Genomic DNA, 112,810 nt, shown 5'->3' with positions numbered 1-112,810 from the left:
CGGCCGTCGGATAGTCCAGAACCCGCAGGAACTGGGTCTGGATGACGCTGCCGACCATCTTGGTGTCGGTGGAGCCGAGCAGTTCGGCGTTGACGTAGTCGCCGCTGGCCGGGATGAAGGTGAGCAGCGTCCCGGAGACGACGCCCGGCATGGAGAGCGGGAGGGTGACCTTGCGGAAGGTGGTGGCGGGGGTGGCGTACAGGTCGCCGGCCGCCTCGTGCAGCCTGCCGTCGATCCGCTCCAGCGAGGTGTAGAGCGGCAGGATCATGAACGGCAGGAAGTTGTACGTGAGGCCGCAGACCACCGCGAGCGGGGTGGCCAGCACCCGGTTGGACTCGGTCCAGCCGAGCCAGCTGGTGACGTCCAGGACGTGCAGGGTGTTGAGCACCTCGACGACCGTGCCGCCGTCCGCGAGGATCGTCTTCCAGGCGAGGGTGCGGATCAGGAAACTGGTGAAGAACGGCGCGATGACCAGGACCAGGACGAGGTTGCGCCAGCGGCCGGCCTTGAACGCGATGAGGTAGGCGAGCGGGTAGCCGAGCAGCAGGCACAGGATCGTGGCGGTGCCCGCGTACAGCAGGGACCGGATGAACTGCGGGTAGTAGTCCCGCAGCGCGTCCCAGTACGTCGCGAAGTGCCAGGTGACCTCGAAGCCCTTCTCCAGGGAGCCGGTCTGCACGGAGGTCGATGCCTGGTAGACGAGCGGCAGCGCGAAGAAGACGAGCAGCCACAGGATGCCGGGGAGCAGCAGCCAGTAGGGGACGAGCCGCTTGCGGGTGGCGGGCTTGCGGAGCTTCGGTTCGGTGACGGGCGCCGGTGGCGCCTCCTTGGTGACGGTCACGCCGCGTCCTCCACCGTCTCCACACCGGCGTCGATGTCCTGGGCGGCGTCCAGGCCGAAGGTGTGCGCCGGGTTCCAGTGCAGGACGACCTCGGTGCCGGGGGTGAGTCCCGCGCGCCGGTCGATGTTCTGCTCGTACACCTGGAGCTCCTTGCCGGCCGGGCTCTCCACCACGTACTGCGTGGAGACCCCGATGAAGCTGGAGTCGACGATCCGGCCGGTGACGCGGTTGCGGCCCTCGGCGATCGTGTCCGTCTCGTCGGCGGGCGCGAGGGAGATCTTCTCGGGGCGCACGCCGAGCAGCAGCTTGCCGCCCTCGGTGGCCCGGGCGGTGCACCGGTCGGTGGGCAGCCGCAGCTTCCCGCCTCCCGCGGACACGACGATGTCGGTGCCCGCGGAGACGACCTCGGCCTCGATGAGGTTGGAGGTGCCGAGGAAGTTGGCGACGAAGGTCGTCCGCGGGTTCTCGTACAGGTCGGCGGGGGCGCCGAGCTGCTCGACCCGCCCCGCGTTCATCACCGCGACGGTGTCGGCCATGGTCATGGCCTCCTCCTGGTCGTGGGTGACGTGGATGAAGGTGATGCCGACCTCGGTCTGGATGCGCTTGAGCTCCAGCTGCATCTGGCGGCGCAGCTTGAGGTCGAGGGCGCCGAGCGGTTCGTCGAGCAGGAGCACCTGCGGGTGGTTGATCAGGGCGCGGGCGACGGCGACGCGCTGCTGCTGGCCGCCGGAGAGCTGGTGCGGCTTGCGCTTGGCGAAGTCGCCGAGCTGGACGAGGTCCAGCATCTCGTCGACCTGTTTCTTCACCGATTTGATGCCGCGCCGGCGCAGGCCGAAGGCGACGTTCTCGGCGATGTCGAGGTGCGGGAAGAGCGCGTAGCTCTGGAAGACCGTGTTGACGGGCCGCTTGTAGGGGGGCAGATCGGTGATGTCCCGGTCGCCGAGCGAGATGGTGCCGGTGGTCGCCTCCTCCAGGCCCGCGATCATCCGCAGGGTGGTGGTCTTGCCGCAGCCGGACGCGCCGAGCAGTGCGAAGAAGGTGCCCTGCGGGACGGTCAGGTCGAGGGGCTGGACGGCGGTGAAGGAGCCGTACGTCTTGCTGATCCCGGTGAGGCGGACGTCGCCGCCGGTCTGCTGCTGTGTCATGGATCGCGGTCCCGGTGGTGTCGGAGGGAGTTCGGGGGGAGAAAGGGGCGCGGGGTCAGGCGCCGATGAGCTTGGCGAACTTCTCTTCGTACGCCGTCTCTTCCTTGCTGGTCAGGGAGCGGAAGGCGTGCGATCGGGACGCCATCTCCTTGTCCGGGAGGATCAGGACGTTGTCGGCCATCGCCCGGTCGATCTTCGCCAGCTCCTCGCGGACCCCGTCGACCGGGCAGACGAAGTTGATGTAGGCGGCGAGCTGAGCGGCGACCGACGGCTCGTAGTAGTAGTCGATGAGCTTCTCGGCGTTGGTCTTGTGCCGGGCCTCCACCGGGACCATCAGGTTGTCGCTGGATATGACGTACCCCGCGGCCGGGATCGCGTACTTGATGTCCGGGTTGCCGGCCTGGAGCTGGATGATGTCGCCGGCCCACGCGACGCAGGCGGCGATGTCGCCCTTGTCGAGGTCCGCGGTGTAGTCGTTGCCGGTGAAGCGGCGGATCTGGTTCTTGTCGACGCCCTTCTGGAGCCGGCCGATCGCGGCGTCGTAGTCCGCGTCGGTGAAGGTGCCGGGGTCCTTGCCCATGTCGAGCAGGGTCATGCCGATGGTGTCGCGCATCTCGGAGAGGAAGGAGACCCGGCCCTTGAGCTTCGGGTCGTCGAGGAGCTGCGTGACGGAGTCGACCTTGCGTCCGCCGGTCGCCCTGGAGTTGTAGGCGATGACGGCCGGGATGCCCGCCCAGGGGTACGAATGGGCGCGGCCCGGGTCCCAGTCCGGGGCGCGGAACTGGGCCGAGAGGTTGGCGTAGGCGTGCGGCAGGTTCGAGGGGTCGAGCTTCTGCGCCCAGCCGAGGCGGACGATGCGGGCGGCCAGCCAGTCGGTGACGCAGATGATGTCGCGCCCGGTGTCCTGACCGGCCGCGAGCTGCGGTTTTATCTTGCCGAAGAACTCGACGTTGTCGTTGATGTCCTCGGTGTACTTGACGCTGATGCCGGTGCGCTTCGTGAACGCCTCCAGCGTGGGACGGTGCTTGCCGTCCTCGGTGACGTCCATGTACTCGGTCCAGTTGGAGAAGTTGACCTGCTTCTCCCGGGCCGAGTGGTCGTCGGACGCCGCGGCGCCGCCCTCCGAGCGCTTCGCCGGCGGGATGCCGCAGGCGCTCAGTGTGCCCAGCCCGCCGATCGCCAGCGCCCCCATGCCGGACGCGCGGATCAGCGATCGGCGGGTGAGGGCGCCCCGGCCGTTGGTCAGGCTGCGTCGCATCGCGGCGATCTGGGCCGCGGAGAGGCGCTCGGGCTCGTACTGCTCCATGCCGTTGCCCTTTCGGGTGTGTGGGGCCGGGGTCGGCCGGTTTATCGGTCCCCGAAGATCGTGCGGTGCCAGTCCTTGCGGACGACCGCGGTGTTGTCGTACATGACGTGCTTGACCTGCGTGTACTCCTCGAAGGAGTACGAGGACATGTCCTTGCCGAAGCCGCTGGCCTTGTATCCGCCGTGCGGCATCTCGCTGATGATCGGGATGTGGTCGTTGACCCAGACGCAGCCCGCCTTGATCTCGCGGGTGGCGCGGTTGGCGCGGTACAGGTCGCGGCTCCAGGCGGAGGCGGCGAGCCCGTACGGGGTGTCGTTGGCGAGGCGGATGCCCTCGTCGTCGCTGTCGAAGGGCAGCACGACCAGGACCGGGCCGAAGATCTCCGACTGGACGATCTCGCTGTCCTGGGCGGCGTCGGCGACGAGGGTGGGCCGGTAGTAGGCGCCGTCGGCCAGCTCGCCGCCGGGGGCCTCGCCGCCGGTGACGACGGTGGCGTACGCGCGGGCGCGCTCGACGAAGCCGGCGACCCGGTCCCGCTGGGCGTGGCTGATCAGCGGGCCGAGGTCGGTGTGCGGGTCGAAGGGGTCGCCGAGCCGGACGGTGTCCATCAGCTCGGCGACGCCCCGCACGAAGGCGTCGTACAGCGGGCGCTGGACGTAGGCGCGGGTGGCGGCGGTGCAGTCCTGGCCGGTGTTGATGAGCGCCCCGGCGACGGCGCCGTTGACCGCGGCGTCGAGGTCGGCGTCGTCGAAGACCACGAAGGGGGCCTTGCCGCCGAGTTCGAGGTGGAGGCGCTTGACGGTGGAGGTGGCGATCTCCGCGACCCGCTTGCCGACGGCGGTGGAGCCGGTGAAGGAGGTCATGACCACGTCCGGGTGGCCGACCAGGTGCTCGCCGGCCTCCTTGCCCGCACCGGTGACGATGTTGATCACGCCGTCGGGGATGCCCGCCTCCGTGGCCGCCTGGGCGAACATCAACGAGGTCAGCGGGGTGATCTCGGCGGGCTTCAGCACGATGGTGTTGCCCGCGGCGATGGCCGGGAGGACCTTCCAGGCGGCCATCTGGAGCGGGTAGTTCCAGGGGGCGATGGAGCCGATGACACCGATCGCCTCACGGCGTACGTACGAGGTGTGGTCGCCGTCGTACTCGGCGGCCGACTTGCCCTCCAGGTGGCGGGCGGCGCCGGCGAAGAAGGAGGTGTTGTCGACGGTGCCGGGCACGTCGAACTCGGTGGAGAGCTTGATCGGCTTGCCGCACTGGAGCGACTCCACGTACGCGAAGTCGTCGGCCTGCTCGGCGAGTACGGCGGCGAAGCGGTGCATCGCCTCGGCCCGCTCGGCGGGCGTCGCGCCCGACCAGCCGGGGAACGCCTCGCGCGCGGCGGCCACGGCGGCGTCCACGTCCGCGGTGCCCGCCAGCTCGTAGCTGTACACGCTCTCGCCCGTCGCGGGATTCACCACGTCGTGCCGGCGCCCCGATGTTCCGGACCGCAGCTTTCCGCCGATGTACTGTGCGCCGTCCGCGAAGCGGTCCCGCACCTGGATGCCGTTGCCCATGACGCTCTCCTCCGCCGCATGCCCCGGAAAAGCGGGGGCGGCGTAGTCTCTGCTCGATTTGAGTGCCGATCCTGACAGAGGCCATCCACCCCAACAAGTGATTCCGTTGTTGCCTTTTGGTTACGCAACGGAATCTGTCGACCATGTGTCGCGTCAGTACGGAATTCCCCGTACGGAGTGTCAGTGGCGAATGCCAGAATCGCATGCCATGGAACACATGAACGATCTTCTGGCGCGGGTCGCGCGCGGGGAGAAGGTGAAGTACCTGCACTTCTGGGGACACCGTCCGCGGCCCGACGGCCGTATCGGCGCGAGCTGCCTCAGTCAGTGGTGGCCGTCGCGTTTCACGGTCGACGGCGTGACGTACGCGTCGGCCGAGCACTGGATGATGGCGGGCAAGGCGCGTCTGTTCGGTGACGCGGAGTCGGAGGCCGCGGCGGTGGCGGCGAAGAGCCCGGCGGCGGCGAAGAAGGTGGGCCGGCTGGTGCGCGGTTTCGACGACGCGGTGTGGGAGCGCGAGCGGTACGGGCTGGTGGTGGCCGGCAGCGTGCACAAGTTCGGCGGCGACCCGAAGCTGCGGGAGTTCCTGCTGAACACCGGGGACCGGGTGCTGGTCGAGGCGAGCCCGATGGACCGGATCTGGGGCATAGGGCTGGCGGCGGACGACCCCCGGGCGGCCGCCCCGGCGAGCTGGCGGGGGCTGAACCTGCTGGGATTCGCGCTGATGGACGCCCGGACGCGGCTGCGGGCGGCTTGAGAGCACCGGGGCGCTGCGGGGGAACGGCCGGGGCTGCCGGACGTCCGCGGGCGACGGCCGGGCCGGGACTGCGGGCGGTTCGAAGGGCCCGGGACCGCCGGACGTTCACCGGGGGCGGCGCCCCTCGCACACGGCGCCGGGTCGCACGGTCCCGGTACGGCGCGACGGCCGCACGGGAAGGGCCGGGGCCCGGCCCGTACGGCCGTCGCGAAGGGGTGCGCCGTCGGTCCGGTGCCGGTTGCCGCTACCGCGTGACGTCGATGACCAGGGACGTGGCGTACGGGTCGTCGTCGTAGACGGTGTTGTCGTCGAGCTCGTCGGCGTGGGTGGCGAACAGCCAGATGAAGAAGCTGATGATCGCCACGCCGAAGGCGATGCCGATGGACCCCATGATGATCCCGGCGAGCGCCTGGCCGCTGTTGGTCGCCTCACCGCGCTGCACCCGCTTGCGGCCCAGGATGCCGAAGATCAGGGCCAGTACGCCCAGGATCAGGCTCGGGATCCCGTAGACGCAGAACATGCAGACGGCCAGGATGCCGAGCACCATGGCCGCCGTGCCCATCCCGTTGGCGGGCGGCGGGCCCCACGGTGCCTGGGGGTATCCGGGGTATCCCGGGTATCCCGGATACCCGTACTGCGGCTGTGCTGCCGGGTATCCGTACTGGCCCGCGGCCGGCGGGAACTGCTGCCCCGGCCCGTTGGGGCCGACCGGGGGCGGCGGCACCTCGCCGGGGACCGGCCCGGTCTGGTCGGGCGATCCGAACCCCGGCGGCGGCGCGTCGGCCGGCGCGGGGCCGTCCCCGAGGCCCGGCATCGAGGTGACCGTCGGCTGACTGTGCACGGCGGGCGGACGGGTGTCGCCGGCCGGCGGAGCCTTCTTGTCCAGCGGGACCTTGCCGTCGGGCGCGGCCCACGGATCCCGCGGCGCGCCCCCGCCCTCGGGCTGCTCTGTGTTGTCTGACATGTGCCTCCCCCATCGTGGTCCCGTCATGCTACGGCCCGCCTGTTCACCTGCGGACCCGGCCTACGATGATCCCCGTCCCCTGCCCGGCCGACCGGCCCCGGCAGTCCGTCGTCCCACGCCCCGGAGAGTCCGATGTCCGAACTGCGCCCCTTCATCGCGGGGCTTCCCAAGGCGGAACTGCACGTCCACCACGTCGGGTCCGCCTCCCCCCGCATCGTCGCGGAGCTGGCCGCGCGCCACCCCGACTCCAAGGTCCCCACCGACCCCGAGGCGCTGGCCGACTACTTCACCTTCACGGACTTCGGGCACTTCATCGAGGTGTACCTCTCCGTCGTGGACCTGGTCCGCACCCCGGAGGACGTCCGGCTGCTGACCTTCGAGGTCGCCCGCGACATGGCGCGGCAGAACATCCGGTACGCGGAACTGACGGTGACGCCGTACTCCTCGACCCGGCGCGGCATCCCCGAGCAGGCGTTCATGGAGGCGATAGAGGACGCCCGCAAGGCAGCCGAGGCCGAGCTGGGCGTCGTGCTGCGCTGGTGCTTCGACATCCCCGGCGAGGCCGGGCTCCGGTCCGCCGAGGAGACCGCCCGGCTCGCCGTGGACCTGCGGCCCGAGGGGCTCGTCTCCTTCGGGCTCGGCGGTCCGGAGGCCGGAGTGGAGCGCCCGCAGTTCAAGCCCTACTTCGACCGCGCGATCGCCGCGGGCCTGCACTCCGTGCCGCACGCCGGGGAGACCACCGGGCCGCAGACCGTCTGGGACGCGCTGACCCATCTGCGCGCCGAGCGCATCGGCCACGGCACCAGCTCCGTCCAGGACCCGAAGCTGCTGGCCCACCTCGCCGAGCACCGCATCCCGCTGGAGGTCTGCCCGACCTCGAACGTCGCGACCCGTGCCGTGACCGACATCGAACAGCACCCGATCCGGGAGATGGTGCGGGCCGGTGTCCTGGTCACCATCAACAGCGACGACCCGCCGATGTTCGGCACCGACCTCAACAACGAGTACGCGGTGGCCGCCCGGCTGCTCGACCTGGACGAGCGCGGGCTCGCCGCGCTGGCGAAGAACGCGGTCGAGGCCTCGTACCTCGACCCGGCCGGCAAGCGGACGCTGGCCGCCGAGATCGACACGTACACGGCGAGCTGGCTGGAGCGCGCCGCCCGGTGAACCGGCCCGAACGCTCCGGTCGATGAGCCCGGTGATACGCGCCGGTCGGCCGGTGAGCCCGTCGGCACGTACCGGTCGATGAGCCCGTCGGCGCGTACCGGCCGGTGAATCGGCCGGAGCGCGCCGGTCGGGGAACCCGGTGGCCACAATGACCCCATGGCCACCACAGTCACCGCCGTGGCGCACCGCGGCGACCCCTACCGGGTCCGCGAGAACACGCTCCCCTCGATCCGCTCCGCCCTCGCGCAGGGGGCGGACGCGGTCGAGATCGACGTACGGGTCACCCGCGACGGGGTGCCGGTCCTGCTGCACGACGCCACGCTGAAGCGGTTGTGGGGCCACGACCTGCGGCTCGACCGGCTGACCCGGGCCGAGCTCATCGGGCTGACCCGTGGCGGTGTGCCCACGCTGCGCGAGGCGCTGCTCGCCGCCGGGACGCACCGCGTCATGATCGACCTGCCCGGCTCCACCGACGGCTCCGTGGCGCGGACCGTCGCCGCGGTGCACGGGTGCGGGGCCGCGGAGCGGGTGTACTACTGCGCGGGTCCCGAGGCGATGCTGCGGGTGCGCGCCGCCGATCCCGCCGCCGAGATCGCCCTGACCTGGACGTCGCCCGAGCCGCCGGGCCCGGCACTGCTCGACGCGGTGCGGCCGCGCTGGCTGAACTACCGGTTCGGCCTGGTGCACCGCGAGCTGACGGACCGTCTGCACCGGGACGGGCTGCTGGTGTCCGCCTGGACGGCGGACACCGCCCCCGTCATGCGCCGCCTCGTCCGGCGGGGCGTCGACTCGATCACCACCAACCGGGTGGACGTCCTGCGCGGAGTCCTCGCCAACTTCTCGGCCACCGGCCCCGCTTGACCGTCCGGCATCATGGACGGCGCCCCCTCTCCGCGCCCTCTCCCCGTTCTCCCCTTCCCCCTCCCCTCTTCCCCCCATCACCGACCGGCCCGAGGAGCAGAACCGTGACCGACGCCCGCACCGATCCCCTTCCCGACCGCGTCCGTCCTCACGTCGCCCACAACGCGCGGGTCTGGAACCACTGGCTGGGCGGCCGGGACAACTACCCCGTGGACCGCGAGGTCGGCGACCGGGTCACCGCCATGTACCCGAGCATCGGCGAAGTCGCGCGCGCCGACCGGGAGTTCCTGGGGCGCGTCGTCCGTCATCTGGCCGGTGACGTGGGCATCGGCCAGTTCCTGGACATCGGCTCCGGTCTGCCGACCGCCGGGAACACCCACGAGGTCGCCCAGCACACCGCCCCCGGCTCCCGCGTCGTGTACGTCGACAACGACCCGATCGTGCTGGCGCACGCCCGTGCGCTGCTGACCAGCTCCCCGGAGGGCGCGACCGCGTACGTCGAGGCGGACGCCCGCCGCCCGCAGGAGATCCTGCGGGCGGCCGAGCCGACGCTGGACCTGGGCAGGCCGGTCGCCGTCCTGCTGCTCGGCGTCCTCAACTTCGTCCTGGACACGGACGAGGCCCGGCACATCGTGCGGACGCTGATGGCCGCGGTGCCGTCCGGCAGCCATCTGGTGCTGACCCATCCGACGCTGGAGCTGGGCGGTGAGGGCAACGAGGCGGCGATGCGGTTCTGGAACGAGAACGCCACCCCGCCGATCACCGCCCGCGGCCGCGCCGAGTTCGCCACGTTCCTGACCGGGCTCGATCTCGTGGAGCCGGGCATCGTGTCGTGCGCGCGCTGGCGCGCGGAGCCGGGAGCGCCGCTGGTCGCCCAGTTCGGCGCGGTGGCCCGGAAGCCGTAGTGGATCCGCGGGAGGTGTGGACGCGCGCCCGGGGGGCGTGGGGGACGGACATCGGGGTGGCCCTGCTGGTGCAGGCGGCCATGACCATGCCGTTCCTCGTCCCGCGCGCCCCCGAGCTGCCGGCGGCGACGTGGACGTCGTACGGGCTGACCACCCTGACGGCGCTGCCGCTGGTGGCCCGCCGCCGGGCTCCGGTCGCGGTCCTCGTCGCGGTGATGGCCACCGGGGCCCTGTACACCTTCGCCGTCGACGGGCCGGGGCAGCCGCTGCCGTACACCGGTCTCGTGGCGTTCTACACGGTGGCCGAGCTCTCCTCACCGCCGAAGCGGCTCGGGATCGCGGCGCTCACGGTGGCGGCGGTGCTGGTCTCGGTCGGCCTCGACGGCGACGACATGCGGGAGCTGCTCTTCTCCCTGTTCGTGTTCGCGGCGGCCTACGCCTTCGGCCGGTTCACGGTGACGCGCAAGGCGTACCTGCGCGCGGTGGAGGACCGGGCCCGTCAGCTGGAGCTGACGCGCCGGATCGAGGCAGAACAGGCGGCGGCCCGCGAACGGGCCCGGATCGCCAGGGAGATGCACGACATCCTGTCCCATGCGGTGAGCCTGATGATCGTGCAGGCGGAGGCCGGTCCGGTGGCGGTCCGCACGGCGCCGGAACGTGCCGAGGCGGCCTTCGACGCGATCTCGGAGGCGGGCCGCGACGCGATGGCGCAGCTGCGCCGGATGCTCGGCGTGCTGCGCGAGAACGAGGGCGCGCCGGACGCACCGCGGGAGCCCCAGCCCGCACTGGACGGACTGCCGGGGCTCGTGGAGCGGGTGCGCGGCAGTGGTCCGGCGGTCTCGTACGAGGTCACGGGCGACCCCGGTGCGCCGGATCTGGCGGTCGAGGCGACCGTCTACCGGATCGCGCAGGAGGCCCTGACGAACGTGATCAGGCACGCGGACGCGAGCACGGTCCGCGTCCGGCTGGAGCACGGGCCCGAGGCACTGACGCTCACCGTCACCGACGACGGACGGGGGTCCGGGGGCGGCTCGGGGCTGGGGCTGGTCGGCATCCGGGAGCGTGCCGCCGCGCACGGCGGCACGGCCGGTACCGGCCCCGGTCCGGACGGACGGGGGTTCCGGGTCCGGGTGACGATTCCGCGAGCCCGGCCGCCGGAGACGGAGAGCAAGACAGTGGCAAGAACAAGGACGGGGCGGACGACGGAGGTGGGGAGTTGACGATCCGTGTGGTGGTGGCCGACGACCAGGAACTGGTGCGCAGCGGCTTCGCGATGATTCTGGACGCGCAGCCGGACATCGAGGTCGTCGCGGAGGTGGGGGACGGGGCGCGGGCGGTGGACGCGGTGCGGCGGCTGGCGCCCGACGTCGCCCTGCTGGACATCCGGATGCCGGTCGTGGACGGGATCGAGGCATGTCGCACGATCAGTGCGGAGACCGGCTGCCGGACGGTCATGCTCACCACGTTCGACTCCGACGAGTACGTCTACGAGGCGCTGCACGCGGGCGCGAGCGGCTTTCTGCTCAAGGACGTCCGCAGGGACGACCTGGTGCACGCGGTGCGGGTGGTGACGGCCGGGGACTCCTTGCTGGCTCCCTCGGTGGCCCGTCGACTGGTCGCCGACTACACCTCGCGCCCGCCCGCGACGGCCGTGGAGCCGTCGGCGCGCCTGGACGTCCTGACCGCCCGCGAGCGCGAGACGCTGCTGCACCTGGCCCGCGGTCTGTCGAACGCGGAGATCGCGGCGGCGCTGGTGGTCAGCGAGCACACGGTGAAGACCCATGTCGGCAACGTGCTGTCCAAGCTGGGGCTGCGCGACCGGATCCAGGCGGTGATCTGCGCGTACGAGTGCGGTCTCGTGGCTCCCTCTCCCGGGGGAGGCCCCGCCCCCGGCTCCCCCGCGCGGGGGAGCGGCTCTCCCTCCGGCAAACCCCCGGGCGGGGGATCCGCCCGGCCGGGCCGGTCAACAGGATGGATTCCGTAGGCAGTTACGGATTCCACTCCTCGGAGGCACCCGGCATGAACGCCCGCACGTCCCGCACCCTCGTCGCAGCCGCACTGGTTCTCGGCATCGCCGCGGGCTCCGTCCCACCGGCCCTGGCGGCGGCCGGTGCCCCGGCGGCCGCAGGCCATCCGGCGCGGAAGGCCCCCGTCCGGGAGGCTCCGGACGCCGAGGCCCTGCGCGCCGCGATCCGCGGGCTCCCGAAGGACGACGCCACGGCCGCCCTGGTGCGGGTCTCGGGCTCCGAAGGTGTCTGGCGGGGCAGCGCCGGTGTCCACGACCTGGTCTCCGGGCGGCCGGCGGATCCGGACGGCCGCTTCAGGGCCGGTTCGGTGACCAAGGTCTTCACGGCGGCCGTCGTGCTTCAGCTCGCCGGGGAGGGCAGGGTCGACCTGGACCGCCCGGTCCGGCACTATCTGCCCGATCTGATCCCGGTGGGGTACGGGGGCGTCACGGTGCGCCAGCTGCTGAACCACACGAGCGGCATCCCGTCCGTCGGCCCGGGCGGCGACCTGGACGACGCGTACGCGCACCGCTTCGACCTGCACGACCCGGTCCGTACCGTGCGCGAAGCCACCTCCCGGGAGCCGTACTTCGCACCCGGCACCCAGCAGCACTACGCCAACATCGGCTACACCGTGGCGGGCCTGCTGATCGAGCGGCTCACGGGTGACACGTACTCCTCGCAGGTCTCCCACCGCATCCTGGAGCCGCTGGGTCTGGGGGACACCCGTTTCCCCGGCACCGACCCGACGATCCGCGGGCCTCACAACCACGGCTACCAGCTCTTCGGCACAGGCGAGCTGCGCGATGTGACGGTGTGGGGGGTGACGGACGCCTGGGCTGCGGGCGACCTGATCTCGACCACCGCGGACCTGGAGCGTTTCACCCGGGCCCTGTTCCGCGGCCGGGTGGTGCGCGGACCGCTGCTCCAGGAGATGTTCACGCTGCCCGACGCGTCGATCCGCGAGTACGGCACGGGCAAGCCCGCCGCGTACAGCGCCGGTCTCTCGATGATGCGGCTGGGAGGACGCGAGGTCTGGGGCAAGACGGGTGGCCGCTGGGGCTACAACACGGTCGTCGCGGCCACCCGTGACCTCTCCCGGACCCTCGTCTACAGCGTCAACTCGACGGACGCGAAGGGGGACGGGATGAACCCGACGGCGTTGAACATAGTGGTGGCGGCCTTCGGCGCCCCGTCGGCCGGGTGACTCAGACCGCCGGGGCGGCCGTCGGCGCGGACTCCGGCCTCGACGCCCGTTCCAGCACCTCCAGCCGCTTGATCATGCGGCGCACCACGAGCAGCGGAATCACGCCGAAGACCCCGAACGACATGTCGATGACGGACCACCAGAAGGGGATGCCCCGGACGGGCCCGCAGATCAGCGCGAGCGGGATGATCCCGGCGCAGGCGATCATGCCGAACTCGATGACCCAGATGTTGCGGACCGGGTCGCGGTAGGGGCCGTAGAAGGCGACCGCGATGACGAGGTGCGCGAAGGCCAGCCAGTCGGTGCCGTACAGGACGAAGGGGTACTTCGCGTCGGTCTGGTCCAGGCCGGTGCGGACCTTGGTGATCCACTCCGTCAACGCCGGGAAATGCTCCGGAACGGGAGAGGCCGAGGACCTCAACAGGTCCTCGGCCCAACGGAGTTCGTGGACGAGCGGAAAGGCGGTCAGTCCGCTCAGCACCAGACAGACGATGAAGAGGATCAACCACATGCGTATGCGCCTCAGCAGGGCTCTTCGCTCGCTCATGTCCGCAGCGTACGCCCGGGTTCACCGGGCCCTCGCACCGCCTGCCGGGGTTCTCGCGCCACGCCCTCACACCCCTTCGCGGGGGCGGCCGACGGGGCGGTCGGGGTCGGTTTCCTCGTCGAAGTCCCCCAGGTGAACGGGGCCGTCGGCGGGCCGGGGCGCCGTGAGCGCATCCGTCAGGAGCCGGGCCAGGCCCTTCCGGCCGGACGGTCTCCCGCGTGGCGGCCAGCTCTCGCACCGACCACCAGCGGTACCCGTGGCGGGCCTCGGCCGGGTCGATCCTCACCTGGTGCGCCTCGTCGTCCGTGACCCGGACGAGGCGGTACTCCTCGTGCTGGTCGAAGCTCCGGCCGTCGACGGTGAAGGCGGTCCGCCGGGTCCACAGGAGCGGGCCCAGCCGGTGGGCGGACAGGGACAGTCCCGTCTCCTCCCGGACCTCACGGACCGCCGCCCCGATGTGGTCCTCACCGTCCTCGACGCCCCCGCCGACGGTGAACCACCATCGCGCCCCCGGCCCGCGCGGATCGCGTCCGCAGAGCAGCAGGAGCCGGTCGTGCCCGTCGACCAGGAGCACCCGGGACGTCCAACGCTCCGTCCTGCGCCCGTTCTTCCGTCCGCTCTCCTGTCCGCCCTCCGCCGTCATGGGCGCCGATGCTATCCGGGGCTCCCCCGGCTGCCCGCCCCGCAGCGGCTCCGGCCCGTGCCGTACCGTGCCGTACCGGCCACGGACCACCGCTCACAGCCCGGCGATGGCGTTCCACTTCTTCGCGAAGCCGGCGCGCTCCTCGGAGGTGATGTCGCGGGCGATCGTCAGCCGCTCGCGCATCTCGTCGTCGGGGAAGATCAGCGGGTCCTCGGCGAGTTCGGCGGTCTCCTTGTCCTTGGCCGCGGCCAGCACCTCGCGGGCGGCCGGGACGGGGCAGACGTAGTTGACCCAGGCGGCCAGCTCGGCGGCCACCTCCGGCTCGTAGTAGTAGTCGACGAGCTTCTCGGCGTTGCGCTTGTGGCGGGCGAGGTTGGGGATCATCAGCGACTCCGACCAGAGTTCGGCCCCCTCCTCGGGAACCACGAACTCGATCTCCGGGTTGTCGGCCTGGAGCTGGATGACGTCACCGGAGTACGCCTGGCAGGCGAGCACGTCGCCGGTCGACAGGTCCTTGATGTAGTCGTTGCCGGTGAAGCGGCGGATGTGCTTCCTGCGCACCAGCTTCTCGATCTGTTCGCACATCTCGTGGAAGTCGTCCGGCACCCAGCGGGTGATGTCGACGCCGTTGCCCAGCATCAGGAGGGCGAATGCCTCGTCGAGCCCGGACAGCAGCGTCATCCTGCCGCGCAGGTCGTCCGCCCACAGATCGCTCACGTTCCTGATCTCGCGGCCGAGCTTCTTGCGGTTGTACGCGATGCCGGTGATCCCCGACTGCCAGGGGACGCTGTGCGTACGGCCCTTGTCGAAGGCGGGCGAGAGCAGCTGCGGGTCGAGGTACCCGGCGACGTTGGGCTGCTCGGCCCGGTCCATCTCCTGCACCCAGCCCAGCCGGACGAACCTGGCGGACATCCAGTCGCTGACGACGATCAGGTCCCGGCCGGTCTCCTGGTGGTTCATCAGCGCCGGGCTGATCTTCCCGAAGAACTCGTCGTTGTCGTTGATCTCCTCGGTGTACGTGACGGAGATGCCGGTCCGCCTGCCGAACGCGTCGAGGGTGGGCCGCTTCGACTCGTCCTCGTCGTCGGTGTCGATGTAGAGGGGCCAGTTCGCGAAGTGCAGGGAGCGGTCCCTCGCCGAGGTGTCGCTCCCGGCACGGTCACCGGGCTCCACGTAGGCGGCGGGCACGCCGCAGCCGGCCAGCGCGGCACCGGCCGTCGTGGCCCCGAGGGCGCGCAGCAGGGACCGGCGGGACATGGGGTTCTTCGGGGTTGCTCGCACTCGCGCAGGATGCCGGTCGACCGGACGGAGGGGCAATGGACCAACCGTCCAGCTTCGCGCATCCGGCCCGCACACCCTGTCGATGCCCGGGTACGGCTGCGGCCCCGGGCTCGTGCCCGGGGCCGCGGCCGTGCTCCTGACCGGGAATCAGTCGTCGAGCGAGGTCATGACGTGCTTGATGCGGGTGTAGTCCTCGAAGCCGTACGCGGAGAGGTCCTTGCCGTAGCCGGACTTCTTGAACCCGCCGTGCGGCATCTCGGCGACGAGCGGGATGTGGGTGTTGATCCACACGCAGCCGAAGTCGAGGTTCTTGGACATCCGCATGGCGCGGGCGTGGTCCTTGGTCCACACCGAGGAGGCCAGGGCGTACTCGACGCCGTTGGCGTACTCCACGGCCTGGGCCTCGTCGGTGAACTTCTGGACGGTGATGACCGGGCCGAAGACCTCGTTCTGGATGATCTCGTCGTCCTGCTTGAGTCCGGAGACGACGGTCGCGGCGTAGAAGTAGCCCTTGTCGCCGACCCGGTGGCCGCCCGCCTCGACCCTGGCGTGGGCGGGGAGCCGCTCGATGAAGCCGCTGACCTGCTTCAGCTGGTTGGCGTTGTTGAGCGGGCCGTACGCCACGTCCTCGTCGTCCGGCAGGCCGGTCTTCGTGTCGGCGGCGGCCTTGGCGAGCTCGGTGACGAACTCGTCGTGGATGGACTCGTGGACCAGGACGCGGGTCGCGGCCGTGCAGTCCTGACCGGCGTTGAAGTAGCCCGCGCCGGCGATGCCCTCGACGGCCTTGGCGATGTCGGTGTCCTCGAACACGACGACCGGGGCCTTGCCGCCGAGCTCCAGGTGGACCCGCTTGACGTCCTTGGCGGCGGACTCGGCGACCTGCATGCCGGCCCGTACCGAACCGGTGATGGAGGCCATCGCCGGGGTCGGGTGCTCGACCATCGCGCGGCCGGTGTCGCGGTCGCCGCAGATGACGTTGAAGACGCCCTTGGGCAGGATCTGACCGATGATCTCGGCGATCAGCACGGTCGACGCCGGGGTGGTGTCGGACGGCTTGATGACGACGGTGTTGCCCGCGGCCAGGGCCGGGGCGAACTTCCAGACGGCCATCATCATCGGGTAGTTCCACGGCGCGACCTGCGCGCAGACGCCGACCGGCTCGCGCCGGACGATGGAGGTGAGGCCCTCCATGTACTCACCGGCCGAGCGGCCTTCGAGCATCCGCGCCGCGCCCGCGAAGAAGCGGATCTGGTCCACCATCGGCGGGACCTCTTCGTCACGGGTGAGCCCGATCGGCTTGCCCGTGTTCTCCGACTCGGCGGCCACGAGGTCCTCGGCGCGCTCCTCGAAGGCGTCCGCGATCTTCAGCAGGGCCTTCTGGCGCTCGGCGGGCGTGACGTCGCGCCAGGCGGGGAACGCGGCCGCGGCGGCCTCCATGGCGGCGTCGACATCTGCCTGTCCGGAGAGCGGCGAAGTCGCGTAGACCTCCTCCGTCACCGGGTTGACCACGTCGATGGTCCGCCCGTCAGCGGCGTCCCGGAACTCTCCGTTGATGTAGTTGCGCAGACGGCGCACCTCGGTGGTCACAACCACCCCTCCTGTCGACACGTCCAATGGGTGAGATGCCCAGCGTAGTCGCTCGGGTGTCGCTTTCGACATGCCCAACCGCCGCGAACTTCGGATTCAGTGAGATCGAGGCCCAGAGACAACGAATTTCATCGATCTGGGGTTGCCAGACAGACGAGTCCCGTGCACAGTGGATGCGTGGCCAGTCGCAGCGCAGACTCCAGGACCGGGAACGGATCGTCACCAGCGGTCGATGCCGTCTCCCTCGCAATCATCGAGCAGCTCCAGGAGGACGGGCGCCGTCCGTACGCCGCGATAGGCAAGGCCGTCGGTCTTTCCGAGGCGGCCGTACGACAGCGCGTCCAGAAACTGCTCGATCAGGGCGTGATGCAGATCGTCGCCGTCACCGACCCCCTCACCGTGGGGCTCCGGCGGCAGGCGATGGTCGGCATCAACGTCGAGGGCGACCTCGACCCCGTGGCCGAAGCGCTGTCGGCCATGGACGAGTGCGAGTACGTGGTGATGACCGCGGGCTCGTTCGACCTGATGGTGGAGATCGTCTGCGAGGACGACGACCACCTGCTGGACACGATCAACAAACGCATCCGGGCCCTCCCCGGTGTGCGCTCCACCGAGAGTTTCGTCTACCTGAAGCTCAAGAAGCAGACCTATATGTGGGGAACCCGATAGCCGTGAGCAAGGACCTCAGCCGAACCGCGTACGACCACCTGTGGATGCACTTCACCCGCATGTCGGACTACGAGACCGCGCCCGTTCCCACCATCGTGCGGGGTGAGGGCACCTACATCTACGACGACCAGGGCAAGCGCTACCTGGACGGCCTGTCCGGCCTGTTCGTGGTCAACGCCGGTCACGGTCGTCACGAGCTCGCCGAGGCGGCCTACAAGCAGGGCCAGGAGCTGGGCTTCTTCCCGGTGTGGTCCTACGCCCACCCGAAGGCCGTCGAGCTGGCCGAGCGCCTGGCCGACTACGCCCCGGGCGACCTCAACAAGGTCTTCTTCACCACCGGTGGCGGCGAGGCCGTGGAGACCGCCTGGAAGCTGGCCAAGCAGTACTTCAAGCTCAAGGGCAAGCCGACCAAGTACAAGGTCATCTCGCGTGCGGTCGCCTACCACGGCACCCCGCAGGGCGCCCTGTCGATCACCGGCCTGCCGGCCCTGAAGGCCCCCTTCGAGCCGCTGGTCCCCGGTGCGCACAAGGTCCCGAACACCAACATCTACCGCGCCCCGATCCACGGCGACGACCCCGAGGCCTTCGGCCGCTGGGCCGCCGACCAGATCGAGCAGCAGATCCTCTTCGAGGGCCCGGACACCGTCGCCGCGGTCTTCCTGGAGCCGGTGCAGAACGCCGGCGGCTGCTTCCCGCCGCCGCCCGGATACTTCCAGCGGGTGCGCGAGATCTGCGACCAGTACGACGTGCTGCTCGTCTCCGACGAGGTCATCTGCGCCTTCGGCCGCCTCGGCACGATGTTCGCCTGTGACAAGTTCGGCTACGTGCCGGACATGATCACCTGCGCCAAGGGCATGACCTCGGGCTACTCCCCGATCGGCGCCTGCATCGTCTCGGACCGCATCGCCGCGCCGTTCTACGAGGGCGGCAACACCTTCCTGCACGGCTACACCTTCGGTGGCCACCCGGTCTCCGCGGCGGTCGGCCTCGCCAACCTCGACATCTTCGAGCGCGAGGGTCTCAACCAGCACGTCCTGGACAACGAGAACGCCTTCTTCACGACGCTGCAGAAGCTGCTCGACCTGCCGATCGTCGGCGACGTCCGCGGCAACGGCTTCTTCTACGGCATCGAGCTGGTGAAGGACAAGGCCACCAAGGAGACCTTCACCGACGAGGAGACCGAGCGCGTCCTGTACGGCTTCCTCTCCAAGGCCCTGTACGACAACGGCCTGTACTGCCGGGCCGACGACCGCGGCGACCCGGTCGTCCAGCTCGCGCCGCCGCTGGTCTCCGACCAGTCGACGTTCGACGAGATCGAGGGCATCCTGCGCAGCGTCCTCACGGAGGCGTGGACCAAGCTCTGACCTGCGGCACCGGGGGGAGGACCGGCCACGGACCGGCCCTCCCCCCGGCCGCCCCGGCGGACCGGGAGCCACCGCGGCCCCGGCCCGCCGAACGGGCCATCGCCCGACCGCCGTCCGGCCTGCTCCGGACGGCCATCCCCATACGGTCCGCACGGCCCGGATGCGCCCATTCGAGTGGGAAGGGACGCGTCCGGGCCGTGTGCTGTGCCCTCACCGCGGTTCGGATCCCTACGGTGCCGAGTGACCGATCGGCCCCTTCTTCGTTCCCCCATACGGGGGAACGGGAATTACGATCTGAACCGAGGTGTACGCCATGGTGGCCCCGCCGGACAACGACGTGATCTGGGCGCGTTCCCTGCACCACTCCCACAACGGCTCGCCCGCGCTCGGCGGCGTCTCCCTGGAGGTCCGCGACGGCGAGATCCTCGCCGTGACCGGCCCCCGGGGCTGCGGCAAGACGACCCTGCTGCACTGCCTGTCCGGCCAGCTGGTGCCCGAACAGGGCGAGGTGTGGTTCAACAGCGTCCCCGTCCACACCATGGGGCCCCGGCTGCGCGAACGGCTGCGCCGCGACAGGTTCGGCTGGATCGCCCCCGAACCCCAGCTGGTGCCCGAGCTGAACGCCTGGGAGAACACCGCGCTCCCCCTGCTGCTGCGCGGCACCTCGCACCGGACGGCGCGGAAGACCGCCATGGAATGGCTGGAGCGGCTCGACATCGGCCCCTGCGCCAAACAGCGGCCGCACACCCTGCTCCAGGGGCAGCGCCAGCGGATCTCCGTGGCCCGCGCCCTGGCCGCCACCCCCGCGGTGATCTTCGCGGACGAGCCGACCGCGACCCTGCACCGGAGCGACCGCACGCACGTGCTGCGCACCCTGACCAGCGCGGCCCGCTCGCACGGCATCACGATCGTGCTCGCCACCCACGACGCGGAGGTCGCCGCCCTCGCCGACCGCACGGTCCCGCTGCTGGACGGCCGCCGGGTCGCCACCGTCGCCCTGCCCGCCGTGACCGACGCGGAGGGCAGGGCGGCGTGCTCGCTCTCCGTCTAGCCCGGGGTTCCCATCCGCTGGTCCTGCTGCGGAGGCTGCTGGTCGCCGCCGCCTCCGCCGGGGTCGGCTTCCTCCTGCTGTGCGCCCTGGGCTACGCCTCGGGCAACCCGACACACTCCACCGGGGCCCTGCTGCGGCTGCTGTGGTGCTTCGTACCGTTCGCCGCCACCGTGCAGTTCGCGGTCGCGGTGGCCCGTACGGACCCGAGCGCCCGGCCGCGCTCCGCGCTGTCCGCCGTGGGCCTGGGGCCGGTCCGGCTGGCCGCCCTCGCGGCGGTCTCCACCGCAGTGTCCTGCGCCCTCGGGTCGGCGGTGGCGCTGCTGTTCTTCCTGCATCTGCGCGGTGATCTGTCCGGTCTGCCGTTCGACGGCGCGGCGGCCGGGCTGCTCGGCGCGGACGCCCCGCTGCCGCTCGGCGCCGCGCTGGTGCTGCTGGCCCTGGTCCCGGTGGCGGCGGCCACCGCGAGCGGGCTGTCGCTGCGTACCGGGCCGGTCCCGACGGCTCCCCCGGAGGGCACCTCCTCGGAGGTCCGGACGGAACCGGAGCCGCCCGACCCCGCCGACCCTCCGACGGGGCTGCCCTGGGGGGTGGCGCTGATCGCGGCCGGTCTGGCCGTCGAGGCGTACCTGAGCCGGGGCGACGGACACAGCCTGCTCCCGCTCCCCGGCAGGATCGACGCCACCCCGGCCGGGGTTCTGACGGGGTGGACGCTGGCGGCGATCGGCCTGGCCCTGGCGGGCCCCGGTCTGACGTACTTCTGCGGACGGCTGCTGCAGTCGGCGCACCCGGGAGCCCTGCGCCTGCTGGCGGGCCGGGTACTGATGGACGAGGCGCGCCGGATCGGCCGGCCGCTGGGCGTGATCTGCGCGGTGCTCTCCGCCGCCGTCGCCGCCCACGCCCTGTACGGGGCGGAGGAACACTCCTTCGGTCCGCTCACCGCGCTGGGCGCGGTGCTCGTCCTCGGCTGCACCACGGCGACGTTGCTGACCTCGGCGCTGGAGGCGCGGCAGGCCCGCTCCGAGGTGTCGGGGACCTTGTCGCGGCTCGGTGCCCCGGCCTCGGCCCTGCGGGTCTCGGCCGCGCTGCGCGCCGCCGTCCTGCTGCTCGTCTTCGCCCCGCTGACCTGGGTGATCGCGGAACTGGCCGCGCTGCCGCTGACGGTCTGAGACCCCGGTCGCCCGGTTCGCGGCGGGGGCCGGGGCGAACCGGGCGACCGGGTCGCGGCGCCGGCTCAGGCGGAGGACGCGAGCCGGGCCGCGAGCGCGTCGAAGAACGCCTCCCAGCCGTCCTCGGCCGCCGCGTACTGCTCGGCCGTGAGATTGCCCCCGCGCTGCCGGAAGACCATTTCGGTGGTCCCGTCGCCGCGGTCGGCGAAGGTGGCGGTGACGGTCTCGCCCTCGATGCCGTCGGGCGCGGTGGCGTCCTTGAGCGTGAACACCAGCCGCTCGGGCCCGGCCACCTCGCGGTAGACCCCGTGGAAGGGCATCTCCGTGCCCGGCACCACGATGACCAGGCTCCAGGAGCCCCCCGGCCGGACGTCCATCGCCACCCGGTCGAGCGGCACCTCGGCCTCGCCGCCGTACCAGGCCGCGAAGTGCTCGGGCGTCGTCCACGCCTCGAAGACGCGCTCCCGCGGGGCGTCGAGGACACGGGTGATGTCGATGCCCTCGCGTGTTGACTCGGTCATGGTCCCTGTCCTTCCCGCTTCCGGGGCTGCTCCGGGGCGGCCGGTTCCGCGCCACGGGAACATCCGGCCATCGTCCGGCCCCCGGGCGGAGTCCGCCACCCGGGCACGCCGGAGCCGCGCCGTCGAGGGACGCCACCCGGGCCCGTAGGACCGCGCCGTCAGGGGGCGGCGGGCAGGACGACGGTCTCCGACGCGTCGAAGCCGACCCCGACCGCCGCCCCCTCCTCGGGGGCGTCCCGCAGCGCGCACTCCGCCTCCAGGGCCGGACCGGTCTCCGGCAACAGCCGTACGGCGACGTGGTTGCCCCGGAACGTACGCGTCCCGACCACGCAGCGCAGCCCCTCACCGGGGGCCCCGATCCGGACCCCGGCAGGGCGGACCAGCAGATCGCACGCCCCCTGCGGCGCCCCCTCGGCCACCGGCACCTCGCCCCACACCGTGGCGGCGGCGGTTCCGTCCACCGTCGCCGGCACCACGTTGTCGAAGCCGAGGAACCGGGCGACGAAGGCGGAGGCGGGCCGCTGCCAGACCTCCAGCGGCGTCCCGGCCTGGGCGATCCGTCCGTCGCGCATCACCACCACCCGGTCGGCCAGGGCGAACGCCTCGCCCTGGTCGTGGGTGACGGCCAGCACCGTCGTGCCCAGCCGCCCGAAGAGCGTGCGCAGTTCGACGACGAGCCGTTCCCGCAGACCGCGGTCGAGCTGGCCGAGCGGCTCGTCCAGCATCAGCAGCTTGGGGCTCGGGGCGAGGGCCCGCGCGAGGGCGACCCGCTGCTGCTCCCCGCCGGACAGCGCGGCGACGGCGCGCCGCTCGGCACCGGGCAGGCCCACCAGATCGAGGAGTTCACCGACCCGGCGCTCCTGGTCGCGGCGCGGCATCCCGCGCATCCGCAGCCCGAAGGCGACGTTGGCGCCGACGTCCCGGGTCGGGAAGAGCTGGTGGTCCTGGAACATCAGGCCGAGCCCGCGCCGGTGCACCGGCACCCCGGCCTGGTCCGCACCGTCCAGCAGCACCCGGCCGCCGTCCGGCGGCCGGAGCCCCGCGACCACCCGCAGCAGGGTGGACTTGCCGCTGCCGCTCGGTCCGAGCACGCACACGATCTCGTGCTCGGCGACCTCCAGGTCCACCGCGTCGAGCGCCGCCCGCTCGCCGAAGCGCACCGTGGCCGATTCCAGTGTCAGCATCTCCAGAACTCCCCGGACATCTCTAGAACTCCCGAGCCATCTCTAGAACTCCCCGGCCCGGTCCGTGCGGATGCGTTCGAGCAGCAGCAGCGAGACGGCGCACACCACCATCAGGATGGTGCTCAGCGCCATCGCCTGGCCGTAGTTGAGCTCCCCGGCCCGGCCCAGCAGCCGGGCCACGGCGACCGGCAGCGTCGGCCGGTCCGGCCGCGCGATGAACACCGTCGCGCCGAACTCGCCGAGCGACACGGCGAACGCGAAACCGGCCGCGACCAGCAGCGCCCGTCGCACCAGCGGCAGATCGACCTCCCGCCAGGCCCGCAGCGGGGAGGCCCCGAGCACCGCCGCCGCCTCCCGCAGTCGTCCGTCCACCGCCCGCAGGACGGGCAGCATGGTCCGTACGACGAAGGGCACGCCGACCAGTGCCTGGGCGAGCGGCACCAGGATCCAGGACGTCCGCAGATCCAGCGGCGGTTCGTCCAGGGTGATCAGGAAGCCGAAGCCGACGGTGACCGCGGACACCCCGAGCGGCAGCATCAGCAGCGCGTCGAAGCCGCGGACGAGCCGCCCCGCGCGCCGGGTCAGCGCGGCGGCCGCGAGGCCGCCGACGACCAGTGCGATGACCGTGGCGACCAGCGCGTACTGCACGGAGTTCCAGATCGCTTCGAGCGGCGCGACCAGGAACGTCCCGCCACCGGCGTCCGCGGAGCCCAGGGCCCGGTAGAAGTCGAGGCCGTGGCCGCCGGGTACGTCCAGCGAACGCTCGACCAGCACCCCGAGCGGCAGCAGGATCAGCACCAGCACGGTCAGCAGCACCCCGGCGAGCAGCGCCCGCTGCCCGAAGCCGCGCGGCCTGCGGGCGGTTTGTTCCGGGTCGACCAGCTTCAGCGCGGTCTCCCTGCGCCGTACCGTCCACGCGTGCACGGCGAGGATCGCGCCGACCGCGGCGAACTGCACCAGGGTCAGCACGGCGGCCGTCGGCAGGGCGAGCAGCTGGGCGGTCTGCCGGTAGATCTCCACCTCCAGGGTGGAGTAGCCGGGACCGCCGAGAATCTGCACGACCCCGAAGGAGGTGAAGGTGAAGAGAAAGACCATCAGCGCGGCGGCGGCCACGGCGGGAGCGAGAGCCGGCAGCGTGACCCGCCGCCAGGCGGCGAACCGTCCGGCGCCCAGTACCCGGGCGGCCTCCTCCTGCCGGGGGTCGAGCTGGGACCACAGTCCGCCGACGGTCCGTACGACCACCGCGTAGTTGAAGAAGACATGGGCGAGCAGGATGGCCCAGACGGTGGTGTCGAGCCGTACGCCCCAGAGTTCGTCGAGGAATCCGCCGCGCCCCAGCAGCGCCAGGAAGGCCGTCCCGACGACGACGGTCGGCAGGACGAACGGCACCGTGACGACGGCCCGCAGCAGTTGCTTGCCGGGGAAGTCGAGACGGGCGAAGACATAGGCGCCGGGCAGCGCGATCAGCAGGGTCAGCGCGGTCGAGGCGAGCGCCTGCCAGCCGGTGAACCAGAGGACATCGCGGATGTCCGGCCGGGCCAGCACCTCGCCGACCCGGCCGAACTGCCAGACGCCGTCCGCCTTCAGTCCGCGGCCGACGATCGCGACGACCGGGTAGGCGAAGAACAGCGCGAAGAACGCCACGGGCACGGCCATCAGACCGAGCCGCACCGCGCTCCCCCGCCGTGCCGCGGCCCGGGCGGCGCGCGGTCGCCCGGGGCCGGGCCCGCGCGCGTCGTCCCCGCGCGGGCCCTTCCCGTGACCGCCCGTCCCGGCCGCGTCCGTCGCGCGTTCGGGGGACTTCGTTACTTCACTACGAGCGAGGACCACGACTGGACCCACTGCTCACGGTTCTTGGCGATGCTGTCCGGGGCGACGGTCGCCGGCTTCTCCACGGTGGCACCGAACTTCGTGAAGACCTCCGGCAGCTCGGCGTCCTCGACGACCGGGTTCACGAACATGTTGAGCGGCATGTCCTCCTGGAACTTCTTGCTGATCAGGAAGTCCAGCAGGGCCTTGCCGCCCGCCTCGTTCTTCGCGCCGTCCAGCAGACCGGCGAACTCGATCTGGCGGAAGCAGGTCCCGGTGGCGACCCCGGTCGGGGCCTCGGCCGGCGGCTGCTTCGCGTACAGCACCTCGACGGGCGGGCTGGAGGCGTACGAGACGACGAGCGGCCGGTCTGCCTTGGCCTTCTTGCCGCCCGCCGAGCCGGAGAACTCCTCGTTGTACGCCTCCTCCCAGCCGTCGACGACCTTGACGCCGTTCTTCTCCAGCTTCTTCCAGTAGTCCTGGTAGCCCTTCTCGCCGTAGGCGGCGACGGTGCCGAGGAGGAAGCCGAGGCCGGGCGAGGAGGTCGCGGCGTTCTCGGTGACGAGGAGGTCCTTGTACGCGGGCTTCGCCAGGTCGGCGAAGGTGCTCGGCGGCGCGAGCTTCTTGTCGGCGAAGTACTTCTTGTCGTAGTTGACGCAGATGTCGCCGGTGTCGACCGGGGTGACCCGGTGCTCGGCGTCGAGCCGGGTGGCCTCGGCGACCCGGTCCAGGCCCTTGGCCTCGTACGGCGTGAAGAGCCCGCTGTCGAGGGCACGGGAGAGCAGCGTGTTGTCGACGCCGAAGAACACGTCCCCGCGCGGGGAGCCCTTGGTCAGGATCTCCTGGTTGAGCGCGACACCCGCGTCGCCGCTCTTCAGGACCTTGACGGTGTAGCCGGTCTCCTTCGTGAACTCCTTCAGCACCTCCTTGGAAGCGTTGAAGGAGTCGTGGCTGACGAGGGTCACGGTCTTCGAACCGGAGCCCTTGGGGCCGGACGCCTGGTCGTCGGAGCTTGCGCATCCGGCGAGCGCGGTGACGCCCAGCGCGGTGGCGGCGGCCGTCGCCGCGAGCCGCCCGGTTCTGTGGGTGGTGCTCATTGTGGATTCCTCCTGGGTTTTGGCCAGGAAGAGACGCGGCCCTGCCCGCGGAAAGCGGGCAGGGCGCAACAGCATGAGTTGATGACCGAACTTCCTACCCGGAATGACCCGGGCGAGGTTCAGAGGGTCTGCGGCCGACCTGTCCTCGGTGCCGCACTCTCAGCGCTGTGGCGCTCCCCTGTCGGAATATGAAGTTGATTTCGGGCCCAGGTTACACGGGCCCCTCCGGCCGTCCGGAGGGGCTCAGCGCTCGGCCGCCGCCAGCTGTCCGCAGGCCCCGTCGATCTCCTGGCCGCGGGTGTCCCGCACGGTCACCGGAACACCGTGGGCGGCGATCGCCTCGACGAACGCCTTCTCGTCCTCGGGGCGGGAGGCGGTCCACTTGGAACCGGGCGTGGGGTTCAGCGGGATCAGGTTGACGTGCACCCGCTTGCCCTTGAGCAGCCTGCCGAGCAGGTCGCCGCGCCACGCCTGGTCGTTGATGTCACGGATCAGGGCGTACTCGATGGAGATGCGGCGGCCGGACTTCTCCGCGTACTCCCACGCCGCGTCCAGCACCTCGCGCACCTTCCAGCGCGTGTTCACGGGGACGAGGGTGTCGCGCAGCTCGTCGTCCGGTGCGTGCAGCGAGACGGCGAGACGGCACTTGAAGCCCTCGTCGGCGAAGCGGAGCATCGCGGGCACCAGGCCCACGGTGGAGACGGTGATCCCGCGCTGCGAGAGCCCCAGCCCGTCCGGCTCCGGGTCGGTGAGCCGACGGATCGCGCCGACCACCCGGTTGTAGTTGGCGAGCGGCTCGCCCATCCCCATGAAGACGATGTTGGAGAGCCGGGCCGGCCCGCCGGGGACCTCGCCGTCGCGCAGCGCCCGCATGCCGTCCACGATCTGGTGGACGATCTCGGCGGTGGACAGGTTGCGGTCGAGTCCGGCCTGTCCCGTCGCGCAGAACGGGCAGTTCATCCCGCATCCCGCCTGGGACGAGATGCACATGGTCACCCGCTCCGGGTAGCGCATCAGGACGGACTCGACGAGCGTCCCGTCGTGGAGCTTCCACAGCGTCTTGCGGGTGGTGTCGTCGTCACAGCTGATGTGACGGACGACGGACATCAGGTCGGGGAACATCGCCTCGGCGAGTTTGTCCCGCGATCCGGCCGGGATGTTGGTCCACTCGGCCGGGTCGTGCGCGTACCGCGCGAAGTAGTGCTGCGAGAGCTGCTGGGCGCGGAACGGCTTCTCGCCGATCGCGGCGACGGCCTCCCTGCGCTCGGCGGGCGTGAGGTCGGCGAGGTGCCGCGGCGGCTTCTTGGCTCCGCGGGGCGCGACGAAAGTGAGTTCTCCGGGCTTAGGCATGGTCCATCCAGTGTCGCAGACGCGACGGCAAGGGCCCGCCGTCCTGTGGACGACGGGCCCCGACCCGTGAAAACCCCCGGCCGGAGGCCGGTCTCAGCCGGAGCCGACGAACACCACCAGCAGCAGCCAGACCACGGGAGCGGTCGGCAGCAGCGAGTCCAGCCGGTCCATGATCCCGCCGTGCCCCGGCAGGAGCGTGCCCATGTCCTTGATGCCGAGGTCCCGCTTGATCATCGACTCCCCGAGGTCGCCGAGGGTGGCACTGACCGCGACCGCCAGCCCGAGCAGCAGCCCCTGCCACCAGGAACCGCCGTCGATCAGGAACTGCATGCACAGCGCACCGGCGACCATCGCGAAGGCGATGGCCCCGAACAGTCCCTCGCGGGTCTTCCCGGGGCTGATGCGCGGCGCGAGCTTGTGCTTCCCGAAGCGCCAGCCGACGGCGTACGCGCCCGTGTCGCTGACCACCGTCAGCAGCAGGAAGGTGAGCACCCGCTGCGGTCCGTCGTCGGCGGTCAGGAGCAGGGCGACGAAGGTGGCGAGGAACGGCACGTAGAACGTGGCGAACACCCCGGCCGTGACGTCCTTGAGGTAGCCCTCCGGCGGCGCGGTCATCCGCCAGACGAGGACGGCGAGCGCGGTCAGCGCCGTCGCCACCCAGGCGCCCTCGGCGCCCCGTACGTAACCGGCCACCACCATCGCCGCGCCACCGACGGCCAGCGGGACGAGCGGCACCTTGAGGCCCTTGCGCTCCTCCAGCCGGGAGGTGAGCTCCCACAGGCCGACGACGACGGCGACGACGACCACGCCGACGAAGACGTCCTTCACGATGAACAGCGAGGAGACGATGACGGCGCCGAGCCCCACCCCGACCCCTATGGCGGCTCGCAGGTCACGGCCCGCACGTTTCTTCTGCGGGGGCGGCGCGGCGGTGGACATGGGCTCCTGCGGCTTCTCGTCACGGAACAGGGGACCGCCGCTCAGGCGTCCGGCCCCCTGGTCCCGGTCATCACGGTCGTCAGCGTCTCTACCTGCGTCGGGAACGTCCGGCACGATGGGCATGGGCCGAGTCTGCTGGGCGCCGTGCACATCGTATGCAGGACCCGCCGGAACGGCCTGCAACTCGGGCGCGCCCCAGCCACCGGCTCCCGGCGGGGCGCCCCGGGAAGAGTCGTTCATCAGACTTCGAGCAGCTCGGCTTCCTTGTGCTTCAGCAGCTCGTCGACCTGCGCGACGTACTTCGCGGTGGTGTCGTCGAGCTCCTTCTCGGCGCGGCGCACCTCGTCCTCGCCCGACTCCTTGTCCTTGACCAGCTTGTCGAGGATTTCCTTGGCCTTGCGTCGCACGGCGCGGATGGAGATCTTGGCGTCCTCGGCCTTCGCCTTGGCGACCTTGATGTAGTCGCGGCGCCGCTCCTCGGTCAGCTCCGGGAAGGTGACCCGGATGATGTTGCCGTCGTTGCTCGGGTTGACACCGAGGTCCGAGTCGCGGATGGCCTGCTCGATGTTGCGCAGCGCGCTCTTGTCGAACGGCGTCACGACGGCCATGCGCGGCTCGGGCACCGAGAACGAGGCGAGCTGGTTGATCGGGGTCAGCGCGCCGTAGTAGTCGGCGACGATCTTGTTGAACATCGCCGGGTGCGCACGGCCGGTCCGGATCGCGGCGAAGTCCTCTTTCGCGACGACGACGGCCTTCTCCATCTTCTCCTCGGCCTCGAGGAGGGTTTCTTCGATCACCACGTGCTCCTGCGTGTCTTGAGCGGGCCCGGCGTGCTCGGGCCCTGCGGGTCCTGCGTCGCGTCCTCACCTGCACGGTGTCCGACCGGCAGGCCGTTGTCCATCCTTCGGGGCCTGTCCCGGGACGTCGCCCGGGGCCCCGGCCCTTCCGTCCTGCCCGGAAGGCTCCCGGTTCTCAGACCCGGGTGCTCCGGTCGCTCACGAGCGTGCCGATCTTCTCACCCTTGACCGCGCGGGCGATATTGCCCATGGCGGTCAGCTCGAAGACGAGGATCGGGAGGTCGTTGTCACGGCAGAGCGTGATGGCGGTGGCGTCGGCGACCTTGAGGTCGCGGGCGAGTACCTCGCCGTACTCGAGCGCGTCGAACTTCACCGCGTCGGGGTTGGTCTTCGGGTCGGAGTCGTAGACCCCGTCCACCCCGTTCTTGCCCATCAGGAGGGCCTCTGCGTCGATCTCCAGGGCGCGCTGGGCGGCAGTGGTGTCGGTGGAGAAGTACGGCATCCCCATGCCGGCGCCGAAGATGACGACGCGGCCCTTCTCCAGGTGGCGCACGGCGCGCAGCGGGATGTACGGCTCCGCGACCTGCCCCATGGTGATGGCGGTCTGGACGCGCGAGTCGATGCCCTCCTTCTCCAGGAAGTCCTGGAGCGCCAGGCAGTTCATGACCGTGCCGAGCATGCCCATGTAGTCGGACCGGGCCCGGTCCATGCCGCGTTGCTGGAGCTCGGCACCACGGAAGAAGTTGCCGCCACCGATGACGACGGCGATTTCCGCACCGTCACGGACCACGGCCGCGATTTCCCGGGCGATGGCGTGTACGACGTCGGGGTCGACACCGAGTCCCCCGCCGCCGGCGAACGCCTCTCCGGACAGCTTCAGCATGAAGCGTCCCGCCACCTTGCCGTCGTCGCGCTTGTGGTCACCTTGTGCGGCGTCCGCGCCCTTGTTCATGGAGATTCTCCTCGTGCACATACGAAGAAGGCCATTGCCGGTGGGTCTGGTGTCCCTCAGCGGCAATGGCCTCCTCGTCAGATCTGCGGTCGTACGGCGTGAGTGCGGCCGACGACTGCACTAGACCCTATAGGGGTCCACCGTTGTTCGCGGACGGACTCAGATGCCGACCTTGATGCGCGTGAAGCGCTTCAGGGTGACACCGGCCTCGTCCAGGACCTTCTGAACGGACTTCTTGTTGTCCAGGGCGTACGGCTGGCCGAGGAGGGTGGCCTCCTTGAAGAAGCCGTTGACGCGACCCTCGACGATCTTCGGGAGCGCGGCCTCGGGCTTGCCCTCGGCGCGGGTGGTCTCCTCGGCGACGCGGCGCTCGGCCTCGACGACCTCGGCCGGGACGTCCTCGCGGGACAGGTACTTCGGGGCGAACGCGGCGATGTGCTGCGCGATGCCCTTGGCCAGCTCGGCGTCGGCCTTGTCCAGCTCGACCAGAACACCGATCTGCGGCGGCAGGTCGGGCATGGTGCGGTGCATGTACGCGGAGACGTACGCGCCGGTGAACTGCGCGAAGCGGTCCAGGACGATCTTCTCGCCGAGGTTGGCGTTGGCCTCGTCGACGTACGCCTGGACGGTCTTGCCGGCCTCGATCTCGGAGGCGAGCAGCGCCTCCAGGTCGGCCGGGGAGGTGGCGGCGACGTGCGCGGCGAGGGTGTTCGCGACACCCTGGAACTTCTCGCCCTTGGCGACGAAGTCCGTCTCGCACTTCAGCTCCAGCAGAACGCCGGACGTCTGGTCCTCGGAGATGAGGGAGACGACGGCGCCGTTCTCGGCAGAGCGGCCCTCGCGCTTGGCGACGCCCTTCTGGCCCTTGATGCGGAGCGCCTCGACGGCCTTGTCGACGTTGCCCTCGGCCTCGTCGAGCGCCTTCTTGCAGTCCATCATGCCGGCGCCGGTCAGCTCGCGGAGCTTCTTGACGTCAGCGGCGGTGTAGTTCGCCATGAGTCTGTGTTTCTCTCTCGAAGTCTGAAAGATCTACGGGTGGACGGCGGGGGCGGTGCCTGTGGCACCGGCCCCCGCCGTCGTCAGCCGTGACGGATGTCAGGCCTGCTCGGCGTCCGCGGCCGGGGTCTCGGCCTCGGCAGCGGCCTCAGCCGGCTTCTCGGCGTCGGCGACCTTCTCGGTCTCGGCGGAGGACTGCACCTCGGCGTCGGCCTTCTTGTCGCCCTCGAGCAGGTCGCGCTCCCACTCGGCGAGCGGCTCGCCGGCGGCCTTCTCGCCCGGCTTCGAGTCACCGGTGGCGGCACCGGAACGGGCGATGAGGCCCTCGGCGACGGCGTCGGCGATCACGCGGGTGAGCAGGGTGACGGAGCGGATCGCGTCGTCGTTGCCCGGAATCTTGTAGTCGACCTCGTCGGGGTCGCAGTTGGTGTCGAGGATCGCGACGACCGGGATGTGGAGCTTGCGCGCCTCACCGACGGCGATGTGCTCCTTCTTGGTGTCGACGATCCAGACGGCGCTGGGCACCTTCTGCATCTCGCGGATACCACCGAGGGTCTTCTCCAGCTTGGCCTTCTCGCGGGAGAGGACCAGGAGCTCCTTCTTGGTGAGGCCGGAGGCGGCCACGTCCTCGAAGTCGATGAGCTCAAGCTCCTTCAGACGCTGAAGGCGCTTGTAGACGGTGGAGAAGTTGGTGAGCATGCCACCGAGCCAACGCTGGTTGACGTACGGCATGCCGACGCGCGTCGCCTGCTCGGCGATGGCCTCCTGGGCCTGCTTCTTCGTACCCACGAACATGATGGAGCCGCCGTGGGCGACGGTCTCCTTGACGAACTCGTAGGCGCGGTCGATGTACGACAGCGACTGGAGCAGGTCGATGATGTAGATGCCGTTGCGCTCGGTGAAGATGAAGCGCTTCATCTTCGGGTTCCAGCGACGGGTCTGGTGACCGAAGTGGACGCCGCTTTCCAGCAGCTCCCGCATCGTGACGACGGCCATGGCCGTACTCCTTGAGGTGCTCGGTTGTCGCGACCGCAGGATTGCTGTCGCGCCTGACGCCCCGACGCGCCGTGCCACAAGGGACCGAGGAGCGCGGCCACCGTCCGCTGAGAGGGAGGTGGCGGGGCGTGCGAAGTCGACCCGGTGACCCGGATCGCCATAGGAAGTGTACGGGACGGCCCGGGTGTCGGGTGACGACGCTGTCCACAACCGGTCGGTAGTCCACAGATCCGGTTCATGATCCCCGCGGATCGTGGCGTTGCGGGACGGTTCCCTCATGCGATGCACACCCGGTCCGCCCGCTTCCCGTCCCCCGCGCGCACACCGCGAGGCCGCGCGGGGGACGCCCCTCCCCGATGCGCCCTTTCGCGATGCGGGCCGCACGTCCTTTCCCGATGCGGGCCGCCCGTCGCGCGTGGCGTTCGCGGCCCGTGCCCGGGGCGTGTGCGCGGCGGGGGTGGTGGCGCTGCTCGTGGTGCTGTGCGGCCCGCCGGCCGGCGCGGCCGAAGCCCCCGTACCGCCGACGGCACCGACTCGACCGCCGCCCGCTCCCCCGTCCGCCCCGGTTCCGCCCTCGGCTCCGACTCCCGGTGCGGGCGGTGAGCGGGGGTGGCCGCTCGCGGGACGGCCCGCGGTCGTACGGGGGTGGGAGCCGCCGGCGGGTCCCTACGGCCGGGGGCACCGCGGGGTCGACCTCGCCGCGGAACCGGGGGCGGCGGTACTCGCCGCGGCCTCGGGCCGGGTCTCGTTCGCGGGGCGGGTGGCGGGGCGTGGGGTGGTCGCGATCGAAGTGGCGGGGAGCGGTGAGCCGCCGCTGCGCACCACGTACGAGCCGGTGCGCGCCGTGGTCGCGGAGGGCGAGGAGGTGACGGCGGGACAGGTGGTCGCCACCTTGGAGGCGGGGCCCTTCCACTGCGCGTCGGGGTGTCTGCACTGGGGGCTGCGGCGCGGGGACGCGTATCTGGATCCGCTGTCGTCGCTGCCGCCGTCATTGTTGCGGCGGGGGCCGTCCAGGCTGCTGCCGGTCTTCGGCGTGCCGGAGCCCCCGGCTCCGGCCGGAGGGACCGGGGACGGGCTCGCCGCCCCCGGCGTCCTGCTCGCCGCCGCGATGTGGCGACGGCGTCGGGGTCAGCCCCGTATGCCCTGCACACCCCGGAGGATCATGGCCACCGCGGTGTCCGCGATCACTTCCGGCTCCTCGGCCACGCCCAGTTCGATGCGCCGCACCGCGGCGTCCACCGAGCCCTGGAGCAGCATCGCCGCCAGCCGCGGCTGCTCGTGGCCCAGATCGCCGAGCGCCTCGACGATCATGGCGATCAGGCCGCCGTGCGCGGCCCTGATCTTCTCGCGCGCCCCGGCGTCCAGCTCGCTCGCCGAAATGGCGACGACCGCCCGGTGACGGCGGTCCCCGACGAGGTCGAGCTGTCGGCGTACGTAGGCCTCGATCCTGCCCTCGGGCGTGGCGGCCTGCTCCATCGCGCTCTCGACCTCGGCCGCCCAGACGGGGAAGTCGACGGCGCAGAGCTCCTCGACGACGGCCGCGCGGGAGCGGAAGTACTCGTAGACGGAGGACCGGGCGAGGCCCGTGCGTTCGGCGAGGGCGGGGAAGGTCAATGCCTCCGTCCCTCCCTCGGACAGCAGGGAGCGGGCGGCGTCCAGGAGGGCGCCGCGCTGCATGGTCCGGTGCTCGGCCACCGAGGCCGCTCGAATCCTGGGCACGCGTCCACTCTACGGCGACCTGTGTTCGAGAGGGGGCGTACGGCCCCGATCAGTGGCCGAAGCAGCCACGGCCGGCGCCCGGCCGCGAGGGGCTCAGCGTCCGGCGTCGGCCAGCTTCGCGCGCAGTTGCAGCACGGATTTGGTGTGGATCTGGCTGACCCGGCTCTCGGTGACCCCGAGCACGTTGCCGATCTCGGCGAGGGTGAGGCCCTCGTAGTAGTAGAGCGTGACGACCGTCTTCTCCCGCTCCGGAAGTGTGTTGATGGCCCGGGCGAGCAGCCGTCTGAGCTCACGGTCCTCGGCGACCTCCACCGGGTCGTCGGCGGCGGTGTCCTCCAGCGTGTCCATCAGGCTCAGCCGGTCGCCGCCCTCGCCGCCGACGTGCAGCAACTCCTCCAGCGCGACCACGTTGGCCAATGACAACTGGCTGAAAACCGCGTGCAGTTCATCGAGCGCGATACCCATCTCCGAGGCGACCTCCGCCTCGGAGGGAGTGCGTCTCAACTGCGCCTCCAGCGTGGCGTAGGCGCGTTCCACGGCCCGCGCCTTCTGACGCACCGAGCGCGGGATCCAGTCCAGCGCCCGGAGTTCGTCGATCATCGCGCCGCGGATGCGGGTGATCGCGTACGTCTCGAACTTGATCGCACGCTCGATGTCGAACTTCTCGATCGCGTCGATCAGTCCGAAGACCCCCGAGGAGACGAAGTCCGCCTGCTCGACGTTGGAAGGCAGGCCCACGCTCACCCGGCCCGCGACGTACTTCACCAGCGGCGAGTAGTGCAGGATCAGCTGCTCCCGCAGGCGCTCGTCACCCGTGGACTTGTATGAACGCCACAACTCGTCGAGCGAGGAGGGGGCGGGAGGGCGCACAGTGCCACGCGCAGCCGGTGGTACTGCCGCGCGGTCAGACCCGGAGGTGTGCTGGGGCATGTGGTGCCTTGAGCCGTTCTGCCGTGAAGCGCTGGAGGACGTATGTCTGAGTCGGGATCCTTGTGAGCGTAGCGTGACTGCGATGTCGCGGTCCGCGCAGGATATGGGATCGACAGCCCGCGAATCCGGCCGATCCGACAGGACTGCGGTCCGGAGCCGTCGCCGCGTGCGTCGGCCCCGGAGGCGTCATTGAAGGATCCGCCGGGGTCATCGGCATCACCTTTTCACCCGAATGCTCCAGGTCAAGTACCGCCTCGCCGGGCGTCGCGGTCGCGAGCCGGGCGTGGCGTCAACCGCCATCCATCGCCATGTCGTTCGACGAACCCCAGTGAGTGCAGTTCGTACAGTCTGCCGAGTGCTTCGTCGGTGCTGGTTCCGGCCACCCGGGCCACGTCGCGCCCGCTGGTGGCGCCCCGGAACGGCAGTGCGTCGAGAACCCTGGCGGAGACCGGGTCCAGGCGGTCCCTGGGATGCACGGGACCGTGCCGGGCCGGGGCGAGTTCACCGATGTCGCCCACCAGCTCGGCGACTTCCGAGGCGTCGGTCACCAGGACGCCCTCCCCGCGCAGGAGTTCATGGACCCCTGCGGACAGCGCGCTGGTGGCGGGGCCGGGCACGCCCATCGTGAAACGGCCGAGACGCTGCGCGTTGCGCGCGGTGACCAGTGAGCCGCTGCGGTATTCCGCCTCGACCACGACCGTCCCTCGCGTCAACGCGGCGATGACCCGGTTCCGGAGGATGAACCTGCTGCGGGTGGGATGATCGGACGGCGGCAATTCGCCGATGACGAGCCCCTGTTGCGCCATCCGCCCGATCAGTTCGGCGTGTCCCCGGGGGTAGGCGACGTCCACTCCGCAGGCGAGGACCGCCATCGTCGCCCCGTCGACGGCCAGCGCGCCCCGGTGCGCCGCGCCGTCCACCCCGAAGGCCGCGCCCGACACGACCACCCACCCCAGCTCCGCGAGCCCCGCGCCGAGGCTCGCCGCCATGTGCGATCCGTACGGTGTGCAGGCGCGGGCGCCGACCACGGCGACCGAGCGCAGCGCCCAGAGCCGCAGGTCGCGCGGCCCCCGCACCCACAGACCGGTCGGCCGCGCGTCCCCGAGGTCGTCGAGCTGGGTGGGCCATTCCCGGTCGCCGGGGCAGACGAACCGTCCTCCTGCACCGGCCACCGCCGAGAGGTCCCGCTCCGGCTCCACCCCCTCGACCCGCAGCCGGTACCCGGCCAGCCGTTTCGGGGTCATTCCGCTCAGTCGCTCCGCGGTGCCGTCCCCGGCGGTGATCCGCCGGAGCAGTTCGACGGCACCGTACTCGCGCAGCCACCGGCCGCCCCGCTCGTCCCCCGGCTCCAGAACGCGGGTCAGGGCGGCCCGGGCCAGCCGCTCCGCGTCCCCCACGCCCACACCCGCTCCCGCCCCCGGCCCCGGCCCCGGCGCCGCCTCTGTCTCCGTGCCCGGCCCCGTCTCCATGCCGGGCCCCGGTCCGTCGGCCGTCCGCGGGCTCATGACGCCCCCGCCCGGGCCAGGGAACCCCGCGACACGCCGGTGCGCAGCTCCAGGGCCACCGCGACGTCGGACGCTTCCGGCCGGTCGGCGCCCCGCAGGTCGGCGACCGTCCACGCCACCCTGAGCACCCGGTCCAGTCCCCGGGCGGTGAGCATGCCCCGCTCCATGTCCCGCTCGGCCTCCAGGAGCGCGCCGGGTGCCGCGACCAGCCTGGTCCGCAGCTCGTGGCCGGGCACCTCGCTGTTGGTGGACCACCCCGTGCCCGCCAGCCGTTCCGCCGCGCGCGCCCTGGCCTCCTGGACCCGGGCGGCGACGGAGGCCGACGACTCGCCCCGGTCGCCCCGCGCCAGCAGGTCCTCGCGCCGGACCGGATCGACGACCACCTTCAGGTCCACCCGGTCCAGCAGGGGTCCGGAGAGCCTCGCCTGATATCGCCTGACAGACGACGGCGGGCACTCGCAACCGGCGCCGCCGACACCGTGCCGGCCACACGGGCAGGGGTTGGCGGCCAGCACCATCAAGAACTTCGCGGGCAGCCGGACCACCCCGGCGCTGCGTGCCACCACCACGTGCCCCGACTCCAGCGGCTGGCGCAGCGCGTCCAGTGCCCGCACGGAAAACTCCGGCGCCTCGACCTCATTAGGGAGTGCGAGAACGTCGGTGTTAGCGCTGACCTGCGGTGACACGTCGCGTGTGTGTCAGCGACGTGTCACCGGGCAGGGTGCTCGGGTTTCGGCCCCTGTCGATGACCACCTTCCATAAGATTGCCCCCTGATGCGCGGCCAACGAGGAGGCCTGGGTGAGCAATCTGGGGGGATACCAGATGATGACGACGCTGGCGAAGAAGGTGGGCGGCCCCGGGGCGCTGGCCGTCGTCACTGCCGTGGGCGGGTGGGCCATCGGCCGGGGTGCTGAAGCTGGCGGGAAGAGCGTATTCAGGGCCGCCAAGGCTGCGGCCAAGAAGCGGAACGCCGCGTGCTCGACGAAGGGCCAGGTCTTCGACGTCGTGTCCGACGGTAAGGACGGCAAGGGCCTCGCGCTCCGGGCAGGTGACCAGTACCGAGTCATGGAGTGCGACGGGGAAGCGATCCTCATCAAGGTGCTCGGTGGCACGAACAATCCCTACTTCACGTCAGCGCAGTTCCTGGCGTCGGTGTCGGGCTTCCCCACGGCGGAGAAGACTAATGCCGAGTAGCTCGACTGTGGTTGTTGAGGTGATAGACGAACACGGCGAGTCCTTCACTGCGGGGCGCCGGCCGGGGCGGCCTGCTGGAGTTCGAGGAGCTGGACTTCGAGCTCGGCGATGCGCTTGTCGGAGAAGCGGAGGTTGGTGCGGGCCCCTTCAAGACGCTCTTGGAGCTTGCGGTGCTCTTGCGTCACCTGTTGGATGCGGCGCTTGAGGGTGGTGTTCTCCGTGGTGAGGTGCTGGACGGACTCACCGGAGACCATCCCGTCGACATCGCGGAGCTGTCCCATGAGCTCGCCGATCCGCTGCCGCTGGACCAGGACCTCGTTCTGAGTCCGGGTGAGCTCGGCCTCGGCGTTCAGGGCCCGCTCACGCCAGGTCGCCTCGATCTGCTCGTGTTTCTCGCCACTGCGCCGGTCGTGGCGGCTCTTGCTGTCGGTGACGGCCTGCTGGACGAGAGCGCGGGCGTCCGCGTTCTCGTAGAGGAACGTGGGAGACACGTCCGCCCGCTCGGCGATCGCCCGCACTGCGAGCCGGCCGCGTTCTCGGCGGAGCTGGACGATGACCTTCTCAACGCGGGTGAGCTTGTCCTGGGTCTGTTGACGTCGGGCGGCGATGGCCGCCGCGGTCTGCCCGGGGCCGGAGGTCACGAAGCCACCTCATCCTCGTTGTCGTATTCGTCGAAGTCGGCGTCGCCGTGGTCCTCGAACTGGGCGAGCTCGTTGGCGCGGAACGCTGTGGCCCAGACGCGGCCGAAGTAGTCCTGGGGACGTCGCAGGTCCAGGGCGAGGGCCTCGTCGAGGAGACCGACGCCAGCCAGGGCCTTCTCCAGGCCGTCGATCGCTCGGGCAGTGGGCTCGAAGAGCTGGTGGAGATAGTCGGCGACCTTGGGGTCGGGTGCGCGTTCGGCGAGCATGCGCCACTGCTCGCGTTTGCGGTGCCAGTAGACGAGGTCGGCGCCGGACATCACGAACTTCTCGCAGTTGTGGCAGTCCAGATTCCAGGGACAGGCGCCGCCGTCGACCACGGCCTGGAAGGTGCAGAAGCCGCCTTCGGCCGGGGTTGACCTGCGAGTGAGGTCGATCATCATCGCCTCGGCCTGCTCGCGAGTCATCGGTTCGCCGCCAGACAGCACGATACCCGGCTCGAGGGCTCCGGGTCCGGTGACCCAGATCGCGTTGAGGGCGTCTTCGAGCTTCTGGTCGGTGCTGGCGAGGTGGACGTAGTGCTCGGCCATCGCCTCGGAGACCTGCCCGAGGTAGCGCTTGATGTGGGTGAGATTCGCGCCGGCCTTCAGCAGGTTGGTGGCCAGGGTGTGGCGAGTCTGGTGAGTGACGACGTGGATGTCGGTGAGCGAGTCGATCCACTGCCTGAACTGGTTGTTGAACCAGGTGTAACAGATGCCCTTGAGGTGATTGCGGTTGGAGTTGCGGGCCGGGAACAGGGCGATCTTCCGTCGTTCCCCGGCGGTCGGGACGCGGCCCTCTCGTTCCAGGAACCGGTCAATGGTCCGGGCCTGCCGGGCCTCGATCCGTTTGTAGAGACGTTCGGAGATGCGGACGGCGGCGTCGTAGTTGCCGACCTTCGTCGCGTCGTACCAAAACATCGGAAGTCCGCCGAGGCGGCCGATGCACTCCAGCCGCAGGTCAAGGATTTCGCGGCAGCGGCGTCCGGTGATGACCAGGGCCTCCCAGATGTCCCGCAGCCCGCGGTCCTCGATGTCCTGGCCGTCCAGGGTCTGCAGGTTGGCTTCGTTCGTGACGGCCCGGGCGACATCGTCGGGGAACGGGCGGCGTCTGCCCTTGGACCGCTTGCCTGCGGGAACGGCCAGGACGAACTCCCGGTCCAGACCGAGACGCTCCAGATCACCGGTCTCCAGGGCTTTCCGCAGGACACGGCGAACCCCGTCGAAGTACCTGAAGACCATGCCCGCGGTGACGGGGTCGTTGTCCTTGACGCCTCGGCGTCGGCATGCCGCCAGGGGCCGCAGCCCGTGCTTGGCCCGGTGTCGCTGGTCGGCGACGAAGTCGACCATGTGACGTTCTTCGAGGAGACGGGAGTCGTGGCCGCCCTCCGGGGCTCGGACCTCCAGAAATGCACTCAGCTGTGCGGCTCCCTGCCGGAGCACATCGAAGGGCTGGATGCTGCGGGGCGGGTCGGTCAGCAGCCGGCGGGCCATCTGGTCCCAGACCAGGTCACGCAGCCACCGTTGGGAGATGTTCGATACGTCGATCTGCCCGCCGTGGTGGAGGAACTTGACCCCGAAGTGTTCAGTCTCGATGTAGCCGATGTCGCGGGTGTCTTCGCGGGTGAAGTAGACCAGCCGCAGCATGCGGAGCATCGCCTTCGCCGCCACCCCCGGGAACTTCCGCATGTGGTCGAGGTCAAGGTCGACCAGTGAGTTGGCCTCGAGGTTGCGGCAGTCGTCCGCGAGGTGCTGGATCCACGGCAGTGGCCAGTGTCCGGCCTCAACCTTCATCTGAGTGCGCTGGAACATGCACCACTGGATCTCGGCCTTGGCCAGAGGCCGCAGCCCAAGCAGGGACACTCTGCCGTCCGCGCGGTGGACGGGGTCCGCCTCCGCGCACCACTTCCGGAATGCCAGCTCGTCGTCATAGAGCACCGGGATCGGCCTGTCCCGGTCGGCGAGCCAGCGGCCCCACTGGTGCGGCAGGCGGGCCTGGCCCGGCGAGTCGTCCTTGCGGTAGCGGCTGAGGTGCCTCTGACACAGTCCTACCGGGTTCTCCGCCAGGTTCGGGCAGGCCATCACCCGGCAGTCGCCGAAGGGCACGAACGGCTTCTCGGCGGTCAGAAACGCCTCGTAGTCCGGCTCGCCCTCGCCGTGCTTCTTCTTCCAGTGCGACTTGCGTGCCGACCATCGGTGGCTGTGCAGGAAACACAGCGGTGAAGAGCCCCAGGCCGGGATGGCGGGGCAGATGGTGCAGTCCGCGGGTTGATACCAGGAGGCCGGCTTCAGCGGCTTGGCCGTGTGCATGAAGTCGGCCAGCAGACCCCCAGCGCTCCGCCGCGTGCGCCACTCGGCCTCGTGGACTGAACAGAACGACTGGTGGCTCTGGTAGCGCGAGCGTTCGCACTGCGGGATCTTGCAGACCCATCCATAGGCCTCGTGCTCCGGCGGGATAACAATCACGTCCTGACGGAACAGATCAGCATCGAAGCCGGGAGCCTGCATCAGCGCGTGCAGCAATTCCAGCCGGTCACCGGTGGTCCGGCTCGGCTCATTGAGCGTCACGACAGGCAGCAGGGCACGGACTGGCTCGCTCACGCCTCCTCACCCCAGACCGCCTTCAGTGCACCGACGAATTCCGGCGAGTGCATGTCGGGATGCCCGTAGACCTCGTCGACGGTCTGCACCGATGCCCAGTGGCCGGCCTCCTTGGCCACCCAGCTGTTGTTGTTCGTGACGTCGAGGATCTTGTTGGTGGTCGTGTGCCGGAACGCGTGCGGCTTGATCCGGCCCGGAAGGTCGGCCCGCCGTCCGGCCCGTCGCAGCATCCCGCGGGCCGCGTCCGGAGTCCACGGCTCGCCGGTGTTCGGCCCGGACAGCTGGATCAGCAGCATGCCGTGACCCGTCGCGTACTTCGCGTACTCGGTCGTCATGTACTTGAAGTAGGAGCTGACCATGGCCGGGCTCGCCCGATAGATCTCCCCGCCGGTGATCACACCGTCGACCAGCCGCCAGTCCTCCTTCTTCTTCGCCCTGGCTCCGTTGGGGTTGCCCTGCCGGTGGCAGACGTGGACGTGCGGGCTCCTGTCCTCGCCGCAGGCCGCGTTCTCACGCAGGTGCAGATCGACCAGGTGCAGGCCGGTCAGCCCGCCGATCCGCAGGGTCGTGTCGGACAGCCAGGTCACGACCATCTCGTCACGGACGGTGTTCACCGACCCCACCAGCTCCGGCCGGGCACCGTCGGGCAGCATCTTCGGATGCCTCCGGCGGGTCCCCTGCCGCGGTGCCAGCGGGTTCGTCTTCACCGACGTCATCGCGTGTCCCAGGAAGGCCCGGTTCCTGTCGGCCTTGGTCGGCAGCCGCCCGACGTCCAGCTCGGCACGCAGTTGCTCGTTGACGCCCCGGGTCACGCATTGGTGCAGGTAGAAGCCCTTCAAGACGGTCGCCGAGATCGACAGCGCTGACGTGCTGTACGGACGCTTTGGCGGCACCCGCCACGGCTGGCCATACGGCATCGCCACCTGGGCGCCCACCGCCCCCTGGTACCGGCGGAGATCCAGCATCGTGATCGTCTCTGTGGTCAGACCCTCACGGATCCGCCACCTCAGATGATCGACGAGGTAGTACGCGTAGGGCTCCTGCGACCCCGACCCCTCGTAGAGACGCAGGTATCCCTCCGCCTCCTCGTCGACCGAGCAGTCCGGCCAGAGGATCGCGTACGACAAGCTGCCATCAGTCCGTCTGATCTTCTGTACCCGTAGGTCGTTCAGCACCAGCGTGCTTCGCACCAGGCCCTCTTCCCGTTCGTCCCGAATAGGGCGAACAGAACCAAACCGTTAGCTAAAGACCCACGTGACACGACCGAAGTGCGTCTCAACGAGCGACACGATCACGGAACTGGTGGTCGCTAAAGTCCAAAAAGAGGATCCCCCGGTGGGCCAACGAGACCGCGCCGGGCCTCGGCAACCCGTTGCCGCCGCCGACGAGGGACTGCATCGTCGCCGAGTGGTGCGGTGCGCAGTACGGCGGGCGGGCCACCAGCGGCTCCCCCGGCGGCAGGATGCCCGCCACCGAGTGCACTGCGGTCACCTCCAGGGACTCCTTCCTGGTCAGCGCGGGCAAGATCGCCGGAAGCCGCTCGGCCAGCATGGTCTTGCCCGCACCGGGCGGCCCCGAGAGCAGCAGGTGGTGCCCGCCCGCCGCGGCCACCTCCAGGGCCTTGCGGGGCCGCTCCTGCCCCGCCACGTCCGCCAGGTCCGGCACGTGCCCCTCGCCCGCCCCGGTCCCCCGGGCGAGCCCGGTGCCGATGCCCGCGCCCGGCACCATCAGCCCGGCCAGCATCGTGTCGGGACGCCCCTCCTCGCGCTCCTCCCGCTCGTCGGGCACCGGCTCGTCGCAGAGCACGGCGATCAACTGCCGCAGACTCCGCACCCCGAGGACGGCGACCCCGGGGACCAGCGCCGCCTCCCCCGCGGTCTGCTCGGGCACGACCACCTGGCGGTATCCGGCCTCCGCGGCGGCCAGCACGGAGGGCAGTACGCCCCGCACCGGCCGCACCCGGCCGTCCAGTCCCAGTTCCCCGATCATCACCACATCGGCGATGGACGCCGGGTCGATCCGCTCCGCCGCTCCCAGCACCGCACACGCCACGGCGAGATCGAAACCCGATCCGCCCTTCGGCACGGAGGCCGGCGACAGGCCCACCGTGAGTTTCTTCTGCGGCCACTCGGCCCCGGAATTCACGACCGCGGCCCTGACCCGGTCCCGGCTCTCCACCAGGCTCTTGTCCGGCAGCCCCACCAGGGTGAACGCCGCCACCCCCGCCTCCAGGTCCGCCTGGACCTCCACCACCACGCCCTCGACGCCGACCAGCGCCACCGAACAGGCCCGTGCGAACCCCATCAGGCCACCCCCCGGGCGTGCTCGGCGACGGGTGCTCCGCGCCTGGGCAGCACCACCCCGACCAGGTCGATCCGGACCCCGCCGGGCGGCGGACCGCCGTGCCGGTCGAGCCAGATCCCGGCCAGCCTCCGCAGCCGCCCCGCCTTGACCGGGGTGACGGCCGCCATCGGATGCTCGAAGGCCCCGGCCCTGCGGGTCTTCACCTCGCAGACCACCAGGACGTCGCCGTCCAACGCGACGATGTCGATCTCACCGGCGCGACAGCGCCAGTTCCGTTCCAGTACGGACATGCCGGCTCCGGCAAGCAGCCGTGCCGCCAGATCCTCGCCGTACCGCCCGAGTGCCCCCCGCGCGTTCATTCGGCACCACCTCCGGGACCGACTCTGACGCGTTCGGTCCCGGCTTGTGGATCTTGGTGGACAACTCCGGAGTTGTGGATATCCCGGTAACCCGGGAGGGGGAATCAGCCCCCCGGAAGTTCGAGGTCGCTCTTGTTGAGCTCCTCGATGTTGACGTCCTTGAACGTCAGTACCCGTACCTGCTTGACGAAGCGCGCGGGCCGGTACATGTCCCAGACCCAGGCGTCCGCCATCGACACCTCGAAGAACACCTCGCCCTGGACCGAGTGCACCTGCATCTCGTAGTCATTGGTGAGGTAGAAGCGCCGTTCCGTCTCGATCACGTATTTGAACAGACCGACGACGTCTCGGTACTCCCGGTAGAGCTTCAGCTCCATCTCGGTCTCGTACTTCTCGAGGTCCTCGGCGCTCATTGGCATGTTCCCCTTCAGCCGTGCGTGCCCCCATTGTGCGCCAGGCACCGGCCCCCGGGTGCTCAGGCGATTTCGGGGTCCAGAACCAGCGGCGCACCAGGGGGACCCTCGTCGAGCAGCGTGCGCAGCAACTCGGCGAGCCTGGTCGGGTACACCGTCTCACGCGCCGCCGACAGTTCGTCGGAGGTCCACCACCTCAGACCCGCGACGCTGCGCCGTTCCAGTCCGGTCTGACCGCTGGTGTCCGTGACGGTCTGCTTCGTGCGGGCCAGGAAGTACCACTCGTCCTGCTCCCAGCGCCGCCCGTCGAACGGGAACGAGCACATCCGCCGCCAGAGCAGCGGGCCCAGTTCCACATCGGTGATCCCGGTCTCCTCCACGAGCTCGCGCAGCGCGGCCTCCTCCCGCGTCTCGTCGCCCTCCAGACCGCCGCCGGGGGTGAACCACCAGGTGTTCTGCGGATCGTCCGGTTCGAAACCGTGCATCAGGAGTATCCGGTCGCCGGGGTCCAGGAGCACCACCCGGGCCACCTTCCGTTTCTCAACGCGCACCGGCGACCGTCCTCTCACGCCCCCTGCGCGCCGCACGCGCCGCGACCGGGCCGTACGCCGCACCTCCCAGGATGAGCACCACGCCCACCCCGAGGGCGGTGAGCTGGAGCTTCAGCGGGCCGGGCGACGACACCCCGCCGGGGAGGGCGGCGAATGCCTGCGGGCGCTCGATCATGCCGTCCATCGGCCAGGCGATGGCGTCCACCCTGGCCTGCACCGAGCCGCGCGGGACGGAGCCGTGCCCGGGGTCGGTCAGGTGGACCCTGGAGTCCAGCGAGGACCTGCGCTCGTCCCCCAGCAGGAAGAGCTGCCCCTGGGGCACCTCCGCCGTGAAGTCCTCGCCCGAGGCCGGGTCCTCGGACCGCAGATACGATTCCTCGACGGGCTTGCCGTTGATCGTGAGTCGGCCGTCCTTGCCGCAGCAGGCGATCTTGTCACCGCCGACCCCCACCACCCGCTTCACCATGGGCATGTTGCCCCAGGCCGGGTCGGTGAAGATCACCACGTCGCCGCGGCGCACCTCGTCGCCGTCGATCCGCTGTGCGAGCACCCGGTCGCCGGCCTGCACCGTGGGGGTCATCGAGTCGGTCGGCACCGTGTACGGCTTGTACACCACCGCCGCCCATGCGAACCCACCGAGAAAGAGCACACAGCCGACGGCCACGGCCAGCCCCGACAGCATGCTGCCGAGCCGACCACGGCCGTCTCCCGTACGTCCTGTTCCACTCATCCCAGCGCCCCCCGCATCGGAGATCGACAATCGCTGATCCGAGTCGGCACCCTACCCGGCGGTACGCCCGCTGGTCAGCCTCCTGCGACGCCACAGCACGAGCGGCAACGCCCCGGCCACGCCCAGTGCTCCGGGGGCCAGCCCCATCGCCGCGTTGATCCCCGGCTGCTCGAAGGTCTTCGGGATGGGCAGGGTCGCCCAGCGGTTGATCGGCCATGCCACGACGAAGGCCCGGCCGACCACCTCGTCGTTGGAGACCGTGCCGTTGCCCGGCAGCTCCTGGTGGTAGCGGGAGTCGAGGGAGTTCTGCCGGTGGTCGCCCATCACCCAGATCCGGCCCTCCGGCACCTTGATCGGGCCGAACGGCTCGTCGTTGCAGGAGCTGTTCCCCTCGAAGATGTACGACTGGTCGTCCAGGGCCTTGCCGTTGACCGTGACCGGGCCGTTCTTCTTGCACTCCACCACGTCGCCGCCGACCCCGATGACCCGCTTGATCAGGTCCTTCTCCTCGGCGGACGGCATCAGTCCGATGAAGCTCAGGAACTTCTGCACGGCGTTCGGCTCGGGAGTCTCGGTGTTCTCCAGCCAGCCGCCCGGGTCGTGGAAGACCACGACCTCGCCGCGCTCGGGCTCCGCGCCGAACCACGGGGTCAGCTTGTCGACCAGCACCCGGTCGCCCCGCTGGAGCGTGTTCTGCATCGAGTCCGAGGGAATCGAGAACGCCTGCACCAGGAACGTCTTGATCAGCAGCGCGAGAACCAGCGCGATGCCGATGAGCAGGGGCAGCTCCTTCCAGAAGGAGCGCGGCTTCTTCTGGGCCCTGCCGCCGTCCGGAGCGTCCGCGTCACTCTGCGCGCGGTCCGCCGCTCCGGCGGACTCGGCATTGTCCGGATTGCCCGGCCGGTCCTCGGGTTCGCCGTGTCCGGATCGTGCGCCGACCGCCAAATCCCCCACATCCACTCCTTACTCCGTGCCACCGCCCGCGACCCAGCCGGTGCAGGCCCACCACTCCCATAACGAGCGGGAGTTCCGCAGGGGTCGGGAGAGGGATCATTCCATTGAGATTCCGGGACGACACACTATGCGACGGGCCCGACGCGGCGGCCGTCCCGGCGCGCGCGTCCGGGATCGGGCCGAATGTGGCAGGTTCCTCCAGTTTCCGCCAGTGGGAGAAGGGCCAGGCAATCACCACGGCCCGCCCCACGACCTCGTCCTCGGAGACCGTGCCGTGCTCGGGCTCGTCCAGGTGATAGCGAGAATCGGCCGAATTGGACCGGTGGTCGCCCATCACGAAGATCCGGCCCGGCGGAACCTTTACTTCGAATTTGATGAGGGAGGGCGGGTTGCCGGGATTCAGGTAGGGCTCGTCCAGCGGCACGCCGTTGACGCTGACCCGGCCGTCCTTGCCGCAGCACTTCACCGTGTCGCCGCCCACCGCGATCACCCGTTTGATCAGGTCCTGCTCGTCGTCGGAGGGCAGCAGGCCGACGAAGGTCAGCGCCTGTTTCGCCTGTTTGACGCCGACGGGCGGATCCCCCTTGCCGGCTTCCTCCTGCTGCAGCCAGCCGCCGGGATCCTTGAAGACGACGACGTCACCGCGCTGGGGCCGGGAGCCGAACCAGGGCGTCAGCTTGTCCACCAGCACCCGGTCACCGATCCGGATGGTCTGTTCCATCGATCCCGAAGGGATCACGAACGCCTGCACCAGGAAGGTCTTGAGCACCAGCGCGATCAGCAGCGCCACGGTGAGGAGCAGCGGGATCTCGCGCAGGGCCGACCTGCGCCGCCGCCGCTTGACCCTGCGGGCCAGCTTGCGCCGCTCCGCCCTGGTGGGCAGGGAGCGCGCGGTCCTCGGCCCGTCGCCGTCCGGTGGTGGTGTTCCGGCGTCGGATCCGGGGCCTCCCCGGCCACGGCCGCGGTTACCCATGGCCCCCGCCCGGCGCGCGTACGGCGCCGAAGGCGGCACTGTCCGGCAGCGAGCCCAGCCTGCTCGGCGGCCAGCCGATCCAGTCCACCCGGCCGATCACCATGTCCACGGGGACCATGCCACCGCCCGGCTCCCCCAGGTGGTCGCGCGAGTCGCGGGAGTTGCTCCGGTGGTCGCCCATCATCCACAGCGTGCCGTCGGGGACGACGATGTCGAAACGGGCCCGGGAGGGGGCGTCCCCCGGATACAGGTAGTCCTCGGCAATCGCCCGGCCGTTCACCTCGACCCTGCCCCGGCTGTCGCAGCACACCACCCGGTCGCCGCCCACGCCCACCACCCGTTTCACGTAGTCGGTCTCGGCGGGCTGCGCCAGGCCCAGGGACGAGGCCACCGAGTGCGCCAGCCCGGCGACGGGATTCTCCTGCGGGGCCTCCTGCACGAAGGACCCCGTGCCGTCGAAGACCACCACGTCACCGCGGTGCGGCCCGGCGCCGAAACGGTACGCCAGTTTGTTCACCAGCACCCGGTCCCCGATCCGCAGCGTGGGCTCCATCGAACCGCTCGGGATCAGGAAGGGCTGCACCACGAAGTGGCTGAGGAGCAGCACGAACACCGTGCAGACGGCCCCGAGCACGGCGGTCCGCCGCCATGTCATCCAGGCGCCCGCCCCCGCCGGAACACGCAAGGAGCGCGACCGCTCCTCCGTACCCGGGTCGGGTTCGCAGGCGGGGTCGCGCTCCGAGGGCTTTGCTTCCGTGTCCATCGAGGCCAGAGCCTATCCGGCGGACCTGTGGACGAGGGAGTCAGCTCAGTTGTCGCGCTTCTCCTTGATCTTCGCGGCCTTGCCGCGCAGCTCACGGAGGTAGTACAGCTTGGCGCGACGGACGTCACCGCGGGTGACGAGCTCGATCTTCTCGAAGATCGGGCTGTGCACCGGGAAGGTGCGCTCGACGCCGACGCTGAAGGAAACCTTGCGGACCGTGAAGGTCTCGCTGATGCCCGCGCCCTGGCGGCGGATGACGACGCCCTTGAACTGCTGGATACGGGAGCGGTTGCCCTCGATCACTCGGACGTGGACGTTGACCGTGTCACCGGGGCGGAACGACGGGATGTCGGTGCGCAGCGACGCGGCGTTGACGTCATCGAGCAGGGAAGCCATGTTGTCTGCTTTCTTCGCCGATGCCACAGGTCATCGACGGGACTAGGAAGGAACGGAGGTGCTGATCGCGTCGTGCGGGCGTCGGGACCATCCCCGCACGCGCAGGGACGGCCGGGGTTCCCCCTGTGGCAGGGGCGCACGCCGGACGTACAGCAGCGGCCTATTCTTCCACGGCTCGGGGCCTGCGCCAAAATCGGCCGTCGGGCTCCGGTGACCAGCCGAGGATGGAGAGCATCTCGCGGTCCTTCTTGTCGAACCCCGCGGCCTCGCAGCGCTCGATCAGGTCGGGCCGGTTGAGGGCGGTGCGGCGGAACGCCTCGTCCCGCCGCCAGCGGGCGATCTTCCCGTGGTGGCCGCTGAGCAGCACCTCGGGGATCTCCCTGCCGCGCCACACGGGCGGCTTGGTGTAGACGGGGCCCTCCAGCAGGTTGGCCATCGCACCGGGGGCGAAGGAGTCGTCCCGGTGCGATTCCGCGTTGCCGAGCACGCCGGGCAGCAGCCGGGCCACCGCCTCCGTGATCACCAGCACCGCGGCTTCCCCGCCGGCCAGCACGTAGTCGCCGATGGAGACCTCGACGACCGGCATCCGGGTCGCGTACTCGTCCATCACCCGCCGGTCGATCCCCTCGTAGCGGGCCGGCGTGAAGATCAGCCACGGCCGTTCGGAGAGTTCGACGGCGAGTTCCTGGGTGAACGGGCGGCCGCTGGGCGTGGGCACCACCAGCACCGGGGAGTGTGCCCCGGCCTCGTACCCGCCCGCCAGGGCGTCGTCCAGCGCCTCGCCCCACGGCTCGGTCTTCATGACCATGCCCGGACCGCCGCCGTACGGGGTGTCGTCGACCGTGTTGTGCCGGTCGTACGTCCAGTCGCGCAGGTCGTGGACGTGGACGTCGAGCCGGCCGCGCGCGCGGGCCTTGCCGACGAGCGAGACGTTCAGCGGTTCCAGGTACTCCGGGAAGATCGTGACGACGTCGAGGCGCATCAGGCGTCCTTCCCCGGGCCGGGCTCCCCGTCGCCCTCTCCGTCCTCGCCCCGCGAGGAGGCGATCACGGCCTGGCTCTCGTCGATCAGCCCCGGCGGCGGGACGACCACCGCGCGCTGCTCCTCCAGGTCGATCTCGGTGACGATCTCCTCGACGAACGGGATCATCACCTCGCTGCCGTCCGGCCGCTCGACGATGAAGAGGTCCTGGGACGGCAGATGCGTGATCTCGGAGATCCGGCCGACGACGGTGCCGTCGGTCAGGACCACGTCGAGGTCCATGAGCTGGTGGTCGTAGAACTCCTCGGGGTCCTCGGGGAGTTCGTCCGGGTCGACCTCGGCGATCAGCAGCGTGTTGCGCAGGGCCTCGGCAGCCGTACGGTCGCGCACGCCCTCGAAGCGCAGCAGCAGCCGTCCGCTGTGCACCCGCCCGGTCTCGATCGTCAGCGGTCCGGCCCCGGCCGGCTCGGTGACGAGCACGGCTCCGGGCCCGAGCCGCAGTTCCGGCTCGTCCGTGCGGACCTCGACGGTGACCTCGCCCTTGATGCCATGGGCACGGCCGATCCGCGCGACTACCAACTGCACCTTGTGTCTCTCCTGTCATACGACGACGGGCCGGGGCGGGCCCATGGCCCTCCCCGGCCCGTGCCGGTGTTCAACTCTGTCAGCGAACCTGGTCCACATCGACGAGGTCGACGCGGATGCCGCGGCCGCCGATGGCGCCCACGACGGTACGCAGCGCACGCGCGGTGCGGCCGTTGCGACCGATCACCTTACCGAGGTCGTCGGGGTGGACCCGGACCTCCAGCACGCGGCCGCGGCGCAGGTTGCGCGAGGCGACCTGCACATCGTCGGGGTTGTCGACAATGCCCTTCACGAGGTGCTCGAGAGCCTCCTCGAGCATGCTCAGGCCTCGGTCGACTCGGCGGAAGCGGCCGCGTCAGCAGCCTCGTCCGCCTTCTTGTCGGACTTCTTCGCCTTCTGCGTGATGGCCTCGCCCTTGGACTCTTCGCCGTCCTTGGTCAGAGCCTCGAACAGGGCGCGCTTGTCCGCCTTGGGCTCCGGCTGCAGCAGCGGCGCGGGGGCCGGGAGACCCTTGTGGGCCTGCCAGTCACCGGTGAGCTTCAGGATCGCGAGAACCGGCTCGGTCGGCTGGGCGCCGACGGACAGCCAGTACTGCGCACGCTCCGAGTTGACCTCGATGCGCGAGGGGTTCTGCACCGGGTGGTACAGACCGATCTCCTCGATGGCCCGGCCATCACGGCGGGTACGGGAGTCGGCGACGACGATGCGGTAGTGAGGCGAACGGATCTTGCCCAGACGCTTCAGCTTGATCTTGACTGCCACGGGAGTGGTGTCTCCTGGTCTATGACGTGGTTGGGCACAACGAAGATGCCACGTGGGGTTGCGGTACTCGGGTGCCCGATGGACGCGTCAGCCGGAGGAGAGAGGGGTCCTGTGCGACTGTCGAGTACAGCTAGCCATTGTGCCACACCACATCGGGTCACCCCACCGCGACCGCCGCCTCCGGGATGCGGAACGGCTTTCCGCACCCTCCGCAGACGATCGGCGCCTGCGCCAGGACCGACGGGACGACGCGCACGTTGCGACCGCAGTCGCAGACGGCCTTGACGCGCACGCCGCCGCCGGAGGAGCCGTGCCGGGCGGCCGGCCCCCGGAAGGAGCGCTTGGTGTCGGCGGCGGTGGCGACCGTGTGCGCCTTGAGGGCGCGCTGCAGCCGCTCGATCGTCGGCCGGTAGCGGCGCTTGGCCTCGGGGTTGAGCGTGACCAGTGAGAAGCCGCTGCTGGGATGCGGCTCCTCGGCGTGGTCCAGGCCCAGCTCCTCGGCGATCGCGAGGAATCTGCGGTTGTGGTAACGGCCGGCGCGGGAGGTGTCGCGTACACCTCGGGCGGCGGCGATGCCGTGGACTGCTTCGTGGAGCAGTCGTTCGAAGGAGAGCTCGGCGCCGCAGGCGGACGAGGACTCTCCGATCAGGGACTCGGGCGCGGCCAGATCCGGCAGCTCGGGGTGGTACCGCTGAATGTCGGCCCACGCCTGTGCCAGCTCTGCGGCAAGTACAGGTGGTGTCGTGCTCACGTCGTGACAACGAGCACGAGTGCCCCGGTGTTCCGATTCCGGGGCATCCCAAATAATTTGCACGTACCAGTCAGTTGCCGTTCATGCGCCCCGACGAGGGCGGGTGCGCCGATCTGCGGAGAAGCCGCACAGCTCGCACCAAGGTGGTACGTAGCGACGCGTACGTCCGGACGCGTGGGCGACCGCCGCGCACCGGGGCACCGCACGCTCCCCGGGACGGGTGGGGCGCCGGTGGACACGGGCCGCCGGAGCGACCCTACCGGGCGCATGACCCGAATCGGGCACCGCCCCCTCCCGCCCCGGCGTCCGGCGCTCGACGTGCCCGCCCGGACGTGTCGGGTGAGACTGGGGCGAGGAGCGGGAGACGGGCGTCCGGCGCCCGCCCGTCCGGGAGGGGCTCTCCCCTCCGGTCCCCGGGGCGCACCACCGCGACAGGCGGTTCCCGCCCGCGGCTCCCCGGGCACGGCAGCCACCGCGCGGCACTCCGGCACACGGGGCAGCGGGCACGTCCGCGCACGGCGGCATCCACTCGGGCACGACCGATCGGACACGACCGACCTCTCGGCGGATTGGGGCGATTCCATGACACCAACGCTCGTCCGGCACCACGGCCATCCGCGGACGCTCACCCGGACGGCCCCCGAAAACCGCGCCCGGGACTGGGCCGAGATCCAGGAACGGATGCTTGCACCGCTGTACGAGGCGGTGTACGAGCGGCTGGAGGTGGGGCCCGGCACCCGGCTGCTCTCCCTGGGCTGCGGATCCGGTCTCGCGCCGCTGATGGCCGCCGACCGGGGCGCGCGGGTCACCGGGGTGGACACCGACTCCGAACGGCTGGCGCTCGCCCGGTCCCGGCTGCCGCGCGGGCCCGGTTCCCCGGCCGGGGGGCCGCGGTTCCTGGAGGGCGGTCCGTCCGTGGCCCCGCCGCCCGACGGGATGCCGTACAACCTGCTCACCGCCTTCACCCCGATCGGCTGCTCGTTCGACGACGGCGAGGGGCTGGTGGCCGCGCTGCGGTCCGCCGTGCCACTGGCCTCGCGGGGCGGTGTCGTGGTGCTGACCGGGTGGGGGCCTCCGGAGCGGTGCGCGGCGGCGCCCGTGCTGGGGGTGGCCGCGCGGCCTGCGGCCGGGGGCCGGGCGCCCCGGGCGGGCGACTGGCGGACGGCGGGGCGGGACGACCTGGAGGACGTGGCGTTCCGGGCCGGCCTGCATCCCGACGGTTCGGGCCGGGTGGCGTGCCCGTTCCGGTACGCGGACCTGGACAGCGCGGTGCGCGGACTGCTCTCCACCCGGCTCTTCGACGCGGCGACCCGGGTGACCGACCGGTCCCGGGTGGAGCGGGAGGTGGCGAAGGCCCTCCGTCCGCACCGGCGCCGGGACGGGTCGGTCTGGCTGCCGAACGTCTTCCGCTACCTCGTGTGCACCATCTGAACGCCTCGCCGGGACGTGACGCTCCGGGCGGGGCCGCTACTTGGCGAGGCGGGGGATGCCCGCCGCCCGGTACGCCTCGGCCTCCTCCAGCGTCTCCTTCTCCAGCAGCGCCCCGGCCAGCGCGTCCAGCCGTTCCCGGTTCTCGCGCAGGAGCCGGCGGGCCGCCTCGTAGCACTCGTCGACGATGCGCCGCATCTCGTCGTCCACCGCGTCGAGCGTGGCGGGGGCCGCGGACAGCCCGTACGCCTGCTGGGCGTCGGCCGGGATCGCCGTCAGCCGGCCCACCTTGGGGCTCATGCCCCAGCGGCCGACCATGCCCCGGGCCAGGTTGGTGACCTGTTCCAGGTCGCTCTCCGCGCCGGTGGTGATCACTCCGAAGACCACCTGCTCGGCCGCCATGCCGCCGAGCGCCCCGATGATGCGGCCGCGCAGGTACTCCTCGGTGTACGCGTACTTGTCGGCGTCCGGCGTAGAGAGGGTGACCCCCAGGGCCCGGCCGCGCGGCACGATGGTGACCTTGCGGACCGGGTCGGCGCCCGGCTGGAGCATGCCGAGCAGCGCGTGGCCGCTCTCGTGGTACGCGGTCCTGCGGCGTTCCTCGTCGGACATGACCAGGGAGCGTTCCGCCCCCAGCTGGACCTTCTCCAGGGCGTCGGAGAAGTCGGACCCGTCGACCTCGCTCCGCCGGCGCTTGACCGCGAGCAGCGCGGCCTCGTTGGCCAGGTTGGCGAGGTCGGCGCCGGTCATGCCGGGGGTCGTGGCGGCGACCCGGGCAAGGTCCACGTCGGCGGCCAGCGGGATCTGCCGGGTGTGGATCTCCAGGATCGCCTCCCGGCCGTTGCGGTCCGGCGGGCTGACGTGGACGATCCGGTCGAAGCGGCCGGGCCGGGTGAGGGCGGGGTCGAGGACGTCGGCGCGGTTGGTGGCGGCGAGCACGACGACGCCCTCCGAACCGGAGAAGCCGTCCATCTCGGTGAGGATCTGGTTGAGCGTCTGCTCGCGCTCGTCGTGGCCGCCCATCCCCGAGCCGCCGCCGCGGGCCCGGCCGATGGTGTCGATCTCGTCGATGAAGACGATGGCGGGGGCGACCTTGCGCGCCTCCGCGAAGAGTTCCCGCACCCGGCTCGCGCCGACGCCGACGATCATCTCGATGAACTCGGAGGCCGACGCGGAGAAGAACGGCACCCCGGCCTCCCCGGCGACGGCCCGTGCCAGCAGCGTCTTGCCGGTGCCGGGCGGCCCCGCGAGCAGCACGCCGCCGGGCATCCGGGCGCCCATCCTCCGGTACGCCTGCGGGTTCTTCAGGAAGTCCACCACGTCGTCGAGCTCGCCCTCGACCTCGTCGATCCCCGCCACGTCCTCGAAGGTGGTGCGCCGGGTGCCCTCCAGCTCGACCGGCTTGGGCGGGGCCTTGCGTCCGAGGCCACCCATCCCGCCGCCCATGCCCCGGGCCATCCGCCGGGCGATGAACACCCAGAGCAGGACGAGCAGCAGCATGGGTGCGAGCGAGATCAGCAGGTTGGCGAGGAAGCTGCGCTGCTGGACGACCGGTTCGGCGGTGACGGTGACGTCGTCCTTGACCAGTTCGGCCCAGAGGTTGTCGTCGGCGAAGGCCGGGCGCTGGGTGACGAACTTGGTGTACTTCTCGTCGGTCCCCGGGGCCTTCGCCTCCTTCTTGAGCTGCCCCTGGATGGCGTCGCCCTTGGAGTAGATCTTGGAGACGTTGCCCGCGGTGACCTGCTTGCTGAACTCCGTGTACGCGATCGTCCGCTGCTCCTCCCCGTTGAAGAAGGACAGCACCAGATTGGCGATCAGATAGACGGCGAGCGCGGTCAGCAGCAGTCCGCCCCAGCCTCCCGGCATCTTCCGGCCCGGCTGCGGGGGCGGCGGTGCGCCCTCGGAGCGCCAGGGCTGGTCGGTTCGGTCGCGGGGAGGTACGGGGGTGGTCACGCGCGCTCCTCTGCCGACAGCCGTTGGAAGCGACGTTAAGGGAGGAGTGCGGACAAAGCCCTTCCAGGAGCCGTGCGCTGGGCTCTTGGAGGGACGGGCGTACACCGGCCGTGGCCCGGCTCCCCGGCCGGACGACGCCCGAGGGGGCGCCCGCCGGGAAGCGGGCGCCCCCTCGGGGACGTGACCACGGACCGGTGCGGCCGGTGGAGTCCGTGCGGCCCGTGGGGCCCGTGCGGCCGGTGGGACCGGATCAGCCCATGAACTTCTTGAACTCGTCGGGCAGCTCGAAGTTCTTGTCGTCCTGCGCCGGCAGACCGGGCACGCCGCCCTGCGCCGCCTGCGCCCGGCGGGCCGCCGCGGCCTGCTCCTCGGCCTTGCGCTTCATCGGGTTGCCGCTCTTGCGCTTGCCCTTGGCCTGCTTGACCTGCTTCTTCTGCCGGCCGGGGCCACCGCCCATGCCCGGCATCCCGGGCATCCCCGGCATGCCGCCGCCCTGGGCCATCTTCGACATCATCTTGCGGGCCTCGAAGAACCGCTCGACGAGGTTCTTCACCGCGGAGACCTCGACCCCGGAACCCTTGGCGATACGGGCCCGGCGCGAGCCGTTGATGATCGTCGGCTCGGCGCGCTCCTTCGGGGTCATCGACTTGATGATCGCGGCGGTGCGGTCCACGTCGCGCTCGTCGATGTTGTTGATCTGGTCCTTGATCTGCCCCATGCCGGGCAGCATGCCGAGCAGCTTGGAGATCGAGCCCATCTTCCTGACCTGCTCCATCTGGGCCAGGAAGTCGTCGAGCGTGAAGTCCTTGCCCTTGCTGGACGCCAGCTTGGAGGCCATCTTGGCGGCCTCTTCCTGGCTGAAGGTCTTCTCCGCCTGCTCGATCAGGGTGAGCAGGTCACCCATGTCGAGGATGCGGGACGCCATGCGGTCGGGGTGGAAGGCGTCGAAGTCGTCGAGCTTCTCACCGTTCGACGCGAACATGATCTGCTTGCCCGTGACGTGGGCGATCGACAGGGCCGCGCCACCGCGGGCGTCGCCGTCGAGCTTGGAGAGCACCACGCCGTCGAAGCCGACGCCGTCGCGGAACGCCTCGGCGGTGTTGACCGCGTCCTGACCGATCATCGCGTCGACGACGAAGAGGATCTCGTCGGGGCTGACGGCGTCGCGGATGTCCGCGGCCTGCTGCATCAGCTCCTGGTCGATGCCGAGACGGCCGGCGGTGTCGACGATCACGACGTCGAACTGCTTGGCCCTGGCGTGCTCGATCGAGTCCTTGGCGACCTGGACCGGGTCGCCGACGCCGTTGCCCGGCTCGGGGGCGTACACCGCCACACCGGCCCGGTCGGCGACGACGCTGAGCTGGTTGACGGCGTTGGGGCGCTGGAGGTCGCAGGCGACGAGCAGCGGGGAGTGGCCCTGGCCCTTGAGCCAGCGGCCGAGCTTTCCGGCGAGGGTGGTCTTACCGGCACCCTGGAGACCGGCGAGCATGATCACGGTCGGCGGGTTCTTGGCGAACCGCAACCGCCGGGTCTCGCCGCCGAGGATGCCCACGAGCTCCTCGTTGACGATCTTGACGACCTGCTGGGCCGGGTTGAGCGCCTGGGAGACCTCGGCTCCGCGCGCCCGCTCCTTGACGTTGGCGATGAAGGCGCGGACGACGGGCAGTGCGACATCCGCTTCGAGCAGGGCGATACGGATCTCGCGAGCCGTGGCGTCGATGTCCGCCTCGGACAAGCGGCCCTTGCCCCGGAGGTTCTTGAAAGTCGCGCTAAGGCGGTCGGAGAGAGTATCGAACACGGCGCTCGTCGGTCCTCAGGGTCGGGGGCGGTATGGATCGCTCCCTAGGGTATCCGGCCCGGGCGGGGAGCCGTCCTCGCCGGTGCCCGCCGACCGGTCCGCACGGTGCTCCCCCGGGGGAGCGGGAACGCCCGGTACGCGCCCGGCCCCGAGCACCGCCCCTCACCGCAGCGCGTCCTCGATGTCCCTCGCCAGCGCGGCCGCCTCGGCGTCCGGCAGCGGCGTGCCGTCCCGGCGCGTGACGTAGACCGTGTCCACCGCGTTGGCGCCCAGCGTCGACACGTGCGCGCTGCGCACCCGCACCCCGCCGCGCTCCAGCGCCCGGCCGATCCGGTGCAGCAGCCCCGGGGCGTCCTGGGCCCGCACCTCGATCACCGTCGCCAGCTTCGATCCGGCCGCCGCGACGGTCACCCTCGGCGGCGGGGCCTTCGTCCCGCGGCGGCGCGGGTGGGCCGCCTCGCGCTCGGCGAGGCGGGCCCGGATGTCCAGGGAGCCGTCCAGGGCCCGTACGAGGTCGGCGCGGAGCCGGTCGGCCCGCGGCAGGGAGCCGTACTCGGCCGCGACCCGCCAGCTGAGCAGCAGCAGGTCCGCCCGGCCGTCGCCCAGCCCGGTGGGGAGTTCCGCGGCGCGCAGGTCGGCGGAGCGCACGGTGAGGCGGTGCAGGGCGAGGACGCCGGCCGCGGCGGGCAGCACGCCGGGGCGGTCGGGCAGGGCGATGTGGAGTTCGACGCCGACGGGTTCCGGTTCGCCGTTCTCGTCGCGGGTCCCGGCCCGGGCGTGCAGGGCGAGGACGGGTCCGCCGGTGCGGAGGGCCTCGACGGCGAGGCGTTCCTGTTCGGCACCGGCCCCGGCGGGTTCCGGTGCCTGCGGGGCCCGTCCGGCGAGCACCGCGGCGACCCGTTCGACGAGATCGGCGACGAGGCAGGCGCGCCAGGTGGACCAGGCGGCGGGGCCGGTGGCGAGCGCGTCGGCCTCGGTGAGCGCGTGCAGCAGTTCCAGGGTGGTGGTCGTGCCGACGGCGGCGGCGACGGCGTGGACGGTCGCCGGGTCGTCGAGGTCGCGGCGGGTCGCGGTCTCGACGAGCAGCAGGTGGTGGCGGACGAGGGTGGCGACGACATCCGTGTCGTGCCGGTCGAAGCCGATCCGGGCGGCCGTGTCCCGGGCGATGACCTCACCGGCCTCCGAGTGGTCGCCGGGCCATCCCTTGCCGATGTCGTGCAGCAGCGCGGCGACCAGGAGCAGGTCGGGGCGGCCGACGCGGCGGGTGAGCGAGGAGGCGCGGACGGCCGTCTCGACGAGGTGGCGGTCGACGGTCCAGGTGTGGACGGGGTTGCGCTGGGGCCGGCAGTGGACGCGTTCCCAGTCGGGGAGCAGCCGGGTGATCAGCCCCTCGGCCTCAAGTGCCTCCCAGACGGGCACGGTGGCCTCGCCCGCGCCGAGGAGGGTGACGAGTTCCTCGCGGGCCTCGGCGGGCCAGGGCACCGGCAGCGGGCCGGAGGCGGTGGCCAGCCGGCGTACGACGTGGCGGGAGAGCGGCAGTTCGGACTGGGCGGCCGCGGCGGCCGCGCGCAGGACGAGCACGGGGTCGCGCTCGGGGCGGGCGGTGCGGGCGAGGACGACCTCGCCGTCGGCCTCGACGACGCCGTCGGCGAGCGGGACGCGTGCCGGGGCGGCCGCCCTGCCGCCCAGCACGGCGCGCAGCCGGGGGCGCGCGGAGCGGGCGCGCAGGACGCGGAAGACCTCGCGCCAGGTGACGTCGGTGGCGTACGAGACGGTCCGGGCGGCCTCGTAGACCTGGCGGAGCAGGGCGTCCGCGTCGAGGAGGCCGAGGGCTCCGGCGACCTGGTCCTGTTCCTGGAGGGCGAGGCGGTCGGTGGCGCGGCCGGTGGTGAGGTGGAGGGCGTCGCGGGTGTCGAGGAGGACGCGGCGGGCCTCGGCGAGGCCCTCGCGGGGGGCGTCGGCGACCCAGGAGGCGGCGATCGCGCGCAGGGCGGTGAGGTCGCGCAGTCCGCCGCGGGCCTCCTTGAGGTCGGGTTCGAGGAGGAAGCGGAGTTCGCCCTGTCGCTCGGCCCGTTCGCGGCAGAGTTCGGCGAGGGCGGGGAGGTGGGCGGGGGCCCGGTTGCGCCAGTCGGCGAGGGCCGCGGTGCGCAGGGCGGCGACCAGGCCGCGGTCCCCGGCGACGGGCCGGGCGTCGAGCAGTCCGAGCTGGACCTTGAGGTCCTCGCCCGCCGCCCGGCGGACCTCGGCGGGGGTGCGGACGGAGTGGTCGAGGGCGAGGCCGAGGTCCCAGACGGGGTACCAGAGGCGGTCGGCGAGGGCGGCGACGGCCGCGGGGTCGGCCCTGCCGTCGTGCAGGAGCAGCAGGTCGAGGTCGCTGCGCGGGGAGAGTTCGCCGCGCCCGTGGCCGCCGACGGCGACGAGGGCGGCGCCGCGGACACCGGTCTGTGCGGTGGCGGTGTCGAACAGCGCGGTGAGCCAGTGGTCGGTGAGCGTCGCGAGGGCCGTGCGGCGCGACGGCCCGGACCGCGTCTCCCCCTGGAGGAGGCGCAGCCGGGCCGCCGCGTAGCCGCCGGGTTCCGAGGCCGTGGGTTCGGGGGTGGTTCCGGTGCTCGTCACCCGGCTGCCTTTCGTCTCGGGACCGTGGGTCAGAGTGCGTCCGGGCCGCGTTCGCCGGTGCGGACGCGGACCGCGGTCTCGACGGGCACGCTCCAGACCTTGCCGTCGCCGATCTTTCCGGTGCGGGCGGCCTTCACGACCACGTCGATGAGCTGTTCGGCGTCCTCGTCCTCGACGAGTACCTCGATCCGGACCTTGGGCACGAGGTCGACGGTGTACTCGGCGCCCCGGTAGACCTCGGTGTGGCCGCGCTGGCGTCCGTATCCGCTGGCCTCGGTGACCGTGAGGCCGTGGATCCCGAAGGCCTGGAGGGCTTCCTTGATCTCGTCCAGCCGGTGGGGCTTCACGACTGCGGTGATGAGTTTCATGCGTCCACCTTCTGGTTCTTCGTCCTCGCCGCTGCCGCGGGGCCCGTGGTGCGGGGGGCGGTGCCGCCGCCCGCACCGCTGAAGTCGTACGCGGTCTCGGCGTGCTCGACCCGGTCGATGCCGGAGACCTCGTCGTCCTCGGTGACCCGCATGCCGATCGTCCGGTCCAGGAGGAGGGCGAGGAGCGCGGAGGCCACCAGGGAGTAGGCGAGGACGGCGAGGACACCGACGGTCTGCTTGCCGAGCTGTTCGAGACCGCCGCCGTAGAAGAGGCCCTTGGCCTCGGACTGGACGCCGCCGGTGGCGAAGAGGCCGACGAGCAGGGAGCCGGCGATGCCGCCGACGAGGTGGACGCCGATCACGTCCAGGGAGTCGTCGTAGCCGAACCTGTACTTCAGTCCGACGGCCATGGCGCAGAGCACCCCGGCGATCGCGCCGACCGCGATGGCGCCCAGCGGGCTGACCGCGCCGCCGGACGGGGTGATGGCGACGAGCCCGGCGACCGCGCCGGAGGCCGCGCCGAGGGTGGTGAAGGAGCCGTGCCGGAGCTTCTCGTAGCCGAGCCAGGCAAGCATCGCGGCACCGGTGGCGACCTGGGTGTTCACGAACATGACCGCGCCGACGCCGTCGTCGTTGCCGAGCCAGGAACCGGCGTTGAAGCCGAACCAGCCGAACCAGAGCAGGCCGGCGCCGAGCATGACGAGGGGAAGGCTGTGCGGCCGCATCGGATCCTTCTTGAAGCCGACCCGCTTGCCGATGACGAGGATCACGCCGAGCGCCGCGGCGCCCGCGTTGATGTGGACGGCCGTGCCACCCGCGAAGTCGATGACGCCCATCTCGAAGAGCCAGCCGCCCGAACCCCAGACCCAGTGGGCGACGGGGAAGTAGACGACGGTGACCCAGAGCGCGATGAACAGGGCCCAGGAGGTGAACTTGACCCGGTCGGCGAGGGCGCCGCTGATCAGTGCCGGGGTGAGGACGGCGAACATGAGCTGGAAGACGGCGAAGACGTAGACCGGGATGGTGTAGCCGTCCCAGAGCTGGGTGACGCCGATGCCGCTGAGGCCGAGGAAGTCCGGGTTCCAGCCGACGACGGAGCCGATGTCGGTGCCGAAGGCGACGCTGAATCCGTAGAGCACCCACAGGACCGTGACGATCCCGAGGCTGATGAAGCTCATCATCAGCATGTTGAGGGTGCTCTTGACGCGGACCATGCCTCCGTAGAAGAAGGCCAGGGCCGGGGTCATGAGCATCACCAGGGCGGAGCAGATGAGCATGAAGCCGGTGTTGGCTGCGGACAGCGTCGGCGTGTCCGCCGCAAGTGTCGTGATGCCTGGGGGCATCGGCGTCTCCTCGTCGTCGGTGCGGCCGCGTGCGGGCGTTCGGAGCGGCACCACGTGCGGGACCACTGGGAAGGCCACGGGGGAAGGGTGCGGGCCGGTTGTGGTTCCGAGACTCGCCCGGCGCGGTTTCCACCGATGCCGCACGGTGTTTCGCGGGGGTGACGAAGGAGTCCGACGTGTTACGTCCCCATGAACCGGTGGCGGCCCGTCCCGGGCCGGGGCCGTCCGGTGCTCCGGGCCGCATACGGTGCGCCCGCGGCTCTCCGGTACGGGGCGGCGACGCGAACCGGCCACGCCGACCACCCGCTGACCTGGCCATGGGGGGAGCCGAAGTCGGTCTTGTGCGGGATGGTCGTCGTGGCCGGGGCCGGGGGTGCCGGTCAGACCGCTTCCGCGGTCTCCGGCAGCTGTTCGGTGAGGAGTTCGGTGATCCTGGCGACCTCGGGGATGTCCCCGAAGTCCCTGGCGGCGGTGTCGACGGTCTTGCGCAGCCGGGTGTTGACCCGTTCGGAGCGGACCTTCTTCGCGACGTGCAGTGCCTGCTCGGCCAGGAGCGTGGACTGTTCGGGCTCGCGCTTGAGGAGGTGGACGGTGGCGAGGCCGATCAGGTTGAGCGCGTACGACCGCTGGTGCTCCTCGTCCTCGCCGAAGAGCTGGACGGCCTTCTCCATCAGGGGCTCGGCGAGGGTGGCGTACGTGGGGCTGCGGCCCGCCACGTAGGCGAGGTCGCGGTAGGAGTGGGAGTTCTCCCCGTTGAGCTCGGCCTCCGAGAAGAAGCGGATCCAGTCGGGCTCGGGCTCGCCGTCGATGCCCACGTCGAGGAAGGTGTCCTCGGCCATCCGGACGGCTCGTTTGCACTTGCTGGGCTGGCCCATGTTGGCGTACGCGCGGGCCTCCATCGCGTACAGCATGGCCTGGGTGCGCGGGGTGGCGCAGTCCCGGCTGCCGTACTGGGCGAGGTGGATCAGTTCGAGGGCGTCGTCGGGCCGGCCGAGGTGGATCATCTGGCGGCTCATGCTGGACAGGATGTACGAGCCCAGCGGTTTGTCACCGGCTTCCTTGGCGGCGTGCAGCGCGAGGACGAAGTACTTCTGGGCGGTGGGCTGGAGGCCGACGTCGTAGCTCATCCAGCCCGCCAGCTCGGCCAGTTCGGCGGCGCACCGGAAGAGGCGTTTGGCGGTGGCGGCGGGCTGGGGTTCCTGGAGCAGGTCGGTGACCTCGTGGAGCTGGCCGACGACGGCCTTGCGGCGTAATCCGCCGCCGCACTGCGCGTCCCACTGGCGGAACATCGCGGTGGTGGACTCCAGCAGATCGAGCTCGGGCCCGGAGAGCCGGGAAGGGCGGCGGGCCGCGGCGGCCGGTTCGGGTTCCGCGGCGGGGGCGCCGGCGACGGGCACCAGCCAGCGCTGCATGGGCTCGATCAGGGCGGGTCCGGCGGCCAGGGCGAGCGAGGAGCCGAGGAAGCCCCGCCGGGCGAGCATGAGGTCGCTGCGGGAGAACTCGCTGAGCAGGGCGACCGTCTGCGGGCCGGCCCAGGGCAGGTCGACGCCGGACACGGACGGTGACTGGTGCGCGGAGCGCAGCCCGAGGTCCTCGACGGCGACGACGGAGCCGAAGCGCTCGGAGAAGAGCTCGGAGAGGATGCGCGGGATCGGCTCGCGCGGCTGCTCCCCGTCCAGCCAGCGGCGCACCCGGGAGGTGTCGGTGCTGATGTGGTGGGCGCCCATCTGGCGGGCCCGGCGGTTCACCTGCCGCGCCAGCTCGCCCTTGGACCAGCCACTGCGCACGAACCACGAGGTCAACTGCGCGTTGGGGCGCTTACCGGTCTGCGTACCGCCTGCGCCGCTGCCACTCACTGGAACGCCCCCATCCCGCTGGAAACTGTCGCGCGAACCTTTACCTGAATGCCCTGAGCCGATGCCGCCCATGCGGAGGTCGCGCACCGTCGAACAGGGAATCGGGTTGCCTCCGGCATACCCGTGGGTGCACATACTTCCATGGTTCGTGTACCGACGGTAATCCTACGATCACCCCCGAGCGAGGGCGTCGGCGGAAACGCCACCATTCGCCACCCCTTCGGATGAACACCGTCCCCGGCGGGCGCGATTCACTTGACACACGGCGATCAGCAGTGGGTGCAGTGAAGCACGACGAGGCGCGTGAACAACATCGCACGCCCCCCATGCCACCGGCGCGCTCCGGATCGACGGCGACGGCGGAGCGCCCCACTGCGCCCCGTGTCGTAACCACCGGCGAGCCGGACCCGTTGGAGGGGGCATGGGCTTCACGATCGGCGGCATCCGCGAGATGCGCACCGGCTCACGGCGTCGCGGCCGTGCGGCCGAGTACACGGCGGTGGCCGAGTACACAGGGCTGTGGGGCTGGGCCGTGGTGCCGGGCGCGCGGGCCGCGGGCGGCCGCTGCTCCTGCGGGGACGCGGACTGCCCCTCCCCCGGCGCCCATCCCCTGGGCTTCGCCCCGGAGGTGCCCGCGGGCGCCACGCTCGACGCGGCGGCGCAGGCGTGGGCCCGGGTACCGGGCGCCTCGATGCTGCTGCCGGTGGGCCGCGCCTTCGACGTCCTCGACGTCGCCGAGGCGGCCGGGCGGCGGGCCCTGGTGCGGCTGGAGCGGATGGGGCTGCCGCTGGGGCCGGTGGCGGTGACCCCCGCCGGGCGGGCGCAGTTCTTCGTGGCCCCGGGGGCCGCCGTCGAACTCCCGCAACTGCTCTACCGGATGGGCTGGGACGACGCCGGGCTCGACCTGCGGGCGCTGGGGACCGGCTGCCACATCACCGCCCCGCCGTCCGACGAGGGCGGGCTGGGCCCGGTCCGGTGGCTGCGTCCGCCGGTGCTGGACACGGCGTCCGCCCCGCCGCAGGCGCGGCTGCTGCTGGGCACACTGGCGTACAGCTGCCATCGCGCGCCGCTGCGCGGCTGAGCCGCCCCGCCGCCACGGGCCCCCATGACGCGAAGGGGCCCGGGTGCACGGATCTCCGTGCGCCCGGGCCCCTTCGCGTGCGCGGGCGGGGTCAGTCCCCGATCAGGGCGTCGACGAACGCCTCCGGCTCGAACGGCGCCAGGTCGTCCGGTCCCTCGCCGAGACCGACCAGCTTGACCGGGACGCCCAGTTCGCGCTGGACGGCGACGACGATGCCGCCCTTGGCGGTGCCGTCCAGCTTGGTGAGCACGATGCCGGTGATGTCGACGACCTCGGCGAACACCCGGGCCTGCACCAGGCCGTTCTGCCCGGTCGTGGCGTCGAGCACGAGCAGGACCTCGTCGAGCGGTCCGTGCTTCTCGACGACCCGCTTGACCTTGCCGAGCTCGTCCATGAGCCCGGTCTTGGTGTGCAGCCGTCCGGCGGTGTCGATGAGCACCACGTCGGCACCCTCGGCGATGCCCTCCTTCACCGCGTCGAAGGCGATCGAGGCGGGGTCGCCGCCCTCGGGTCCGCGCACGGTGCGGGCGCCGACGCGCTCGCCCCAGGTCTGGAGCTGGTCGGCGGCGGCCGCCCGGAAGGTGTCGGCCGCGCCGAGCACGACGCTGCGGCCGTCGGCGACCAGCACCCGGGCCAGCTTGCCGGTGGTGGTGGTCTTGCCGGTTCCGTTGACGCCGACGACCATCACGACGCCGGGCGTGTCGAGGCCGCTCTCCGTCTTGACCGCGCGGTCGAAGTCGGTGCCGACCAGGGTGATGAGCTCCTCGCGCAGCAGCGCGCGCAGCCCTTCGGGGGTACGGGTGCCGAGGACGCGGACGCGTTCGCGCAGCCGCTCCACCAGCTCCTGGGTGGGGGTGACGCCGACGTCGGCGACGAGGAGGGTCTCCTCGATCTCCTCCCAGGTGTCCTCGTCGAGGTTGTCCCGGGACAGGAGCGTGAGCAGCCCCTTGCCCAGGGAGTTCTGCGAGCGGGCGAGCCGGGCGCGCAGCCGCACCAGACGGCCGGCCGTGGGCTCGGGAACTTCGAGCTCGGGGGCGGCGGGCGCCTCCGGCTCGACGGCCTCGACGACCTCGGGGGCCTCCTCCGCGGGAGCCTCGGCGGGGGGCGGGCCGACCTCCTCGACGGTGCGGCGCGGTTCCTCGCGCGGCGTCTCGGCTTCCTCGCCGACATGGGGCTCGGCGGGAGGAGTGATGGTCGGCGTGCTCGACGGCGCCGGGGGCAGCTGCTTCTTCTTGCGGCCGCTGACCACGAGCCCGCTGATCACGCCGACCGCGACCAGGGCGATGACTACAGCAAGGATGACGAATTCCATAACCCACCCAGTATCAGCCACGTCGGCCCGCCGGGGCCGCCCCGAAGGATCACTCCCGCACCCCTCGGGACGTTATGCACCCTTTGGCGGTAAATGTACGATCCTGCCTGTGGAGACCCGCGGCCTGGAACCTGTCCCCGACAGCGAACGCACCGGCCGCGTCCGGGCCCTCGTCCCGACCTGGGTGGGCGCGAACCTGACCATGCTGCTCGTCACCGTCGGCGCGGGGCTCGCCGTCCTCAACGGGCTGAACCTCTGGCAGGTACTGGCCGTCGCGGTCACGGCCTCGGTCATCGGCTTCGGGCTGGTCGGCCTGGTCTCGATCGCGGGCCGGGAGGGCGGGGCGCCGGGCATGGCACTCTCCCGGGCGGTCTTCGGCCAGCGCGGCAACCTGCTGCCCGGCACCCTGACCTGGGTCGCCCGCTGGGGCTGGGAGACCGTGAACGCGGTCACCGGGACCTACGCCGTGCTCGCCGTGCTGCATCGGCTCCTCGGGGTCACCGGCACCCACAGCCTGACCGTGCTGACCCTGCTCGCCTTCGTGGGGTGCAGCTATCTGGTGTCGGGGCTCGGCCTGGGGGCGTTACGGCTGTGCTGCGTCTGCTCCTCGTACCTCTTCGGCGGCGTCAGCCTGCTCGTGCTGGTCCATCTGGCCGGGGCGACCGACTGGCGGGACGTGCTGGACCGGCCGGCCGGTCCGGCCTCGATGATGGTCGCCGGGGTGGGCACACTGGTCGCCGGCGGCATCAGCTGGGCCCCGTCCGGGCCGGACTTCGCCCGCTACCTGCCGCGCACCGCCTCCGGCCCGGCGATGATCGGCGCGACCGTGGGCGGCGCCGGGATCGTGTACGTGCCGATGGTCCTGACCGGAACCGTGATGGCGGCCGCCTCGCCGGGGCTGGCGACCGCCCCCGACCCGGTCGCGTTCATCGGCCCGCTGCTGCCCGGCTGGCTCTCCGTCCCGTATCTGCTGACCGCGGTGGCCGGGATGGTGCTGATCAACGCGATGTCGCTGTACTCGGCGGGGTTCACCGCACAGACTCTGGGGTTCACCGTGCCCCGCACCTGGGCGGTCGGACTGAACGCCGTCATCAGCCTGCTCCTGGGCTCGCTGCTGATGATGTCGGCCACGGGCTTCCTGGAGTCCTTCGTCTCCTTCCTCGCGCTCCTGTCGGTGACGTTCTCGGCCTGGGTGGGGGTCTTCGCCGTGGACCTGCTGCGCGGGCGCGCGTACGACCCGGCGGCGCTGCTGGACACCACACCGGCCGGTGCCTACTGGTACACCGGCGGCTTCTGCGTACCGGCCGTGACCGCGTGGGGCACGGGCCTGGTGACGGGACTGCTCTTCACGGGCGTGGAGTGGTTCGCGGGACCGTTCTCCGCCACCTGGATCGGGCACCAGGGGCTGGGCTGGGCGGTCACGATCACCGTCTCGGCGACCCTGTACGCGGTCCTGCCGCGCCCCGCCGACCGGACCGGCGGCGACCGCCCCCTACACTTCTGACACCACGTCAGCTAATGTCCGCCCTCGCCGAGTCCGCCCGACGACGGGGGCAAGTGTCATGACCTACACAGTGGTCCGGTTCAATCTCGTCGCTCCCGGTGCCACCCCCGAGTCGCTCTCGGCCCGGTACCGCGCCGCGCTGGAGATGGCCGCGTACGCCGACGGGCACGGCATCGACACCGTGCAGACCGAGGAGCACCACGGCGCCGCCGACTCCTGGCTGCCCTCCCCCTTCGTCTTCGCCGGTTCGGTCCTCGGCGCCACCCGCCGCATCGCGGTCACCGTGTCGGCGGCCATCGGGCCGCTGCACGACCCGCTGCGGCTGGCCGAGGACATCGCGGTCCTGGACCTGCTGAGCGCCGGCCGGCTGGTGACGGTGGCGGGCATCGGCTACCGGCCCGAGGAGTACGAACGGGCGGGCGTCGACTGGTCCGGGCGCGGCAGGCTCCAGGACGAGCTCCTGGAGACCCTGGTGCGGGCGTGGACCGGCGAGCCTTTCCCGTACCGGGGACGCACGGTCCGGGTCACGCCCCGCCCGTACACCCGGCCGCATCCGCCGCTGCTGGTGGGCGGCAGTTCGCGGGCGGCGGCGCGGCGGGCGGCCAGGTTCGGGCTGCCGTTCTTCCCGAGCGCGCACCTGCCGGAGCTGGCGGCGTACTACGAGGAGCGGCGCGCCGCGTTCGGGACGGAGGGCTTCTGCATGATGCCCGCCGCCGAGACGCCCCTGCTGCACGTGTCCGAGGACCCGGACCGGACGTGGGCGCGGTACGGCGAGCACTTCCTGCACGAGGCACGCGCGTACGCCTCCTGGCAGTCCGGGAACGTCCGCTCGGCCGTGCGCTCCGCGGCCACGACGGTGGCGGAGCTGCGCGCGGAGGGGGTCTACCGGGTGGTCACCCCGGAGCGGTGCGCCCGGTGGGCCGGGGAGGCGGAGGGACTGGTGCTGCATCCGCTGTGCGGCGGGATGCCGGTGGAGGAGGGGTGGCGGAGCCTGCGGCTGTTCTGCGAGGCGGTGGCCCGCTGACCGGCGGGACCGCACGACCGCACGGCCCCGGACCGGCGGGGCCGGAGGGATGCCGGGGAGACCGGGGACAGTGAGGACAGCTGGGTCAGCCCATCTCCTCCAGCGCCTTGCCCTTGGTCTCCTTCACGAACTTGAGCACGAAGGGGATCGAGAGCGTGGCGAAGCACGCGTAGATGATGTACGTGCCCGAGAGGTTCCAGTCGGACAGGCTCGGGAAGCTCGCGGTGATCGCCCAGTTGGCGAGCCACTGCGCGGACGCGGCGACCCCGAGGGCGGCGGCTCGGATCCGGTTGGGGAACATCTCGCCGAGGAAGACCCAGACGACGACGCCCCACGACAGGGCGAAGAAGAGCACGAACACATGGGCCGCGACGAGCGCCACGGCTCCCTGGGGGCTGGGCAGTTTGCCGTTGACCAGGTCGGCGGAGAAGGCCCATGCCTCGCAGGCCAGGGCGACGGCCATACCGGTGGAGCCCACCAGGGCGAGCGGTTTGCGGCCCACCCGGTCCACCAGGACCATCGCGATGACGGTACCGACGATGTTGATGATGGAAGTGGTGAACGAGTAGAAGAAGGAGTCGGTCGGGTCGACGCCGACGGACTGCCAGAGCGTCGCCGAGTAGTAGAACGCCACGTTGATGCCGACGAGTTGCTGGAAGACCGAGAGCCCGATGCCGACCCAGACGATCGGCAGGAAACCGAAGCCGCCGCCGAGCAGGTCCTTGAACGTGGACTTGTGCTCACGGCGCATGGCGGTCTCGATCTCGGCGACCCGGGCGTCGAGATCGACGTTCCCGCCCTCGACCTCCGCCAGGATCCGCCGGGCCCGGTCCTTCCTGCCGACCGAGATCAGGAACCGCGGCGACTCGGGGATCGCGAACGACAGCAGCCCGTACAGGAGGGCCGGGACGACCATCACGCCGAGCATCCACTGCCAGGCCTCCAGGCCGCCGATCCGGCCGCGCTGGTCGCCGTCGGCGAGTTGCAGGATGCCGTAGTTGACCAGCTGGGAGATGGCGATGCCGATGACGATCGCCGCCTGCTGGAAGGAGCCGAGCCGGCCGCGGTAGGCGGGCGGCGAGACCTCGGCGATGTACGCCGGTCCGATCACCGAGGCCATGCCGATGGCGAACCCGCCGATGATGCGCCACATCGCCAGGTCCCAGAGCGCGAACGGGAGCGCGGAGCCGATGGCGCTGACGGTGAAGAGCAGGGAGGCGATCTGCATGCAGCGGATGCGGCCGATGCGGTCGGCGATCCGCCCCGCGGTGGCCGCGCCGATCGCGCAGCCGATCAGGGCGATGGCGATGACCTGGGCGAGCGTCCCGGAGCCGATGTCGTAGCGGCTGCGGATCGCCTCGACCGCGCCGTTGATGACGGAGCTGTCGTAACCGAACAGGAAACCGCCCATCGCGGCGGCCGCGGTGATGAAGATGACATGGCCGAGGTGGTCCGGGTGGGCCGCTCGGGCTCCGGACGCCGGTCCCTGCGAGGTGTTGGTCACATGAACTCCTGATGCCTGGCCGCGTCGTCAGGTGGGGGCGAACTCCTCCAAGTGGCGCACAACTTCCCGGCCGCCACCACTTGAAGTCGGACGCCACGCCACGGACATGGCGCCATCAGGGCTTGAACCCGAAATCAGGAACTGCCCCGGGACGGCCCCGGAAGCACCCGTGACCTCCGTCGATGTCCTGAAGGAGGGGAACGGGCTCAGCGCAGCCGCTGGCTGATCACCTTCGAGACGCCGTCGCCCTGCATCGAGACGCCGTACAGCGCGTCGGCGACCTCCATCGTCCGCTTCTGGTGCGTGATGACGATGAGCTGCGAGCTCTCCTGGAGCTCCTCCATGATCCGGATCAGCCGCTGGAGGTTGGTGTCGTCGAGCGCCGCCTCGACCTCGTCCATCACGTAGAACGGGCTCGGCCGGGCCTTGAAGATCGAGACCAGCAACGCCACGGCGGTGAGCGAGCGTTCTCCGCCGGAGAGCAGCGAGAGCCGCTTGACCTTCTTGCCGGGCGGCCTGGCCTCGACGTCCACGCCGGTGGCGAGCATGTTCTCCGGGTCGGTCAGGATGAGCCGCCCCTCACCGCCCGGGAAGAGCCGCGAGAACACGCCCTCGAACTCCCGGGCCGTGTCCCGGTACGCCTCCGTGAACACCTGCTCGACCCGCTCGTCGACCTCCTTGACGACCTGCATCAGATCGGCCCTGGTCTTCTTCAGGTCCTCCAGCTGCTCGGAGAGGAACTTGTGCCGCTCCTCCAGGGCGGCGAACTCCTCCAGGGCGAGCGGATTCACCTTCCCGAGTTGCTGATACGCCCGTTCGGCCGACTTCAGCCGCTTCTCCTGCTCGGCCCTGACGAACGGCTTCGGCTGGTTGCGCGGGTGCTCCGGGTCCTGCGGCAGTTCCTCGCCCTCGGCGGCCGGCGAGGGCGGTACGAGCTGGTCGGGGCCGTACTCGGCGGCCAGCCCCGCCGGTTCGACGCCCAGCTCCTCCAGCGCCTTCGTCTCCAGTTGCTCTATCCGCAGCCGCTTCTCGGCGCCGAGCACCTCGCCGCGGTGGACGGAGTCGGTGAGCTTGTCCAGCTCGGCCTTGAGGTCGCGGCCCCGCTCGCGCCCGGCCGCCAGGTCCCGTTCCCGCTCCGCCTTCGCCGCCTCGGCCGCGGTCCGCTCCCGCTCGGCCCGTACGACGGAGACCTCGACGTGGGCGAGCAGCTGACGGGCGCCGGACGCCACGGCGGAGGCGACCTCGGCCTCGTGGCGCAGCCGGGCGCGGCGCCGCTCGGCGCGGGCGCGGGCCTCCCGTTCGGCGCGGGCACCCCGGTCGAGGGAGTCCGCACGGCCCGCGAGGCCCTTGACCCGCTCCTCGTGGGTGCGTACCTGGAGGCGGGCCTCCATCTCGGTCTGGCGGGCATTGGCGCCGTCGGCGGCGAGCCGGTCGCGCACGGAGGTGTCCGGCTCCTCCTCCACCGGCGTCTCCTCGGCGACGAGCAGCCGCTCGGCCAGCTCCTCGGCCTCCGCCGTCGCCCGCTCCAGCGCCTCCTGGGCGCGGGCGGCCGCCGCGGTCATCCGCTCGGCCTCGCCCGCCGCACCGCGCGCCTGCCCGGCCAGCCGCCCCAGCTGCTGGGCCACCCCGGACTTCTCCCGCTCGGCGGCCCGGCGCCGCTCCCCGATCTCCTCGACCAGTCCGGCGCTCGCCCGGCGCCGCTCCCCCGCGATCCGCTGCGCCTCGGCCGACTCCGCGCACCGGACGGCCAGTTCCTCCAGCCGGGCAGCGGCCTCGTCGACCGATGCCTGTACTTCGAGCAGGCTCGGCGCCCCGGCGGAACCCCCGTGCGCGAAACGGGCCGAGAGGACGTCCCCCTCGGCGGTCACGGCCGTCAGTTCCGGGTGCACGGAGACGAGCTTCTCGGCGTCCTCCAGCGTGTCGACGACCACCATGTCCCGCACCAGCGCGCGGACGGCGTCCATCAGTCCGGCGGGCCCGCGGACGAGACCGGCCACGGCGGGCGCCCCGCCCACGGCGACGGCGACCGCCTGCCCGGCCGTACGGGCCCCGGCCGGGCCGTCCGTCCCCTGGGCCTGCCCGGGCACCCGCCCCGCGGCGCCGGGGTCAAAAGCACCGGTGTCGGGGGCGCCGCCCTGGTCGGGAACCCCGGCGCGCACCCCGCCCAGCAACAGCGCCGCCCGCCCCGCGTCCTCCTTGCGCAGCAGCCGGATCGCCTCCGCCGCCGCGGCCGGGTCCGTCACCGCGACCGCGTCCGCCGCCGCGCCCAGGGCCGCCGCCACGGCGACCTCGTACCCCGGCTCCACCGTCAGGAGTTCCGCGGCCGGCCCGAGCAGCCCCGACAGCCGGTCCTGCGCACCGAGCAACGCGCCCGTGCCGTCCTTGCGCCGCAGCCCGAGCGCCAGCGCCTCGTGGCGGGCCGCGACCGCCGCCCGTTCCCGCTCGGCGGCGGAGGCCGCCTCCCGGCTCGCGGAGAGCGCCGCCTCGGCCTCCGCCAGCTCCCGCTTGGCGGCGTCGTGCCGTTCGGCCAGCTCCGCGTCACCGGCGTCCAGTCCCTCGACCTCGGCCCTGAGCTGTTCGTACTCCTCCTGGGCGGCGACCGCCCGGTCCCGCGCCTCGTCCCGGGAGGCGGCCAGCCGGTCGATCTCGGCCTGGGCCGAACCGGCACGGCTGCGGGCCGCGTTGACCTGGCCGTTCAGCCGGGCGAGCCCTTCGCGGCGGTCCGCGATGGCGCGGGCCGCGTCCTTGAGCCTGCGCTCCTCGGCCGCCAAGTCCCGCTCAAGCTCGGCGCGGTGGGCCGCGGTGTCCTCCAGCGCGTGTTCCGCCGCCGTCAGCGCGGCCTCCAGCTCCGCCTCCTGCTCGCGGATCCGGGCGGCCTCCCGCTCCATGTCCTCCGGGTCGCGACCGCGCCGCTCCTCCACGGCCGGGGCGGTGGCGCTCTTCACCCGGGCATCGGCCAGCGAGATCGTGCCGCGCACCCGCTCCGCCAGCTGCGACAGCTCGTACCAGGTCTGCTGGGCCCGCTGGAGCCGCGGCGCCAGCCGCCGGACCTCGTCCTCCAGCTCCGCCTCGCGCGCCAGGGCCGCCCTGAGCTCCCGCTCCGCCGCCTCCCGGCGCTGCTTGAGCGCGGCCTCGTCCGCGATCTCGCTGCGCAGCGCGGTACGCAGCCGTACCAGGTCGTCGGCGAGCAGCCGCAGCCTGGCGTCGCGCAGATCGGCCTGAATGACGGCGGCCCGGCGCGCCACGGCCGCCTGCCGGCCGAGCGGCTTGAGCTGTCGCCGCAGTTCGTCGGTCAGGTCCTGGACGCGGGCCAGGTTGGCCCCCATCGCGTCCAGTTTCCGCAGCGCCTTCTCCTTCCGCTTGCGGTGCTTGAGCACGCCCGCGGCTTCCTCGATGAACGCGCGACGGCCCATCGGGTCGGCGTGGAGCACGGAGTCCAGCTGGCCCTGGCCGACGATGACGTGCATCTCGCGGCCGATGCCCGAGTCGGAGAGGAGTTCCTGGATGTCCAGCAGCCGGCAGGTGTCGCCGTTGATCTGGTATTCGCTGCCGCCGTTGCGGAACATGATCCGAGTAATCGTCACCTCGGCGTACTCGATGGGCAGTGCGCCGTCGGAGTTGTCGATGGTCAGCGACACCTCGGCCCGTCCGAGCGGCGGCCGCCCGGTGGTGCCGGCGAAGATCACGTCCTCCATCTTGCCGCCGCGCAGGGACTTGGCCCCCTGCTCCCCCATGACCCAGGAGAGCGCGTCCACCACATTGGACTTGCCCGACCCGTTGGGGCCGACGACGCACGTGATGCCGGGTTCGAACCGCAGCGTCGTGGCGGAGGCGAACGACTTGAAACCACGCAGGGTGAGGGCCTTGAGGTGCACGCCGCCGGACTCTACCTTTCGCTCTCGGTTTCGCTGATGAAGGTGCAGGGCACATCAGACGTTAAGGGAAGGGGTGTACGCCGGGGCCGGGCCCCGCGCGAGTCCGGGCGGAAAAAGAAAGAAGGGACGCCGAAGCGCCCCTTGCAAATCTTGTTCGTGTTGCAGCGTGCGCGGTGTTGCCGGTGCGCGGTTTCCTTGCTGCGGCTGCGCATGACGGATCAAGGACATGTCACGGGCGTGACAGATCAAGAACAGCGATCTCCGATGATCCGGCGACGATCCGGATGATGGTCTCGGACGGCTGACGCGTACGGCCCGACCGGCCCCTGGGGGCCATCGGTCAGGTCAGCGCCGGCTCCGCCTGAGGGACGTCGATGTCGATGCTGTCGAGCAGCGACTCTTGGTGCTGGGCGGCGGCGTTCAGCGCGTCGTTCTCGCCCTGGATCCGTACGAGCTCGGATTCGAGGTCCTGGACGCGCTGCTGGAGCCGTCGCATCTCGGCGAGGAGTCGCGGGTCGGAACCGCCGACGTAACCGAGAAGCGCCTTTGCCATGATGGATGGTCCTCCACACTGAGTGACCGACCGATGCGGTGTGGGTCGTGAGGGAATCGCACCCGCGGTGCTCGGCAGTGCATCTGTCATCACTGCTGTTCTGCTGCCAAACAGCCCTGCCGAACAGCTGAGGTGCGCGGGGATTTCAGAGTCTCACCAAAAAGTTTGACGGTCAACACGATCACGCCCCGTGGAGACGGGCGTCCCGGGGGCGCGCGGCTCGACGATCATGCGGCGCGTCTCTCCTGCGGGGCCCCGGGGGCGTGGAGATCATCCTTATCGCCGCAGCCTGGCACGCCGAGCGAAACTTGGCAACCACCCGGTCAATCCGCAGGTCATTTCATGTGTGCGGGGGTGCGAGCCCCGTCACACAACCCCCCGGCACGGGTCGAACACGGGCCGAACACGACGGCGCCCGCAGCCCGGAACGGGCCCGTGTCAGCGGATCGCGAAGCCCTCGTAACCACCGCGCGGGGTGTCCCATATCTCAGTGACGCCGTCCACGCGGCCGGGTGTGTCGTCCGAACGCAGCCACTCCAGCAGGCGGTGGCAGTTCTCCCGTCGCCCCTCGGCGACGACCTGCACCCTGCCGTCGTCGAGGTTGAGGGCGAAGCCGGTGAGGCCGCCGATCTCCAGCGCGTTCGCCCGGGTGAACCAGCGGAACCCCACCCGCTGCACCCGGCCGCGCACCCACACGGTGAGTCGTACGTCTTCGTTCATGTCCGAACGCTAACGGTCCAATTACCCCCGGAGCACATCTAGGTCACAGGCCATGGCGTACAGTCCCGTCGCAATGACCTCACTCGTTCGGGTGAAGAACGTCGACGTCGGAAGTGGCGTCCAGACCGTCGGAAGGGCCCAGCAGATGGGACGCCACAGCCGCTCCGCCGCAGTTACCGCCGCCGAGAACGGCGACGCCCGGTCCCGCGGCCACCGCAGGAAGCGTTCCGCGAGCCCCCTCCGTACCGGAATGGTCGGCGTCTCCGCGGCGCTCGCCGTGGGAGCCGTGGCAATGAGCTCGGGGCTGCTGCCCGGCGGGGGCGACACCTACACGATCGGCGGCGGGCCCTCCGACCAGGTGCGCACGGACGGGGACCCGGACCTGCTGGTCCAGGGCGGTACCGCCTCCGCCCCGGCCGATCGCGGCACCTCGTCCGGCCAGTCCGGTCGCGGCGTCGACCGCTCCGGCAGCCCGAAGAAGGCGGAGTCCTCCACTCCGTCCGCCTTCCCCTCCACGACGCCGAGCGCGTCCGAGCGGTCCGACGACAAGGCCGAGTCGTCCCGGGCGGCCGAGGCCGCCGAGGCCAAGGCATCGCGGAGCTCCGCACCCGCCGCCGGGAAGTCCTCGGCCGCTCCGAAGAGCTCCGCCTCCGCCCCGGCCGCCCGCAGGTCCATGGCCCCGGCCTCCTCCTCCGCGCAGGCCGCCGTGCTCTCGCTGGTCAACCAGGAGCGCGCGAAGGTCGGCTGCAGCCCGCTGACCGCCAGCTCCTCGCTCGCCTCCCTCGCCCAGGACTTCAGCCGGGACATGGCCGCCCGGGACTTCTTCGACCACACGGACCCCGACGGCCGATCCCCCTGGGACCGGGCGTCGAAGGCCGGCGTGAAGGGCCTCGCCGCCGAGAACATAGCCCGCGGCCAGGCCGACGCGCAGGCCGTGATGGAGGCATGGATGGACAGCCCGGGGCACCGGGCCAACATTCTCAACTGCGACTACAAGACCCTCGGCGTCGGCGTGCACCAGGGCTCCGGCGGCCCCTGGTGGACCCAGGAGTTCGGCTTCTGACCGTCGCCCCGCACGCCGCTCCTCCTCCGGTCCCGGACACGGCCCGGCCGGGCACTCACCGAGGGAAAGCGCACTCGGGTGGTGAGCGCCGTGCGGGCGTACGCTGGCCGGCATGGATCAGAACACCCCGTCGGCCGAGTCGCCCTTCGACGTGTTCTCCCGGCAGTGCCCCTCGCGCGGCACGCTGGAGCACGTCACCGGACGCTGGGGCGCCCTGACCCTGGGAGCACTGTACGAGAGCGGCTTCCGGTTCAACGAGCTCCGGCGCCGCGTCGACGGGGTGAGCGAGAAGATGCTCTCCCAGACCCTGCGGGCCCTGGAGCGGGACGGCCTGGTGCACCGCGAGGCCCGGCCGGCCAATCCGCCGCGCGTCGACTACGAGCTGACGCCCCTGGGCCGGCAGGTGGCCGAGCGGCTGCTCGAACTGATCCAGTTCGTCGAGGGCCGGATGCCCGAGGTGCTCCGGGCCCGCGACCAGTACGACGGAGCCCACCCCGAGAAGGGCTGAGGCGCGTCAGGCCCGGCGCGGCGGTCGCTGGCAGCGCGGGCAGAAGTAGCTGGAGCGGTTCATCCACGGGCGGCGGCGGATCGGCGTGCCGCAGCGGCGGCAGGGCTCGTCCTCCCGTCCGTAGGCGTCCAGCGAGCGGTCGAAGTAGCCGGACTCGCCGTTCACGTTGACGTAGAGGCTGTCGAAGCTGGTGCCGCCCTGGTCGAGCGCCGCGTTCATCACGTCGCGGGCGTGGCCGAGCAGTTCCGCCGCCTTGGGCCGGGTGAGGGTGGCGGTCGGCCGGTCGTAGTGCAGCGCTGTGCGCCAGAGCGCCTCGTCCGCGTAGATGTTGCCGACGCCGCTGATCAGCGTCTGGTCGAGCAGGGCGCGCTTGACGGTCGTCCGGCGCGCGCGCAGGGCCGTGTGGAAGGCCGCGTCGTCGAAGGCCGGGTCCAGCGGGTCGCGGGCGATGTGCGCGATGGTGTCGGGCAGCCCGTCGGGAGTGTTCTCGTGGAGCGAGAGCCCGCCGAAGGTCCGCTGGTCGACGAAGCGGAGCTCGGTGCCGAGGGAGTCGTCGAAGCGGATCCGGACGCGCAGGTGCTTCTCGTCGGGTGCGTCCCGGGGCTGTACGAGGAGCTGACCGCTCATGCCGAGGTGGCCGAGGAGCGAGCCGGCCCCTTCGTCCAGCGGTACCCAGAGGTACTTGCCGCGGCGCATGGCCGTCCCGAGGCGGACGCCGCCGAGCCGGGCCGCGAAATCCGCGCCGCCCGCGAGGTGGCGCCGGACCGCACGGGGGTGCAGCACCTCGACGTCGGCGACGGTGCGGCCGGTCACCCAGCGCTCCAGACCGCGCCGTACGACTTCGACCTCGGGCAGCTCGGGCACGGTGGCGCTCCTGGTTGGACGGCCTGACGGGATGGTGAAGGAAGGGGCCCGGGGAAAAGGGCTCCTGGGGAAAGCGCACGTTTCCGGGCAGGAAGAGCCCCCCGGTGCACGGGGGCACCGAGGGGCTTCCGGGTCAGGCCGGAGCGACGTCCGTGGACGGCGACGGGTCGGCAGAGGTGTCGGCGGCCCCTCCGTCGGCAGCGGCCTTCGCCGCGTCCTCCCGTGCCTGTGCGGCGGCGCTGATCTCGCGCCAGGCGGACTCCGCCGCCTGCTGCTCCGCTTCCTTCTTGCTACGGCCGGTGCCGGTGCCGTACGAGACACCACCGACGCGAGCGGCAGCAGTAAAGGTCTTCTCGTGGTCCGGGCCGGTCTCCGTGACGAGGTACTCGGGGACTCCGAGGCTCTCGCTCGCGGTGAGCTCCTGGAGACTGGTCTTCCAGTCCAGGCCGGCGCCGAGGTTCGAGGACCTGTCGATCAGCGGGTCGAAGAGCCGGTGGACCAGCTCCGAGGCCGCGCTGAGGCCCTGATCGAGATAGACCGCGCCGATCACCGCTTCGAGGGTGTCGGCGAGGATGGATGCCTTGTCCCTGCCCCCCGTGCCCTCTTCACCCCGGCCGAGCCGGATGAAGGAGCCGAGTTCGAGGCCGCGGCCCACTTCCGCAAGCGCACGCGAGTTGACCACCGCGGCCCGCAACTTGGCCAGCTGGCCTTCGGGCAGGTCGGGGTGGGTGCGGTACAGCGTGTCCGTGACCACCAGGCCGAGCACCGAGTCCCCGAGGAACTCCAGCCGCTCGTTGGTGGGCAGACCGCCGTTCTCGTACGCGTACGAACGGTGGGTCAGCGCACGCACCAGAAGGGCGGTCTCGAGTTGATACCCGAGCCGCCCTTCCAGAAGCGTGTGGGACGAGGCTGTGTTGACGTTGTCTGCCTTCTTCTTGGCGTTGGACAACTCAGACATCGGGCCTCTCACCAGCCGCTCAGACCTCGAGGACCTGGCGCTTGTTGTACGTGCCGCAGCTGGGGCACGCGATGTGCTGCAGCTTCGGCTCCTGGCAACGCTCGCACGAAACCAGGGTGGGGACCGCAGCCTTCCACTGCGACCGGCGGTGGCGCGTGTTGCTGCGCGACATCTTCCGCTTCGGAACAGCCACGGCTACTTCTCCTGCTTCTCGTCGACGCCCGCATCGGCGCCGCCCATGTTGTCCTTCTCGCCGTCCTGAACGGTGTCGGCGAGTCCTTGCAATGCCGCCCAACGAATGTCGACGGCGTCGTGGTGATGACCGGGATTCTCGTCCAGCCTGATTCCGCATTCGGAACACAGACCGGCACAGGACTCCCGGCACACCGGCTGCATCGGCAGTGCGAGCACCACCGCATCGCGCAGCACTGGTTCGAGGTCGAACAGGCCGTCCTCGATGAAGAGCCTGTCCTCGTCGTCCTCGGCGTCGTCGGCCGGTTCCGCCTTGGCGCGGCCCCGGTCATCGGCGTCAGGGTACGAGAACATCTCCTGGAAGTCCGCAGCGACCTCTTGGTGCAGCGGCTCCAGACACCTTACGCACTCCCCCTCGGCGGCCGCACGGGCGGTGCCTGTGACGAGCACCCCTTCCATGACCGATTCGAGCCGGAGGTCCAGCTCCACGGGCGCGCCTTCCGGTACGCCGATGACCCCGTCGATGCCGAGGTCCGCGGGAGCGTCCACCGAGCGGGTCAGCCGCTGGAGGGCACCGGGACGCCGACCCAGCTCGTGCGTATCGAACACGAGGGGGTTTCGGTGGTCGAGGTGGCCGTTCAGGGCTTTTCCTGCTTTCGAGATCATGTGCAACACGCGTCGTGGGAAGGCCGACCGGCTTCGGAGTCGAAGCGGGCAGCCGGGATCGCGGACATACGCGCGACCGAAGAGCCAGGATACTGGACGTGTCGCCCAGCTCCCAATCGGGCCGCCGGGCCCGACCGGGCCGGACCTGCGGGCGGGCGCCAGGCTCCCGCTCCGGCGCCGCCGGTCAGCGTTCCTGCTCGTACCTGCGGAGCTGGTCCAGGTCGATCATGCTGGTGTCGAACAGGCTGGTCTCGTCGAGGGCGCTCTCGCCCTGCGGGAGCGCCTGCTGGGGCTGCGCGGGCGGCTGCTGCCAGTCCCCGTACCCCTGCACCGGCACCTGGGTCTGGTCCTGGCCGTAGCCCTGCTGCTGATAGGCGGCGTACGGGTCCGGCTGCTGCTGGTAGCCGTAGACGTCCTGCTGCGGCTGGTCCTGGTACGCGTACGTCTCCGCGTAGCCGGGCTGCTGTACGGGCATCTGCGGCACCTGCGTCTGTGCCGGGAAGTGCGACGGGGCCTGCTGGTGCACCGGCTGCGGCTCGGGGGTGGCCAGCTCGGCGAGGCCGGCCCAGTGGTCCTCGTCGCTCACGCGCACCTGGTTGCCCGCCGCGTCCTGGGCCGCCACGTGCGCGCCGAGGTCGTCGGTGGGGATCCGGCCGTGCAGCTTCTGCCGGCCGCGGCCGACCGCCTCCAGGGTCTTGGCGAGCACGGCCTCGAAGGCGCCGAGCTTGGTGTCCACGTACTCGTCCGCCCGGCTGCGCAGTATGTCCGGGTCGGTGCTGCGCTCGGGGGCCTCGGCGAAGTCCGGGTCCTCGCGGCCCTGCTCGTCGAAGGGGTGGCCGCGGCCGAGGAGCTTCTCGCGGCCCCGGTCGACGGAGCCGATGGTCTTGGTGAGGACGACCTCGAAGTTGGCGAGCTTGCTGTCGACGTACTCGTCCGCCTCGGAGCGGACCTCGGCGGCCTCCCGGCGGGCCTCGTCGAGGATGCGGTCGGCCTCGCCCTGCGCCTGCCTGGCGATCTCGGTCCCGGTGATCAGCGAGGTGCGTTCGGCGTGCGCGGCCTCGATGATCCGCTCCGCCTCACGGCGGGCCTGCTCGGCCAGTTGCTCCTGGCCGCCGATGAGCTCCTGGGCCTGGGCGAGCGAGCCCGGCAGGGCCTGGCGCACCTCCTCCAGCATCGCGAGCAGTTCGGCGCGGTTGACCACGCACGAAGCCGACATGGGCATCGACCGGGCACTCCCGACCGCCTCGACGATCTCGTCGAGCTTCTTCTGCACGTCCACCGTGTGCTCGCCACTCTCTACAGCCGATTGGAGACGGACGGGACGACTGTACGGCCAGTCGGCGCCCGCCCGACACCTGCTGATGGGCCGTCAGGTCAGCGGTCCCGGGCGAGCCGCTCGGTGAGGGCCTCCTGGACCACCGGGGGGAGCAGGTGGGAGACGTCGCCGCCCCAGGTGGCAACCTCCTTGACCAGGGAGGACGACAGGAAGCTGTAGGTGGGATTGGTGGGCACGAAGAGGGTCTCGACGCCCGAGAGGCCGTTGTTCATCTGGGCCATCTGGAGCTCGTAGTCGAAGTCGCTCACGGCCCGAAGCCCCTTGACGATCGCCGGGATGTCGCGCTGCTTGCAGAAGTCGACCAGGAGACCGTGGAACGCCTCGACCTGGACGTTGCCGAACTCCGAGGTGACGCGGCGGATCAGGTCGATCCGCTCGTCGACCGTGAACAGGCCCTTCTTGGACTGGTTGATCATCACCGCGACGTGCACGACGTCGTACAGCTTCGAGGCGCGGCCAATGATGTCGAGATGTCCGTTGGTGATGGGGTCGAACGACCCCGGGCAGACGGCGCGGCGCAACTTGATTCCCTCGCTCTCCGGTCCGGTCATCGTGCGTCTTCGCACGTAGAGGCGGCGCGACCGTACCAAAGCGTTCCTTCGCCGTAACGACGGGCCCGCAACGCTTCGAATCCCTCGGGCCAGCCGAATTCTCCGCCCCTGGTGCTGCGTTCCACGGTGACGAGCGCGTCCTCCGTGAGCCACCCCTGAGCACGGAGTGTGAGCAGTATCTCGCCAAGATCGTCGTCCGTGACGGCGTACGGCGGGTCGAGGAACACCACGTCGTACGGCTCGGCGGGCGCCGGGCCCGCGGCGACCTGTTCGGCCCGGCCGGTACGGACCTCGGCGCCGGGCAGGCCGAGGGTGCGGACGTTGTCCCGGACGGTGCGGACGGCCTTGGGGTCCGCCTCGACGAGCAGCGCGTGCGCCGCGCCCCGGGAGAGCGCCTCCAGGCCGACGGCGCCGGAGCCCGCGTACAGATCGGCGATCCGGACTCCCGCCAGGCTGCCCAGGAGGGCCTCCCAGGTGGAGAAGAGGCCCTCTCGCGCGCGGTCGGAGGTGGGGCGGGTGCCGGTGCCGGGCGGAACGGCCAGGCGGCGGCCGCCGGCCGAGCCGGCGATCACGCGGGTCATGGGTGTCTGGTCCTCGGTTCGTGGGTGGCCCGCAGGATGCCGCGGTGTGGTGCCACCCACGATATGGCGTCGGGCCGGATCGGGCCCGCGCACCCGGGCCTTCCCCGGCGGTGCCGGTCAGCCCTTGTCGAGGTACTGCTCGCGCTCCTTGTCGAGCAGGGCGTCCAGCGCGGTCCGCAGCTCGGGCAGGTGCTCCAGCCCCGGGTCGGCGGCGACGACCGCGACCGCCTCCTCGCGGGCGGCGGCGATGACCTCCTCGTCGTCGATGACGGTGAGCATCCGCAGCGAGGAGCGGACCCCGGACTGGGCCTGGCCGAGGACATCGCCCTCGCGGCGCTGTTCGAGGTCGATCCGGGAGAGCTCGAAGCCGTCGAGGGTGGCGGCGACGGCGGACAGCCGGGCGCGGGCCGGACTCGCCTCGTGCGCCTCGCTGACCAGGAGGCACAGGCCGGGGGCGGAGCCCCGGCCGACCCGGCCGCGCAGCTGGTGCAGCTGGGAGACGCCGAACCGGTCGGCGTCCATGATCACCATGGCGGTGGCGTTGGGGACGTTGACCCCGACCTCGATGACGGTGGTGGCGACCAGGACGTCGACCTCGCCCGCGGCGAAGCGGCGCATCACGTCGTCCTTGTCCTCGGGCGCCATCCTGCCGTGCAGCACCTCGATGCGCAGACCGGCGAGGGGTCCCCCGGAGAGCTGTTCGGCGATCTCCAGGACGGCGAGCGGCGGGCGCTTCTCGCCGTCGCCCTCGGGTGCCTTCTTCCCCTTGCCGCCCGGCTCGTCCTCGTCGTCGCCGATGCGGGGGCAGACCACGTACGCCTGATGCCCCTTCTCCACCTCCTCCCGCACCCGTTCCCAGGCGCGGGCGAGGAAGTGCGGCTTGTCCTTGGCGGGCACGACATGGCTGGCGATCGGCGAGCGGCCGGCCGGGAGCTGGTCCAGCACGGAGGTCTCCAGGTCCCCGAAGACGGTCATGGCGACCGTGCGGGGAATGGGGGTGGCGGTCATCACCAGCAGATGCGGCGGCTGCTTCCCCTTGGAGCGCAGGGCGTCGCGCTGCTCCACGCCGAAGCGGTGCTGCTCGTCGACGACGACCAGGCCCAGATCGTGGAACTTCACCTTGTCCTCGATCAGGGCGTGGGTGCCGATCACGATCCCCGCCTCGCCCGTGACGAGATCGAGCAGCGCCTGACGACGGGCGGCCACGCCCATCGACCCGGTGAGCAGCACCACCTTCGTCCCTTGCTCGGAGCCGCCCAACATCCCGCCCTCGGCCAGCTCCCCCATCATCTCGGTGATGGATCTGTGGTGCTGCTGGGCGAGCACCTCGGTGGGCGCGAGCATGGCGGCCTGTCCGCCCGCGTCGACGACACCGAGCATCGCCCGCAGCGCGACCATGGTCTTCCCCGATCCGACTTCTCCCTGGAGCAGCCGGTGCATCGGGTGTTCGGTCGCGAGGTCGTCGAAGATCTCCTTGGAGACCTTCTGCTGCCCGTCGGTGAGGGTGAAGGGCAGTTTGGCGTCGAAGGCGTCGAGCAGGCCGCCGGGCCCGGGCCTGCGGGCCACGGCCGGGAGCTGGGTGTCGGCGTACCTGCGGCGGGCCAGCGCCACCTGGAGGACGAATGCCTCGTCCCACTTGAGCCGGTCCCTGGCCAGGGCGATGTCCGCCTTGGTCTGCGGGCGGTGGACCTTCAGCAGCGCCTCCGGGAGCGGGGCGAGGCCGCGGCCCTCGCGCAGCGCGGCCGGCAGCGGGTCGACGGCCTCCCGCGCGCTGGGCAGGACCGTGTCGACGGCCTTGGCGATCCGCCACGAGTCCAGTTGCTTGCAGGCCGGGTAGATCGGCAGCAGCCGCCCGGCGAAGGCGTCCACCGCCTCCCTGTCCCCGGTCCCGTCCCCGGCTCCTTCGCCAGGCCCGGTCTCCAGGAGCTGGTACGTGGGGTGGGCCAGCTGCATCTTCCGGTTGAAGACGGAGACCTTGCCGGCGAACATCGCCCGGCGGCCGGGCAGCAGCTCCTTGTGCGGCTTGTGGACGCCGTGGCCGAAGAAGACCAGCTGGAGGCGGCCGCTGCCGTCGGTGAGGGTCACCTCCAGGCGTCTGCCGCGGCCGTTGTTGAACGTCAGGACGCGGGCCTCGGCGACCTGGGCGACCACCGTCACGTGCTCGTCCAGCGGGAGGTCGGTCAGCGCCGTGAGCCGACCGCGCTCCTCGTAGCGCCGGGGGTAGTGGTGGAGCAGATCGCCGACCGTGTGCAGGTCGAGGTGGTCGGCCATCACCTTCGCGGTGGCTCCGCCGAGCAGCTTCTTGAGGGGTTCGTCGAACGCGGACACGCGATCCATTGCACACCACGCCACTGACAGCCGGCCGCCGGGCACGGCCCGGGACCGGGTCTACTCCACCCCGATGAGCAGCGGGGCGCTCCGGGGACCGCCCCGGTAGACCACCGTGTCCACCGCGAGGTGGCCCTCGCGCACGTGCTCCTCCAGCGCGTCGGCGAGGCTGTCGGGGACGCCCTCGCCCAGGACCAGGGTGACCAGTTCGCCGCCCGCCGCGAGCATCCGGTCCAGCACGGTCCGGGCGGTGTGCGGGACGTCCCCGCCGATGACCGCGACGTCGCCGTCGATCAGCCCCAGGACGTCCCCGGCCTGGCAGATGCCCGCCATGGTCCAGGACTGCCGTTCGGCGACGGCCAGTTCGGCGTAGCGGGTGGCGCCCGCGGCGGCGGTCATCGCCACCACGTCCTCGTCGAAGCTGCGGCCCGGTTCGTGGACGGCGAGGGCGGCGAGGCCCTGGACGGCGGCCCGGGTCGGGACCAGGGCGACCCGGACGCCTTCCGCGCGGGCCTGTTCGGCGGCCGCGGCGGCGGTGTGGCGCAGCTCCGCGTCGTTGGGCAGCAGGACCACCTCGCGGGCGTGCGCCCGGCGGATCGCGTCGACCAGTTCGCCGCTGGCGGGCGGTTCGCCGGGGCGGGCCAGGACCGTCGTGGCCCCGGCCTCCTTGCACAGGCCGCGCAGCCCGTCGCCGGGGACCACCACGACGACGGCGCGCTGCACGGGCTCGACGTGGGGGTGGGCCCGGTCCGCGCCGAAGTGGGTGATCCGGATCCGGTACGGGCGTCCCGCCTCGACGCCGGCCTCCACGGCGGCGCCCGCGTCGTCGACGTGCACATGGACGTTCCACAGTCCGTCGCCGCCGACCACCACGAGCGAGTCGCCGAGCGGGTCGAGCCGGGCCCGCAGCCGGTCCACCGCCTCGTCGGTGGCCTCCAGCAGGTAGATGACCTCGAAGGCGGGTCCGTCCGCGGGTCCGTCCGCCGCGCAGTCCTCCGGCACCGGGAGGGCCGGGGCGGGGGCGGGGAGCGCGGGTCCGGCGGCGGGCGGCCGTCCGCAGACCGCCTCGACGAGCGCCCCGAGCACCGTCACCAGTCCCCGCCCGCCGGCGTCCACGACGCCCGCCCGGCCGAGCACGGCGAGCTGGCCGGGGGTGGCGGCCAGGGCCGCCCGCGCCCCTTCGTACGCCGCCTGCGCGACCTCGGCGGTGGTGGCGTCGGCGGCGGTGCGCGCGGCGGCCGCCGCGGCTTCCGCGGCCACCGTCAGCACGGTGCCCTCGACGGGGTGGGCGACGGCCTGCCGGGCGGCGTCGGCCGCGGTGGCGAACGCCCGGCGCAGGTGGTCCGCGTCGTGCCCGACGGCCAGCACCTGCGCCGTCCCGCGCAGCAACTGGGCCAGGATCGTGCCGGAGTTCCCGCGGGCGCCGATCAGGGCGCCGTGCGCCATGGCCCGTACCGCATCGGCGGTGAGGGGGGTGGTGGTGCCGGTCTCGTGGGCGGCGAAGACGGCTTCGACGGCCTGGTTCGCGGACTCCACGGTCAGGTAGAGGTTGGTGCCGGTGTCCCCGTCGGCGACGGGGTAGACGTTGATCGCGTCGATCGCCGCCCGCTCCCGGCCCAGTGCCTCCAGGGCCAGTGAGCACCAGGCGCGCACCGCGACGGCGTCCATGTCGTCGGCGGTCTGCGGCACCTGTCGGTCCTCCTCGGAATCGGCCGTGGGCGGCCGGCTGCACCGCAGAGTAGTCCCGTGCGCGGGGTCCGGCGGGGACAGGGGCGGAACGGGGGCGGCGGAACCCATGGTAGTTTCGTTCTACCGACGCGGTCGTTGTATGCTGCTTCGGTTGCCCGACGAAAGTCGGGACATTTCCCCGGCACCGCCACTTCAGTCAACTGATTCCGGCGCGCCGGAATTCACTGTAAGTGCATCTGAAGTCTTTGGAGTGACCCGTGGCTGCCAACTGCGACGTCTGCGGCAAGGGGCCGGGCTTCGGCAACAACATTTCGCACTCGCACCGCCGTACGTCCCGTCGCTGGAACCCCAACATCCAGCGCGTGCGTGCCGTGGTCGGTCGGACGCCGAAGCGGCTCAACGTCTGCACCTCGTGCATCAAGGCCGGCAAGGTCGCGCGCTGACGTTCCCGTCGTAGCGCAGCCTTCCGGTTGCCCAAGAAGCCGGTCCACCCAGGTGGACCGGCTTCTTGCTGTGCCCCGGGACTCCCCGGGCGCGCCACGGGACTTCCGGCTTCCCCGGCACGGATCATCCGGTGCGGGTCCGCCAGCCGTGGTCGACGGGGCCGATGCCCGCGCCCAGCGGGAAGCCCGCCTCGATCGCGCCGGTGACGTACGCCTTCGCGCCCCGTACCGCCGTGGGCACGTCCTGGCCCAGGGCCAGTCCGCAGGCGATCGCGGAGGCGAGGGTGCAGCCGGTGCCGTGGGTGTGCCGGTTGTCGTGTCTCGGGGCGCGCAACCAGTGTTCCTCGGTGCCGTCCGTGAGCAGGTCGACGGGGTCGCCGGGCAGGTGGCCGCCCTTGACGACGACCCAGCGCGGCCCGAGGTCCAGCAGTGCGGCGGCGGCCCCGCGCATGTCCGCCTCGTCCCGGACGACGATGCCGGTGAGTTGGGCGACCTCGTCCAGGTTCGGGGTGGCGACCGTGGCGGTCGGCAGCAGTTTCGTGCGTACGGAGTCGAGCGCCTCGGCCGCCAGCAGCGGGTCGCCGTGCTTGGAGAGGCCGACCGGGTCGACGACGACGGGGGCGTCGGTGCCGGCGAGGAGTTCGGCCACGGTCTCCACGAGGACGGCCGAGGACAGCATGCCGGTCTTGACCGCCTGGACGCCGATGTCGTCCACCACACTGCGGTACTGGGCACGCACGGCCTCGGCGGGCAGTTCCCAGGCGCCCCGCACCCCCAGCGAGTTCTGGGCGGTGACGGCGGTGAGCACGCTCATTCCGTGCGTCCCGAGCGCCAGCATCGTCTTCAGGTCGGCCTGGATGCCCGCACCGCCGCCGGAGTCGGATCCGGCGACGGTGAGCACCCGGGCGGGTACGGCAGCAGACAGGGGCATGCGCCGAAATCTACTGGGCGTCCTCTATGCCCCCGAAATGGTCCCAGCCGCTCCTGCTGGTCCAGGGCGCCCCGTCGACCGTCACCTGGGGCAGCGCGGAGGGGTTGAGCACCTCGCCGATGACCTTCCAGCGGGCGGGCAGCTTCACGTCCGGCGGGAAGGTGGCGACGATCGCGTGGTCCTCTCCCCCGGTCAGCACCCACTGGAGCGGGTCGACGCCGACGGCCTGTCCGATGTCGGACATCTGCGAGGGGATGTCGATGAGTCCGGAGCGCAGGTCGATGCGGACCTTGCTGGCCTCGGCGATGTGCCCGAGGTCGGCGACGAGCCCGTCGCTCACGTCCGTCATCGCGGTGGCGCCGAGCCCGGCGGCGGCAGGGCCCGCGTGGTAGGGGGGTTCGGGGCGGCGGTGGGCCTCGACGAAGGCGCGGGGCGAGCGGAAGCCCCGGGAGAGCACGGCGTATCCGGCGGCGGACCAGCCGAGCCAGCCGGTGACGGCGACGACGTCGCCGGGCTGGGCGCCGGCCCGGGTGACCGGTTCGTGGTTGCGCAGGTCGCCGAGCGCGGTGATCGAGACGGTGATCGTCTCGCCGCGCACCACGTCGCCGCCGACCACCGCGGCGCCCGCGACCTGGCATTCGTCACGCAGGCCGTCCATCAGCTCGCCGGCCCAGGTGACCGGGAGTTCGGCGGGGACGACCAGGCCGAGCAGCAGCGCGGTGGGCACCGCGCCCATGGCGGCGATGTCGGCGAGGTTCTGGGCGGCCGCCTTGCGGCCGACGTCGTACGCCGTCGACCAGTCGCGGCGGAAGTGCTGCCCCTCCAGCAGGATGTCCGTACTGGCCACGACCCTGCGGTCGGGGGCGGTCACGACCGCGGCGTCGTCGCCGGGGCCGAGCCGTACCGCCGGAGTGGTGGTGAGCCGGGCGGTGAGCTCCCTGATGAGCCCGAACTCCCCCAACTCGCCCACGGTTCCCTTCACCGAGTCTCACCTCTCATCTATCGCGCCGGATGGTCGTCCGGGCTGCTTCGGCGGCCGGCGGTCCCCATCACGGACCGGCCGGCATGGTGGGGAGCAGTCTGCACCGCTCGTCACCGGCATGCCTGTTCCCCCTTCCGGCCCGCCGTGGTCTCGGTCGCGGGCCGTCACTGCTGTCGGTACTGTCAAGAGATACGTCAATCCGTGTCCTGCGCACGCCACGCGGTGGGCGTCAACCACCCACAGGTCTCCCCGCGGTACGCGGCAACGCGATAACGTGGCGTCTCTTTCCCCACATGATCCTCGTCGCCGCCCTGGAGGTTCCGTGGTACAGGCGTACATCCTCATTCAGACCGAGGTGGGCAAGGCGTCGACCGTCGCCGAGACCATCTCCGCAATTCCGGGAGTGATCCAGGCGGAGGACGTGACAGGCCCCTACGACGTGATCGTCCGCGCGCAGGCCGACACGGTCGACGAACTGGGCCGCATGGTGGTCGCCAAGGTCCAGCAGGTGGAAGGCATCACCCGAACCCTGACCTGCCCGGTCGTTCATCTGTAGTCCCCGTCTACGCTGGGCCGGTGACATCATCGCGCCGGCTCCGCCACCCCGTGTTCCTCGGTCCGTCCGTCGCCGCGTTGCTGCTGGCCGCGGCGGGCTGTTCCTCCTCGGGCGCGGCGGTGTCGGTCACAGTGCCCTCCCCTCCCCCGGAAGCCGCAGCCTACTGCCGCGCGCTGCACGGGGAACTGCCGGAGACCGTCGCCGGGCACGACCGCGGGGACACCGGGCCGAAATCCGAACTGACCGCCGAGTGGGGGGACGGAGCGATCGTACTGCGCTGCGGCGTCCCCCGGCCCGCGAAGATGGACGACCCCATGGCCAAGGGGACCGAGGCGAACGGCGTCAACTGGCTGCTGGAGCAGGCGGAGGGCGCCGGTCCGCGTTTCACGACGACCTATCGCAAGGCGTACGTCGAGGTGAGCCTGTCCGCCCGGTACGCGCACGACGCGAGTCCGCTGGCCGCGTTCGGCCCGGCCGTCGCGAAGACGGTTCCCGGCCTGTAGGGCGTGCGCCGCCGTCGCGGGGCGCACGCCCTGGGGCACGGTCCGGCGCTCAGCGCAGGCCGGTCGACCGCCTCAGCGCGGCCTGGATCAGCCGGTCCACCAGCTCCGGGTAGCTCACACCACTCTCCTGCCACATCCGCGGGTACATGGAGATCGGCGTGAAGCCGGGCAGGGTGTTGACTTCGTTGATCACGAAGGTGCCGTCCTCGGTGAGGAAGAAGTCGGCACGGACCAGTCCCTCGCAGGACACGGCGTCGAAGGCATCGATCGCGAGGCGCTGGACCTCGGCCGTCTGCTCCTCGGTGAGCGGGGCGGGCACGATCCCGGAGGCCGAGTCGATGTACTTGGCCTCGAAGTCGTAGAAGTCGTGTGCGGTCACCGGCGGGATCTCGGCGGGCACGCTGGCGCGCGGCCCGTCCTCGAACTCCAGCACCCCGCACTCGATCTCGCGGCCCCGCAGCAGCGACTCGACGAGGAACTTCGGGTCGTGGCGGCGGGCCTCCTCGATCGCCTCGTCGAGCCCGGACGGGTCGTCGACCTTGGTGATGCCGATGGAGGAGCCGGCCCGGGAGGGCTTGATGAAGAGCGGCCAGCCGTGCTCGCCGGCGAAGTCCACGATGCGCGCGCGGGCCCCGGCGGGGTCCTTGTCCCATTCCCGGGGGCGCACCACGAGGTACGGGCCGACCGGCAGGCCGAAGGAGATGAAGACCCGCTTCATGTACTCCTTGTCCTGGCCGACCGCCGAGGCGAGGACCCCGGCGCCGACGTAGGGCACTCCGGACAGTTCCAGGAGCCCCTGGAGGGTGCCGTCCTCGCCGTACGGGCCGTGCAGCACGGGAAAGACGACGTCCACCTCGCCGAGTGCCTTGGGGACCGAGCCGGGCTCGCTGTACACCACTTCACGGCTGCCGGGGTCGACGGAGAGCACCACGGCGCCCTCGGCGGACTCGGCCAGTTGGGCCACTTCGGGCATCTTCCGGTCCGTGATGGCCATGCGTTCGGGTTCGTCGGCGGTGAGCGCCCAGCGGCCGTCGGTCGTGATGCCGATCGGCAGGACGTCGTACTTGGTCCGGTCGATGGCGTTCAGGACGGCGCCGGCCGTGACGACCGAGATGCCGTGTTCGGAGCTGCGGCCGCCGAACACGACGGCCACGCGCGGCTTGCGGAGCTGCCGCTCCGGGCTCTGGGGGAGGTTCTCGCTGCTCATATCGGGTTGAGCGTACCTGCTGGTACCCCCTGCGTCAGCGCGGCCGGGTCCGCCGGAACGGTGACCGCGGACGTTCACCGCTCCGGCCCTCCGCGGCCGGTTCCGGAGCCCGTCGGACGGCCCACCGGCCGAGGGGACCGCCCGAGCGGGATCTCAGCGCCGCTCGGGCTTCGCGCTGCGCGACATCAGCTCGGCCAGCGCGACCATCGGCGGCTTGCCCTCGTGGACGATGCCGACGACCGTCTCGGTGATGGGCATGTCGACGCCGTGCCGGCGCGCCAGATCGAGCACCGACTCGCAGGACTTGACGCCCTCGGCGGTCTGCTTGGTGACGGCGATGGTCTCCTGGAGCGTCATGCCGCGGCCGAGGTTGGTGCCGAAGGTGTGGTTGCGCGACAGCGGCGAGGAGCAGGTCGCCACCAGGTCGCCCAGGCCCGCCAGTCCGGAGAAGGTCAACGGGTCGGCGCCCATGGCGAGGCCGAGGCGGGTCGTCTCGGCGAGGCCCCGGGTGATGAGCGAGCCCTTGGCGTTGTCACCGAGGCCCATGCCGTCGGCGATGCCGACCGCGAGGCCGATGACGTTCTTGACCGCGCCGCCGAGTTCGCAGCCGACCACGTCGGTGTTGGTGTACGGGCGGAAGTACGGGGTGTGGCAGGCGGCCTGGAGGCGCCGGGCCACGGACTCGTCCTGGCAGGCGACGACGGCCGCCGCGGGGCGGCGTTCGGCGATCTCCTTGGCCAGGTTGGGTCCGGTGATGACGGCGATCCGGTCCGCGGAGACCTTGGTGACGTCCTCGATGACCTCGCTCATCCGCTTCGCGGTGCCGAGTTCGACGCCCTTCATCATCGAGACGAGGACGGTGTCGGAGCCCAGGTGCGGGGCCCAGTCGGCGAGGTTGGCGCGCAGGGTCTGCGAAGGCACCACGAGCACGGCGAAGTCGGCGCCGTCCAGCGCCTCGGCGGCGTCGGTGGTGGCCCGGAGCGACGCGGGGAGTTCGATGCCCGGCAGGTAGTCCGGGTTGGTACGGGTGGTGTTGACGGCCTCGGCGATCTCGGCGCGGCGGCCCCAGAGGGTGACCTCGCAGCCGGCGTCGGCGAGGACCACGCCGAAGGCCGTGCCCCATGAGCCCGTTCCGAAGACGGCCGCCTTCGCGGGGTGCGTCACTTGGTTCCCTTTCCCTCGGCCTTGCGCCGCTGTTCCGCGCGGGCCCTGCGGTGGTCGTACGGCTGTGCCGGGGCCTTCTCGCCCCGCACGATCTCCAGCTGCTCGGTCACCGCGGCCATGATGACCTCGGTCGCCTCGCGCAGCACCTCGGGCGTGGGCTGCAGGTCGTAGAACCGGGAGAGGTCGACGGGCGGTCCCGCCTGCACCTGGAGGGTCTTGCGGGGGAAGAACCGGAACTTGTCCGTCTTGGCGTACGGCGGCATCGCCAGGTTGGCGCCCCACTGGGCGACCGGGATGACCGGGACCTTCGTCAGCAGCGCGACGCGGGCCGCGCCGGTCTTGCCGGCCATCGGCCACATGTCGGGGTCGCGGGTGAGGGTGCCCTCCGGGTAGAAGGCGACGCATTCGCCGCGCTCGATGGCGTCGACGGCGGCCCGGAAGGCGTCCAGCGCGTTGGTCGTCTCGCGGTACACGGGAATCTGTCCGGTGCCGCGCAGCATCATTCCGACGAAGGGCGTCTTGAAGAGGGCCGCCTTGGCCAGGAGCCGGGGCACCCGCCCGGTGTTGTACTGGAAATGTGCGTAGGAGAGCGGGTCCAGGTAAGAGTTGTGGTTGACCGCCGTGATGAATCCGCCGTCGGCCGGAATGTGCTCCATTCCCCGCCAGTCACGCTTGAACAGAACCACCAGCGGCGGTTTTGCGATGACCGCCGCCAGGCGGTACCAGAAGCCGATTCTGCGGCGGGACACTCGGACACCTTCCTCTAAGGACCTGAACTCTGCCTGGCTACCGACGGTCAAGTCTCGCCCCAGGCCCCTGCTCTGTCGAGAACACCGTACGCCCCGGTTTCGGGACCGTCCCTCCGGGTTCTCGCGCAGCAGGCGAGAATAGGCTGCGAAGCGCACCGAGGGGGAGATCGCCACGAACACCGACCCGACCGGTCCCTGGTCCCTGGTCGTCCCGTTGAAGCCCTTGGCCCGGGCCAAGAGCAGGCTGGCGCCCGCGACGGGGGACGCGCTGCGTCCGCGACTCGCCCTCGCCTTCGCCCGGGACACCGTGGCAGCCGCCCTGTCCTGCCCGGCGGTGCTGGATGTGGTGGTGGTCACGGACGACGCGGAGGCCGGGGCCGCGCTCACCGCGCTCGGCGCGCGCGTCGTGCCCGACGAGCCCGACCGCGGGCTCAACGCCGCGCTGGCGCACGGCGCGCGCACGGTACGGGCCCGGCGGCCCCGGGCCGCCCTCGCCGCGCTCAACGCCGATCTCCCGGCCCTGCGTCCCGGGGAATTGGCCCGGGTGCTCAATTACTCCGCCGAATTCCCGCGAACATTTGTGACGGATGCGGCGGGAATCGGCACAACATTTCTGTCGGCCGCGCCCGGGGTGGAATTGTGCCCGGCTTTCGGCGGCCCTTCCCGGGGCCGGCATCTGGACTCCGGGGCGGTGGAGGCCGACCTGACCGGTATCGATTCGGTCCGCCAGGACGTGGACACCGGCGCGGATCTGCGGGCCGCGCTGGCCCTGGGCGTCGGCCCGCACACGGCGGAACACACCGCGGAACACCTGGACGCGGGAATCCGCCGGGCCGTGCCGCGGCGGTAGCGCCGCCCTTCCGGGGACGCGCCCCGGGCGCCCGTACCGGACCGGTCGCCCCGCCCCGGGCCGCTAGGCTGCCGTCCATGCAGGCGACCTCGTACACGTACGACCCCGAGACCCGCACCGGCAGCGTGCTGCTCGACGACGGCACCCCGGTGGAGTTCGACGCCCGGGCCTTCGACGCCGGCGGGCTGCTGCTGCTGCGGCCGGGGCAGCGGGTGCGGATCGAGGGCAGCGGCGAGGGTGCGGACCTGCGGATCACCCTGGTGACCCTGCAGACGTTCTGAAGGCCGCGTCCACGACAGCCCGCGGGCCGGGCTCCCCCGAGGGGAGCCCGGCCCGGTGCGTGTGAGCGCTCTGTGCTGCTCGGTCTCACTTCTTCCGTGCGGTGGCCTTCTTGGCCGTGGTCTTGCGCGCCGTGGTCTTCTTCGCGGGCGCCTTCTTCGCCGTGGCCTTCTTGGCGGGGGCGGTCTTGGCGGCGGTGGTCTTCTTCGTCGCCGTCTTCTTCGCCGCCGCGGCGGTGGTCTTCTTCGTGGCCGTGGCCTTCTTGGCCGCCGGGGTGGCCTTCTTCGCCGTGGTCTTCTTCGCCGCCGTGGTCTTCTTCGCGGCGGTCACGGTCTTCTTGGCTGCGGCCTTCTTCGCCGTGGCCTTCTTGGCGGCGGCCTTCTTCGCCGCGGCCTTGGTCGTCGTGCGGGTGGAAGCACCGCCCGAGAGGCTGCCCTTGGGCGCCTTCTTCACGGCCACCTCGCCGCCCTTGGGGAGCTTCTTCGAGCCGCTCACCAGGTCCTTGAAGCCCTGTCCCGCACGGAAGCGGGGAACCGAGGTCTTCTTGACCCGCACGCGCTCACCCGTCTGCGGGTTGCGGGCGTACCGGGCCGGGCGGTCGACCTTCTCGAACGAGCCGAAGCCCGTGACCGAGACACGGTCCCCCGCGACAACCGCACGGACGATCGCGTCGAGCACCGCGTCGACGGCGTCGGCGGCCTGCTGACGGCCTCCGACCTTGTCGGCAATCGCTTCTACGAGCTGCGCCTTGTTCACGTCTTCCCCTTCGGAGACATTGCCAGAACGAAAGTGTTCAAGCGTTTTCGCACGTTAGGCAGATATATACCGCAAATCAAACACGAAACGGGCTAATCACCCTAGTGCCGCAACGAAGTCGACCGCTGCGTCGTTCCGCAGAGTCACTCACCTTCGGGGAATCGGCCCTCGTCGAGGTCCTTCATCAACCGGTCCAGACGCCTTGCCGCGTCCGGGAGATCGTGCTTAGCCGCGGCCGTGATGACCAACAGCTTCCGGGACAGCGCCATCCTTACGCCCTCCGGGACTTGCAGTGCGCGCACTCTTGTGTGCGCTTCCTTCAATCGGTCGGCGACTTGGCCGTAAAGCTCGAGTTGGCTGTCGCGTTCCATGCACCGATTGTGCCATCTGGGGCGAGTTGTCGCCCGACGGGGTCTCAACAAGCGACTGCGCCCCCTACCAGAAGGCAGGGGGCGCAGTCCTGGAAACGCGCTGCTCAGGCGTTAATTGTACGTGGCTTGAAGGCCGGCCTGGTCGCCTCGTAAGTCGCGATGTCCGCTTCGTTCTGAAGGGTGAGACCGATGTCATCCAGCCCGTTCAGCAGTCGCCAGCGGGCGTTCTCGTCGAGCTCGAAGTCGACGGTGATCCCCTCGGCGCGCACCTGGCGCCCCTCCAGGTCGACGGTGATCTCGGCCGTCGGGTCGGCCTCGGTCAGCTCCCAGAGCGCGTCGACGGTCTTCTGGTCGAGCACGACGGTCAACAGGCCGTTCTTCAGCGAGTTGCCGCGGAAGATGTCGGCGAAGCGGGAGGAAATCACGGCCTTGAAGCCGTAGTTCTGCAGGGCCCACACGGCGTGCTCGCGGGACGAGCCGGTGCCGAAGTCGGGGCCGGCCACCAGGACCGTGGCGCCTTTGCGCTCCGGGCGGTTGAGGACGAAGTCCCCGTCCTTGCGCCATGCCTCGAACAGGCCGTCCTCGAAGCCGTCGCGGGTGACCTTCTTCAGCCAGTGGGCGGGGATGATCTGGTCGGTGTCGACGTTGCTGCGGCGCAGCGGGACGGCCCGGCCGGTGTGCGTGGTGAAAGCTTCCATGGTTATCGGACTCCGGCGGGGGTACGGGCGTCGGACAGGTCGGCGGGCGAGGCCAGACGGCCCAGCACGGCGGTGGCGGCGGCGACCTGCGGGGAGACCAGGTGCGTACGGCCGCCCTTGCCCTGCCGGCCCTCGAAGTTGCGGTTCGAGGTGGAGGCGGAGCGCTCGCCGGGGGCCAGCTGGTCGGGGTTCATGCCGAGGCACATCGAGCAACCCGCGTGCCGCCATTCGGCGCCGGCGGCGGTGAAGACCTTGTCCAGGCCCTCCTCGACGGCCTGCAGGGCGACCCGGACCGAGCCGGGGACGACCAGCATCCGCACGCCGTCCGCGACCCTGCGGCCGTCCAGGACAGCGGCCGCGTTGCGCAGGTCCTCGATCCGGCCGTTGGTGCAGGAGCCTACGAAGACGGTGTCCACATTGATCTCGCGCAGCGGCTGGCCCGCGGTCAACCCCATGTATTCCAGGGCCTTTTCGGCGGCGTTCCGCTCCGAGGCGTCCTCGTACGAAGCGGGATCGGGGACGTTCGCCGACAGGGGCGCGCCCTGGCCGGGGTTGGTGCCCCAGGTGACGAACGGCGCCAGCTCGGTGGCGTCGATGACGACCTCGGCGTCGAAGACCGCGTCGTCGTCGGTGCGCAGCGTCTTCCAGTACGCGACGGCGGCGTCCCAGTCCTCGCCCTGCGGGGCGTGGTCGCGGCCCCTCAGGTATTCGAAGGTGGTCTCGTCCGGGGCGATCATGCCTGCCCGGGCGCCGGCCTCGATCGACATGTTGCAGATGGTCATCCGGGCCTCCATCGAGAGCTTCTCGATGGCCGGGCCGCGGTATTCGAGGATGTAGCCCTGGCCGCCGCCGGTGCCGATGCGGGCGATGATCGCGAGGATCAGGTCCTTGGCCGTGACGCCGTCGGGCAGTTCGCCGTCGACGGTGATCGCCATGGTCCTCGGGCGGGCCATCGGCAGGGTCTGGGTGGCCAGGACGTGCTCGACCTGGCTGGTGCCGATGCCGAACGCCAGCGCGCCGAAGGCGCCGTGCGTGGAGGTGTGGGAGTCGCCGCAGACCACCGTGGTGCCCGGCTGGGTCAGCCCCAGCTGCGGGCCGACCACGTGCACGACGCCCTGCTCCACGTCGCCCAGCGGGTGCAGCCGTACGCCGAACTCCGCGCAGTTCTTGCGCAGGGTCTCCAACTGGGCGCGGGAGACCGGGTCGGCGATCGGCTTGTCGATGTCGAGGGTCGGGGTGTTGTGGTCCTCGGTGGCGATGGTGAGATCGAGGCGCCGCACCGGGCGTCCGGCCTGCCGGAGGCCGTCGAAGGCCTGCGGGCTGGTCACCTCGTGCAGCAGGTGCAGATCGATGAAGAGGAGGTCGGGCTCGCCTTCGGCGCGCCGGACGACATGGTCGTCCCAGACCTTCTCCGCGAGTGTCCTACCCATCGCTTTCCCTCCGGCCGGCGTCTTCGCCGGCCCAACTAGAGATTCGGTGCGCCGCCGTCCCGACCCCGTGCGGGGCGGTGGCAGACGGGCCGTCGTGCGGCCCCTCGTACAGGTTCGCAACTTCCGCCAAAAATTGAACTTGCGTTTCACAGAGTGAGACGGGAGTATCGTCGTATGGACAACTCTAGCGGCGTCGGCGTTCTCGACAAGGCGGCTCTCGTATTGAGCGCTCTGGAGTCCGGTCCGGCCACCCTCGCCGGGCTGGTCGCGGCGACCGGGCTCGCACGGCCCACGGCCCATCGACTGGCCGTGGCACTGGAACACCACCGTCTGGTGGCGAGGGACATGCAGGGCCGTTTCATTCTCGGCCCCCGGCTGGCGGAGCTCGCGGCCGCGGCCGGCGAGGACCGTCTGCTGGCCACGGCCGGGCCGGTGCTGACCCACCTGCGCGACATCACCGGCGAGAGCGCGCAGCTCTACCGCCGGCAGGGCGACATGCGGATCTGCGTGGCGGCGGCGGAGCGGCTGTCCGGTCTGCGGGACACCGTGCCGGTCGGCTCCACGCTCACCATGAAGGCCGGTTCGTCGGCCCAGATCCTGATGGCCTGGGAGGAGCCGGAGCGCCTGCACCGCGGTCTCCAGGGTGCCCGGTTCACGGCGACGGCCCTCTCGGGCGTACGGCGCAGGGGCTGGGCCCAGTCGATCGGCGAGCGCGAACCGGGCGTCGCCTCGGTCTCGGCCCCGGTGCGCGGTCCCTCGAACCGGGTGGTCGCCGCCGTCTCGGTCTCGGGACCGATCGAGCGGCTGACCCGGCACCCGGGCCGGATGCACGCCCAGGCGGTCATCGATTCGGCGGCCAGGCTCAGCGAGGCCCTGCGTCGCAACGGCTGACGCGTTCGACAACTTCCCGGCCGCCCCAGCGTCGTGGCGGCCCCGTCAGAACCTCACCCCGCGGACGAGCGGTGCGCGAGACGGTCCGCCGCCCGGCGGCCGACAGCACCCCGACGGCCCCGGCCGGTCCGTGGACCGGCACGACTGCGCAGATCGCGTCGTACCCGCCCCGGGCGCCATGTACGCGTGGTGGCCAAGGAGGCCGTCGAGCGGCTCCTGGAGCGCTTCGGCCGGCGACGGCACCGGAGACCGGCGCCCCGTCCCCCACCCACCGCGCGCCGATCCGCCTCGGCCGCCCCTGCGACGTCGAGCACCTGGCCGAGCAGGCCCGGCCGACACATCAAGTCGCCGCCCGGAACCCGGACATGATGAAGACGTGCCCCTCCGAGGAGGGGCCGGTGCGGCGGTACGGGCTCCGAGAACGAGCGGAAGGGCCCTTCACCGAGGTGAAGGGCCCTTCCGTTTCCTGCTGTTGTACCCCCGACCGGATTCGAACCGGCGCTACTGCCGTGAGAGGGCAGCGTGCTAGGCCGCTACACAACGGGGGCTTGTTACTGCTGTTGCATTTCTGCGCTGGGCTACCAGGACTCGAACCTAGAATGACGGTACCAGAAACCGTAGTGTTGCCAATTACACCATAGCCCATGGTGTTACAAGTACCCCCGACCGGATTCGAACCGGCGCTACTGCCGTGAGAGGGCAGCGTGCTAGGCCGCTACACAACGGGGGCCCTAGCGATCCTGCATCGAGACCGTGGGAGCGACCCAGGTGATCTCGCGGGAAGGATCTGTACCCCCGACCGGATTCGAACCGGCGCTACTGCCGTGAGAGGGCAGCGTGCTAGGCCGCTACACAACGGGGGCTTGTTACTGCTGTTGCATTTCTGCGCTGGGCTACCAGGACTCGAACCTAGAATGACGGTACCAGAAACCGTAGTGTTGCCAATTACACCATAGCCCACCAAAACTCAACCCCCGGAAGGGATTTTGTTCGGCGTGCGCTTCCCGTTCGGTTCTTCCGTTCCTCTCGGGCGGCGCAGGAAGAACATTACCCGAAGGTGTCCGGCGCTCCAAAACGGGTATCGGCGAGCAGCAACCCGGGCAGCTGGTCGAGCCCCTCGATGCGGAGGAGTTCGGGCCGCCCGCCCCGCTCCTTCCGGTCCAGCCAGATCCCCTTCAGCCCGGCGGCGATCGCCCCCGCGGCGTCGATGTCGGGCTCGTCCCCCACGTACGCGACCTCCCCCGGCTCCAGGGCCATCGCCTCGCAGGCGGCGTGGAAGGCCCCGGCCTCGGGCTTGGAGACGCCCAGCTCCACGGCGCACACCACGGCCTCGAACCGGTCCCGCACCCCGAGCGTGCGCAGCTTCCGGTCCTGGTTGTGGATGCTGGAGTTCGTCAGGATCGCGTGCCGGAACCCGCCGGCCAGTTCGTCCAGGACGGGCAGCACGTCCGGGAAGAGCCGCCAGGCGGCCTCGTAGTGGGTGGCGTGCCGGCCGAACCAGCTGTCGGCCTCCTCGTCCGACAGCGGCCGCGCGAGGAACTCCCGCACCCGGTCCCGGCGCTGCCCCTGGAAATCGGTCTCCCCGGCCGCGAACCGCGCCCAGTGCGCCTCGGTGAGCTTCCGCCATACGGCGAGGGCCCGCCCGACGGACTCGTGCCCCTCGGGCAGGCCCTCCTGTTCGAGGTGTTCGCGCATTCCGGCATGGTCGGCACCGGTGTGGTCGAAGATCGTGTCGTCGATGTCCCAGAGGACCGCGCGGATGGTCATGCGGCCCAGCGTATGAGCCCGTCCCCCGGACGAGGAGGGCGCGCAAACGGCGGGAGGGGGCGGACGGCCAGTACGGCCGTCCGCCCCCTCCCGCGGGCGCGTTCCGGTGCTCCGAGGTTACGCGGTGAGCTTCGCCAGGGCCGCGTCGACGCGGGCCAGGGTCCTCTCGCGGCCCAGGATCTCCAGGGACTCGAAGAGCGGCAGGCCGATCGTGCGGCCGGTGACCGCGACGCGGACCGGAGCCTGGGCCTTGCCGAGCTTGAGGCCGTGCTCCTCGCCCGCCGCGAGGATGGCGTTCTTCAGGGCCTCGGCGTTCCACTCGGCGTCGGCCAGCTTGGCGCGGGCCGTGGTGAGCAGGGCGTCGGAGCCCTCCTTCATCGCCTTGTTCCAGGACGCCTCGTCCGTCGCCGGCTCGTCGAGGAAGAGGAAGTCGACGTTGGCCGTGATGTCCGAGAGGACCGTGACGCGGGTCTGGGCGTGCGGGGCGATCTCCGCGAACTGCGCCGCGTCGAAGGACTCCGGGGCCCACGGGGCGAACGGGGCCTTCAGCCAGGGGCCGCACGCCTCGGTGAACGCCTTCACGTCCATCCGGCGGATGTGCTCGGCGTTGACGTGCTCGCACTTCTTCAGGTCGAAGCGCGCCGGGTTGGCGTTGACGTCCTTGATGTCGAACGCGGCCACCATCTCGTCGATGGAGAAGATGTCCCGGTCCTCGGCGATGGACCAGCCCAGCAGGGAGAGGTAGTTGAGCAGCCCCTCGGGCACGAAGCCGCGCTCGCGGTAGAGGTTGAGCGAGGCCTGCGGGTCGCGCTTGGAGAGCTTCTTGTTGCCCTCGCCCATGACGTACGGCAGGTGGCCGAAGGCGGGGGTGTCCTTGGCGATGCCCAGCTCGATGAGCGCCTTGTAGAGGGCGATCTGGCGCGGGGTGGAGGAGAGCAGGTCCTCGCCGCGCAGGACGTGCGTGATCTCCATCAGCGCGTCGTCGACCGGGTTGACCAGCGTGTAGAGCGGGGCGCCGTTGGCACGGACGATGCCGTAGTCCGGGACGTTCTCCGGCTGGAAGGTCAGCTCGCCGCGGACCAGGTCGGTGAAGGTGATCGACTCGTCGGGCATCCGGAAGCGGACGATGGAGGTGCGGCCCTCGGCCTCGTACGCGGCGACCTGCTCGGCGCTCAGCTCGCGGCAGTGGCCGTCGTAGCCGGAGGGCCTCCCGGCGGCGCGGGCGGCGTCGCGGCGGGTGTCGAGCTCCTCGGTGGTGCAGTAGCAGTGGTACGCGTACCCGCCGGCCAGGAGCTTGTCGGCGACGTCCTTGTAGATGTCCATGCGCTGCGACTGGCGGTACGGGGCGTGCGGGCCGCCGATCTCGGGGCCCTCGTCCCAGTCGAAGCCGAGCCAGCGCATGGAGTCCAGGAGCTGCTCGTAGGACTCCTCGGAGTCACGGGCCGCGTCCGTGTCCTCGATGCGGAAGACCAGGGTGCCGCCGTGGTGCCGGGCGAAGGCCCAGTTGAACAGGGCGGTGCGGACCAGGCCCACGTGGGGGTTGCCGGTCGGCGAGGGACAGAAACGGACGCGTACGGGTGCGTTAGCCACGCTTGATCACCTTGTTGGTGAGAGTGCCGATGCCTTCGATGGTGACGGCGACCTCGTCGCCGACGTGGAGGGGTCCGACCCCTGCGGGAGTGCCGGTGAGGATCACGTCGCCCGGGAGCAGCGTCATGGCTTCCGTGATGTGGACGACCAGGTCCTCGACCGAGCGGATCATCTCGCTCGTGCGGCCCAGTTGGCGTTGCTCGCCGTTGACCGTCGCCTGAATGGTCAGGTCGCCGGGGTCGAGGTCGGTCTCCACCCAGGGGCCGAGCGGGCAGGACGTGTCGAAGCCCTTGGCGCGGGCCCACTGCTTCTCCCGCTTCTGGGCGTCGCGGGCGGTGACGTCGTTGGCGCAGGTGTAGCCGAAGATGACGTCCTTCACGCGCTCGCGCGGAACTTCCCGGCACATGCGGCCGATGACCACGGCCAGTTCGGCCTCGTGGTGGAGTTCGTTGGAGAAGGAGGGGTACTCGATGGCGTCGCCGGAGCCGATCACCGAGGTGGTGGGCTTGAAGAAGGCGACGGGGACGTCCGGTACCTCGTTGCCCAGCTCCTTGGCGTGCTCCGCGTAGTTGCGGCCGATGGCCACGACCTTGTTGGGGAGCACGGGCGGCAGGAGGCGGACCTTGCTCAGCGGGACCTTGGTGCCGGAGAGCTCGAACTCGGCGTACGGGATGCCCTTGATGATGTCGAGGACGAGACCGTCGGGCCCGTCGCCCTCCACGGCGCCGAAGGCGACATTGCCGTCGATGGAGAACCTGGCGATGCGCACGGGATGCTGTCGCCCCTCACTTGCTGGCTGGCTGAAGACTGACACTTCAGGCTATCGCCTCGCCCGGCGGAGTCCGCCCGGTGGCGGGCGCCGCCCGGCGCGTACGGGCGCAGGCCACGAGGGACCCCGGGGCGGACGCACGGGGCCGGTGCGGGGCGGCGCCGCGGGTACGGGGCGCCGGGAGGGCCGGACGGCGCGGGCGCGGGTCGCCGGGAAGTAGGGCCCGCGCGCCCGGGGCCGGTCGGGCCGGTCGGCCTATTCCGGGGCCGCGACGGGGGCCGGGGCCTCCATGAGGATGGTGCGGCGGGGATTGGCCGTCTGGTTCGGCAGGTCGACGGCGTGCTCCCGCAGTTCCGGCGCTCCCAGGCCCTCGGCGTCCTTGAGGTGCGCCAGCGTGGTGCGGCGGGGGTTGGCAATGTTGCGGAACATCGTCGTCTTCTTCATCTGCCGTTCGGACCCTGTCGGTACGGGCGCCGCCCGGAGGGGCGCCGGTTGTCGGATTTGCCATCCCTGTAAAGCGTCAGGCTAAACATCCAATTCCCTCCGGGAGCCCGGAAGAGACGGCGATCATCATGTGAGTTTGCTCACGACCGTTCCGAAAAATGCCCCATTCCGGGCACTGAATCGCCACGCTCGAAACGGACATTACGGCACTGAATGATCCATTCCGCTCCTGATCATGCCGACTGGGACACCTGTCACCACTCGCCTTTCTGTCCGTAATCGACACATTCATCCATGATCACTCTCCACTGCTCGTTACTCATTCATCACAATGTGTCACCCAGGTCCCAGGCAGGCAGGGGGCCCTTGTTGGAGATCCGGCACTGTGCTGGAATTCCACGCACCGCCGCAGGTTTCAAACCGGCGCGCAGGGGGCGCAACACAGCGCCGAGTGACGGCGGAAAGGGGAAGGACGCCGGCCACTCATGACCACCATGGGGCGGGTACGACGCTCCACGACGCCGACACCGTTCCACCGCCTCGTGCGACGGAACGCCTGGTCCAGAGGTTGCGACGCTAGTGCAGGGACGTTTCAAGAGGGATGGCAGCGCTGCGGCGGAGCAGGAGCCGCACGGCGGGACCGACCGCGGCTCCTCGCCCCAGCACGCCCAGAACCCCGGACCGGCCGCGGCCGGTGACAGCGGCGACCGCGCCCAGAACCCCGGTGCCACGGCCGAGGGCGGTGCCGACGCCGCCCCCTCGTCCAAGTCCCAGGGTTCCGCCGGCAGCGGCTCGCGCATGGCCCTTCGCAACTGGCGCATCAGCACCCGTCTGGTCTCCCTGCTCGCCCTTCCCGTGGTCGCCGCGACCACGCTCGGCGGTCTGCGGATCAACGACTCGATGAACGACATCCAGCAGCTGGACCACATGCAGCTGCTGACGAAGATGACCAAGCAGGCGACCTCGCTCGCCCAGGCGCTCCAGGAGGAGCGCGACCGTTCGGCCGGTCCGCTGGCCAACGGCGTGAAGGCCGACGACTTCAAGGTCACCGACCCCCGCAAGAAGACCGACCGGGCCAAGACCGCCTTCCTCGACGCGACGACCTCGATCGGCGACCCCTCCGGTGACGACGCCCTGGAGGGCATCTACGCCAGCGTCAACCAGATCGCGGGCCAGCTGGCCGAGATCCGGGAGATCCGCAAGACGGCCTACGTCAAGGGCGCCCCGAGCCTCTCGACCGTCGACAAGTACAGCCAGCTGATCTCCTCGCTGCTGAGCCTCTCGCAGGACATGGCGCAGGCGACCAGCAACTCCGAGATGATCAAGCGGACCCGGGCGCTGGCGGCCTTCTCCTCCGCCAAGGAGTACGCCTCCGTCCAGCGGGCGATCATCGCCGCGGCACTGCCCGGCGGCAACGACAAGCAGCCGCACCTCGACCCGAACGACCGGCAGTTCGGCGAGTCCGCGCAGGGCAAGGAGGCCGCGGCGCTCCGCTCCTTCAAGGCGGTGTACGGCGCGACCGGCAACAACGCCGAGGAACTGACCTCCACGCTGGACGAGGGCAACCCGGAGATCAAGGCGGCCAACGCCTACGCCAGGAAGGTGCTGGCCAGCCCCACCGGCATGGAAGGCACGGCCCGGCGCTCCTACCTGGACTGGTACGACCAGAGCTCGACCAAGATCCAGGCGATGAAGACCATCGAGGAGACCCTCCTCAGCGACATGGAGGGCAAGGCCCGCGAGCTCCGCGACGAGTCGAAGCGCGAAGCGATCATCAGCGGTGCGCTCATCCTGCTCGTGCTCGGCGTCTCGCTGGTCGGTGCCTTCGTCGTCGCCCGGTCGATGATCCGCTCGCTGCGGCGGCTCCAGGACACGGCCACCCGCGTCGCCCAGGACCGGCTGCCCGAGCTCGTCAAGCAGCTCTCCGAGGCCGACCCGCAGGACGTGGACACCTCGGTCGAGTCGGTCGGTGTGCACTCCCGGGACGAGATCGGCAAGGTGGCCGCGGCCTTCGACGACGTGCACCGCGAGGCCGTCCGCCTCGCCGCCGAGCAGGCCCTGCTCCGGGGCAACGTCAACGCGATGTTCACCAACCTCTCGCGCCGCAGCCAGGGCCTCATCCAGCGCCAGCTCTCGCTCATCTCCGAACTGGAGTCGCGCGAGGCCGACCCGGACCAGCTCTCCTCGCTGTTCAAGCTCGACCACCTCGCGACCCGTATGCGCCGGAACGGCGAGAACCTCCTCGTCCTCGCGGGCGAGGAGCCGGGCCGCCGGTGGACCCGTCCCGTCCCGCTGGTCGACGTGCTCCGTGCCGCCGCCTCCGAGGTGGAGCAGTACGAGCGCATCGAACTGGCGGCGGTGCCCGCGACCGAGGTCGCCGGCCGCGTCGTCAACGACCTCGTGCACCTGCTCGCCGAGCTGCTGGAGAACGCCACGTCGTTCTCCTCGCCGCAGACCAAGGTCCGGGTCACCGGTCACGCGCTGCCCGACGGGCGGGTGCTCGTCGAGATCCACGACACCGGCATCGGCCTCTCCCCCGAGGACCTCGCCGCGATCAACGAGCGGCTCGCCTCGCCGCCCACCGTGGACGTCTCGGTCTCCCGCCGCATGGGTCTGTTCGTGGTCGGCCGGCTGTCCCTGCGTCACGGCATCCGGATCCAGCTGCGGCCCTCCGACTCCGGTGGTACGACCGCGCTGGTCATGCTGCCGGTCGACGTCGCGCACGGCGGCAAGCAGCCGCTTCCCAAGCAGGGCCCCGGGCAGCAGCCCGGCGCTCCCGCCGGCCTGCTCGGCGGTGGCGGCCCGGGTGCGAACGCCGGTTCGCGCCCCGGCATCGGCGGCGCCCCCTCGGGGCCGGGTGCCTCGCGCGGTCAGGTCGGTGCGGGCTCCACGCCGCGTGCCGCGCTGCCCTCGCGCGACGTCGGCGGCCAGCAGGGTCGACAGGCCCCCGGCACGGGTCCGCAGGACGTCTTCCGGCAGGAGCAGCCGCAGCGTCAGGGCGGCGGCGGGCTCGCCGGTGCCTTCGGCGGCGCCAGGGCCGGTGGCCGCGGCCAGGGCGACGGCGCGGGTCTCGCGGAGTCGGGCCGTCCCGACCTGTTCGGCCAGAACCGCCAGAACCAGGACCGGCAGGGTCCGGGGCGCCAGGACCGCAACGCCCCCGCCCCGTGGCAGCAGCCGCAGCAGCCCCGGCCCCAGCAGGCCCCGGCCGGTCAGGGCGGTTTCCAGCGCCCCGGTGGCCAGGACGAGCCCGGTCTCCGGCTGCCCCCGGCCGGCGGTCCGCGCGCCGAGCTGCCCGGTGGCAACCCCGCCCCGCAGCGCCCGCAGACCACCAGTTGGGGCGCCGAGGAGCCGTCCGGTTCGCGTCCAGGCCGACCGGATGCCCCGCGCGGTCACGAGGAGCCCGAGTCCACCGGCCAGTTCCAGCGGCCGATGAACCCGCCGCTGCCCTCGCGGCCGACCATGGACGACCGGGAGGGCCCCGGTTCCACCGCCGAGTTCGCCCGCCCGGACTTCTCGGCCCCGGCCCCGCAGGACCCGACGAGCACCGGACAGTTCGCCCGCCCGGACTTCTCCGCGCAGGACCCGACGGGCACCGGACAGTTCGCCCGCCCCGACTTCGCGGCCCAGAACCCGCAGGACCCGGCGAGCACCGCGCAGTTCGCCCGCCCGGACTTCTCGGCCCCGGCCCCGCAGGACCCGACGGGCACCGGACAGTTCGCCCGCCCCGACTTCGCGGCCCAGAACCCGCAGGACCCGACGGGCACCGGACAGTTCGCCCGCCCGGACTTCTCGGCCCCGGCCCCGCAGGACCCGACGAGCACCGGACAGTTCGCCCGCCCCGACTACGGACAGCCCCAGCCCGCCCAGCCTCAGGGCCTGGACGCCCCGCTGCGGCGCGGTCCGGAGGGCGAGCCGGACTTCGGCGCCCCGCGCCCGGCGGCGGACGACGCGCAGTACCGTCCGGTCCTGCCGCCGCAGCCGCAGGCCGAGGCGCTGCCTCCGGCGGCCGGTCCCGGGGACGGTCGTACGCCGCTGTACGACACCCTGGAGACCAACTGGTTCCACAGCCCGCAGCAGGCTCCCGAGCCGCAGCAGGCCCCCGAACCGCAGGCGTCCGGGTCCCTCCCGCAGCGGCCGGCCCCGGAGCGGTCCGCTCCCGAGGCCCCGCGCTCCGGCGCGGAGGACACCGGGGCCACGCCCGCCTGGCGTCCCTCGCCGAACGACGAACTCGTGCGGCAGGCGGAGCGGGTCAAGAAGCCCGCGGCAGGCGGAGTGACCACCTCCGGACTTCCGCGCCGGGTGCCCCGCGCCAACCTGGTGCCGGGTACCGCCCAGCAGCAGAACCACCAGTCCGGCCCCCAGGTCTCACGCGCGCCCGACGACGTGCGCGGGCGGTTGACCAATCTCCGCCGGGGCATCCAGCAGGGTCGACAGGCCAACAACAACAACCAGTCGACCGGCAGTTTCCCACTCGGCCCCACTCACCAGCAGGAGCGTTAGTTGAGCCCGATGAGTCAGGCCGCGCAGAATCTGAACTGGCTGATCACCAACTTCGTGGACAACACCCCCGGGGTGTCCCACACGGTGGTGGTCTCCGCCGACGGACTCCTGCTGGCCATGTCCGAAGGATTTCCCCGCGACCGCGCCGACCAGCTGGCGGCCGTCGCCTCCGGCCTGACCTCGCTGACCGCGGGCGCCTCCCGCATCTTCGAGGGCGGCGCCGTCAGTCAGACCGTGGTGGAGATGGAGCGCGGCTTCCTCTTCCTCATGTCCATCTCGGACGGCTCCTCACTGGCCGTCCTCGCCCACCCGGACGCCGACATCGGCCTGGTCGGGTACGAGATGGCCCTGCTGGTCGACCGCGCGGGCACCGTCCTGACCCCCGACCTCCGCGCCGAGCTCCAGGGCAGCCTGCTCCATTAGGCGGCCCCGGACCGATGACAGATTCGATCGACCCAGCCCATGCCCTCATCCCTCGCCCGTCCGGCCGCTTAGAGCCCCCTACCGGCCCCTTCAGACGGCAAGACGAACTGCTGTCACGCCCGGAGGATTCATGACCCCGCCACCCGCCTCACCCGACCCGTACGGCGCGCTGAACCACGCGTCGTACGACGGTGAAGGCGACCAGCCACTGGTCCGCCCGTACGCCATGACCGGTGGCCGGACCCGGCCGCGTTACCAGCTCGCCATAGAGGCGCTGGTATCCACCACGGCCGACCCCGCGCACCTGGGGACGCTGCTTCCCGAGCACCAGCGGATCTGCCACCTCTGCCGTGAGGTCAAGTCGGTGGCCGAGGTCTCGGCCCTGCTGTCGATGCCGCTCGGGGTGGCCCGGATCCTCGTCGCGGACCTGGCGGAAGCCGGCATGGTGGCCATTCACCAGCCGGGCAACGGAGAGGCCGGCGGCGCGCCGGACGTGACACTGCTCGAAAGGGTGCTCAGTGGACTTCGCAAGCTCTAGCGGCGGTGCGGCCCGTGCCACCACCTCGGCGAAGATCGTGGTGGCCGGGGGCTTCGGCGTGGGCAAGACCACGTTCGTCGGTGCCGTCTCGGAGATCAACCCGTTGCGCACCGAGGCCGTGATGACGTCCGCTTCCGCGGGCATCGACGACCTGACGCACACCGGCGGCAAGACGACGACGACCGTCGCGATGGACTTCGGTCGCATCACCCTGGACCAGGACCTGATCCTGTACCTCTTCGGTACGCCCGGACAGGACCGCTTCTGGTTCATGTGGGACGACCTGGTCCGCGGCGCCATCGGCGCCGTCGTCCTCGTCGACACCCGCCGTCTCGCCGACTGCTTCCCCGCCGTCGACTACTTCGAGAACAGCGGGCTCCCCTTCGTCATCGCCCTCAACGGCTTCGACGGACACCAGCCCTACACCCCCGACGAGGTCCGCGAGGCACTCCAGATCGGCCCCGACACGCCGATCATCACGACGGACGCGCGGCACCGCGCGGACGCCAAGAGCGGTCTGATCACGCTCGTGGAGCACGCCCTCATGGCACGACTCAAGTAGGCGCAAGTCGGTATTTCCGTACGGTAGTTGCCGTAGTCAAACGGGGGTGGACTGTGTCCTTTGACACGATCCGCCCCCGTATTCATAACGTTTCGACAGAGAATTGCTCCGCGTTCGACACCGGACGCATCCGAGTGGTGTCGCTGCGCTCACATGAGCCCCGCCTTTTGACGGGGCTCGTTGTTTATGTCCGTTTTATCTGAGGTCTGCGCCACTCGGAATGACAGCTTCCGACTGTTTGGAACGCAACCGGTCCCCGTGCTGGAATTCGTCGAACTCCGGAGTAGTACGACCCTGAACGAAACACGGCACAGCGTAGGTGCCGACGCCGAGAGGTTGTTGGTCGAGTGAGGCGAAGCAACGAGGGCGCCACGGCGCAGCAGGAGCGGGGCAATTTCACTCCGCCGACGCCTGCCGCGCCGCCGTCCGCCGGTGCGACGATGCCCGGCGGCAGCACCAGCCGTCTGGCGCCCCGCAACTGGCGGGTGCCCACCCGGCTGAACGCCATTCTCCTGATCCCGGTCGTGGTCGGCCTGGTCATGGGCGGTTTCCAGGTGAAGGGGTCGATCGACACCTGGCGCGAGGCCGAGGACGCCGAAAAGACCGCACTGGTCGTGCGCGCCGCCGCCGAGTACGGCCAGGCGCTGCTCGACGAGCGCGACCTCTCCGCCCAGCCGTTGCTGTCGAACAAGCGTGACGCCGCCGTCGTCTCCCGGGTCCGAGCCACCACGGACAGCGCTGCCGGCAAGTTCGACGAGGCCGTCAAGGGCATGCCGAGGACGGAGGGCCTGGAGCGACGGCTGAGGCTCTTCCGACTGGAGGAGCCCACCCTTCCCGAGCTGCGCAAGGCCGCCTTCGCCGAGGCCATGGACCCGGTGAAGACGGAGGAGGGCTACGTCAAGGTCCAGCACTCGCTGATGGAGTTCAGCAACGAGCTGGGGCTGGGCACCGGCAACATCACCAGCTATGGCCGCTCGGTCTACGCGCTGGAGCTCGCCAAGGCTGCAGAATCGCTTCAGCGCTCCATCGGCATGCACCTTCTGGTGCGGCCGAGCCAGAAGAGCGCCATATTCGACGCCCAGGTCAAGGCCTTCGGTTCGTACAACTATCTGGAGGAGGTCGCCCTCGGCGAGTTCACCTCCGGCGCCAAGGAGGAGGACGCCTCCCGGCTGAAGCAGGTGCTGTCCGCCAAGGCCGACGAGGGCAACGCGAAGCTGAAGAAGGCCAAGGAGCAGGCCGACGCCACCGGCGTGCCGTTCGTGGCCCCGCCCAGCATCGACGGTTCCGTCTTCGACGGCATGGCCGAGCAGATCTCCCAGGGCAAGTCGCCCCAGAAGCTGGCCGAGAAGGGCATCACGCCGGAGACCTGGATGGCCGCCGCCACGGCCAAGTTCGACGGCTACGCCACGGTCGAGAACGAGCTCGTCGACAAGGCCGTGACCGAGGCTGCGGAGATCTCCTCCGAGGCCAGGACCGACGCCTTCGTGAACGCCGCCGTCGTGCTCGTCTCCCTGCTGGCCGCCTTCGTCCTGGCCGGCCTCATGGCCCGGCAGATGAGCCGCTCGATGCGCCGGCTGCGCACCGCCGCCTTCGGCATCGCCGAGCAGCGGCTGCCGGCCCTGGTCGACCAGCTCTCCCGGACCGACCCCGGCCGGGTGGACACCCGTGTCCAGCCGATCCCGATCGACAGCCACGACGAGATCGGCGAGGTCGCCCGCGCCTTCGACCAGGTGCACCGCGAGGCCGTCCGGCTCGCCGCCGAGCAGGCCATGCTGCGGGGCAACGTCAACGCGATCTTCACCAACCTCTCGCGCCGCAACCAGTCGCTGATCGAGGGCCAGCTGACCCTCATCACCGACCTGGAGAACAACGAGGCCGACCCGGACCAGCTGGAGAACCTCTTCCGCCTGGACCACCTGGCCACCCGCATGCGCCGCAACGGCGAGAACCTCCTGGTCCTCGCCGGCGAGGAGCCGGGGCGCCGCTGGAACCAGCCGGTCCCGCTGGTCGACGTGTTGCGGGCCGCCTCGTCCGAGGTGGAGTCGTACGAGCGCATCGAACTCTCCGGGGTGCCGGAGACCGAGATCCACGGCCAGTCCGTCACCGACCTCGTGCACCTGCTGGCCGAGCTGCTGGAGAACGCCACCACCTTCTCCTCGCCGCAGACCAAGGTCCGGGTCACCGCGACCCGGCTGCCCGACAGCCGCGTGATGATCGAGATCCACGACAAGGGCATCGGTCTCACCGGCGAGGACTTCGCCGACATCAACCACAAGCTGGCCAACCCGCCGACCGTGGACGCCGCGGTGTCCCAGCGGATGGGTCTGTTCGTGGTCGGCCGGCTCGCCGACCGGCACGGCATCCGGGTCCAGCTGCGCCCCTCGGGCGAGCAGGCCGGGACCACGTCGCTGGTCATGCTGCCGGACGCCATCACCCACGGCGGCGGCGGCGAGCCGGACCCCGCGTCGGACGACTTCACGGTCTCCTCGATCATTCCGGAGCAGCAGGGCTTCGAGCAGCAGCCCCAGGCCGGGATGCGTACGGCGGCGGAGCTCGGCTTCGACGACTCGCGCTACGAGCAGCACCCGGGAGGAACGGCGCAGCTGGACCCGGTGGGCCGTTCCCTGATGCGCGAGGAGCGCCGGGCGGCGCTGGGGGCGCAGACGGCCGGCGAGCACCCGCAGTTCCCGCAGGGGCAGTACGCCGAGGGCCAGTACCCGGCGAACGGCTACGCCCAGGAGCCCCGGCAGGAGCCGTACGAGCCGGAGCAACGGTACGAGCCGGAGCAACGGTACGAGCAGCAGGACCAGTACGGTCGGGCTCCGCAGCAGGACCAGTACGGCCGGCCCCGGCAGCAGGACCAGTACGAGCAGGCTCCGTACGAGGGCGGCTACGACCCCTACCGCGGTGACGCGGGCTTCGCCGAGCAGCCCGGTCAGGGCCTGTCCGACGGCCATACGGAAGCCGCATATGCCGCTGGCGAAACTGCCCAGCCGACCCACGGGGAACAGTTCGCTCCTCCGTCCCATCAGGAGGACTGGTCGAACCAGGGCGCCCACCAGGGCCCGTACGACCCGTCGGCCCAGGTGGAAACGGAATCTGCGCCGAGCCTCCCCGCCAAGTCGCCGCAGAGCGTAGGCTTCGACCGTCCGGGGCCCACCCCGAACTCCGGCCACGAGCTGACCGACGCCGGTCTGCCGCGCCGGGGCGGTCAGCAGCACTGGCAGCCCACCGGTCGCGGCAACAGCCGGCCCGCCGCGCAGCAGCAGCCGCGACAGCAGGAGGAACTGCCGTCGCAGCCGTCGCCCGCGCAGCAGAACGGTGACGGTGCCGACGACTGGCGCTCCGCGAACGACGAGCGCTGGGAGCGGGCCGAGAAGCTCCGGGATCCGAAGGCGGGCGGGGTCACCCCGTCCGGTCTTCCCCGGCGGGTGCCCAAGGCCAATCTGGTCGAGGGCACGGCCGAGCAGACCCAACAGGGCGGCCCCCAGGTTTCCCGCGCCCCCGAGGACGTCCGCGGCAGGTTGAGCAACCTGCGGCGGGGAGTGCTCCGGGGACGCAGCGCGGGTTCGGACGACAGTAATACCTACGACCAGGAGCGTTAGTGTGAGCCCGATGAGCCAGGCGGCGCAGAATCTGAACTGGTTGATCACCAACTTCGTGGACAACACCCCCGGGGTGTCCCACACGGTGGTGGTCTCCGCCGACGGACTCCTGCTGGCCATGTCCGAGGGATTCCCCCGCGACCGCGCCGACCAGCTGGCGGCCGTCGCCTCCGGCCTGACCTCGCTGACTGCGGGCGCCTCCCGCATCTTCGAGGGCGGCGCCGTGAATCAGACGGTGGTGGAGATGGAGCGGGGATTCCTCTTCATCATGTCCATCTCCGACGGTTCCTCGCTGGCCGTCCTCGCCCACCCGGACGCCGACATCGGCCTGGTCGGGTACGAAATGGCCCTTCTTGTCGACCGGGCGGGCAACGTCCTGACCCCCGACCTCCGCGCCGAACTTCAAGGAAGTCTTCTTAACTAATAGACAGACAGTGCGTTTCGCGCCACCGCGCCATAAAGTGCGGTGGCGCGGACCCACTGGGATCGGGACCGGCAGGCGGAGGAGGAATCGTGACAACACCCCCAGGCGGACACCGGTATGACGGTGGCCGGAACGTATCGGGTGAGCACGGGGACAACCGGTTCAATTTCCCCTCCGCACCCAGCAGACAGGGCGCCCAGCAGCCCTACCGGCAGCCGCAGCAGCCCCAGCAGCAGCCGCAGGGCACCCAGCAGGCCCCCGGGTGGCCCTCGCAGCGCCCCCACCGCTACGACGCGCCCCAGGCCCCCCGTATTCAGCCCGTGCAGCCGCGGCAGGCACCCGAACCGGCCACGCCCGCCGCGCACAATCCTCTGGTCCGTCCGTACGCCATGACAGGTGGCCGGACCCGACCGCGCTACCAACTCGCCATTGAGGCGTTGGTCAGTACCACGGCTGATCCGTCCCGGCTGCAAGGGCAGTTGCCCGAGCACCAGCGGATCTGCCGGCTGTGCTTCGAGATCAAGTCGGTCGCCGAGATTTCGGCACTGCTCTCGATCCCGCTCGGCGTTGCCCGGATCCTCGTAGCCGACCTGGCCGAGGCCGGACTCGTCGCTATCCATCAGCCCGGCGGCAACGAGTCCGCCGGCGGCCAGCCAGATGTGACACTGCTCGAAAGGGTGCTCAGTGGACTTCGCAAGCTCTAGCGGCGGAGCGGCCCGCTCCACTACCTCGGCGAAGATCGTGGTGGCAGGGGGCTTCGGCGTGGGTAAGACCACGTTCGTCGGTGCCGTCTCGGAGATCAATCCGCTGCGTACCGAAGCCGTGATGACGTCCGCTTCCGCGGGCATCGACGACCTGACGCACACCGGGGACAAGACCACCACCACGGTGGCGATGGACTTCGGTCGCATCACCCTGGACCAGGACCTGATCCTGTACCTCTTCGGTACGCCCGGACAGGACCGCTTCTGGTTCATGTGGGACGACCTGGTCCGCGGCGCCATCGGCGCCGTCGTCCTCGTCGACACCCGCCGTCTCGCCGACTGCTTCCCCGCCGTCGACTACTTCGAGAACAGCGGGCTCCCCTTCGTCATCGCCCTCAACGGCTTCGACGGACACCAGCCCTACACCCCCGACGAGGTCCGCGAGGCACTCCAGATCGGCCCCGACACGCCGATCCTGACGACGGACGCGCGGCACCGCGCGGACGCCAAGAGTGCGCTGATCACGCTCGTGGAGCACGCCCTCATGGCGCGCCTCCGCTAGCCGGTCGGCAGGACCTCCCCAAGCCGTCCCCGGTCCGGGGCGGGCCCGCTCCCGTGCCCGCCCCGGACCGGGGACGGATCCGTTCCGGGGACGTTTCGCGCAACGTTCCGGGGACCGCGCGCACGCGTGAGGCCCCGCACTCCTCGGGGAGTGCGGGGCCTCACGCGTGGAAGCGTCCTGTCAGCCCTGCCAGGAGTGCGGGGCGCGGAAGCCCGGCGTGCGCTCCAGACGGCGCCATCCGGCGGTGCTGCGGCCCCGGTGGGCGGGGGCGGCGGCGGGCTGGGCGGCTGCGCGGGCGAGCAGGACCGCGGTTATCGCGGCCAGCTCCTCGGGGTCGGCAAGACCCTTCTCGACTCGCAGCACGGACTCGGCAGCAGTGCTCATGGGTGGTTTCTCCGTCTTCTCGGCAGGTCTTCGCGGGCTCGGCAGCGGTGCTGCGTGCTCTGCGACTACTGCGGGGGGTTGCCGTGCTTGCGGGACGGCAGGTCGGCGTGCTTGTTGCGGAGCATGGCGAGTGAGGCGATGAGGACCTCGCGGGTCTCGGCGGGGTCGATGACGTCGTCGACCAGTCCGCGCTCGGCCGCGTAGTACGGGTGCATCAGCTCGGCCTTGTACTCCTTGACCATGCG

At 71.3% G+C, this 112,810-nt stretch carries 104 protein-coding genes, 5 tRNA genes, 4 pseudogenes and 1 riboswitch (1 of these 114 cut by a window edge); of the genes and pseudogenes, 33 read left to right on the top strand and 80 right to left on the bottom strand.

The features are described 5' to 3' along the window. The 4 genes in view from ACFYW1_RS30740 to ACFYW1_RS30725 are tightly spaced (at most 55 nt apart) and all read right to left on the bottom strand, a layout consistent with a single transcriptional unit that may run on beyond the window. Nucleotides 1–841: the 5' portion of an ABC transporter permease gene (locus ACFYW1_RS30740; RefSeq protein ID WP_389000376.1), read on the bottom strand. It extends 86 nt beyond the left edge of the window; only the first 841 of its 927 coding nucleotides appear in the window; the start codon lies at nt 839–841; the stop codon falls past the left edge of the window. After that, complete coding sequence (locus ACFYW1_RS30735) at nt 838–1,986, bottom strand: ABC transporter ATP-binding protein (RefSeq protein ID WP_389000373.1); 1,149 nt, start codon at nt 1,984–1,986, stop codon at nt 838–840. Before ACFYW1_RS30735 ends, ACFYW1_RS30740 begins: the two co-directional genes overlap by 4 nt. A gap of 55 nt (nt 1,987–2,041) precedes the next feature. Beyond that, the gene (locus ACFYW1_RS30730) at nt 2,042–3,292 is read right to left on the bottom strand and encodes a PotD/PotF family extracellular solute-binding protein (RefSeq protein ID WP_389000370.1); all 1,251 of its coding nucleotides are present in this window, start codon (nt 3,290–3,292) and stop codon (nt 2,042–2,044) included. A 41-nt stretch (nt 3,293–3,333) separates the two neighbouring features. Then, nucleotides 3,334–4,848, bottom strand: a complete 1,515-nt coding sequence (locus tag ACFYW1_RS30725; RefSeq protein ID WP_389000367.1) for a gamma-aminobutyraldehyde dehydrogenase — start codon at nt 4,846–4,848, stop codon at nt 3,334–3,336. A gap of 217 nt (nt 4,849–5,065) precedes the next feature. On the opposite strand from ACFYW1_RS30725, the gene ACFYW1_RS30720 reads away from it, so the two are divergent. Continuing rightward, the gene (locus ACFYW1_RS30720) at nt 5,066–5,605 is read left to right on the top strand and encodes an NADAR family protein (protein WP_389000364.1); all 540 of its coding nucleotides are present in this window, start codon (nt 5,066–5,068) and stop codon (nt 5,603–5,605) included. A 244-nt stretch (nt 5,606–5,849) separates the two neighbouring features. On the opposite strand, the gene ACFYW1_RS30715 is transcribed toward ACFYW1_RS30720, so the two are convergent. Next, entirely contained in the window at nt 5,850–6,569 is a 720-nt protein-coding gene (locus ACFYW1_RS30715) for a DUF4190 domain-containing protein (RefSeq protein ID WP_389000361.1), read from the bottom strand. Between the two features lie 132 nt (nt 6,570–6,701). On the opposite strand from ACFYW1_RS30715, the gene ACFYW1_RS30710 reads away from it, so the two are divergent. The 6 genes from ACFYW1_RS30710 (at nt 6,702) to ACFYW1_RS30685 (ending at nt 12,715) form a co-directional block, all read left to right on the top strand. Beyond that, a complete protein-coding gene (locus ACFYW1_RS30710; protein WP_389000358.1) occupies nt 6,702–7,736 on the top strand; it encodes an adenosine deaminase in 1,035 nt (344 codons plus the stop codon). A gap of 156 nt (nt 7,737–7,892) precedes the next feature. Beyond that, nucleotides 7,893–8,597: a glycerophosphodiester phosphodiesterase gene (locus tag ACFYW1_RS30705; RefSeq protein WP_389000355.1), complete on the top strand. Its 705-nt coding sequence runs from the start codon at nt 7,893–7,895 to the stop codon at nt 8,595–8,597. A 104-nt stretch (nt 8,598–8,701) separates the two neighbouring features. Continuing rightward, nucleotides 8,702–9,502, top strand: coding sequence for an SAM-dependent methyltransferase (locus ACFYW1_RS30700; protein WP_389000352.1), 801 nt, complete (start codon nt 8,702–8,704; stop codon nt 9,500–9,502). An 80-nt stretch (nt 9,503–9,582) separates the two neighbouring features. Further along, nucleotides 9,583–10,722 carry a sensor histidine kinase gene (locus ACFYW1_RS30695; RefSeq protein WP_389000443.1) on the top strand — a complete coding sequence of 380 codons (1,140 nt, stop codon included), beginning with the start codon at nt 9,583–9,585 and terminating at the stop codon, nt 10,720–10,722. Continuing rightward, a complete protein-coding gene (locus ACFYW1_RS30690; RefSeq protein ID WP_389000349.1) occupies nt 10,719–11,486 on the top strand; it encodes a response regulator in 768 nt (255 codons plus the stop codon). Before ACFYW1_RS30695 ends, ACFYW1_RS30690 begins: the two co-directional genes overlap by 4 nt. Nucleotides 11,487–11,521: 35 nt before the next feature. Beyond that, entirely contained in the window at nt 11,522–12,715 is a 1,194-nt protein-coding gene (locus tag ACFYW1_RS30685) for a serine hydrolase domain-containing protein (protein ID WP_389000346.1), read from the top strand. 1 nt (nt 12,716) lies between these two features. Here ACFYW1_RS30685 and ACFYW1_RS30680 read toward each other — a convergent pair whose 3' ends face one another. The 4 genes and pseudogenes from ACFYW1_RS30680 to ACFYW1_RS30665 all read right to left on the bottom strand — a co-directional run bounded on the left by ACFYW1_RS30680 (nt 12,717) and on the right by ACFYW1_RS30665 (nt 16,773). After that, nucleotides 12,717–13,262: a hypothetical protein gene (locus ACFYW1_RS30680; RefSeq protein WP_389000343.1), complete on the bottom strand. Its 546-nt coding sequence runs from the start codon at nt 13,260–13,262 to the stop codon at nt 12,717–12,719. A gap of 274 nt (nt 13,263–13,536) precedes the next feature. Next, nucleotides 13,537–13,905, bottom strand: a pseudogene (locus ACFYW1_RS30675) (NUDIX hydrolase); the annotation flags it as partial. Nucleotides 13,906–13,998: 93 nt separating this feature from the next. Beyond that, a complete protein-coding gene (locus tag ACFYW1_RS30670) occupies nt 13,999–15,162 on the bottom strand; it encodes a spermidine/putrescine ABC transporter substrate-binding protein (RefSeq protein ID WP_389000440.1) in 1,164 nt (387 codons plus the stop codon). Between the two features lie 171 nt (nt 15,163–15,333). Then, nucleotides 15,334–16,773: a gamma-aminobutyraldehyde dehydrogenase gene (locus ACFYW1_RS30665; protein WP_389000340.1), complete on the bottom strand. Its 1,440-nt coding sequence runs from the start codon at nt 16,771–16,773 to the stop codon at nt 15,334–15,336. A 162-nt stretch (nt 16,774–16,935) separates the two neighbouring features. Here ACFYW1_RS30665 and ACFYW1_RS30660 point away from each other — a divergent pair, with 162 nt between their 5' ends. The 4 genes from ACFYW1_RS30660 to ACFYW1_RS30645 all read left to right on the top strand — a co-directional run bounded on the left by ACFYW1_RS30660 (nt 16,936) and on the right by ACFYW1_RS30645 (nt 21,023). Continuing rightward, nucleotides 16,936–17,442 carry an Lrp/AsnC family transcriptional regulator gene (locus ACFYW1_RS30660; protein ID WP_389000337.1) on the top strand — a complete coding sequence of 169 codons (507 nt, stop codon included), beginning with the start codon at nt 16,936–16,938 and terminating at the stop codon, nt 17,440–17,442. Continuing rightward, nucleotides 17,427–18,806: an aspartate aminotransferase family protein gene (locus tag ACFYW1_RS30655; protein ID WP_389000334.1), complete on the top strand. Its 1,380-nt coding sequence runs from the start codon at nt 17,427–17,429 to the stop codon at nt 18,804–18,806. Before ACFYW1_RS30660 ends, ACFYW1_RS30655 begins: the two co-directional genes overlap by 16 nt. 313 nt (nt 18,807–19,119) lie before the next feature. Further along, a complete protein-coding gene (locus ACFYW1_RS30650; RefSeq protein WP_389000331.1) occupies nt 19,120–19,857 on the top strand; it encodes an ABC transporter ATP-binding protein in 738 nt (245 codons plus the stop codon). Further along, nucleotides 19,839–21,023: a hypothetical protein gene (locus ACFYW1_RS30645; RefSeq protein WP_389000328.1), complete on the top strand. Its 1,185-nt coding sequence runs from the start codon at nt 19,839–19,841 to the stop codon at nt 21,021–21,023. The genes ACFYW1_RS30650 and ACFYW1_RS30645 overlap by 19 nt, the downstream gene beginning before the upstream one ends. Nucleotides 21,024–21,088: 65 nt before the next feature. Here the strand turns inward: ACFYW1_RS30645 and ACFYW1_RS30640 are convergent, their stop codons facing one another. From ACFYW1_RS30640 to rpsB, 10 genes are all read right to left on the bottom strand, one after another. Further along, nucleotides 21,089–21,544 (bottom strand): SRPBCC domain-containing protein, encoded by a 456-nt coding sequence (locus tag ACFYW1_RS30640; RefSeq protein WP_389000324.1) that lies wholly within the window; start codon nt 21,542–21,544, stop codon nt 21,089–21,091. 158 nt (nt 21,545–21,702) lie between these two features. After that, nucleotides 21,703–22,728, bottom strand: a complete 1,026-nt coding sequence (locus ACFYW1_RS30635) for an ABC transporter ATP-binding protein (RefSeq protein WP_389000321.1) — start codon at nt 22,726–22,728, stop codon at nt 21,703–21,705. A gap of 42 nt (nt 22,729–22,770) precedes the next feature. After that, entirely contained in the window at nt 22,771–24,384 is a 1,614-nt protein-coding gene (locus ACFYW1_RS30630; RefSeq protein WP_389000437.1) for an ABC transporter permease, read from the bottom strand. A 149-nt stretch (nt 24,385–24,533) separates the two neighbouring features. Then, entirely contained in the window at nt 24,534–25,634 is a 1,101-nt protein-coding gene (locus ACFYW1_RS30625; RefSeq protein ID WP_389000318.1) for a thiamine ABC transporter substrate binding subunit, read from the bottom strand. A gap of 73 nt (nt 25,635–25,707) precedes the next feature. Continuing rightward, nucleotides 25,708–25,824: riboswitch (TPP riboswitch) on the bottom strand. Between the two features lie 53 nt (nt 25,825–25,877). After that, nucleotides 25,878–26,984, bottom strand: coding sequence for a 23S rRNA (adenine(2503)-C(2))-methyltransferase RlmN (rlmN, locus tag ACFYW1_RS30620; RefSeq protein WP_148839604.1), 1,107 nt, complete (start codon nt 26,982–26,984; stop codon nt 25,878–25,880). 93 nt (nt 26,985–27,077) lie between these two features. Next, nucleotides 27,078–28,163 (bottom strand): phosphatidate cytidylyltransferase, encoded by a 1,086-nt coding sequence (locus ACFYW1_RS30615; RefSeq protein WP_389000313.1) that lies wholly within the window; start codon nt 28,161–28,163, stop codon nt 27,078–27,080. Beyond that, nucleotides 28,163–28,720, bottom strand: coding sequence for a ribosome recycling factor (frr, locus tag ACFYW1_RS30610; RefSeq protein WP_356933265.1), 558 nt, complete (start codon nt 28,718–28,720; stop codon nt 28,163–28,165). The genes ACFYW1_RS30615 and frr overlap by 1 nt, the downstream gene beginning before the upstream one ends. 175 nt (nt 28,721–28,895) lie before the next feature. After that, nucleotides 28,896–29,672 (bottom strand): UMP kinase, encoded by a 777-nt coding sequence (pyrH, locus tag ACFYW1_RS30605; RefSeq protein ID WP_148839598.1) that lies wholly within the window; start codon nt 29,670–29,672, stop codon nt 28,896–28,898. A gap of 159 nt (nt 29,673–29,831) precedes the next feature. Continuing rightward, complete coding sequence (gene tsf / locus ACFYW1_RS30600; protein ID WP_148839597.1) at nt 29,832–30,668, bottom strand: translation elongation factor Ts; 837 nt, start codon at nt 30,666–30,668, stop codon at nt 29,832–29,834. A gap of 99 nt (nt 30,669–30,767) precedes the next feature. After that, the gene (gene rpsB, locus ACFYW1_RS30595; RefSeq protein ID WP_389000308.1) at nt 30,768–31,664 is read right to left on the bottom strand and encodes a 30S ribosomal protein S2; all 897 of its coding nucleotides are present in this window, start codon (nt 31,662–31,664) and stop codon (nt 30,768–30,770) included. 277 nt (nt 31,665–31,941) lie between these two features. Between rpsB and ACFYW1_RS30590 the strand changes: the two are divergent. Continuing rightward, nucleotides 31,942–32,574: pseudogene (locus ACFYW1_RS30590) on the top strand (peptidoglycan DD-metalloendopeptidase family protein); the annotation flags it as partial. A gap of 218 nt (nt 32,575–32,792) precedes the next feature. Here the strand turns inward: ACFYW1_RS30590 and ACFYW1_RS30585 are convergent. From ACFYW1_RS30585 to ACFYW1_RS30570, 4 genes and pseudogenes are all read right to left on the bottom strand, one after another. Next, complete coding sequence (locus tag ACFYW1_RS30585) at nt 32,793–33,359, bottom strand: TetR/AcrR family transcriptional regulator (protein WP_389000434.1); 567 nt, start codon at nt 33,357–33,359, stop codon at nt 32,793–32,795. 117 nt (nt 33,360–33,476) lie between these two features. Continuing rightward, complete coding sequence (whiG, locus tag ACFYW1_RS30580) at nt 33,477–34,313, bottom strand: RNA polymerase sigma factor WhiG (RefSeq protein ID WP_148839594.1); 837 nt, start codon at nt 34,311–34,313, stop codon at nt 33,477–33,479. Nucleotides 34,314–34,555: 242 nt separating this feature from the next. After that, nucleotides 34,556–35,818: a DNA-processing protein DprA gene (dprA, locus tag ACFYW1_RS30575; protein ID WP_389000304.1), complete on the bottom strand. Its 1,263-nt coding sequence runs from the start codon at nt 35,816–35,818 to the stop codon at nt 34,556–34,558. After that, nucleotides 35,815–36,450, bottom strand: a pseudogene (locus tag ACFYW1_RS30570) (ATP-binding protein); the annotation flags it as partial. The gene dprA and the pseudogene ACFYW1_RS30570, both read right to left, overlap by 4 nt. Nucleotides 36,451–36,617: 167 nt before the next feature. On the opposite strand from ACFYW1_RS30570, the gene ACFYW1_RS30565 reads away from it, so the two are divergent. After that, entirely contained in the window at nt 36,618–37,013 is a 396-nt protein-coding gene (locus ACFYW1_RS30565) for a hypothetical protein (RefSeq protein WP_389000301.1), read from the top strand. Between the two features lie 44 nt (nt 37,014–37,057). Here ACFYW1_RS30565 and ACFYW1_RS30560 read toward each other — a convergent pair whose 3' ends face one another. From ACFYW1_RS30560 to ACFYW1_RS30480, 17 genes and pseudogenes are all read right to left on the bottom strand, one after another. Next, nucleotides 37,058–37,654 (bottom strand): DUF6262 family protein, encoded by a 597-nt coding sequence (locus ACFYW1_RS30560; protein WP_389000298.1) that lies wholly within the window; start codon nt 37,652–37,654, stop codon nt 37,058–37,060. After that, complete coding sequence (locus tag ACFYW1_RS30555) at nt 37,651–40,290, bottom strand: tyrosine-type recombinase/integrase (RefSeq protein WP_389000295.1); 2,640 nt, start codon at nt 40,288–40,290, stop codon at nt 37,651–37,653. Before ACFYW1_RS30555 ends, ACFYW1_RS30560 begins: the two co-directional genes overlap by 4 nt. Beyond that, nucleotides 40,287–41,480 (bottom strand): integrase, encoded by a 1,194-nt coding sequence (locus tag ACFYW1_RS30550; protein ID WP_389000292.1) that lies wholly within the window; start codon nt 41,478–41,480, stop codon nt 40,287–40,289. The genes ACFYW1_RS30555 and ACFYW1_RS30550 overlap by 4 nt, the downstream gene beginning before the upstream one ends. Before the next feature lie 124 nt (nt 41,481–41,604). Beyond that, nucleotides 41,605–42,594 (bottom strand): annotated as a pseudogene (locus ACFYW1_RS30545) (YifB family Mg chelatase-like AAA ATPase); the annotation flags it as partial. Then, nucleotides 42,594–42,953, bottom strand: a complete 360-nt coding sequence (locus ACFYW1_RS30540) for a YraN family protein (RefSeq protein ID WP_148839592.1) — start codon at nt 42,951–42,953, stop codon at nt 42,594–42,596. The gene ACFYW1_RS30540 and the pseudogene ACFYW1_RS30545, both read right to left, overlap by 1 nt. A 104-nt stretch (nt 42,954–43,057) precedes the next feature. Beyond that, a complete protein-coding gene (locus ACFYW1_RS30535; protein ID WP_003965949.1) occupies nt 43,058–43,366 on the bottom strand; it encodes a DUF2469 domain-containing protein in 309 nt (102 codons plus the stop codon). Between the two features lie 62 nt (nt 43,367–43,428). Beyond that, nucleotides 43,429–43,917, bottom strand: coding sequence for an NUDIX hydrolase (locus ACFYW1_RS30530; protein ID WP_389000288.1), 489 nt, complete (start codon nt 43,915–43,917; stop codon nt 43,429–43,431). Further along, nucleotides 43,907–44,647, bottom strand: a complete 741-nt coding sequence (gene lepB / locus ACFYW1_RS30525) for a signal peptidase I (protein WP_389000285.1) — start codon at nt 44,645–44,647, stop codon at nt 43,907–43,909. The genes ACFYW1_RS30530 and lepB (ACFYW1_RS30525) overlap by 11 nt, the downstream gene beginning before the upstream one ends. Nucleotides 44,648–44,698: 51 nt before the next feature. Then, nucleotides 44,699–45,592, bottom strand: a complete 894-nt coding sequence (lepB, locus tag ACFYW1_RS30520; protein WP_389000431.1) for a signal peptidase I — start codon at nt 45,590–45,592, stop codon at nt 44,699–44,701. Continuing rightward, nucleotides 45,492–46,574 (bottom strand): signal peptidase I, encoded by a 1,083-nt coding sequence (gene lepB, locus ACFYW1_RS30515; protein WP_389000281.1) that lies wholly within the window; start codon nt 46,572–46,574, stop codon nt 45,492–45,494. Before lepB (ACFYW1_RS30515) ends, lepB (ACFYW1_RS30520) begins: the two co-directional genes overlap by 101 nt. Next, nucleotides 46,567–47,337, bottom strand: coding sequence for a signal peptidase I (gene lepB / locus ACFYW1_RS30510; RefSeq protein ID WP_389000278.1), 771 nt, complete (start codon nt 47,335–47,337; stop codon nt 46,567–46,569). The genes lepB (ACFYW1_RS30515) and lepB (ACFYW1_RS30510) overlap by 8 nt, the downstream gene beginning before the upstream one ends. Before the next feature lie 45 nt (nt 47,338–47,382). Continuing rightward, nucleotides 47,383–47,733 (bottom strand): 50S ribosomal protein L19, encoded by a 351-nt coding sequence (gene rplS / locus ACFYW1_RS30505; protein WP_189545892.1) that lies wholly within the window; start codon nt 47,731–47,733, stop codon nt 47,383–47,385. A gap of 160 nt (nt 47,734–47,893) precedes the next feature. Beyond that, nucleotides 47,894–48,715, bottom strand: coding sequence for a tRNA (guanosine(37)-N1)-methyltransferase TrmD (trmD, locus tag ACFYW1_RS30500; RefSeq protein WP_389000273.1), 822 nt, complete (start codon nt 48,713–48,715; stop codon nt 47,894–47,896). Then, complete coding sequence (rimM, locus tag ACFYW1_RS30495) at nt 48,715–49,299, bottom strand: ribosome maturation factor RimM (RefSeq protein ID WP_389000270.1); 585 nt, start codon at nt 49,297–49,299, stop codon at nt 48,715–48,717. The genes trmD and rimM overlap by 1 nt, the downstream gene beginning before the upstream one ends. Nucleotides 49,300–49,378: 79 nt before the next feature. After that, nucleotides 49,379–49,618: an RNA-binding protein gene (locus tag ACFYW1_RS30490; protein ID WP_005311361.1), complete on the bottom strand. Its 240-nt coding sequence runs from the start codon at nt 49,616–49,618 to the stop codon at nt 49,379–49,381. Between the two features lie 2 nt (nt 49,619–49,620). Then, entirely contained in the window at nt 49,621–50,061 is a 441-nt protein-coding gene (rpsP, locus tag ACFYW1_RS30485; protein WP_283854292.1) for a 30S ribosomal protein S16, read from the bottom strand. Nucleotides 50,062–50,218: 157 nt separating this feature from the next. Further along, nucleotides 50,219–50,812, bottom strand: a complete 594-nt coding sequence (locus tag ACFYW1_RS30480; RefSeq protein WP_030928573.1) for a hypothetical protein — start codon at nt 50,810–50,812, stop codon at nt 50,219–50,221. Nucleotides 50,813–51,394: 582 nt separating this feature from the next. Here ACFYW1_RS30480 and ACFYW1_RS30475 point away from each other — a divergent pair. Continuing rightward, on the top strand, nt 51,395–52,243 hold the full coding sequence (locus tag ACFYW1_RS30475) for a class I SAM-dependent methyltransferase (RefSeq protein ID WP_389000264.1): 849 nt from the start codon (nt 51,395–51,397) through the stop codon (nt 52,241–52,243). A 36-nt stretch (nt 52,244–52,279) separates the two neighbouring features. Here the strand turns inward: ACFYW1_RS30475 and ftsH are convergent, their stop codons facing one another. From ftsH to ACFYW1_RS30445, 6 genes are all read right to left on the bottom strand, one after another. After that, a complete protein-coding gene (gene ftsH, locus ACFYW1_RS30470) occupies nt 52,280–54,193 on the bottom strand; it encodes an ATP-dependent zinc metalloprotease FtsH (protein WP_389000261.1) in 1,914 nt (637 codons plus the stop codon). 250 nt (nt 54,194–54,443) lie between these two features. Continuing rightward, nucleotides 54,444–55,991 carry a signal recognition particle protein gene (gene ffh / locus ACFYW1_RS30465; protein ID WP_389000258.1) on the bottom strand — a complete coding sequence of 516 codons (1,548 nt, stop codon included), beginning with the start codon at nt 55,989–55,991 and terminating at the stop codon, nt 54,444–54,446. 162 nt (nt 55,992–56,153) lie between these two features. Further along, nucleotides 56,154–58,607, bottom strand: a complete 2,454-nt coding sequence (locus ACFYW1_RS30460; protein WP_389000255.1) for a [protein-PII] uridylyltransferase — start codon at nt 58,605–58,607, stop codon at nt 56,154–56,156. A 29-nt stretch (nt 58,608–58,636) separates the two neighbouring features. Then, entirely contained in the window at nt 58,637–58,975 is a 339-nt protein-coding gene (locus ACFYW1_RS30455; RefSeq protein WP_389000252.1) for a P-II family nitrogen regulator, read from the bottom strand. Further along, nucleotides 58,972–60,318 (bottom strand): ammonium transporter, encoded by a 1,347-nt coding sequence (locus ACFYW1_RS30450; RefSeq protein ID WP_389000428.1) that lies wholly within the window; start codon nt 60,316–60,318, stop codon nt 58,972–58,974. The genes ACFYW1_RS30455 and ACFYW1_RS30450 overlap by 4 nt, the downstream gene beginning before the upstream one ends. 380 nt (nt 60,319–60,698) lie before the next feature. Then, on the bottom strand, nt 60,699–62,174 hold the full coding sequence (locus tag ACFYW1_RS30445) for a hypothetical protein (RefSeq protein ID WP_389000249.1): 1,476 nt from the start codon (nt 62,172–62,174) through the stop codon (nt 60,699–60,701). Nucleotides 62,175–62,595: 421 nt separating this feature from the next. On the opposite strand from ACFYW1_RS30445, the gene ACFYW1_RS30440 reads away from it, so the two are divergent. Beyond that, the gene (locus tag ACFYW1_RS30440; protein ID WP_389000246.1) at nt 62,596–63,255 is read left to right on the top strand and encodes a bifunctional DNA primase/polymerase; all 660 of its coding nucleotides are present in this window, start codon (nt 62,596–62,598) and stop codon (nt 63,253–63,255) included. A 91-nt stretch (nt 63,256–63,346) separates the two neighbouring features. Here ACFYW1_RS30440 and ftsY read toward each other — a convergent pair whose 3' ends face one another. Continuing rightward, nucleotides 63,347–64,567 (bottom strand): signal recognition particle-docking protein FtsY, encoded by a 1,221-nt coding sequence (gene ftsY, locus ACFYW1_RS30435; protein ID WP_389000243.1) that lies wholly within the window; start codon nt 64,565–64,567, stop codon nt 63,347–63,349. Nucleotides 64,568–64,676: 109 nt separating this feature from the next. Here ftsY and ACFYW1_RS30430 point away from each other — a divergent pair, with 109 nt between their 5' ends. Further along, nucleotides 64,677–66,071, top strand: coding sequence for a purine-cytosine permease family protein (locus ACFYW1_RS30430; RefSeq protein WP_389000240.1), 1,395 nt, complete (start codon nt 64,677–64,679; stop codon nt 66,069–66,071). 58 nt (nt 66,072–66,129) lie between these two features. Then, nucleotides 66,130–67,095: an LLM class flavin-dependent oxidoreductase gene (locus tag ACFYW1_RS30425; RefSeq protein WP_389000237.1), complete on the top strand. Its 966-nt coding sequence runs from the start codon at nt 66,130–66,132 to the stop codon at nt 67,093–67,095. Between the two features lie 85 nt (nt 67,096–67,180). Here the strand turns inward: ACFYW1_RS30425 and ACFYW1_RS30420 are convergent, their stop codons facing one another. The 4 genes from ACFYW1_RS30420 to ACFYW1_RS30405 form a co-directional block, all read right to left on the bottom strand. Further along, entirely contained in the window at nt 67,181–68,599 is a 1,419-nt protein-coding gene (locus ACFYW1_RS30420; protein WP_389000234.1) for a sugar porter family MFS transporter, read from the bottom strand. A gap of 206 nt (nt 68,600–68,805) precedes the next feature. After that, nucleotides 68,806–72,474, bottom strand: a complete 3,669-nt coding sequence (locus ACFYW1_RS30415) for an AAA family ATPase (RefSeq protein ID WP_389000231.1) — start codon at nt 72,472–72,474, stop codon at nt 68,806–68,808. Between the two features lie 340 nt (nt 72,475–72,814). Next, on the bottom strand, nt 72,815–73,027 hold the full coding sequence (locus ACFYW1_RS30410; RefSeq protein WP_148839554.1) for a hypothetical protein: 213 nt from the start codon (nt 73,025–73,027) through the stop codon (nt 72,815–72,817). 438 nt (nt 73,028–73,465) lie between these two features. Further along, on the bottom strand, nt 73,466–73,747 hold the full coding sequence (locus ACFYW1_RS30405) for an acylphosphatase (RefSeq protein ID WP_148839552.1): 282 nt from the start codon (nt 73,745–73,747) through the stop codon (nt 73,466–73,468). A gap of 145 nt (nt 73,748–73,892) precedes the next feature. On the opposite strand from ACFYW1_RS30405, the gene ACFYW1_RS30400 reads away from it, so the two are divergent. Both ACFYW1_RS30400 and ACFYW1_RS30395 read left to right on the top strand, forming a co-directional pair. Further along, nucleotides 73,893–74,810, top strand: coding sequence for a CAP domain-containing protein (locus ACFYW1_RS30400; RefSeq protein WP_389000425.1), 918 nt, complete (start codon nt 73,893–73,895; stop codon nt 74,808–74,810). Between the two features lie 112 nt (nt 74,811–74,922). Further along, a complete protein-coding gene (locus ACFYW1_RS30395) occupies nt 74,923–75,318 on the top strand; it encodes a winged helix-turn-helix transcriptional regulator (protein ID WP_389000227.1) in 396 nt (131 codons plus the stop codon). A 6-nt stretch (nt 75,319–75,324) separates the two neighbouring features. On the opposite strand, the gene mutM is transcribed toward ACFYW1_RS30395, so the two are convergent. The 9 genes from mutM to ACFYW1_RS30350 all read right to left on the bottom strand — a co-directional run bounded on the left by mutM (nt 75,325) and on the right by ACFYW1_RS30350 (nt 84,483). Further along, on the bottom strand, nt 75,325–76,182 hold the full coding sequence (gene mutM / locus ACFYW1_RS30390; protein WP_389000224.1) for a bifunctional DNA-formamidopyrimidine glycosylase/DNA-(apurinic or apyrimidinic site) lyase: 858 nt from the start codon (nt 76,180–76,182) through the stop codon (nt 75,325–75,327). 133 nt (nt 76,183–76,315) lie between these two features. Next, nucleotides 76,316–77,140, bottom strand: a complete 825-nt coding sequence (gene rnc / locus ACFYW1_RS30385; protein ID WP_389000221.1) for a ribonuclease III — start codon at nt 77,138–77,140, stop codon at nt 76,316–76,318. 19 nt (nt 77,141–77,159) lie between these two features. Continuing rightward, nucleotides 77,160–77,333, bottom strand: a complete 174-nt coding sequence (gene rpmF / locus ACFYW1_RS30380) for a 50S ribosomal protein L32 (protein WP_003965982.1) — start codon at nt 77,331–77,333, stop codon at nt 77,160–77,162. Nucleotides 77,334–77,335: 2 nt separating this feature from the next. Beyond that, complete coding sequence (locus ACFYW1_RS30375) at nt 77,336–77,998, bottom strand: YceD family protein (RefSeq protein ID WP_389000218.1); 663 nt, start codon at nt 77,996–77,998, stop codon at nt 77,336–77,338. 184 nt (nt 77,999–78,182) lie between these two features. Next, nucleotides 78,183–79,277 carry a cell division initiation protein gene (locus ACFYW1_RS30370; RefSeq protein ID WP_389000215.1) on the bottom strand — a complete coding sequence of 365 codons (1,095 nt, stop codon included), beginning with the start codon at nt 79,275–79,277 and terminating at the stop codon, nt 78,183–78,185. A gap of 95 nt (nt 79,278–79,372) precedes the next feature. Then, the gene (gene coaD / locus ACFYW1_RS30365) at nt 79,373–79,855 is read right to left on the bottom strand and encodes a pantetheine-phosphate adenylyltransferase (protein ID WP_389000422.1); all 483 of its coding nucleotides are present in this window, start codon (nt 79,853–79,855) and stop codon (nt 79,373–79,375) included. A gap of 26 nt (nt 79,856–79,881) precedes the next feature. Further along, nucleotides 79,882–80,466: a 16S rRNA (guanine(966)-N(2))-methyltransferase RsmD gene (gene rsmD, locus ACFYW1_RS30360; protein WP_389000212.1), complete on the bottom strand. Its 585-nt coding sequence runs from the start codon at nt 80,464–80,466 to the stop codon at nt 79,882–79,884. A gap of 117 nt (nt 80,467–80,583) precedes the next feature. After that, nucleotides 80,584–82,803: an ATP-dependent DNA helicase RecG gene (gene recG, locus ACFYW1_RS30355; protein WP_389000209.1), complete on the bottom strand. Its 2,220-nt coding sequence runs from the start codon at nt 82,801–82,803 to the stop codon at nt 80,584–80,586. A 51-nt stretch (nt 82,804–82,854) separates the two neighbouring features. Then, on the bottom strand, nt 82,855–84,483 hold the full coding sequence (locus ACFYW1_RS30350; protein WP_389000206.1) for a DAK2 domain-containing protein: 1,629 nt from the start codon (nt 84,481–84,483) through the stop codon (nt 82,855–82,857). A 257-nt stretch (nt 84,484–84,740) separates the two neighbouring features. On the opposite strand from ACFYW1_RS30350, the gene rpmB reads away from it, so the two are divergent. Beyond that, entirely contained in the window at nt 84,741–84,926 is a 186-nt protein-coding gene (gene rpmB, locus ACFYW1_RS30345; protein WP_030928661.1) for a 50S ribosomal protein L28, read from the top strand. 124 nt (nt 84,927–85,050) lie between these two features. On the opposite strand, the gene thiD is transcribed toward rpmB, so the two are convergent. Both thiD and ACFYW1_RS30335 read right to left on the bottom strand, forming a co-directional pair. Further along, a complete protein-coding gene (gene thiD, locus ACFYW1_RS30340; RefSeq protein ID WP_389000203.1) occupies nt 85,051–85,857 on the bottom strand; it encodes a bifunctional hydroxymethylpyrimidine kinase/phosphomethylpyrimidine kinase in 807 nt (268 codons plus the stop codon). Between the two features lie 10 nt (nt 85,858–85,867). Then, entirely contained in the window at nt 85,868–86,839 is a 972-nt protein-coding gene (locus tag ACFYW1_RS30335; RefSeq protein ID WP_148839535.1) for a thiamine-phosphate kinase, read from the bottom strand. Nucleotides 86,840–87,161: 322 nt separating this feature from the next. Here ACFYW1_RS30335 and ACFYW1_RS30330 point away from each other — a divergent pair, with 322 nt between their 5' ends. Both ACFYW1_RS30330 and ACFYW1_RS30325 read left to right on the top strand, forming a co-directional pair. Beyond that, entirely contained in the window at nt 87,162–87,395 is a 234-nt protein-coding gene (locus ACFYW1_RS30330) for an Lrp/AsnC family transcriptional regulator (protein ID WP_148839534.1), read from the top strand. Nucleotides 87,396–87,415: 20 nt separating this feature from the next. Continuing rightward, a complete protein-coding gene (locus tag ACFYW1_RS30325; protein WP_389000199.1) occupies nt 87,416–87,898 on the top strand; it encodes a DUF3515 domain-containing protein in 483 nt (160 codons plus the stop codon). 49 nt (nt 87,899–87,947) lie between these two features. Here ACFYW1_RS30325 and ACFYW1_RS30320 read toward each other — a convergent pair whose 3' ends face one another. The 3 genes from ACFYW1_RS30320 to ACFYW1_RS30310 form a co-directional block, all read right to left on the bottom strand. Continuing rightward, nucleotides 87,948–89,105: a D-alanine--D-alanine ligase family protein gene (locus ACFYW1_RS30320; RefSeq protein WP_389000196.1), complete on the bottom strand. Its 1,158-nt coding sequence runs from the start codon at nt 89,103–89,105 to the stop codon at nt 87,948–87,950. A 153-nt stretch (nt 89,106–89,258) separates the two neighbouring features. Further along, on the bottom strand, nt 89,259–90,269 hold the full coding sequence (locus ACFYW1_RS30315; protein ID WP_389000193.1) for an NAD(P)H-dependent glycerol-3-phosphate dehydrogenase: 1,011 nt from the start codon (nt 90,267–90,269) through the stop codon (nt 89,259–89,261). After that, nucleotides 90,266–91,018 (bottom strand): 1-acyl-sn-glycerol-3-phosphate acyltransferase, encoded by a 753-nt coding sequence (locus ACFYW1_RS30310; RefSeq protein ID WP_148839530.1) that lies wholly within the window; start codon nt 91,016–91,018, stop codon nt 90,266–90,268. Before ACFYW1_RS30310 ends, ACFYW1_RS30315 begins: the two co-directional genes overlap by 4 nt. A gap of 166 nt (nt 91,019–91,184) precedes the next feature. On the opposite strand from ACFYW1_RS30310, the gene cofC reads away from it, so the two are divergent. Then, nucleotides 91,185–91,868 carry a 2-phospho-L-lactate guanylyltransferase gene (cofC, locus tag ACFYW1_RS30305; RefSeq protein WP_389000419.1) on the top strand — a complete coding sequence of 228 codons (684 nt, stop codon included), beginning with the start codon at nt 91,185–91,187 and terminating at the stop codon, nt 91,866–91,868. A gap of 77 nt (nt 91,869–91,945) precedes the next feature. Then, on the top strand, nt 91,946–92,149 hold the full coding sequence (locus tag ACFYW1_RS30300) for a hypothetical protein (protein WP_283854264.1): 204 nt from the start codon (nt 91,946–91,948) through the stop codon (nt 92,147–92,149). Between the two features lie 85 nt (nt 92,150–92,234). Here the strand turns inward: ACFYW1_RS30300 and ACFYW1_RS30295 are convergent, their stop codons facing one another. The 4 genes from ACFYW1_RS30295 to leuC all read right to left on the bottom strand — a co-directional run bounded on the left by ACFYW1_RS30295 (nt 92,235) and on the right by leuC (nt 95,402). Beyond that, nucleotides 92,235–92,903, bottom strand: coding sequence for an HU family DNA-binding protein (locus ACFYW1_RS30295; protein WP_389000189.1), 669 nt, complete (start codon nt 92,901–92,903; stop codon nt 92,235–92,237). Between the two features lie 143 nt (nt 92,904–93,046). Continuing rightward, nucleotides 93,047–93,274, bottom strand: coding sequence for a hypothetical protein (locus ACFYW1_RS30290; protein ID WP_148839522.1), 228 nt, complete (start codon nt 93,272–93,274; stop codon nt 93,047–93,049). Nucleotides 93,275–93,378: 104 nt separating this feature from the next. After that, nucleotides 93,379–93,972, bottom strand: a complete 594-nt coding sequence (gene leuD, locus ACFYW1_RS30285; protein WP_389000185.1) for a 3-isopropylmalate dehydratase small subunit — start codon at nt 93,970–93,972, stop codon at nt 93,379–93,381. A 2-nt stretch (nt 93,973–93,974) separates the two neighbouring features. Then, a complete protein-coding gene (leuC, locus tag ACFYW1_RS30280; RefSeq protein ID WP_389000182.1) occupies nt 93,975–95,402 on the bottom strand; it encodes a 3-isopropylmalate dehydratase large subunit in 1,428 nt (475 codons plus the stop codon). Nucleotides 95,403–95,576: 174 nt separating this feature from the next. Here leuC and ndgR point away from each other — a divergent pair, with 174 nt between their 5' ends. Further along, on the top strand, nt 95,577–96,293 hold the full coding sequence (ndgR, locus tag ACFYW1_RS30275; protein WP_376685104.1) for an IclR family transcriptional regulator NdgR: 717 nt from the start codon (nt 95,577–95,579) through the stop codon (nt 96,291–96,293). Nucleotides 96,294–96,768: 475 nt separating this feature from the next. Here the strand turns inward: ndgR and ACFYW1_RS30270 are convergent. The 9 genes from ACFYW1_RS30270 to ACFYW1_RS30230 all read right to left on the bottom strand — a co-directional run bounded on the left by ACFYW1_RS30270 (nt 96,769) and on the right by ACFYW1_RS30230 (nt 100,863). Then, nucleotides 96,769–96,841 (bottom strand) — tRNA-Glu (locus ACFYW1_RS30270). 25 nt (nt 96,842–96,866) lie between these two features. Beyond that, nucleotides 96,867–96,938 (bottom strand) — tRNA-Gln (locus tag ACFYW1_RS30265). A gap of 12 nt (nt 96,939–96,950) precedes the next feature. Then, nucleotides 96,951–97,023, bottom strand: a tRNA-Glu gene (locus ACFYW1_RS30260). A gap of 60 nt (nt 97,024–97,083) precedes the next feature. Beyond that, nucleotides 97,084–97,156 (bottom strand) — tRNA-Glu (locus ACFYW1_RS30255). A 25-nt stretch (nt 97,157–97,181) separates the two neighbouring features. After that, nucleotides 97,182–97,253 (bottom strand) — tRNA-Gln (locus ACFYW1_RS30250). 87 nt (nt 97,254–97,340) lie between these two features. Then, entirely contained in the window at nt 97,341–98,060 is a 720-nt protein-coding gene (locus ACFYW1_RS30245; protein ID WP_389000178.1) for an HAD family hydrolase, read from the bottom strand. Between the two features lie 117 nt (nt 98,061–98,177). Beyond that, the gene (gene gltX, locus ACFYW1_RS30240) at nt 98,178–99,650 is read right to left on the bottom strand and encodes a glutamate--tRNA ligase (RefSeq protein WP_389000175.1); all 1,473 of its coding nucleotides are present in this window, start codon (nt 99,648–99,650) and stop codon (nt 98,178–98,180) included. Further along, nucleotides 99,643–100,419 (bottom strand): fumarylacetoacetate hydrolase family protein, encoded by a 777-nt coding sequence (locus ACFYW1_RS30235; RefSeq protein WP_389000172.1) that lies wholly within the window; start codon nt 100,417–100,419, stop codon nt 99,643–99,645. Before ACFYW1_RS30235 ends, gltX begins: the two co-directional genes overlap by 8 nt. Before the next feature lie 255 nt (nt 100,420–100,674). Next, nucleotides 100,675–100,863: a hypothetical protein gene (locus tag ACFYW1_RS30230; protein ID WP_356933310.1), complete on the bottom strand. Its 189-nt coding sequence runs from the start codon at nt 100,861–100,863 to the stop codon at nt 100,675–100,677. Between the two features lie 579 nt (nt 100,864–101,442). Here ACFYW1_RS30230 and ACFYW1_RS30225 point away from each other — a divergent pair. The 8 genes from ACFYW1_RS30225 to ACFYW1_RS30190 all read left to right on the top strand — a co-directional run bounded on the left by ACFYW1_RS30225 (nt 101,443) and on the right by ACFYW1_RS30190 (nt 112,181). After that, on the top strand, nt 101,443–105,363 hold the full coding sequence (locus ACFYW1_RS30225; protein ID WP_389000169.1) for a nitrate- and nitrite sensing domain-containing protein: 3,921 nt from the start codon (nt 101,443–101,445) through the stop codon (nt 105,361–105,363). 9 nt (nt 105,364–105,372) lie between these two features. Further along, complete coding sequence (locus tag ACFYW1_RS30220) at nt 105,373–105,786, top strand: roadblock/LC7 domain-containing protein (protein WP_006127850.1); 414 nt, start codon at nt 105,373–105,375, stop codon at nt 105,784–105,786. A gap of 130 nt (nt 105,787–105,916) precedes the next feature. Beyond that, nucleotides 105,917–106,324: a DUF742 domain-containing protein gene (locus ACFYW1_RS30215; RefSeq protein WP_148839506.1), complete on the top strand. Its 408-nt coding sequence runs from the start codon at nt 105,917–105,919 to the stop codon at nt 106,322–106,324. Then, nucleotides 106,305–106,886 (top strand): ATP/GTP-binding protein, encoded by a 582-nt coding sequence (locus ACFYW1_RS30210; RefSeq protein WP_072487286.1) that lies wholly within the window; start codon nt 106,305–106,307, stop codon nt 106,884–106,886. Before ACFYW1_RS30215 ends, ACFYW1_RS30210 begins: the two co-directional genes overlap by 20 nt. Before the next feature lie 347 nt (nt 106,887–107,233). Next, nucleotides 107,234–110,491: a nitrate- and nitrite sensing domain-containing protein gene (locus tag ACFYW1_RS30205; protein WP_389000165.1), complete on the top strand. Its 3,258-nt coding sequence runs from the start codon at nt 107,234–107,236 to the stop codon at nt 110,489–110,491. A gap of 10 nt (nt 110,492–110,501) precedes the next feature. Further along, nucleotides 110,502–110,915, top strand: a complete 414-nt coding sequence (locus ACFYW1_RS30200) for a roadblock/LC7 domain-containing protein (protein WP_266365203.1) — start codon at nt 110,502–110,504, stop codon at nt 110,913–110,915. Nucleotides 110,916–111,004: 89 nt separating this feature from the next. Further along, entirely contained in the window at nt 111,005–111,619 is a 615-nt protein-coding gene (locus ACFYW1_RS30195) for a DUF742 domain-containing protein (RefSeq protein WP_389000162.1), read from the top strand. Next, a complete protein-coding gene (locus ACFYW1_RS30190) occupies nt 111,600–112,181 on the top strand; it encodes an ATP/GTP-binding protein (protein ID WP_014048542.1) in 582 nt (193 codons plus the stop codon). The genes ACFYW1_RS30195 and ACFYW1_RS30190 overlap by 20 nt, the downstream gene beginning before the upstream one ends. A gap of 180 nt (nt 112,182–112,361) precedes the next feature. Here ACFYW1_RS30190 and ACFYW1_RS30185 read toward each other — a convergent pair whose 3' ends face one another. Next, nucleotides 112,362–112,565 (bottom strand): acyl-CoA carboxylase subunit epsilon, encoded by a 204-nt coding sequence (locus ACFYW1_RS30185; protein ID WP_148839502.1) that lies wholly within the window; start codon nt 112,563–112,565, stop codon nt 112,362–112,364. A gap of 65 nt (nt 112,566–112,630) precedes the next feature. Then, the coding region (locus ACFYW1_RS30180; protein WP_356937001.1) for a carboxyl transferase domain-containing protein at nt 112,631–112,810 on the bottom strand (180 nt) is incomplete at its 5' end.

The sequence above is a fragment of the Streptomyces sp. NPDC002669 genome (assembly GCF_042889165.1).
Classification (GTDB): Bacteria; Actinomycetota; Actinomycetes; order Streptomycetales; family Streptomycetaceae; genus Streptomyces.
This window is presented reverse-complemented; position numbering and strand designations above follow the sequence as displayed.

Excerpts from the sequence above, each read along its gene's own strand:
- ACFYW1_RS30735 (WP_389000373.1), bottom strand. The coding sequence starts at position 1,986 with ATGACACAGCAGCAGACCGGCGGCGACGTCCGCCTCACCGGGATCAGC.
- ACFYW1_RS30730 (WP_389000370.1), bottom strand. The coding sequence starts at position 3,292 with ATGGAGCAGTACGAGCCCGAGCGCCTCTCCGCGGCCCAGATCGCCGCG.
- ACFYW1_RS30725 (WP_389000367.1), bottom strand. The coding sequence starts at position 4,848 with ATGGGCAACGGCATCCAGGTGCGGGACCGCTTCGCGGACGGCGCACAG.
- ACFYW1_RS30720 (WP_389000364.1), top strand. The coding sequence starts at position 5,066 with ATGAACGATCTTCTGGCGCGGGTCGCGCGCGGGGAGAAGGTGAAGTAC.
- ACFYW1_RS30715 (WP_389000361.1), bottom strand. The coding sequence starts at position 6,569 with ATGTCAGACAACACAGAGCAGCCCGAGGGCGGGGGCGCGCCGCGGGAT.
- ACFYW1_RS30710 (WP_389000358.1), top strand. The coding sequence starts at position 6,702 with ATGTCCGAACTGCGCCCCTTCATCGCGGGGCTTCCCAAGGCGGAACTG.
- ACFYW1_RS30705 (WP_389000355.1), top strand. The coding sequence starts at position 7,893 with ATGGCCACCACAGTCACCGCCGTGGCGCACCGCGGCGACCCCTACCGG.
- ACFYW1_RS30695 (WP_389000443.1), top strand. The coding sequence starts at position 9,583 with ATGACCATGCCGTTCCTCGTCCCGCGCGCCCCCGAGCTGCCGGCGGCG.
- ACFYW1_RS30685 (WP_389000346.1), top strand. The coding sequence starts at position 11,522 with ATGAACGCCCGCACGTCCCGCACCCTCGTCGCAGCCGCACTGGTTCTC.
- ACFYW1_RS30680 (WP_389000343.1), bottom strand. The coding sequence starts at position 13,262 with ATGAGCGAGCGAAGAGCCCTGCTGAGGCGCATACGCATGTGGTTGATC.
- ACFYW1_RS30670 (WP_389000440.1), bottom strand. The coding sequence starts at position 15,162 with ATGTCCCGCCGGTCCCTGCTGCGCGCCCTCGGGGCCACGACGGCCGGT.
- ACFYW1_RS30650 (WP_389000331.1), top strand. The coding sequence starts at position 19,120 with ATGGTGGCCCCGCCGGACAACGACGTGATCTGGGCGCGTTCCCTGCAC.
- ACFYW1_RS30640 (WP_389000324.1), bottom strand. The coding sequence starts at position 21,544 with ATGACCGAGTCAACACGCGAGGGCATCGACATCACCCGTGTCCTCGAC.
- ACFYW1_RS30635 (WP_389000321.1), bottom strand. The coding sequence starts at position 22,728 with ATGCTGACACTGGAATCGGCCACGGTGCGCTTCGGCGAGCGGGCGGCG.
- ACFYW1_RS30630 (WP_389000437.1), bottom strand. The coding sequence starts at position 24,384 with ATGGCCGTGCCCGTGGCGTTCTTCGCGCTGTTCTTCGCCTACCCGGTC.
- ACFYW1_RS30625 (WP_389000318.1), bottom strand. The coding sequence starts at position 25,634 with ATGAGCACCACCCACAGAACCGGGCGGCTCGCGGCGACGGCCGCCGCC.
- rlmN (WP_148839604.1), bottom strand. The coding sequence starts at position 26,984 with ATGCCTAAGCCCGGAGAACTCACTTTCGTCGCGCCCCGCGGAGCCAAG.
- ACFYW1_RS30615 (WP_389000313.1), bottom strand. The coding sequence starts at position 28,163 with ATGAACGACTCTTCCCGGGGCGCCCCGCCGGGAGCCGGTGGCTGGGGC.
- pyrH (WP_148839598.1), bottom strand. The coding sequence starts at position 29,672 with ATGAACAAGGGCGCGGACGCCGCACAAGGTGACCACAAGCGCGACGAC.
- tsf (WP_148839597.1), bottom strand. The coding sequence starts at position 30,668 with ATGGCGAACTACACCGCCGCTGACGTCAAGAAGCTCCGCGAGCTGACC.
- rpsB (WP_389000308.1), bottom strand. The coding sequence starts at position 31,664 with ATGGCCGTCGTCACGATGCGGGAGCTGCTGGAAAGCGGCGTCCACTTC.
- whiG (WP_148839594.1), bottom strand. The coding sequence starts at position 34,313 with ATGCCCCAGCACACCTCCGGGTCTGACCGCGCGGCAGTACCACCGGCT.
- dprA (WP_389000304.1), bottom strand. The coding sequence starts at position 35,818 with ATGAGCCCGCGGACGGCCGACGGACCGGGGCCCGGCATGGAGACGGGG.
- ACFYW1_RS30540 (WP_148839592.1), bottom strand. The coding sequence starts at position 42,953 with ATGAACGCGCGGGGGGCACTCGGGCGGTACGGCGAGGATCTGGCGGCA.
- ACFYW1_RS30535 (WP_003965949.1), bottom strand. The coding sequence starts at position 43,366 with ATGAGCGCCGAGGACCTCGAGAAGTACGAGACCGAGATGGAGCTGAAG.
- lepB (WP_389000285.1), bottom strand. The coding sequence starts at position 44,647 with ATGAGTGGAACAGGACGTACGGGAGACGGCCGTGGTCGGCTCGGCAGC.
- lepB (WP_389000281.1), bottom strand. The coding sequence starts at position 46,574 with ATGGGTAACCGCGGCCGTGGCCGGGGAGGCCCCGGATCCGACGCCGGA.
- lepB (WP_389000278.1), bottom strand. The coding sequence starts at position 47,337 with ATGGACACGGAAGCAAAGCCCTCGGAGCGCGACCCCGCCTGCGAACCC.
- rplS (WP_189545892.1), bottom strand. The coding sequence starts at position 47,733 with ATGGCTTCCCTGCTCGATGACGTCAACGCCGCGTCGCTGCGCACCGAC.
- trmD (WP_389000273.1), bottom strand. The coding sequence starts at position 48,715 with ATGCGCCTCGACGTCGTCACGATCTTCCCGGAGTACCTGGAACCGCTG.
- ACFYW1_RS30490 (WP_005311361.1), bottom strand. The coding sequence starts at position 49,618 with ATGCTCGAGGAGGCTCTCGAGCACCTCGTGAAGGGCATTGTCGACAAC.
- ACFYW1_RS30475 (WP_389000264.1), top strand. The coding sequence starts at position 51,395 with ATGACACCAACGCTCGTCCGGCACCACGGCCATCCGCGGACGCTCACC.
- ACFYW1_RS30455 (WP_389000252.1), bottom strand. The coding sequence starts at position 58,975 with ATGAAACTCATCACCGCAGTCGTGAAGCCCCACCGGCTGGACGAGATC.
- ACFYW1_RS30450 (WP_389000428.1), bottom strand. The coding sequence starts at position 60,318 with ATGCCCCCAGGCATCACGACACTTGCGGCGGACACGCCGACGCTGTCC.
- ACFYW1_RS30440 (WP_389000246.1), top strand. The coding sequence starts at position 62,596 with ATGGGCTTCACGATCGGCGGCATCCGCGAGATGCGCACCGGCTCACGG.
- ftsY (WP_389000243.1), bottom strand. The coding sequence starts at position 64,567 with ATGGAATTCGTCATCCTTGCTGTAGTCATCGCCCTGGTCGCGGTCGGC.
- ACFYW1_RS30425 (WP_389000237.1), top strand. The coding sequence starts at position 66,130 with ATGACCTACACAGTGGTCCGGTTCAATCTCGTCGCTCCCGGTGCCACC.
- ACFYW1_RS30410 (WP_148839554.1), bottom strand. The coding sequence starts at position 73,027 with ATGGCAAAGGCGCTTCTCGGTTACGTCGGCGGTTCCGACCCGCGACTC.
- ACFYW1_RS30405 (WP_148839552.1), bottom strand. The coding sequence starts at position 73,747 with ATGAACGAAGACGTACGACTCACCGTGTGGGTGCGCGGCCGGGTGCAG.
- ACFYW1_RS30400 (WP_389000425.1), top strand. The coding sequence starts at position 73,893 with ATGGGACGCCACAGCCGCTCCGCCGCAGTTACCGCCGCCGAGAACGGC.
- ACFYW1_RS30395 (WP_389000227.1), top strand. The coding sequence starts at position 74,923 with ATGGATCAGAACACCCCGTCGGCCGAGTCGCCCTTCGACGTGTTCTCC.
- rnc (WP_389000221.1), bottom strand. The coding sequence starts at position 77,140 with ATGTCTGAGTTGTCCAACGCCAAGAAGAAGGCAGACAACGTCAACACA.
- ACFYW1_RS30375 (WP_389000218.1), bottom strand. The coding sequence starts at position 77,998 with ATGATCTCGAAAGCAGGAAAAGCCCTGAACGGCCACCTCGACCACCGA.
- rsmD (WP_389000212.1), bottom strand. The coding sequence starts at position 80,466 with ATGACCCGCGTGATCGCCGGCTCGGCCGGCGGCCGCCGCCTGGCCGTT.
- recG (WP_389000209.1), bottom strand. The coding sequence starts at position 82,803 with ATGGATCGCGTGTCCGCGTTCGACGAACCCCTCAAGAAGCTGCTCGGC.
- thiD (WP_389000203.1), bottom strand. The coding sequence starts at position 85,857 with ATGCCCCTGTCTGCTGCCGTACCCGCCCGGGTGCTCACCGTCGCCGGA.
- ACFYW1_RS30320 (WP_389000196.1), bottom strand. The coding sequence starts at position 89,105 with ATGAGCAGCGAGAACCTCCCCCAGAGCCCGGAGCGGCAGCTCCGCAAG.
- ACFYW1_RS30300 (WP_283854264.1), top strand. The coding sequence starts at position 91,946 with ATGCAGGCGACCTCGTACACGTACGACCCCGAGACCCGCACCGGCAGC.
- ACFYW1_RS30290 (WP_148839522.1), bottom strand. The coding sequence starts at position 93,274 with ATGGAACGCGACAGCCAACTCGAGCTTTACGGCCAAGTCGCCGACCGA.
- leuD (WP_389000185.1), bottom strand. The coding sequence starts at position 93,972 with ATGGAAGCTTTCACCACGCACACCGGCCGGGCCGTCCCGCTGCGCCGC.
- leuC (WP_389000182.1), bottom strand. The coding sequence starts at position 95,402 with ATGGGTAGGACACTCGCGGAGAAGGTCTGGGACGACCATGTCGTCCGG.
- ndgR (WP_376685104.1), top strand. The coding sequence starts at position 95,577 with ATGGACAACTCTAGCGGCGTCGGCGTTCTCGACAAGGCGGCTCTCGTA.
- ACFYW1_RS30245 (WP_389000178.1), bottom strand. The coding sequence starts at position 98,060 with ATGACCATCCGCGCGGTCCTCTGGGACATCGACGACACGATCTTCGAC.
- ACFYW1_RS30230 (WP_356933310.1), bottom strand. The coding sequence starts at position 100,863 with ATGAAGAAGACGACGATGTTCCGCAACATTGCCAACCCCCGCCGCACC.
- ACFYW1_RS30220 (WP_006127850.1), top strand. The coding sequence starts at position 105,373 with ATGAGTCAGGCCGCGCAGAATCTGAACTGGCTGATCACCAACTTCGTG.
- ACFYW1_RS30215 (WP_148839506.1), top strand. The coding sequence starts at position 105,917 with ATGACCCCGCCACCCGCCTCACCCGACCCGTACGGCGCGCTGAACCAC.
- ACFYW1_RS30200 (WP_266365203.1), top strand. The coding sequence starts at position 110,502 with ATGAGCCAGGCGGCGCAGAATCTGAACTGGTTGATCACCAACTTCGTG.
- ACFYW1_RS30185 (WP_148839502.1), bottom strand. The coding sequence starts at position 112,565 with ATGAGCACTGCTGCCGAGTCCGTGCTGCGAGTCGAGAAGGGTCTTGCC.